94 protein-coding genes and 6 tRNA genes are annotated in these 115,343 nt (G+C 32.6%); 72 read left to right on the top strand and 28 right to left on the bottom strand.

Features of this window, described 5'->3' with window-relative positions:
* Positions 1 to 506: 506 nt before the first annotated feature.
* Both IW20_RS04420 and IW20_RS04415 read right to left on the bottom strand, forming a co-directional pair.
* On the bottom strand, positions 507 to 1,718 hold the full coding sequence (locus IW20_RS04420) for an outer membrane protein assembly factor BamB family protein (RefSeq protein ID WP_035619373.1): 1,212 nt from the start codon (positions 1,716 to 1,718) through the stop codon (positions 507 to 509).
* Positions 1,719 to 1,909: 191 nt separating this feature from the next.
* Positions 1,910 to 2,122, bottom strand: coding sequence for a helix-turn-helix domain-containing protein (locus IW20_RS04415; protein ID WP_051885542.1), 213 nt, complete (start codon positions 2,120 to 2,122; stop codon positions 1,910 to 1,912).
* Between the two features lie 112 nt (positions 2,123 to 2,234).
* Between IW20_RS04415 and IW20_RS04410 the strand changes: the two genes are divergently transcribed.
* Both IW20_RS04410 and IW20_RS04405 read left to right on the top strand, forming a co-directional pair.
* Complete coding sequence (locus IW20_RS04410) at positions 2,235 to 2,579, top strand: hypothetical protein (RefSeq protein ID WP_035619355.1); 345 nt, start codon at positions 2,235 to 2,237, stop codon at positions 2,577 to 2,579.
* A gap of 269 nt (positions 2,580 to 2,848) precedes the next feature.
* Entirely contained in the window at positions 2,849 to 4,018 is a 1,170-nt protein-coding gene (locus tag IW20_RS04405) for a hypothetical protein (protein WP_035619353.1), read from the top strand.
* A 162-nt stretch (positions 4,019 to 4,180) separates the two neighbouring features.
* Here IW20_RS04405 and IW20_RS04400 read toward each other — a convergent pair.
* Positions 4,181 to 4,253 (bottom strand) — tRNA-Met (locus tag IW20_RS04400).
* Between the two features lie 512 nt (positions 4,254 to 4,765).
* Between IW20_RS04400 and IW20_RS04395 the strand changes: the two genes are divergently transcribed.
* From IW20_RS04395 to IW20_RS04375, 5 genes are all read left to right on the top strand, one after another.
* Entirely contained in the window at positions 4,766 to 5,902 is a 1,137-nt protein-coding gene (locus tag IW20_RS04395) for a hypothetical protein (RefSeq protein WP_035619352.1), read from the top strand.
* Positions 5,903 to 5,928: 26 nt separating this feature from the next.
* Positions 5,929 to 6,636, top strand: a complete 708-nt coding sequence (locus tag IW20_RS04390; protein WP_035619351.1) for a DUF6090 family protein — start codon at positions 5,929 to 5,931, stop codon at positions 6,634 to 6,636.
* Between the two features lie 96 nt (positions 6,637 to 6,732).
* Entirely contained in the window at positions 6,733 to 7,302 is a 570-nt protein-coding gene (locus IW20_RS04385; RefSeq protein WP_035619350.1) for a hypothetical protein, read from the top strand.
* A 204-nt stretch (positions 7,303 to 7,506) separates the two neighbouring features.
* On the top strand, positions 7,507 to 8,016 hold the full coding sequence (locus tag IW20_RS04380; protein ID WP_035619349.1) for a hypothetical protein: 510 nt from the start codon (positions 7,507 to 7,509) through the stop codon (positions 8,014 to 8,016).
* A gap of 546 nt (positions 8,017 to 8,562) precedes the next feature.
* The gene (locus IW20_RS04375) at positions 8,563 to 9,042 is read left to right on the top strand and encodes a hypothetical protein (protein ID WP_035619347.1); all 480 of its coding nucleotides are present in this window, start codon (positions 8,563 to 8,565) and stop codon (positions 9,040 to 9,042) included.
* A gap of 148 nt (positions 9,043 to 9,190) precedes the next feature.
* Here IW20_RS04375 and IW20_RS04370 read toward each other — a convergent pair.
* Positions 9,191 to 9,263: transfer RNA gene (locus tag IW20_RS04370), tRNA-Met, on the bottom strand.
* Between the two features lie 117 nt (positions 9,264 to 9,380).
* Here IW20_RS04370 and era point away from each other — a divergent pair.
* From era to IW20_RS04355, 3 genes are all read left to right on the top strand, one after another.
* Positions 9,381 to 10,262: a GTPase Era gene (gene era / locus IW20_RS04365; protein WP_035619345.1), complete on the top strand. Its 882-nt coding sequence runs from the start codon at positions 9,381 to 9,383 to the stop codon at positions 10,260 to 10,262.
* A gap of 362 nt (positions 10,263 to 10,624) precedes the next feature.
* Complete coding sequence (gene der / locus IW20_RS04360) at positions 10,625 to 11,935, top strand: ribosome biogenesis GTPase Der (protein WP_035619343.1); 1,311 nt, start codon at positions 10,625 to 10,627, stop codon at positions 11,933 to 11,935.
* A gap of 175 nt (positions 11,936 to 12,110) precedes the next feature.
* A complete protein-coding gene (locus IW20_RS04355; RefSeq protein ID WP_035619341.1) occupies positions 12,111 to 14,867 on the top strand; it encodes an outer membrane beta-barrel protein in 2,757 nt (918 codons plus the stop codon).
* 237 nt (positions 14,868 to 15,104) lie between these two features.
* On the opposite strand, the gene IW20_RS04350 is transcribed toward IW20_RS04355, so the two are convergent.
* From IW20_RS04350 to IW20_RS04315, 8 genes are all read right to left on the bottom strand, one after another.
* Positions 15,105 to 15,842, bottom strand: coding sequence for a DUF2490 domain-containing protein (locus tag IW20_RS04350; RefSeq protein WP_035619340.1), 738 nt, complete (start codon positions 15,840 to 15,842; stop codon positions 15,105 to 15,107).
* Between the two features lie 358 nt (positions 15,843 to 16,200).
* On the bottom strand, positions 16,201 to 18,750 hold the full coding sequence (locus tag IW20_RS04345; RefSeq protein ID WP_035619338.1) for a TonB-dependent receptor: 2,550 nt from the start codon (positions 18,748 to 18,750) through the stop codon (positions 16,201 to 16,203).
* 248 nt (positions 18,751 to 18,998) lie between these two features.
* Positions 18,999 to 19,412 carry an RrF2 family transcriptional regulator gene (locus IW20_RS04340; protein ID WP_035619335.1) on the bottom strand — a complete coding sequence of 138 codons (414 nt, stop codon included), beginning with the start codon at positions 19,410 to 19,412 and terminating at the stop codon, positions 18,999 to 19,001.
* Positions 19,413 to 19,487: 75 nt separating this feature from the next.
* Entirely contained in the window at positions 19,488 to 20,288 is an 801-nt protein-coding gene (locus IW20_RS04335; RefSeq protein WP_035619333.1) for a TPM domain-containing protein, read from the bottom strand.
* A complete protein-coding gene (locus tag IW20_RS04330) occupies positions 20,288 to 20,725 on the bottom strand; it encodes a TPM domain-containing protein (protein ID WP_035619331.1) in 438 nt (145 codons plus the stop codon). The genes IW20_RS04335 and IW20_RS04330 overlap by 1 nt, the downstream gene beginning before the upstream one ends.
* A gap of 76 nt (positions 20,726 to 20,801) precedes the next feature.
* A complete protein-coding gene (locus tag IW20_RS04325; protein WP_035619329.1) occupies positions 20,802 to 21,383 on the bottom strand; it encodes a LemA family protein in 582 nt (193 codons plus the stop codon).
* Positions 21,384 to 21,415: 32 nt separating this feature from the next.
* Positions 21,416 to 21,748 (bottom strand): MerR family transcriptional regulator, encoded by a 333-nt coding sequence (locus IW20_RS04320; protein ID WP_035619327.1) that lies wholly within the window; start codon positions 21,746 to 21,748, stop codon positions 21,416 to 21,418.
* 87 nt (positions 21,749 to 21,835) lie between these two features.
* Positions 21,836 to 22,813, bottom strand: a complete 978-nt coding sequence (locus IW20_RS04315; RefSeq protein WP_035619325.1) for a M23 family metallopeptidase — start codon at positions 22,811 to 22,813, stop codon at positions 21,836 to 21,838.
* A gap of 339 nt (positions 22,814 to 23,152) precedes the next feature.
* Between IW20_RS04315 and alaS the strand changes: the two genes are divergently transcribed.
* The 3 genes from alaS (at position 23,153) to IW20_RS04300 (ending at position 27,729) form a co-directional block, all read left to right on the top strand.
* On the top strand, positions 23,153 to 25,783 hold the full coding sequence (alaS, locus tag IW20_RS04310) for an alanine--tRNA ligase (protein WP_035619323.1): 2,631 nt from the start codon (positions 23,153 to 23,155) through the stop codon (positions 25,781 to 25,783).
* Between the two features lie 170 nt (positions 25,784 to 25,953).
* Positions 25,954 to 26,730 carry a hypothetical protein gene (locus IW20_RS04305; RefSeq protein ID WP_035619321.1) on the top strand — a complete coding sequence of 259 codons (777 nt, stop codon included), beginning with the start codon at positions 25,954 to 25,956 and terminating at the stop codon, positions 26,728 to 26,730.
* Positions 26,731 to 26,955: 225 nt separating this feature from the next.
* On the top strand, positions 26,956 to 27,729 hold the full coding sequence (locus IW20_RS04300; protein ID WP_035619319.1) for a hypothetical protein: 774 nt from the start codon (positions 26,956 to 26,958) through the stop codon (positions 27,727 to 27,729).
* Positions 27,730 to 27,792: 63 nt separating this feature from the next.
* Here the strand turns inward: IW20_RS04300 and IW20_RS04295 are convergent, their stop codons facing one another.
* Positions 27,793 to 29,538 carry an ABC transporter ATP-binding protein gene (locus IW20_RS04295; protein ID WP_035619317.1) on the bottom strand — a complete coding sequence of 582 codons (1,746 nt, stop codon included), beginning with the start codon at positions 29,536 to 29,538 and terminating at the stop codon, positions 27,793 to 27,795.
* 212 nt (positions 29,539 to 29,750) lie between these two features.
* Between IW20_RS04295 and IW20_RS04290 the strand changes: the two genes are divergently transcribed.
* The 9 genes from IW20_RS04290 (at position 29,751) to IW20_RS04250 (ending at position 43,914) form a co-directional block, all read left to right on the top strand.
* Positions 29,751 to 30,575, top strand: a complete 825-nt coding sequence (locus IW20_RS04290; RefSeq protein ID WP_035619314.1) for a hypothetical protein — start codon at positions 29,751 to 29,753, stop codon at positions 30,573 to 30,575.
* A 175-nt stretch (positions 30,576 to 30,750) separates the two neighbouring features.
* Positions 30,751 to 31,566 (top strand): hypothetical protein, encoded by an 816-nt coding sequence (locus IW20_RS04285; protein ID WP_035619312.1) that lies wholly within the window; start codon positions 30,751 to 30,753, stop codon positions 31,564 to 31,566.
* Between the two features lie 289 nt (positions 31,567 to 31,855).
* Positions 31,856 to 32,233 (top strand): GxxExxY protein, encoded by a 378-nt coding sequence (locus tag IW20_RS04280; RefSeq protein ID WP_035619309.1) that lies wholly within the window; start codon positions 31,856 to 31,858, stop codon positions 32,231 to 32,233.
* Between the two features lie 146 nt (positions 32,234 to 32,379).
* Positions 32,380 to 33,180, top strand: a complete 801-nt coding sequence (locus IW20_RS04275) for a hypothetical protein (protein ID WP_035619307.1) — start codon at positions 32,380 to 32,382, stop codon at positions 33,178 to 33,180.
* 73 nt (positions 33,181 to 33,253) lie between these two features.
* The gene (locus IW20_RS04270; RefSeq protein WP_035619371.1) at positions 33,254 to 34,204 is read left to right on the top strand and encodes a GSCFA domain-containing protein; all 951 of its coding nucleotides are present in this window, start codon (positions 33,254 to 33,256) and stop codon (positions 34,202 to 34,204) included.
* A gap of 187 nt (positions 34,205 to 34,391) precedes the next feature.
* Entirely contained in the window at positions 34,392 to 39,476 is a 5,085-nt protein-coding gene (locus IW20_RS04265) for a translocation/assembly module TamB domain-containing protein (RefSeq protein WP_035619305.1), read from the top strand.
* A 4-nt stretch (positions 39,477 to 39,480) separates the two neighbouring features.
* Positions 39,481 to 41,775 carry a translocation and assembly module lipoprotein TamL gene (gene tamL / locus IW20_RS04260; protein ID WP_035619302.1) on the top strand — a complete coding sequence of 765 codons (2,295 nt, stop codon included), beginning with the start codon at positions 39,481 to 39,483 and terminating at the stop codon, positions 41,773 to 41,775.
* Between the two features lie 450 nt (positions 41,776 to 42,225).
* Entirely contained in the window at positions 42,226 to 43,233 is a 1,008-nt protein-coding gene (locus IW20_RS04255) for an LLM class flavin-dependent oxidoreductase (RefSeq protein WP_035619300.1), read from the top strand.
* Positions 43,234 to 43,293: 60 nt separating this feature from the next.
* Positions 43,294 to 43,914, top strand: a complete 621-nt coding sequence (locus tag IW20_RS04250) for a DUF4230 domain-containing protein (RefSeq protein WP_035619297.1) — start codon at positions 43,294 to 43,296, stop codon at positions 43,912 to 43,914.
* A 234-nt stretch (positions 43,915 to 44,148) separates the two neighbouring features.
* Here IW20_RS04250 and IW20_RS04245 read toward each other — a convergent pair whose 3' ends face one another.
* From IW20_RS04245 to IW20_RS26170, 6 genes are all read right to left on the bottom strand, one after another.
* Positions 44,149 to 45,906, bottom strand: a complete 1,758-nt coding sequence (locus tag IW20_RS04245; RefSeq protein WP_035619295.1) for an aromatic amino acid hydroxylase — start codon at positions 45,904 to 45,906, stop codon at positions 44,149 to 44,151.
* A 59-nt stretch (positions 45,907 to 45,965) separates the two neighbouring features.
* Positions 45,966 to 46,355: a group III truncated hemoglobin gene (locus IW20_RS04240; RefSeq protein WP_035619292.1), complete on the bottom strand. Its 390-nt coding sequence runs from the start codon at positions 46,353 to 46,355 to the stop codon at positions 45,966 to 45,968.
* Positions 46,356 to 46,517: 162 nt separating this feature from the next.
* Positions 46,518 to 47,762, bottom strand: coding sequence for a threonine ammonia-lyase IlvA (gene ilvA / locus IW20_RS04235; RefSeq protein ID WP_035619290.1), 1,245 nt, complete (start codon positions 47,760 to 47,762; stop codon positions 46,518 to 46,520).
* Positions 47,763 to 47,973: 211 nt separating this feature from the next.
* The gene (locus IW20_RS04230) at positions 47,974 to 48,519 is read right to left on the bottom strand and encodes a DUF4136 domain-containing protein (protein ID WP_035619288.1); all 546 of its coding nucleotides are present in this window, start codon (positions 48,517 to 48,519) and stop codon (positions 47,974 to 47,976) included.
* Positions 48,520 to 48,555: 36 nt separating this feature from the next.
* Entirely contained in the window at positions 48,556 to 50,532 is a 1,977-nt protein-coding gene (locus IW20_RS04225) for a urocanate hydratase (RefSeq protein WP_035619285.1), read from the bottom strand.
* A 597-nt stretch (positions 50,533 to 51,129) separates the two neighbouring features.
* Positions 51,130 to 51,306 carry a DUF5522 domain-containing protein gene (locus IW20_RS26170; RefSeq protein ID WP_165571403.1) on the bottom strand — a complete coding sequence of 59 codons (177 nt, stop codon included), beginning with the start codon at positions 51,304 to 51,306 and terminating at the stop codon, positions 51,130 to 51,132.
* Between the two features lie 117 nt (positions 51,307 to 51,423).
* On the opposite strand from IW20_RS26170, the gene IW20_RS04220 reads away from it, so the two are divergent.
* The 4 genes from IW20_RS04220 (at position 51,424) to hemL (ending at position 54,972) form a co-directional block, all read left to right on the top strand.
* A complete protein-coding gene (locus IW20_RS04220) occupies positions 51,424 to 51,759 on the top strand; it encodes a hypothetical protein (RefSeq protein WP_035619282.1) in 336 nt (111 codons plus the stop codon).
* Between the two features lie 9 nt (positions 51,760 to 51,768).
* A complete protein-coding gene (locus IW20_RS04215) occupies positions 51,769 to 52,665 on the top strand; it encodes a 1-aminocyclopropane-1-carboxylate deaminase/D-cysteine desulfhydrase (protein ID WP_035619279.1) in 897 nt (298 codons plus the stop codon).
* The gene (locus IW20_RS04210; RefSeq protein ID WP_035619277.1) at positions 52,658 to 53,554 is read left to right on the top strand and encodes a glucosaminidase domain-containing protein; all 897 of its coding nucleotides are present in this window, start codon (positions 52,658 to 52,660) and stop codon (positions 53,552 to 53,554) included. The genes IW20_RS04215 and IW20_RS04210 overlap by 8 nt, the downstream gene beginning before the upstream one ends.
* 131 nt (positions 53,555 to 53,685) lie before the next feature.
* Positions 53,686 to 54,972 carry a glutamate-1-semialdehyde 2,1-aminomutase gene (hemL, locus tag IW20_RS04205; protein ID WP_035619275.1) on the top strand — a complete coding sequence of 429 codons (1,287 nt, stop codon included), beginning with the start codon at positions 53,686 to 53,688 and terminating at the stop codon, positions 54,970 to 54,972.
* A 170-nt stretch (positions 54,973 to 55,142) separates the two neighbouring features.
* Here the strand turns inward: hemL and IW20_RS04200 are convergent, their stop codons facing one another.
* Positions 55,143 to 55,580 carry a hypothetical protein gene (locus tag IW20_RS04200; RefSeq protein WP_035619273.1) on the bottom strand — a complete coding sequence of 146 codons (438 nt, stop codon included), beginning with the start codon at positions 55,578 to 55,580 and terminating at the stop codon, positions 55,143 to 55,145.
* 124 nt (positions 55,581 to 55,704) lie between these two features.
* On the opposite strand from IW20_RS04200, the gene IW20_RS04195 reads away from it, so the two are divergent.
* The 10 genes from IW20_RS04195 (at position 55,705) to IW20_RS04150 (ending at position 64,504) form a co-directional block, all read left to right on the top strand.
* Entirely contained in the window at positions 55,705 to 56,079 is a 375-nt protein-coding gene (locus IW20_RS04195; RefSeq protein WP_240478451.1) for a hypothetical protein, read from the top strand.
* Positions 56,080 to 56,189: 110 nt separating this feature from the next.
* On the top strand, positions 56,190 to 56,993 hold the full coding sequence (locus IW20_RS04190; protein WP_035619271.1) for an MbnP family protein: 804 nt from the start codon (positions 56,190 to 56,192) through the stop codon (positions 56,991 to 56,993).
* A 153-nt stretch (positions 56,994 to 57,146) separates the two neighbouring features.
* Entirely contained in the window at positions 57,147 to 58,184 is a 1,038-nt protein-coding gene (locus IW20_RS04185; RefSeq protein ID WP_035619269.1) for a cytochrome-c peroxidase, read from the top strand.
* Between the two features lie 194 nt (positions 58,185 to 58,378).
* Positions 58,379 to 59,338, top strand: coding sequence for a transporter family protein (locus tag IW20_RS04180; protein WP_035619267.1), 960 nt, complete (start codon positions 58,379 to 58,381; stop codon positions 59,336 to 59,338).
* A gap of 254 nt (positions 59,339 to 59,592) precedes the next feature.
* Positions 59,593 to 59,985, top strand: a complete 393-nt coding sequence (locus IW20_RS04175) for a hypothetical protein (protein WP_035619265.1) — start codon at positions 59,593 to 59,595, stop codon at positions 59,983 to 59,985.
* Positions 59,986 to 60,141: 156 nt separating this feature from the next.
* Positions 60,142 to 61,062, top strand: a complete 921-nt coding sequence (locus tag IW20_RS04170; protein WP_035619262.1) for a DUF4274 domain-containing protein — start codon at positions 60,142 to 60,144, stop codon at positions 61,060 to 61,062.
* A gap of 37 nt (positions 61,063 to 61,099) precedes the next feature.
* A complete protein-coding gene (locus IW20_RS04165; protein WP_035619259.1) occupies positions 61,100 to 61,345 on the top strand; it encodes a hypothetical protein in 246 nt (81 codons plus the stop codon).
* Between the two features lie 135 nt (positions 61,346 to 61,480).
* Positions 61,481 to 62,410, top strand: a complete 930-nt coding sequence (locus tag IW20_RS04160) for a glycerophosphodiester phosphodiesterase family protein (protein WP_035619256.1) — start codon at positions 61,481 to 61,483, stop codon at positions 62,408 to 62,410.
* A gap of 108 nt (positions 62,411 to 62,518) precedes the next feature.
* Positions 62,519 to 63,544 (top strand): 2-hydroxyacid dehydrogenase, encoded by a 1,026-nt coding sequence (locus tag IW20_RS04155; RefSeq protein ID WP_240478450.1) that lies wholly within the window; start codon positions 62,519 to 62,521, stop codon positions 63,542 to 63,544.
* 342 nt (positions 63,545 to 63,886) lie between these two features.
* Positions 63,887 to 64,504 carry a hypothetical protein gene (locus IW20_RS04150; protein WP_035619253.1) on the top strand — a complete coding sequence of 206 codons (618 nt, stop codon included), beginning with the start codon at positions 63,887 to 63,889 and terminating at the stop codon, positions 64,502 to 64,504.
* Positions 64,505 to 64,576: 72 nt separating this feature from the next.
* Here the strand turns inward: IW20_RS04150 and lysS are convergent, their stop codons facing one another.
* Entirely contained in the window at positions 64,577 to 66,277 is a 1,701-nt protein-coding gene (lysS, locus tag IW20_RS04145; RefSeq protein ID WP_035619250.1) for a lysine--tRNA ligase, read from the bottom strand.
* A 501-nt stretch (positions 66,278 to 66,778) separates the two neighbouring features.
* Here lysS and IW20_RS04140 point away from each other — a divergent pair.
* From IW20_RS04140 to IW20_RS04115, 7 genes are all read left to right on the top strand, one after another.
* A complete protein-coding gene (locus tag IW20_RS04140) occupies positions 66,779 to 67,531 on the top strand; it encodes a hypothetical protein (protein WP_035619247.1) in 753 nt (250 codons plus the stop codon).
* A gap of 4 nt (positions 67,532 to 67,535) precedes the next feature.
* Complete coding sequence (lipB, locus tag IW20_RS04135) at positions 67,536 to 68,234, top strand: lipoyl(octanoyl) transferase LipB (RefSeq protein WP_035619244.1); 699 nt, start codon at positions 67,536 to 67,538, stop codon at positions 68,232 to 68,234.
* A gap of 196 nt (positions 68,235 to 68,430) precedes the next feature.
* The gene (locus tag IW20_RS04130) at positions 68,431 to 69,012 is read left to right on the top strand and encodes a Crp/Fnr family transcriptional regulator (protein WP_035619242.1); all 582 of its coding nucleotides are present in this window, start codon (positions 68,431 to 68,433) and stop codon (positions 69,010 to 69,012) included.
* 60 nt (positions 69,013 to 69,072) lie between these two features.
* Entirely contained in the window at positions 69,073 to 69,465 is a 393-nt protein-coding gene (locus IW20_RS26850; protein ID WP_262488103.1) for an SDR family NAD(P)-dependent oxidoreductase, read from the top strand.
* Complete coding sequence (locus tag IW20_RS26845) at positions 69,440 to 69,814, top strand: SDR family NAD(P)-dependent oxidoreductase (RefSeq protein WP_316930591.1); 375 nt, start codon at positions 69,440 to 69,442, stop codon at positions 69,812 to 69,814. The genes IW20_RS26850 and IW20_RS26845 overlap by 26 nt, the downstream gene beginning before the upstream one ends.
* Positions 69,815 to 69,956: 142 nt before the next feature.
* Positions 69,957 to 70,538 (top strand): Crp/Fnr family transcriptional regulator, encoded by a 582-nt coding sequence (locus tag IW20_RS04120; RefSeq protein ID WP_051885540.1) that lies wholly within the window; start codon positions 69,957 to 69,959, stop codon positions 70,536 to 70,538.
* 69 nt (positions 70,539 to 70,607) lie between these two features.
* Entirely contained in the window at positions 70,608 to 72,983 is a 2,376-nt protein-coding gene (locus IW20_RS04115) for a TonB-dependent receptor (protein WP_035619237.1), read from the top strand.
* A 65-nt stretch (positions 72,984 to 73,048) separates the two neighbouring features.
* Here the strand turns inward: IW20_RS04115 and IW20_RS04110 are convergent, their stop codons facing one another.
* The 6 genes from IW20_RS04110 to IW20_RS04085 all read right to left on the bottom strand — a co-directional run bounded on the left by IW20_RS04110 (position 73,049) and on the right by IW20_RS04085 (position 78,409).
* Positions 73,049 to 73,843 (bottom strand): helix-turn-helix domain-containing protein, encoded by a 795-nt coding sequence (locus tag IW20_RS04110; RefSeq protein ID WP_035619232.1) that lies wholly within the window; start codon positions 73,841 to 73,843, stop codon positions 73,049 to 73,051.
* A 22-nt stretch (positions 73,844 to 73,865) separates the two neighbouring features.
* Positions 73,866 to 74,963, bottom strand: a complete 1,098-nt coding sequence (locus IW20_RS04105; RefSeq protein WP_205625899.1) for an MBL fold metallo-hydrolase — start codon at positions 74,961 to 74,963, stop codon at positions 73,866 to 73,868.
* A gap of 319 nt (positions 74,964 to 75,282) precedes the next feature.
* Complete coding sequence (locus IW20_RS04100; protein ID WP_035619227.1) at positions 75,283 to 76,068, bottom strand: hypothetical protein; 786 nt, start codon at positions 76,066 to 76,068, stop codon at positions 75,283 to 75,285.
* 40 nt (positions 76,069 to 76,108) lie between these two features.
* Positions 76,109 to 76,402 carry a DUF3861 domain-containing protein gene (locus tag IW20_RS04095; RefSeq protein ID WP_035619366.1) on the bottom strand — a complete coding sequence of 98 codons (294 nt, stop codon included), beginning with the start codon at positions 76,400 to 76,402 and terminating at the stop codon, positions 76,109 to 76,111.
* A gap of 141 nt (positions 76,403 to 76,543) precedes the next feature.
* Complete coding sequence (locus tag IW20_RS04090) at positions 76,544 to 77,557, bottom strand: OmpA family protein (RefSeq protein ID WP_035619224.1); 1,014 nt, start codon at positions 77,555 to 77,557, stop codon at positions 76,544 to 76,546.
* Between the two features lie 183 nt (positions 77,558 to 77,740).
* Positions 77,741 to 78,409 carry a ribonuclease HII gene (locus IW20_RS04085; RefSeq protein ID WP_035619221.1) on the bottom strand — a complete coding sequence of 223 codons (669 nt, stop codon included), beginning with the start codon at positions 78,407 to 78,409 and terminating at the stop codon, positions 77,741 to 77,743.
* 334 nt (positions 78,410 to 78,743) lie between these two features.
* On the opposite strand from IW20_RS04085, the gene IW20_RS04080 reads away from it, so the two are divergent.
* The 9 genes from IW20_RS04080 (at position 78,744) to IW20_RS04040 (ending at position 94,475) form a co-directional block, all read left to right on the top strand.
* Positions 78,744 to 81,911, top strand: coding sequence for a SusC/RagA family TonB-linked outer membrane protein (locus IW20_RS04080; RefSeq protein ID WP_035619219.1), 3,168 nt, complete (start codon positions 78,744 to 78,746; stop codon positions 81,909 to 81,911).
* A gap of 4 nt (positions 81,912 to 81,915) precedes the next feature.
* Entirely contained in the window at positions 81,916 to 83,391 is a 1,476-nt protein-coding gene (locus tag IW20_RS04075; RefSeq protein WP_051885538.1) for a RagB/SusD family nutrient uptake outer membrane protein, read from the top strand.
* A 503-nt stretch (positions 83,392 to 83,894) separates the two neighbouring features.
* Positions 83,895 to 87,182: a SusC/RagA family TonB-linked outer membrane protein gene (locus tag IW20_RS04070; protein WP_035619215.1), complete on the top strand. Its 3,288-nt coding sequence runs from the start codon at positions 83,895 to 83,897 to the stop codon at positions 87,180 to 87,182.
* Between the two features lie 3 nt (positions 87,183 to 87,185).
* A complete protein-coding gene (locus IW20_RS04065) occupies positions 87,186 to 88,697 on the top strand; it encodes a SusD/RagB family nutrient-binding outer membrane lipoprotein (protein ID WP_035619213.1) in 1,512 nt (503 codons plus the stop codon).
* A 220-nt stretch (positions 88,698 to 88,917) separates the two neighbouring features.
* The gene (locus IW20_RS04060) at positions 88,918 to 90,867 is read left to right on the top strand and encodes a putative porin (protein ID WP_035619210.1); all 1,950 of its coding nucleotides are present in this window, start codon (positions 88,918 to 88,920) and stop codon (positions 90,865 to 90,867) included.
* Between the two features lie 53 nt (positions 90,868 to 90,920).
* Positions 90,921 to 92,282 carry a pyridoxal-phosphate dependent enzyme gene (locus tag IW20_RS04055; protein WP_035619208.1) on the top strand — a complete coding sequence of 454 codons (1,362 nt, stop codon included), beginning with the start codon at positions 90,921 to 90,923 and terminating at the stop codon, positions 92,280 to 92,282.
* Positions 92,283 to 92,370: 88 nt separating this feature from the next.
* Complete coding sequence (locus IW20_RS04050) at positions 92,371 to 92,853, top strand: 3'-5' exonuclease (RefSeq protein ID WP_035619205.1); 483 nt, start codon at positions 92,371 to 92,373, stop codon at positions 92,851 to 92,853.
* A gap of 59 nt (positions 92,854 to 92,912) precedes the next feature.
* Positions 92,913 to 94,184 carry a DUF2851 family protein gene (locus IW20_RS04045; protein WP_035619203.1) on the top strand — a complete coding sequence of 424 codons (1,272 nt, stop codon included), beginning with the start codon at positions 92,913 to 92,915 and terminating at the stop codon, positions 94,182 to 94,184.
* Positions 94,185 to 94,247: 63 nt separating this feature from the next.
* Positions 94,248 to 94,475, top strand: coding sequence for a hypothetical protein (locus IW20_RS04040; RefSeq protein WP_035619202.1), 228 nt, complete (start codon positions 94,248 to 94,250; stop codon positions 94,473 to 94,475).
* 75 nt (positions 94,476 to 94,550) lie between these two features.
* On the opposite strand, the gene IW20_RS04035 is transcribed toward IW20_RS04040, so the two are convergent.
* Positions 94,551 to 96,002, bottom strand: a complete 1,452-nt coding sequence (locus tag IW20_RS04035) for an amino acid permease (RefSeq protein WP_035619199.1) — start codon at positions 96,000 to 96,002, stop codon at positions 94,551 to 94,553.
* 247 nt (positions 96,003 to 96,249) lie between these two features.
* On the opposite strand from IW20_RS04035, the gene IW20_RS04030 reads away from it, so the two are divergent.
* The 20 genes from IW20_RS04030 to IW20_RS03935 all read left to right on the top strand — a co-directional run bounded on the left by IW20_RS04030 (position 96,250) and on the right by IW20_RS03935 (position 115,097).
* Complete coding sequence (locus IW20_RS04030) at positions 96,250 to 97,137, top strand: ComEA family DNA-binding protein (RefSeq protein ID WP_035619197.1); 888 nt, start codon at positions 96,250 to 96,252, stop codon at positions 97,135 to 97,137.
* Positions 97,138 to 97,147: 10 nt separating this feature from the next.
* A complete protein-coding gene (locus IW20_RS04025; protein WP_035619196.1) occupies positions 97,148 to 98,290 on the top strand; it encodes an acyl-CoA dehydrogenase family protein in 1,143 nt (380 codons plus the stop codon).
* 294 nt (positions 98,291 to 98,584) lie between these two features.
* Positions 98,585 to 98,779 (top strand): 30S ribosomal protein S21, encoded by a 195-nt coding sequence (gene rpsU / locus IW20_RS04020; RefSeq protein ID WP_035619195.1) that lies wholly within the window; start codon positions 98,585 to 98,587, stop codon positions 98,777 to 98,779.
* A gap of 76 nt (positions 98,780 to 98,855) precedes the next feature.
* Positions 98,856 to 99,749 carry a tyrosine-type recombinase/integrase gene (locus IW20_RS04015; protein ID WP_035619194.1) on the top strand — a complete coding sequence of 298 codons (894 nt, stop codon included), beginning with the start codon at positions 98,856 to 98,858 and terminating at the stop codon, positions 99,747 to 99,749.
* A 34-nt stretch (positions 99,750 to 99,783) separates the two neighbouring features.
* On the top strand, positions 99,784 to 100,086 hold the full coding sequence (gene hpf, locus IW20_RS04010) for a ribosome hibernation-promoting factor, HPF/YfiA family (protein ID WP_035619362.1): 303 nt from the start codon (positions 99,784 to 99,786) through the stop codon (positions 100,084 to 100,086).
* A gap of 91 nt (positions 100,087 to 100,177) precedes the next feature.
* Positions 100,178 to 100,251: transfer RNA gene (locus IW20_RS04005), tRNA-Thr, on the top strand.
* Between the two features lie 54 nt (positions 100,252 to 100,305).
* Positions 100,306 to 100,386 (top strand) — tRNA-Tyr (locus IW20_RS04000).
* Between the two features lie 119 nt (positions 100,387 to 100,505).
* Positions 100,506 to 100,577, top strand: a tRNA-Thr gene (locus IW20_RS03995).
* Positions 100,578 to 100,632: 55 nt separating this feature from the next.
* Positions 100,633 to 101,820 carry an elongation factor Tu gene (tuf, locus tag IW20_RS03990; protein ID WP_035619191.1) on the top strand — a complete coding sequence of 396 codons (1,188 nt, stop codon included), beginning with the start codon at positions 100,633 to 100,635 and terminating at the stop codon, positions 101,818 to 101,820.
* A 63-nt stretch (positions 101,821 to 101,883) separates the two neighbouring features.
* Positions 101,884 to 101,954: transfer RNA gene (locus IW20_RS03985), tRNA-Trp, on the top strand.
* 16 nt (positions 101,955 to 101,970) lie between these two features.
* Positions 101,971 to 102,168, top strand: coding sequence for a preprotein translocase subunit SecE (gene secE / locus IW20_RS03980; RefSeq protein WP_035619188.1), 198 nt, complete (start codon positions 101,971 to 101,973; stop codon positions 102,166 to 102,168).
* A gap of 10 nt (positions 102,169 to 102,178) precedes the next feature.
* Positions 102,179 to 102,730, top strand: coding sequence for a transcription termination/antitermination protein NusG (gene nusG / locus IW20_RS03975; RefSeq protein ID WP_035619185.1), 552 nt, complete (start codon positions 102,179 to 102,181; stop codon positions 102,728 to 102,730).
* 67 nt (positions 102,731 to 102,797) lie between these two features.
* Positions 102,798 to 103,235: a 50S ribosomal protein L11 gene (gene rplK / locus IW20_RS03970; RefSeq protein ID WP_035619182.1), complete on the top strand. Its 438-nt coding sequence runs from the start codon at positions 102,798 to 102,800 to the stop codon at positions 103,233 to 103,235.
* Positions 103,236 to 103,248: 13 nt separating this feature from the next.
* A complete protein-coding gene (gene rplA, locus IW20_RS03965; protein ID WP_035619180.1) occupies positions 103,249 to 103,938 on the top strand; it encodes a 50S ribosomal protein L1 in 690 nt (229 codons plus the stop codon).
* A 22-nt stretch (positions 103,939 to 103,960) separates the two neighbouring features.
* Positions 103,961 to 104,461 (top strand): 50S ribosomal protein L10, encoded by a 501-nt coding sequence (rplJ, locus tag IW20_RS03960; protein ID WP_035619176.1) that lies wholly within the window; start codon positions 103,961 to 103,963, stop codon positions 104,459 to 104,461.
* Positions 104,462 to 104,551: 90 nt separating this feature from the next.
* Positions 104,552 to 104,923, top strand: a complete 372-nt coding sequence (gene rplL, locus IW20_RS03955; protein WP_035619173.1) for a 50S ribosomal protein L7/L12 — start codon at positions 104,552 to 104,554, stop codon at positions 104,921 to 104,923.
* A 263-nt stretch (positions 104,924 to 105,186) separates the two neighbouring features.
* Positions 105,187 to 108,999, top strand: a complete 3,813-nt coding sequence (rpoB, locus tag IW20_RS03950; protein ID WP_035619171.1) for a DNA-directed RNA polymerase subunit beta — start codon at positions 105,187 to 105,189, stop codon at positions 108,997 to 108,999.
* Positions 109,000 to 109,286: 287 nt separating this feature from the next.
* Positions 109,287 to 113,597, top strand: coding sequence for a DNA-directed RNA polymerase subunit beta' (gene rpoC / locus IW20_RS03945; protein ID WP_035619169.1), 4,311 nt, complete (start codon positions 109,287 to 109,289; stop codon positions 113,595 to 113,597).
* A gap of 11 nt (positions 113,598 to 113,608) precedes the next feature.
* Complete coding sequence (locus IW20_RS03940; RefSeq protein WP_035619166.1) at positions 113,609 to 113,920, top strand: DUF3467 domain-containing protein; 312 nt, start codon at positions 113,609 to 113,611, stop codon at positions 113,918 to 113,920.
* 214 nt (positions 113,921 to 114,134) lie between these two features.
* Entirely contained in the window at positions 114,135 to 115,097 is a 963-nt protein-coding gene (locus tag IW20_RS03935; protein WP_035619163.1) for an alpha/beta fold hydrolase, read from the top strand.
* Positions 115,098 to 115,343 lie beyond the last annotated feature (246 nt).

Below are 115,343 nucleotides of genomic sequence, written 5' to 3'. Positions count from 1 at the left end.
TAATCTATTTGTTTTTGATTATTTCTAACTCTTTAATAAAAGGTAAAGTAATTGGTCAATTTAGAAGAAATTTAGAATTTATTTTTTGAGCGTATTTTTTTACAACAATGTGTAATTTTTGTAAAAATTAAATGGTGGTAATATTCGTTTTCAAATGTTCATTAATGTACAATCAAGTAGCGAAAACGATCATATTTTCTAAATTTCAAAACCACAACCAAAAAGACATTTTAAAGACCGAAATTATTTTTTTATTGTAGATAATGTTATGCAATTTGAAGAAGTGATTGATTTCGTGTAATAACTGGTCAAAGTCTATTTGGTTTTCAATTCTATTAACTTCTTAAATAAATAGAAGAATCAATCCGTTTGATTTAATTGCATGAGTAGAGCACTCATGTTTGTAAAGGCTTTAAGAGCCTAAAAAAAACAGACAGCGAAATTGCTGTCTGTTCTATTTGGCTAAAACTAAGTTTTATTAATATGAAAGATGTATAAAAAACATCTTATTGAACTAATTTTATATATGCGCTATATATATTGTCTTTAAGAGAGGTTCGCATATAATATACGTTTTCTTCTTTATCTTGTAAATTGTATTGAATCAAACCGGCATCGCAATAATAATAGAACAAGTTATCATCCTCAGGAAACTCAATATTTGAAACCGGTATGGTAGTTAATTTTATTTCCAATATAATTTGACCATTAGATAAGTCTAGTTTAAAAAGTTTTCCTTTACGAGTATATCCCCAAAGAGTATCATCATGCTCAGTAATATATTCGACATTATCATCTTTAAAATCAGTTTTCCATAACTGCGTTCCTGTTTTAGAATCTACAGCGTATACAGAAGAAACTTTAGAACCATGTGCTGCAAAATATACTTTTTTGTCTTTGCTAAATATGCGTTCTTTAATATTATGTTGATTTTCATCTAATTTAAATTGCCATAAAATATCTAGTTTGTTAGGGCTTAAGGCAAAGAGTAAATCTTTTTCATTTGCTATAAAAACATTCTCCCCATCAGTTACAGGTTTTCCATACATCGGTTCTTCAAAGGTTTTTTGGTTAAGAACTTTTCCTGTATTTGCGTCAAAACTATAAACATTCGATGCGCTTTGGGTGAAAATTTTGTTGTCAAAAAAGAGTACCGGAATGTCGTTATTTGGAGTGTCTAACTTGTAAGTCCAAGCTAAACTACCATCTTTTGTATTAAGAGCATATAGGTTACTAGTTTGATCTTGATTTTGAGCAGTTATATAAAGTTTTCCGTTATGTATAACTGGAGTTTGATCTTTTAGAATAATTTGATCTGTAATGTTGCCTAATCTTGATTTCCAAAAAGCATCACCAGTTACATTGTCTATTGCAAAAATTTCACCATTTATAAACGGAATATATACAACACCATCGTGTATGGTTACTTTATTTGCACACATTTCGGTATTAGCATCTGTGGCTTTTACAGTCCAATTATTATCTTCGGAATCAAAATCATATGAAAAAATAGAACCATCGTAATCATAAATTAGGATTGCTACTTCATCTAATTCAACTTTTTGGAGCGGACTTATAACCTTATTAGTAACCACTTCATTAGGAAGTAATTTATCATTAGAATAATTCGTTTTATCAGGTTTTGAAGTAGTTGGAGTTTGCCCAAACATATTTATAACAGTAAATGCAAATAAAATAGTTATTAGTTCTTTTTTCATTTTTGTTTCTGATTGTAATGTTTTATTTGGTTTCAGTATTTTATTATTAAAATGCAAGCAAATATAAACGAAAAAAGCTCCAGATTTCTCCGAAGCTTTGTATTAGTGGTAGAACAGAACTTGAACCTGTGTTTGTCGTCACAGATTTGAGTTTCTCTATTGTCTATGATGTGTATATCTGCGAGGTTGAGTTAAAATTTAAATAATTCAATATAATCTATTTGAAGAGCGTCACATACTTTTTCTAAGGTAGAAAGCGTTGCATTAGCATTTCCTTTTTCTAATCTCGACATATTACTTTTTTCAAAATTGCATTTTGAGGCTAATTCCTGTTGAGAAATATTTTTCTCAATTCGAATTTCCTGAATCCGTTTTCCAACCTTTTGCTGTATCGTTTGTTTCAAAATAAATTATCTTTTATGATAATTCAAATTTTGTTATATATTTACATTATTAGGTTATCTTATATGATAACAAAGAAAATAAATTGAAAAAAGTAAATAAAATAAACACGATATGGAAACGAAAGAAATTAATGACTTAGAGTATATTAAAAGATTAACTGATGGATATTTAAATACATTGAAATCAATTAATAATAAAACAGATCTTTATACTGCCGAAATCAAATTAAGGAATTATTATGAGCTTGGTTGTCTTATTAGTAGCATGCTTAAATTATGCGTTCTGGCACTAAATCAAGATGAACTTAAAATCTCAGAAACAGATAAAAAATCTCCTATAAATGTGAATGTTATTTTAGAAGTTGTTCTCCAGTTGTTTCCTTTGGATGAATTTGAGTTGTTGAGTGAAATCAATCAAGTTCTTATTTCTAATAATCCAGATAGTTCTTGTAAATAACAAAAAGACTTCTCATTGAACAGGTTCCTCTGCTTTTTGTTTGCATCGCCACTCATATAAGTGCTAAAAACCATCGATCAAATTTAATGTCCTTTTAACAGTTTGCAGTGAAAAAAATATATCTTTGAAAATAAATAATGTGTAAAATTTATCACACATATCTAGCCAAATTTGGTTGACTTTGTGTGGTTTTATCACGTATATAAGTAAGTGGTAATACTAAAAAATGACAACTACTGAAATAAGTTCACTAAAATTAAATACAAAATATGGAAGAAAATATTTTTAAACGCTTTTTTGAAAGTTTCGCATCGAGAACAGTTTTAGCCTTATTAGGTTTATTAGGAACAGGAATTACGATTTATGCTTTCTTACAAGAAAAAAAAGTTGATATCCGATATGAAGTAGTTGCAAATACAAATGTTTTAGACTTTAATGCTGATATTAATAAACTAGAAGTTTATTATGATAGTACGAATCTTAAGCAAACAAAAGAAAACTTAAGAATCTATACAGTCAAAATAATAAATAATGGTGATGAAAATATAATTAAAGAGTTTTACGATAGTAATGAACCTCTTGGAATAAAAATAAGTACCGGCAAAATTATCGAGGTACCACAAATAATACAAACAAGTAATGATTATATCAAAAGAAATCTAAAAGTTACTGATTATCAAAAAGACAAAATTAGTTTTTCGCAAGTTATAATTGAGTCTGGTGAATTTTTCATTGTTAAATTACTTGTTCTACATACTAAGGGAACCACTCCGAAAATAATTTCTTTCGGTAAAATTGCTGGACAAAAAAGTATAAGCGTTGTAAATGCAATTGATGTTAAAGATGAAACTTCATTTTGGAGTAAAACTTATTTAGGAAGTATTTGGATTCAATTACTTCGTCTTATTTCATATTTTGTAATTGGAGTTCTAATTATTGCTTTTATTGTTTTTATTTCTGCCCAAATTGACACTTATAGAGATAAAAAAAAGAGATTAAAAATGATTTCAGAATTTAAAAACCTGAAAACATATCAATATACAAGAATGGATGATGCCATTTTCGACCGATATAAGTTGAAAAGCTCAATATTATTTAGAAAAATGAAAGCCTTAATTGAGGATGAAAAAAAACTAAATTTTACATATAAAGAATTAACAGAAAAATTTAAAAGTAAAGAATATAGACGCTTCAGAAAAATAGATAGTACAGGTAATGTCAACTATGTAGACCCAAATGATTTTTATATTATTACCGAAATGATTAACGACGGTATCGTATTCAAAGAAAATGACGTTTTAGTTATAAATCAAGCAATGAAAGACACATTAAATAAGTTTACGAACTTTCTGTTAGAAAAAGATGAATTTAAAAAACGTCATTTTGAACCAATGATAAATGACGAACTTGATGAAGAAACTACAATTGAAGAAACTTAAAAAAATAAAAGCACCTGCTCTGCGAAGAGTTCTTGCAAAAGATAAATTTGTGGGAGTGCTGTGCGAATGTCTCCTGACTTCGCACCCGTAATCTGAATCAAACATTGTTTTCTAAATAAAATAAAAAAAGCTCCAGATTTCTCTGAAGCTTTTTCGTTTTAGTAGCGGGAACAGGACTCGAACCTGTGACCTTCGGGTTATGAGCCCGACGAGCTGCCTACTGCTCTATCCCGCGTTGTTTCGGGTGCAAAGGTATAACCAATTATTGGATATTTCAAGAAAACTGAGCATTTAACGAATAAAAAGAAAATAGTAAGGTGGTACGTAGTATTAGTTTTACATGATCAAATAGATTATTGCCAGTTCTGCGAATAGTCTTTTCAAAAGATAAATTTGTTTAGAGTGCTGTGCGAATGTCTCCTGACTTCGCAGCCGTAATCTGATTCAGACATTGCTTTCTAAATCTAAATAAAATAAACAAAGCTTCGGATTTATCTGGAGCTTTTTTGTATATCCACATTCATTTAAGTATCAAAAACATCCAGCTAAATAAAAATCCTTTTGAATAATTTATAATGGAAAAATTATATATTTGAAAATAAATAATGTGTAATACTTATCATATATATCTACCCTAATTTGGATCGCTTTGTGTGGTTTTGATGTACGTATAAATAAGTTGGAGCAATTTTCGAGAACCTTAATAATAAACCAAAAAATAATAAACCAAAAAAAAGATAATACAACATGAAAAAAATAATACTCTTACTTCTTACATTATTTATTACAAATTTTAATTATGCTCAAAACATATTACTAGACAGTTTAGTTCAAAAGAATAGTTTTCCTTTCCAAAACGATAAAAACGTTTCATTTCAGGGAAAGGGATGGGATGTTTTGCTAGATGAAATAAAACAATCTAATTCGGTTTTGTTGGGAGAAAGTCATTTTACAAACGAAATTCCTTATTTCACAAATGCTATTATCAATGAGGTTAAGTTTGATAATTATTTTCTTGAGGTTGATCCTTATTCAGTAGATATAATCGAAAAGAAAGTTAAATCACTATCTGCCGAACAGCTTAATTCTTTTGTTAAAGAATATAGTACAAACTTTTCTTTTTTGGAGTATGAACCTGAATTTAATTTGTTTAAGGATTTAGTTAAACGTAATACCAAGATATATGGTGCCGAGCAAATTAGCCTTTTTGCAGATCAAATGATAATTTCGACTTTAAAAGAAACTTCAAAAAATAAAAAAGTAATTGAGATATATGAGCAAATGCTTAATAATTCTAAACGAGGTGCGTCTAAAGAGGGTTATGAAAAATTCTACCTATTATCTGAAGATTGTCTTCAAAAAATAGATTTGTTGTTGAAGTTAAAACTTTCTGATAATGAGCGAAAACAAATTGAAGCATTAAAATTAAGTAGAGAGATTTATCTTAATAGAAATCATCCTTTAAGGATTCAATTGATGAAAAGCATCTTGCTAAACCAGATGCCTAATTGGAAAGACAAAAAAAATCTTTTCAAATTTGGTGCGGTTCATCTACCAAAAGGTGAAACCATATTAATGAAAACTGATATATATGATATTGGTAGCTTAGTTCTTAATGTTGAAGAGGCAAGTTTTAGGAAATCGTTGCATATAATGCTTATTGGTAAAGGAGAAGACGAAAGTGATGACAGTAGTTTTAAATCTTTTCTGAATGTGCAAAAAGAGGAACAATGGTATTGTTATGATTTAAGACCATTAAAGAAATCTATTTTAGAAAACAAACTGAAACTAGATGATGCGTATTTATCTAGAGTTATAAAGGGGTACGATTATCTTATTTATATTCCTAAAGTGACTAAAAGTAAAGAAATCTCGATAAAATAATAAGAAGATATTTTAGCAAAAAAATTATGCAAGAAGAAATAACGAAACATTCAGGAAAAATTTATAAAACTGTGAAAAATTCAAAACATACATTGGGAGAGAAAGTGAAGGAAATCATCATAGAGATTTTTATAATCGTTTTTGCTGTAACACTTTCAATATCGCTACACAGTTGGAGCGAACACAAACATCAACAAGAAGAAGTGACGGTGTTTCTTGAAAATTTAAAGAATGATTTGCAAAATGATGTAAAAAACATCGACGATGAAAAGGAGGCATACAAAAAGTCAAACATAAGCTATGAGAAAATTTTAGCATTAACGCCTCACCAACTAGATAGTATTTATAATACTAAAAATAAAGTTGATTTCCCAATTTATTCGCATGGACCAAAAATGAATATTGGTAATTATGAAGGTTTTAAGTCTAGTGGTAAAATTGGTTATATCGAAGACGAAAAATTAAAACAGAAAATCTTAAATTATTATCAAATATTTGTACCAGCAATTAACGAAGTTGATAAATATTATAATGATTTTCTGTTTAAGTGTTTTGATAAAATGATAGAAAATGCAGATAAACCAGAACAAGAATTGTATTCAGACCCAAAATTTAAAAAGACAATTGAATTTCTTGTTAAACTAGGTAATAATAACATAAGGGTTTACGACAAAAATACAAAACCACTAACAATTGAACTTATTAAAGAAATTGAAAAAGAGTTGAATAAATAAAAACTGATATTTATCAGGTATATCGCCTCAATTTAGGGTAGATAAGTCGGATATCGTCAGATATATATAAGTACCTGCTATTTTAAACCCATACAAATGCAACAACCGACCGAAAAACAAATTGAATTTATTAAAACACTTCTAGCAACAAGCATTGATCAACTTATCGTTAATGACAGTGACATTTTTAATTTAGATATTGTAATGCCTCAACAAATTTCGCCTGACGCAAGAATACTAAACCGTGAACTTCACGAAACGACAATTAATCATCGACTTGCTTTTTATCTTGAAAATAACTTGATGGGGACAGAATATGATTTTTATAAAGTCGATATTGAATATAATCGATTTTATGGAAACCCTAAAATGTTACAGACAGTTGATGGTATTCAAGCTGTAAGACCTGACATTTTAATACACGCAAGAATTAATGACCAAGTTGCTCAACAGCATTTACTTATAGTTGAAGCCAAGAAAGGGAGGATTACCGACCACGATACTAATAAAGTAAAAGGTTTTATTTCGGATCGTAATTACTATTATTTATTTGGACTAACAATATCCTATTGCAGCAGCCATACTCAAGTACTTGCGAACTTGTATTATTTCGATGGTAATGTCATGAAAAATATTCCAGTAAATAGGGAGAAAGAAATTGCGTGATAAAAACAGCAGGTAGCAGCTACTGCAGCGGATTTAGGCAATTGAATTAATGGAAAGTTGGTTTTGGATTTGGGATGATTTGGTAAATCCGAATAATGAGTTTAATTTAGTCTTAAACCCGTTGTAGCACCTGAACGTTAGGAATCTATTCAGTCAAACTGACGCAGAAAAAATAACGTTTTTCATAATGCTTAAATTTAAAAGATGATTAAAAAGGTAACAGTATCAATAATATTATTTTTATGTTTTTATTCTTGCGGCAAACAAGAAGCGAGTACAGTAACATCAGAACCAAAATACGAGTACGACATAAATTCAGAACAATATTCAAAAGCTTCTGATACTTTAACGCAATATGAAAACGCAGTCGTAAAAAACGCAGAGCCAACACCTGATGGACAGTTTGAAGTATATCATTATATGTACTCTAATGGGAATGTTACAAAAGCGGAAATTAATGTACTCTTTGTTAATGGCAAAAAAGACGAATTACAAGTAATTATTGATACGCCTGATGGACAAAGCGCTGAAATTAATCTTATGAATCCAATAAGTTTAGGTATGATAAAAGGGATGGATAGTTATATATATACTTCTACTTCTGACAATAATAAACAAGTGAACGTATTTTTTCATAATGGACGTAAAATGATGGGTATGACTTTAGATAACCAGAGTGTTGTTTTTATGAATACTCCAAATTATAGTGAGTAAAATATTCACCTCGCTCATCGGAGTGTTCTCATGGAAAGCAGTGTGAATGTCTTCTGACTTCGCACTCTGAATAAGAAATTGTTTTCTAATTCTAAAATAACATCAAAAAACCTTCAAATTTCTCTGAAGATTTTGTCTTAGTAGTTTAATGGAATAATTCTCGAGCCATTTTGTGGATAATTTTAACAAAAATAAATATCATTTTATATTAATTCTTCAATTCGAATTTCATCCTACTCACTTTATAATATTGGACCAATTGAATTAAAGTTTTTTATTCTGGCCATATTTTCATGGTTAGAAAGGGGAAAAGATTTGCATTATAGGCAAGTTTTTTTAGGGAAGAAGTGAAGCTATTTAAGTTTACATTTATGCATTAAAAGAGTTTATTAAATTAAAATTCCTTTGATGAGTTATAAGAATTATCTATATATTTGGTTTAAATTAAATATGATGTTTGCCATACATATCTACCCAAAATAGGTTGGCTTTGTACGATTTTAGCACACATATAAACAAGTTATCTGAAAGTTTTAGAAATTCATTATGGCAAATTTAACAAGAAACGAAAAAATAACATTACGCATTTCATTAACGGCACTAATTCTTTCACTACTTCAGTTTGGATTTAGTATTCCAATCATTTCTCAATATTTTTACAGTCCTGAAATTGTTGCATTTCAGCCAAAAAGCGGAGTGCTGAATGACAAATTTATTAGTGTTTTTTATGTGAAAAATAAAGGGAATAAAGCTGCGGAAAATTTATTTATAAATTTTAAATGTGCTAAAAATGATAGTATAACTACACTTCCAAAATTAGACATTGAAATGAAATCGGAAAAAGATGGTGAACCTTTAAAAAATGTATCTATTCAGATTAAGAGATTATTGCCAAATGAACAAATCATATTTTTAGTTCAAATCGATTCGACAACAATAAAAATTAATTCTACAAGTGACATAAGATTTCCATTTATTGAAACAATTAAAGATGATGATGGATTTGGAAGGATTTTAGTAGAATAAATAAAGTAAGGTAGTAATATCTACTACAAAGACCCAATCGCTCCAATATGTAGACAACGATAGCGCAAATTTGTAATCTGAGCCTGCAAAGAGAATCAGAAAGGTATGAATAAAAAAAGCTCCAGATTTCTCTGAAGCTTTGTCTTAGTAGCGGGAACAGGACTCGAACCTGTGACCTTCGGGTTATGAGCCCGACGAGCTGCCTACTGCTCTATCCCGCGTTGTTTCGGGTGCAAAGGTATAACCAATTATTGGATATTTCAACAAAAACTTTAAAAAATGTTTTATTTTCTGTATTGACTTGATATGACTACCTTTGCAGAATAAATAGTACACAAATGTCACATAAAGCAGGTTTCGTAAACATTATCGGAAATCCAAACGTTGGAAAATCAACACTAATGAATGCCTTCGTTGGAGAACGATTGTCTATAATTACATCTAAAGCACAAACTACACGTCATAGAATCCTAGGAATCGTAAATGGAGAGGATTTTCAGTTAATCTTATCTGATACTCCTGGTATCATTAAACCAGCATACGAAATGCAGGAATCGATGATGAACTTTGTAAAATCGGCTTTTGAAGATGCTGATATCCTAGTTTATATGGTCGAGATAGGGGAGCAGGAACTTAAAGATGAAGCTTTCTTTAATAAAATTGTTCACGCCAAAATTCCGGTTTTATTATTATTGAATAAAATTGATAATTCAAATCAGGAGCAATTAGAAGAGCAAGTTGCATTCTGGACTGTTAAAGTTCCTAATGCTGAGATTTTCCCAATTTCGGCTTTGCAAAACTTTAATGTACCTGAGGTTTTTGGTAGAATCATCGAATTATTACCAGAATCGCCAGCGTATTACCCAAAAGATCAATTGACAGATAAACCGGAACGTTTCTTTGTAAATGAAACTATCCGTGAAAAAATCTTATTGAATTATAGTAAAGAGATTCCATACGCAGTAGAAATTGTAACGGAAGAATTTTTTGAAGATGAGAATATCATCCGCATTCGTTCTTTGATTATGGTAGAACGCGATACACAAAAAGGAATCATCATTGGGCATAAAGGTGCTGCTTTGAAAAAAGTAGGAACAGAAGCTCGTGCTGATTTAGAGAAATTCTTCGGTAAACAAATTCATATTGAACTTTATGTAAAAGTGAATAAAAACTGGAGAAGTAATGCTAATATGCTAAAACGTTTTGGGTATAACCAGTAAGGTTAGTATTCAGTGACAGTCTCAGTTTTGGAAATGAAACGTTTGGGATAAAACTGAAAACTTGAACTGAAAACTGAAGCCCTAGCCCTGATAGTAGTGGAAATCCTTTTGTGACGCTTCTTTAGCGACACAAAAGATTGAAAACGAATAGCAGGAAATAGCTCCTAATAAAAGTAGTTAGTTTTAAGTTTTAAGTCACAGTTTTAGCAGTTTTTTTACTGAATACTTAAAACTGATAACTGCAAACTAAAAAAGACTACCTTTGCAAAAAATTAAAATAAAGCATTTTGGACTACAAGTGATTAGGTTTTTGGGAAACTAAAAATCTAAATTTTGAAATTCAAGATCTAAAATTCAAAAAAATGAATAACATTGTTGCGATAGTAGGAAGACCTAATGTAGGGAAATCAACCCTTTTTAATAGGCTGATACAAAGAAGAGAAGCTATTGTAGATTCAGTATCTGGGGTTACCCGTGATAGAAACTATGGTAAAAGCGAGTGGAACGGAAAAGAATTTTCGGTTATTGATACCGGCGGATACGTTCGTGGTTCTGATGACGTTTTTGAAGGAGAAATCCGTAAACAAGTAGAATTGGCTATTGATGAGGCCGATGTTATTATTTTTGTGGTAGATGTAGAAGAGGGGATTACTCCAATGGATGACATTGTTGCTCGTTTGTTACGTAAAGTTACTAAGCCGGTTTTACTTGCTGTAAATAAGGTAGATAACGCAATGCGTGAGAAAGATGCTGTTGAGTTTTATAACCTAGGTTTAGGTGAATATTTTACGTTTGCTAGTATTTCGGGAAGTGGAACAGGAGATTTATTAGATGCTTTAATCGAATCTTTTCCTGTAAAACCAGAACCTGTTCAGGAAGAGGTAGTTTTGCCTCGTTTTGCTGTTGTAGGACGTCCGAATGCTGGGAAATCTAGTTTTATCAATGCACTTATTGGTAAAGAACGTTTTATGGTAACGGATATTGCGGGAACTACGCGTGATGCAATTGATACTAAATTTGACCGTTTTGGTTTTGAATTTAACTTGGTTGATACTGCGGGAATCCGTCGTAAAGCTAAGGTGAAGGAAGATTTAGAGTTTTACTCGGTAATGCGTTCTGTACGTGCTATTGAGCATGCCGATATTTGTATCTTGGTTATTGATGCAACTCGTGGATTTGAAGGTCAGGATCAAAGTATTTTTTGGTTGGCTGAGAAAAACCGTAAAGGTGTTGTAATCTTGGTAAACAAATGGGATTTGGTTGAAAAAGATACCATGTCGACTCGTGATTACGAAGAGAAAATCAAGAAAGAATTAATGCCTTTTACAGATGTGCCAATTTTGTTCGTTTCGGCTTTAACGAAACAACGTTTATTGAAAGCACTAGAAGCTACGGTTCAGGTTTATGAAAATAGACAACAAAGAATACCTACATCAAAATTTAATGAATTTATGTTGAAGGTTATCGAAGCTTATCCGCCACCAGCGACTAAAGGAAAATATGTGAAAATTAAATATTGTATGCAATTACCAACAGCTACGCCTCAGTTTGTGTTTTTTGCTAATATGCCACAATATGTTAAGGAGCCATATAAGAGATATCTTGAAAATAAGATTAGAGAAAATTGGGACTTCTCAGGAGTGCCAATCGATATTTATATTAGAGAGAAATAATAAACAGAAATCCCGAGAAATCGGGATTTTTTATGCAATTAATGTATGTTTACAGCGTTTTTCTTTTGGTAGATTATCTTTGTTTGGAAGGCTAATTTGCAAAGCCAGAGAAATAGATGATGAATATTAAACCTTTGACCTTTTTTGGGGTCTTATAGTATTAAAAAATCCTTTCATGATTAGATTATACGCTTTCTTATTGCTTTTTATTTTAGGTTTTACTGCAAGTGCTCAAAATGACATTGTTATAAAGGGAACTGTTATTGATATTAATACGCAATTACCACTAGAGTTAGCTACTGTATACTTTACAACAGTAAAGGACTCGACTATAATAGAATATGCTACGACGGATAAGAATGGTTTTTTTAGTATAAATACTAAGAAATATGATAAGCCTGTTTTTATGAAGATAAATTACATGGGGTATCAACCATATTATGAAGAGGAAAAAGGACTTTTGGCAAGTAAAGATTATGATAAATTATATTTACTAGAGAATGTAAATGCCTTAGACAATGTGGTTATAAAAACCGAAGCGGCACCGATTACAATGAAAAAAGATACGCTAGAGTTTAATGCCTCTTCGTATAAAGTGCGTCCAGACTCGAATGTAGAAACATTATTAAAACAATTGCCTGGTGTAGATGTAGATAATGATGGGAAGGTTACTGTAAACGGAAAACAAGTCACACAGTTTTTGGTAAATGGGAAGCCTTTTTTTGGTAAAGATGGGGCGATTGCCCTGAAAAACCTGCCTGCTGATATTATAAAAAAGGTTCAGGTTTCTGATTTTAAAACCAAGAAAGAAGAATTGTCTAAGCAAGAATCGACTTCAGATAATTCCAGTATAAACTTAACTATAGACGAAAAGAAGAATAAAGGTTTCTTTGGGAAGATTCTTGGAGGTTATGGTTCGGATGATCGATATGAGAGTAGTCTTATCCTGAATTTTTTTAATAATAAACAAAAGATTAGTGTTTTGGCCTCTTCAAATAATATTAATTCTACAGGATTCTCTATGGATGATGTATTTGATAATATGGGTGGCGGAAGAAACAGTAAAGGGTTAAGTAATAACTCTTCTGGAGGTGGTAAAGGAATCACTCAATCCAACTTGCTAGGATTTAATTATTCTGATGAATGGTCTAAAGATTTAGAGGCTTCGGCGAGTTATGATTTTTCGAATACGGTTAATAAAAATGCCAGTAAGTCAGATCAAACTAGTTTTTTGCCTACAGGAAATATTGTAACCAGTTCGAACTCGAACACAAGAAATGAAAATACGGGTAATAATGCAAGCCTAGAGTTAGAGTATAAAATAAACCCAACTACTCAGATTTTTGTTTCGCCAAAATTGGGTCAGTCTCGTTCTAATAATAATTCAGATTCATCTAGTTTTTCTGAAGATGGAAATGGAGAATCTTTAAACGAAAGTAATTCGAAATCATATTCAGAAACTACCAATACGAACTTTAGTAATGTGATTAATTTTAATAAAAATTTTGAGAGAAAGCACCGTAACCTAAGTTTGGTATTTACTAATAATAATACAAGTAATGATTCGGATGCATTAAATCTTTCGGAGACTATTTTTTATCAAGACAGCAAACCTAACGATCTGAGAAATCAGAATACGAAGAAAAGCACCATTAATGATACCTACTCGCTAGACCTGGAATATACTGAGCCTGTAACGGATTCGTTGAGGATAAGATTTGGGTCAAATTTTGACTTGTCTAATACAGTAAATGATGAAAAAACATTCAACTTTGATCCGACGACAGAAACTTATTCGGATTTAAATTTATCGCTGACCAATTATATAACTTCTAGACAAAACTCGATTAGTCCTAAAGTTGGTATTACTTGGCAGAAAGATAAGTTTACCATAAATGTGAATTCCAGAACTGCAATTGTCGATTATGATAATCACTCTTTATATTTAAACAAAGCAACAGATTTAGATAAAAAATATGCTTTGCCTTATGGTGATTTCCAGATTAGATACAAGTTTAGTAAGTCTAAAAATATATCGTTTAAGTATGATTATTCTAATGCGCTTCCTACTTCGACTCAGTTATTACCTGTATTAAATTTGAGCAATCCATTAAATACGATAATAGGAAATCCAGATTTAAATCCTGTTGAGAAAAATAGTGCTAATTTTAATTTCAGGAATTTTGATTTTAGAACGCGTTCAGGTTATAGTTTGTTTGTAAGAGGGGATTATTATAAAAATGATGTTGTTTCGACTTCAGTTTATGATGATAGCGGAAAAAGAACGACTACTTACACTAATATTTCGGGAACTTATGCTATTAACGCAGGAGGGAATTGGAATCAGTCTATAAAAAAAGATGCCCATGTTTTAAGATATGGCTTAGGATTAAATGGTAGTTATTCTTTTGATAAAGGTTATACAAATGCTGTTTTATATAATGCAAAATCTATTGCAATTACACCAAAAGTATATTTATCATACGATTATGGCGAGTTACTGACTATCGCTCCGTCATATAGTTTTTCTTATAACGAAACAACTTATGAGAACTATGCTAGAGATGCTACCTCTAATGTGATTCATAAAATTAATTTACAAGCAACAACGTATTGGCCAGAAAACTTGGTTTTTGGTAATGATTTCGGGTATACGTACAATTCGAATATTTCAAGTGATTTTAAGAAGGATTTCTTCCTTTGGAATACGAGTTTGTCGTATGGAATCTTAGACAAGAAAATGTTTGTAAAAGTAAAAGTATATGATCTTTTAAATCAAAACCAAAGTGCAACAAGAACAATTTCGGCAACGTCTATTCGTGATGAAGAAAATACTGTTTTAAAACGATATGTAATGTTCTCACTATCGTATAAAATTGGAAATTTTGCCTCGAGTAAGAAAGAGTCTAAGAAAAAGGGGCAAAGGGGTTAAGTTTTTTTTATGAGGTTCAAAAGTTCTGAGATGCTAAGGTTTTTTAGGTCAAAGGTTCAAAGGGACAAAGCAACAAAGGCTCTAAGATTTTATAGGTTCAAAGAAACATAGTTTGTAAAACATAAAGGTTGAATTGACTCTAGCTTTAGCTGGAGATATTAATGATTTAGAGGAAAAGGGCTTTAGCCAAATCTTTTCATCTCACATCTTTCATCTCACATCTTTCATCTTCACAATTTACATTTTCCGATTAATTCTGTGGTAAAGTGTAAGTCTGGTAATATCTCTGTCGTAAAAATCGACTCCGCTGGCTCTTCGCTGAAAGTTTTTTAGGTAGCCTAATTCCAGACCCACATTTGGATTAAAATGATAGCGTAACGCGAGGTAAATTCGGTTTTGATCGAAGGTGTTTTTCTTGATTCCTTTTCCGAAATTGAATAAAATTTCGTCAGAAATAGTTCCTTTTAAGCTGCGTTTTTCTTTCTCCCAAAGGGTAAATGTAGATTGTAGACGGTATCGGAATCGAAATGAAAAGGCGTATCCATCGAGTAATTCTTCTTGATTGGCTTTGTGAATAAAGCGCTCTTCTAACTGAAAACGGTTGTGGAAAGTGATTTTTGCAATATCGTTTATAAGTGTAATATCTTGTTGAGACCTGTATTCTGGAATTGTAAAATCAGGATCTATTTCTGGGTTTTGAGTATTGACATTAAAATAAGCGAAACCTCCACCAAGATCAACAAGTTTAGTTGCTCGGTATCTTCCCTGAATTCTTAAAACCCATAAATTTTCATGTATAGGATTGATAAAACTACGATTGTCAATTTCTGAATGTAGTGACCACTTTTGGCTTATTGGTAATATATTGTAGTATCTTATCCATGCAAGAGTTTGCTGGTCGATATTTTTTTTGGTTTGTCCTGCCAATAATTGACTTGTTAATATTAGAAAAAAAAGTAGTCTGCAGGTTTTCATTCAGCTGTTATAAATTCAGGCTGCGAATATATACAATGATATTGATAATTAAATTGGCTTTTGGTTTGATTTTGTGATTTGGAAGTAAATGGTACGCAGATTATACGGATTCGCTAGGCGAAAACGCGGATAAAAACGGATTTTCTTTTTATACGTGTTCTCTTTTTACTGCCGAAGATTTGAATGGTTAAAAGGATTAAAAGATTATTCTAAAAATCCGTTTTTATCCGCGTCTTTACTTTAGTAAATCTGCGTCATCCGCGTTCCCTTTCTAGATAATTTTAAATAAAAAAAACTGGAACAAGTTATTTAAAACTTATCCCAGTTAATAGTTGTTTAATCTATGTTGGATAAAAATCTATAAAGAATACTTTAAGGTAACTCCGTAAGTTCTTTGGTCGCCTAATACTCCTGCATACTGTCCTGTGTTTCCACCAGCAGGTAATAATTGCTCATAGTAATCTTTGTTTAAAATATTACGTCCCCAAAAGTGAACCGATAAACCATCGGATGCACGGAAACCAAAACGAGCATTAAAAATTGCATAACCTGGAACTACTAAATATTTTGAAGCAGAAGGGCTTGATGAGAATTCAGAACGAGCGTAAGAATCTATCGCTAAGAAAATTTTACCTGCATTTCCGAAGAATTTTGCTTTATCAGAAAGTTCACCTCCTAAAGATCCAGCCCATTTTGAAGCTCCTGGTAAGTCAGTTCCAGAAACATCTTTAAACGCTATCGGAGCTCCTGTTTCTTCTAGCGGAAGTGGTGCATTTGTAAATTTCACATACTTACCATCTGTATAAGTTGCAGCGGCATTTACAGTAAGGTGTTGGCTGAATACAAAACTAGCATCTAGTTCTACACCACGTACACGTACTTTATCTGCATTGGCAAGATATCCACGGTTAACACCCAATTCTGCAGCCTGAACATTTGTCTGAAAATCTTTAATATCTGTATTAAAGAATGCTAAGTTGAATATTGAGTTTCTAAAAGGAGATGTTTTTATTCCTATTTCGTAATGGTTAACTTTCTCTGGTTTAATTACCGCAAGATCAAGTAACGGCTGTCCTTTAGCATCTGTAGGAAGACCAGCTACGTTTACACCAACAGGTTTATAACTTTTTGCATAAGTAGCGTAAGCATTAATTTTGTCCGAAGCTTTGTAAGTAACAGTTATATTTCCAGAAAAGTCTGTGTTGTCAGTGTCTGATGTAAAAGCTTGGTCGCTATAAACAGATTTTTTCAAAGCAAGTAATGCTGGATCTGTAGTTTGAAGACCTCCGTATGTTGTACGAGTGTAATCAGCTTCTTTTTTATCAAAGTTATAACGTAAACCTGGTAATATATGTAAGCGTTCCGTTACTGCCCAGTCTAATTGACCGAATACGGCTGCACTAGATGATCTGATTCTTGCATCGGTTTTTATTCCATATCCTTCAAAAAGACCTGGAGTTTTCCATAATGGGCTAGTAGTGCTTTGTGAGAATCTCCATTGTGCATTACCAGATTCTTCGGTACCATTTGTTCTAGATGTTTGGTCGATAAAAAACACTCCTGCAACACCACTTATTTTAGATGTAAGTTGTCCTGCATAACGCACCTCTTGTGTAATTTGTGTTTGTCTTGTTGGGTTTTGCGATTTAGCTAATACTTGTAATCCTGTAAAATCTCTATCATTTGATGGATCCCAATTCCAGAATCTCCATGCAGTTGTTGAAGTAAGTGTACCACCTCCAATTTTTGTGTCAACATTAAGAGATATACCTCCTAAATCTTGTCCAGAACGCCATGGAGTATCTTGATCTATTTTGCGGTCAAATGCATTTAAACTTGGTAGTTGATAGTTTAAATCTTTAATGATCGCATCAAACTGGCGATAAGCAGCTCTTTGAGTAGGAGCAACTCCCGCAACAACTTGAGCATATCCATCAGGACGTTGCGTTGTAATATCGGCTGCTAATATAATATTAGTATTTTCTGATGGAGTATAAAGTAATTGTCCTCTAATTCCTTGATTGTTTAATGTATTTGTAGCTCTTCCTGTTACGATATTATCGATTAAACCATCACGTTGTGTACCAGAGAAAGATAAACGCCCAGCTATTTTTTTTCCTAAAGCTCCTGTAACCGAAGCTTTGGCTTGCAAGAAGGCAAAATTTCCGTAGCTCACTTCAAAGTCTGCACCCGAAGTAAAACTTGGTTTGCGAGTAGTAATGTTAAATGCACCAGAAGTAGTGTTTTTACCAAACAAAGACCCTTGAGGTCCACGTAATACCTCAATTTGTTCTACGTCGATAAAATCTAATGTTGTTGCAGCTGGACGTGCATAATAAACACCATCTACATAAAAACCAACACCAGGATCAATTCCGTCATTAGTAAGTCCAAAAGGAGAACCCAGACTACGAATGTTAATACCAGTATTTCTAGGATTTGAAGAATATAATTGTACTGATGGAACAAGTTCTTTTATGCGATTCACGTTAAAAGCTCCAGTTTGTTCTGCTTGTTTACCAGTTATAACCGATATAGCGATAGGAACATCCTGAACTTTTTCTATTCTACGTCTTGAAGAAACAACCACTTCTATAAGGGCATTTTCTTCGTTAAGAGTAACTTGTAGAGGAGTTGTTATTGGTAGAGCAGTAATTTCTATTTCGGCAGTTTTATAGCCTATATATTGAACTAAGAGTGTTAGTGGAAGTTTTCCTTTAGAATCAATGCTAAATTTTCCGCTTTGATCTGTAGTTGTATTAGAAGTTGTTCCTTTTATAATAACATTAGCGGCTTCTAACGGGATATTTTCATTGTTTGTAACAACGCCTTCAATGTTTTGTGCAAATGATATTGAGAAGGTTAAAACGAATAGTATTGTAAGTGTTTTTTTTATAGAATTTTTCATTTTATATTAATTATATGTAATTAGTAGAATTTAAATTAAATTTTTTTTACTAGCACATACACATACACGAAATAGAACTATTATTGTTTTTTGTAATTAAATTTGAAATGCTACTCTGCAGCCGACTTGTCTTTATAACAAGGATTCTTTTAAGTGGTTTCATAAGGTTGGTTTTAATTAGTGTGTGTTTATTTTTTGGCAAATATATATAAATTCTACATAATTAATAGAATTTAGAATATATTTTTTTATTTTTCTACTAATGAGGCTATTGTAATCCCTTGCATCGCTTGTAAAGTTTTATCTCTAATAAGCATTAAACCGTGTCTTAAGTGGCATTCCGACTCTGTTTTGCAGTCTGAGCAAGGTTCGTAAAAGTTTAAAGAAGCACAAGGCAAAAGCGCAATTGCACCATCAAAAAGACGATGAATTTCGGCTAGGGTAATGTCATTTTTAGATTTTATAAGATAATAACCACCGTATTTTCCTTGTTTACTACTCACAAAATGCCCTCTTTTTAGATCAAGTAAAATTTGTTCTAAAAACTTTTTAGGAATATTGGCGCCTTCAGCAATTTCTATAGTTTTAGAAATGTGATTTTCGTCTTGCTCCGCTAAATAAAGTAATGCTTTAAGAGCATATTTGGCTTTATGTGATAACATTATTATAAATTATGAATTGCAAATATATTATAAGTTTTTAAACTGTGACTCGTAACTGTCATTGAAAACTAAAAATTACCAACTTCCGCCAGAACCTCCACCAGAGAATCCTCCTCCGCCAAAGCCACCACCAAAACCGCCACCTCCGCCAGATGATCCACCGCCAAAGCCACCAAAACCACCTCCGCCGCTACGGCCAAGATTGCTTAAAATGATTACGTCGAGTAGGCTAGGGCCGCCACCACCGCTATTTCCTGAATTTCCGCCACCTTTATTTCGTGACATAAGAAATATGATAAGACCTACAATAAGTATAAGTATGAAAAAAGGAAAATCTTGCCCTTCAGCTTGTTTTCGACTTCCTTTGTATTTTCCTTTAAAAACGTCAAAAAGAGCATCAGTACCTTTATCAAGACCTTTATAATAGCTTCCGGCTTTAAATTCTGGGATAATAATATTTCGGGTAATTTCTCCACCAATACCAGCAGTTAATTTGTCTTCAAGACCATAACCAGGTGATATCCATATTTTTCTTTCGGCTTTAGCCAATAAAATAAGAACTCCATTATCGTCTTTTGCAGTTCCACCAATTCCCCATTCCTGTCCCCATTTTGGAGTTAATATACCAATGTCTTCGCCTTTAAGGCTTTCGATGGTAATAACAACTATTTGGGTAGTAGTCGAGTCTGAGTAACGAATTAGTTTTTCTTCTAGTTGTGCTTTTTCTGTAGGACTTAAAACATTTGCATAATCGTATACAGAAGTCTGAAACTTTGGTTTTTCAGGAATTGTAAATTGAGCAAAACCTAATTGGGTAAAGAACAAGCAAACAATTAATTTTAGGAAAATCGAGGTATTTATTTTGGGTGTAATCATTATCCTTTAGAGATTTCGTTTGATAATTCGTTAGTATTGTCAGCAGACCAAGGAAAATATTTTTTCAATTGTTCACCCGCTACCAAGATACCATCAATAAGTCCTTGTTTAAAATTTTGTTGTTTGAACTGTGCTGACATTGCTTCTTTGGTAGAATCCCAAAAGTTAGGATGTACAACATCATTTATTCCTTTGTCTCCGCAAATAACAAATTTTTTATCATCTACAGCAACATAAACTAAAACACCATTTTTAAGTTGTGTTTCGTCCATTTTTAATTCATGAAAAACTTCTAAAGCCCTATCAAAATGGGCTTTAGAAGTTGATTTTTCTATATGAACTCTAATCTCGCCAGAAGTATTTTTTTCGGCCACACGAATAGCTTCAACAACTGCTTCTTCTTCTTCCTTGGTTAAAAAATCTTCTACTTTTGACATTGAAATTAGTTTTTAGATGAATAATAATGATTTTAAATTTAGCATTATTGCTATCAAAAATCGTTTATCAATTTTTTTAGAATTTTACTTCTACAGGTTTATCAGCTCCAGCAACAGCTTCAAAATATGGTTTTTCTTTATAGTCTAAGAACCATTTGTTAGGGATAGATAATATGTAACCATTGTATTCCTGAACAGCTTCGTTAAAACGAGTTCTAGCAGTAAGAATTTGATTTTCTGTACTAGCCAATTCGTCTTGTAATTTTAAGAAGTTTTCATTTGCTTTAAGCGTTGGGTATTGCTCAACCGAAACTAATAATCTAGATAAAGATGAAGATACACCGCTTTGTGCTTGGTTAAATTGAGCCAATTGTTCTGGAGTAACATTACTTGGATCTATTGTTACTGCAGTTGCTTTTGCACGAGCCTCAATAACTGCTGTTAATGTAGATTTTTCAAAATCTGCAGCTCCTTTTACTGTATTCACTAAGTTTCCGATAAGGTCATTACGACGTTGGTAAGCTGTGTTTACATTTCCCCATTCTTTGTTTACTGCCTGGTTATATTTTAAACCAGTATTTTTAATTCCAATTGACCAAAAAGCTATAATAGCGATTAGTACAACAATAATTCCTACGGGGATTAACCATTTTTTCATATTTGCTTTAATTTAAGTTTATTGATTTGTTTTTACAATTCGTTTTTAATTTCGGTCAATTGTGTTTTTATCGTCTCTAATTTACGTATTATTTCGAATTTATCTAAAGTTTTCTTTTGGCCTTCCTTCAGGTGAATTTTGGCTCCTTCCAGCGTAAAACCGCGTTCTTTTACTAAGTGGAAAATTAATTGTAAATTTTTGACATCCTCGGGTGTAAACATTCTATTACCCTTAGCATTTTTTTTGGGCTTAAGAATATCAAATTCCCCATCCCAAAATCGTATCAAAGAAGCATTCACATGAAATGCTTTGGCGATTTCGCCAATACTATAATATCGTTTATCAGGTTGTAACTCAATATGCATATTGTCTTTCTAGTTGTATATTTATGATAACTAATTTAAGGTATTCGTTAGTATTAAATACTGTTACTGAATACTTTTTTAAGTATCTTAATCTAATGATTGATTCTCTTGGTTTGCTAATTGCGAAATAGCAACATATTCCACTGCCGAAATATTTCCATAATAAAAATTAAGCGGGTTTACTACTTTACCATCTTTATGAACTTCATAATGACAATGAGGCCCTTCAGATCTTCCTGTGCTTCCTACATAACCTATAACATCACCACGTTTCACTCTTTGTCCAGCTCGGCAGTTGTATTTGCTTAAATGGGCGTATAAAGTTTCGTAACCAAAACCGTGCCTAATTACAACATGATTCCCAAAGCCAGAGGCATTACTGTCAGCCCTGTCTACAACACCATCGCCTGTAGCATAAACAGGAGTTCCTACTTTTGCCGTAAAATCCATACCTTCATGCATCTTACGTACTTTGGTAAAAGGATCCGTTCTATAACCAAAACCAGAAACCATACGTTTTAAATTTTCATTCTGTACTGGCTGAATGGCAGGAATTGCCGATAATAAATCTTCTTTGGCACTAGCCAGTTTCAAAATTTCGTCTAATGATCTCGATTGTATTGCCAATTGCTTAGAAAGTACATCAATTCTTTTGGTCGTTTTAATTACCAATTGCGAATTATTGTAGCCCTCTAAAGCTTTATATCTTTCAATTCTCGAAAAACCAGCTTTACGTATTGAATCTGGAATTTCTTTTTTGTTAAAATAAACTCGGTATAAATTATTGTCACGCTCCTCAAGACTCTCAACAACAGCATCAATCTGATCCATTTTTTTATTTAAAATCGAATAATTCAACTTCAAATTCTCAATTTCACGAGTTTGTAAGCGGTCTTTTGGAGTTTCAAAGTAAGGAGTGTTCAATAAAATAACAAAACCTAAAAAGCCAAATAACGTAGAAGCTACTAAAAACAAGACAATAAAGCCAAATTTAGTCCTTTTTTTAGTTTTTATTTTTCGGTAGGCCAAATTTTCCGAATCGTAATAATATTTTACTTTCGCCATATTTTAAAATACCCTATTTTTGCACACTGTAAAAATGTTAGTGGAACAAATTTAATAAATGTTTCAGTTGTTCTACCCTTTTTTCAATAATAAATATAATAATGTGCCCAATCCGGTTATTCGTTTCAAGTTCTCGTTTATAAAACTTTTTTTATAATGAGCTAGCAGGAGCTTCCTTCGGTCGCTCTGCCCACTCAATAAAAAATAGATTTATAAATCTCGAAGCTTTTCACTACTATCCGGGGCAAAAGTTGATTTGGTTAATTGTTTAATCGGTTATTCGATAAAGAACTAAAAACAATTCAACGATTCAACAAATTATAGATTAAACTAACAAAAATGAAATCACAAGACGTACGTAAGCAATTTTTAGATTTTTTTCAGAGCAAAGGGCATTTAATTGTTCCATCTGCTCCAATTGTCCTTAAAGACGATCCAACCCTTATGTTCAATAACTCGGGAATGGCCCAGTTTAAAGAATATTTTTTAGGGAACGGAACACCAAAAAGTCCTAGAATAGCCGACACGCAAAAATGTCTTCGTGTTTCAGGAAAACATAACGATCTAGAAGAAGTAGGTATCGATACCTATCATCATACCATGTTCGAAATGCTAGGAAACTGGTCTTTTGGAGATTACTTTAAGAAAGAAGCAATTAATTGGGCTTGGGAATTATTAACCGAAGTTTATAAAATAGATAAAGACATTCTTTACGTAACCGTTTTTGAAGGAAGTGAAGAAGAGAATGTACCTTTTGATCAAGAAGCATACGATATCTGGAAAACACTAATTTCTGAAGACAGAATCTTACTTGGAAACAAAAAAGATAATTTCTGGGAAATGGGAGATCAGGGACCATGCGGACCATGTTCTGAAATTCACGTAGATATTCGTTCTGCTGAAGAAAAAGCATTAGTTCCAGGAAAAGACCTTGTAAACAATGATCACCCGCACGTAGTAGAAATCTGGAATAACGTATTCATGGAATTCAACCGTAAAGCTGATGGTTCTCTTGAAAAATTACCAGCACAACACGTAGATACCGGAATGGGATTTGAGCGTTTATGTATGGTTTTACAAAATGTACAGTCTAACTACGATACTGATGTTTTTACGCCGATTATCCGTGAAATAGAATCGATTACAAAAACAAAATATCACATAAAAGCTACTAACGAAGCTGAGGATAAAGTAAATATTGCGATTCGTGTAATTGCAGATCACGTTCGTGCTGTAGCATTTGCTATTGCTGATGGACAATTGCCATCTAACACAGGAGCTGGTTATGTAATACGTAGAATATTACGTCGTGCTATACGTTACGGATTTACATTCTTAGATACCAAAGAACCTTTTATTTATAAACTGGTAGAAACACTAAGTACACAAATGGGTGGTTCGTTTCCAGAAATTAAATCGCAAAAAGAACTTTGCGCAAATGTGATTCGTGAAGAAGAAAATTCTTTCCTACGTACACTAGATCAAGGATTGGTATTACTAGAAAATATTATTACAACAAGTACAGATAAAGTTATCTCGGGCAAAAAAGCATTCGAATTATATGATACGTATGGTTTTCCTATCGATTTAACAGCTTTAATACTTTCAGAAAAAGGATTAAAATTAGACGAAGCAGGTTTCGAATCTGAATTACAAAAACAAAAAGAGCGTTCTCGTGCAGCTTCAAAAGTAAAAGCGGGAGATTGGCAAATTTTGATTGATGATGAAGACGAAGAATTCATCGGATATGACCGTACCGAAGCGATGGTAAAAATTACTCGTTACCGTAAAGTCGAAAGTGCTAAAGATGGAGAAATCTATCAAATCGTATTTAATATGACGCCTTTTTATCCAGAAGGTGGAGGACAAGTAGGAGATAAAGGATATTTTGAAGCTAGTAACGGAGATGTAATTTACATAATCGATACTAAGAAAGAGAATAATGTAATCATACATTTTGCAAAAGAACTTCCGAATAATCTAACGGAGACTTTTAAAGCATTTGTAGATGTAAGTACAAGAAAAAGCTCTGCTTCTAATCACTCAGCTACACACTTAATGCATCAGGCATTACGTTCTATTTTAGGAACGCACGTAGAGCAAAAAGGATCATTGGTAAGCCCGAAACATTTAAGATTTGATTTTTCTCATTTCTCAAAAGTAACCGATGAAGAATTACAACAAGTAGAGGATTTTGTAAATGCAAGAATTCAAGAGCAATTACCATTGATCGAAAGAAGAAGTGTACCGTTTGAGCAAGCCGTTCAAGAAGGAGCAATGGCTTTGTTTGGTGAGAAATATGGTGATCACGTACGTGCTATTAAATTTGGTGATAGTATGGAATTATGTGGTGGAATTCACGTAAATAATACAGCCGATATCTGGTATTTCAAGATAGTGAGCGAAGGTGCAGTTGCATCAGGAATACGTCGTATCGAAGCAATAACTTCGGGAGCAGTAAAAGAATATTTTGCAAGCCAAGCCGAGAAATTAAAAGAGATTAATGCAGTTTTAAAAAACGCACAAGATCCTATAAAAGCAGTTGTTTCATTACAAGATGAAAATGCTAAACTTAAAAAACAGTTAGAAGCTTTATTAAAAGATAAAGCTAAAAACATGAAAGGAGATTTAGCTAAAGAATTACAAGAGATAAATGGTGTACAATTCTTGGCAAAACAAGTCGATTTATCTCCAGAAGGAGCAAAAGATTTGGTTTATGAACTAGGGAATTTAGGGACAAATTTATTTTTACTTTTGGCTACAGCCGAAGGAGGAAAACCAATGTTAACTTGCTATATCTCTAAAGAATTAGTTGCTGATAAAAAGCTAAATGCAGGACAAGTAGTTCGTGAGTTAGGAAAATACATCCAAGGTGGAGGAGGAGGGCAACCTTTCTTCGCAACTGCTGGAGGAAAAAATGCTGACGGAATTCCAGAAGCTTTAGCGAAAGCTATTGATTATGTGAAATAAAAAATAAGTTACTAAGAATATCAGATTCTTAATTATAATAAAGACCCAAATAGCAATTTATATTGTTTTGTTTGGGTTTTTTATTACAAAAAGATGAATTTTTATTAGGTTTTTAAGAGCTGTGTCTTTTATATTTACACTCTAATTGTTAATATATAACCTATTAAAAAATGAAAAGAAAATTACTTTACTTATTTAGTGCTTTATTAGTACTAACCTCTTGTTCTAATGATGAAACTAGAGAAGATTCTAAAGATAATGACGTTGTTGTTATTACTCCGGAGAGTCCTGTTTTGTTACAAAAGACCATAGATAAAGATGAGGATGGTTCGACTCGAACAACTGTTTATACTTATAACGGGAATAAGATAGTTAGTCAATTATATAATAATACCAAAGAAGGTATTTACTATACATATACTGGAGATTTAATTACTAAAATGGAATTTAAACTTGCAGACGGAACTATAGAACAAGTAAACTCGTATGATTATGATCCTAAAGGAAAGTTGCTTACTTTTAGAAGAATAGATCCAGTAGAAAATCTTGGTAATAAAGAAGTTTATAGGTATGACGCAGATGGTTCGATTTCTGTAACAGAGTATATTGGAGATAGCAAAACTCAAACACAGACTAATGCAACAAGTAAAATCACTTTTCTTAACGGAGAAGTAGCCGAAATTGTAAGTACAAATTCGCCAAATCATAAATATACTTATGATACCAAAAACAACCCTGAAAAGAATATTTTAGGGATGGATAAAATTGCTTTTGTAGATGGAGAGGCTGACGGAACTCTACACAACACTCTTACTGATACATCTGGAGATAAACTTTCGGCAAGTTATAGTTATACTTATAATGTAAGCGATTATCCTGCGACAAGTATAGAAACTTCTTCTGAAGGGAAAGTTACTACACAGTATTTCTACAATGAATTAAAATAATAAAGTTATGATTCATTCTTAGAAATTATAAAAAGTCAGATGTGATAAATATTGCTTCTGACTTTTTTATAGAGTAAAATGAATTGTTATCCAATAGTAGTATTAAGATGAGAAAAACATTCAAGTTAATTTGTCTTAAAGTATTACTTATAAAACATGTCGCAAGGGGGTCAGTTGATGAAAATGATTCTTTTTGCAGTTAATTATTCTAAATGAAAATATATTATGAAAACAAAAATATTTTATTTCTTGATTGCCTCTTTATTTGTATTAAGTTCTTGTTCTGGAGATACTGACGGAAGAGATATTGAGCCAATAACGGATATCAAAACTGAACCAAAAAAGGAAGATCAAGTTTTGTTGAGAAAAATGATTCAAACTCACGAAGATGGTACTGTCGACATATTGAACTATAAATATGACGGAAATAAAATCATTAGTGCTATTGATTCAAATGAAGAAGGTGGAGTATATTGGATTTATAATCAGGATTTAATTACAAAAATGATAATTAAACTTGCTGATGAAACTATACTTCAGGAAAATACATATACATATGATGCTAATAAAAAATTAAGTATTTTTTTAAGAGTTGATCCTGAATTAAAAGAAGGTTATAAAGAAGTCTATACTTATAATGCAGATAATACTATTACAGTTAAAGCATATTCGGGAGATGATAAAAGCCAAACTGTTTTTCAAGGGACTTCAGTCATAACTATCATAGGAGGAGAGGTTAGTAAAATTGATTCAAATTATTCGCCTAGTTTTGTTTATACATATGACACCAAATATAACCCACATAGAAACATTCTAGGTTTGGATAAAACCTCTTTTGCAGATGGAGAAGCTTCAGGGAATGTACATAATATTATTTCTCAAAAGGTTGGGGATGGAGTTACTAAAACTTCAAAAATAACGTATAATGCAGATGGTTATCCAACGAAATCTTTTGATAATTTTGAAGATGAAGGAACTACTACGGAGTACTTTTACTAGTTAATTTGTAAAAATTGAAAAGCCCAATATCTTTTTTAATAGATATTGGGCTTTTTTTATGGACTATTTTCGTTCACCAATTTGCTGACGCCACATAGCATAATATAATCCTTTTTCGAGGACTAAGTCATCGTGTTTTCCTTGTTCGATAATTTTTCCTTGTTCCAGAACAAATATTTTATCAGCATGCATTACAGTAGATAATCGGTGTGCGATTAAAACCGTAATCCTGTTTTTATCGGATATGTTTCTAATTGTAGTATTAATTTCTTCTTCGGTAATGGAATCTAATGCAGAAGTTGCTTCATCAAAAATCAATAAATTTGGATTTCTCAAAATGGCACGAGCAATAGATAAACGTTGTTTTTCGCCACCCGAAACTTTAATTCCTCCTTCGCCAATTGTAGTGTTTAAACCATCTTCGGCGCGATGCAATAGTGTTTCGCAGCTTGCTCTTTTTAGAGCATCGTACAAATCCTCATCAGTGGCAGAAGGTCTTACAAATAGTAAATTCTCACGAATTGTTCCCGAGAATAATTGAGCATCTTGGGTTACAAAACCTAATTGTTTTCTTAAATCTAATAAATCAATTTCGGCAGAATCGATGTCGTTATAAAAAACTTTACCCTCAGCAGGAGTATATAACCCAACTAACAATTTAACTAAAGTTGTTTTTCCTGAGCCAGATGGCCCAACAAAAGCTACAGTTTGTCCTTGCTTAATGTCAAAGTTAATATTCTCGACGGCTTTATATTTAGCCGTTTTATGTTGAAAACTGACATTCGAAAAAAGTAAAGAGCGAATAGCGCCAACATGTTTTGGATTCTTCGGACGGAATTCTTTTGGAGCACTTAATAAGGTTTTGAAATTTTCCATTGAAACCTTAGTTTCGTTAAGCGCAATAATAAAATTCCCTAATTCTTGTAAAGGTCCAAAAATGAAAAAAGTAAAAAATACCATTGTAAGTAAATCACCCACAATGATTTTTTGTCCAAACAAGAAATAATATAGCGTAAACACTACACAAGTTCTTAAAAAGTGAACTGTTGTACCTTGAATAAAACTTAAACTTCTTATAAAACGGATTTTTTGCAATTCCAATTGCAAGATTTTAAAGGTATTTAAGTTCAAACGTTTTTCTTCTTGATATGTTAATCCAAGACTTTTTACAAGTTCGATATTTCTTAAACTTTCGGTTGTCGAACCAGCCAGAGCATTAGTTTGATTTACAATTTTTCGGGAAACAATTTTTATTTTCTTCCCTAGATAAGAACTTACCAAAGCAATGATTGGTGCAGTAACTAAAAATATTAAAGAAATGCGGTAATCTATTCGGGCAACATAAACAATTACAAATATGAATCCGATAACGGTTTGAAAAATTAAAGAAATAGAAAGCGTAATTAGTTTTTCAGAATCAGAACGCACTTTAGTCAATTTACTCAATGTTTCCCCACTGCGTTGATCTTCAAATTCAGCAAATGGTAAATCGAGAGATTTTTTTATACCATCAGTATACATTTGAGCACCAGTACGCTGGATAACTACATTGGTAAAGTAATCCTGAAAGTTTTTGGTAATTCTCGAAATCATCGCCGCACCAAGAGAAAGACCTAGCCAAAAAGCTACTGATTTAATAAAGCCGATTTCATTTCCTTTGTATTTGGCTAACCCAACACCGCAATCTTGCATTAATTTACCCGTAATAACAGAATCGGATAAACTGAAGCAGATGTTTATAGATGCCATAATTAGGGCTAGAAACAACAGCATTTTGTGTTTAATTATATAAGAATATAGTAATTTCATATGAGAATTTTAATTTATAGAAGATGCAAAAGTAATAAATAGATTGGCTATGTAGTGTCGATTTCTGTTATTAAAAAAACTAAATTTTAAGTTGATATAATATTTGGTTTTTGTTCTTAAGTGTCTTATTATGATATGATTATGTCTTATTTTTTTTCAGTTTTTTTTTTATGTTGTTATAGTTTTGCACGAATTATAATTTTTAAAAAAAAATGAAAAAATTTTTATGTTTATTTGGAGCAATGGCTTTAACGCTTGCTTCTTGTTCTAGTGATGACAATAATGATGATGCTGTAAATAGCGTAGATGTTATTCTTCCCAAAATGGTTAAGTATACTGATATAGATTATCCCGCTGAAAATTCAAGTAAAACAATTATTTATAACGGAAACAAACTTGTAAGTGTTTCAAACGAAGGACTTAGAGCGGATTATACGTATGAGGGAAATTTTATAGTAAAAGAAATTACTTATAATATTGTAAATGGTAAAGATTCTAAACGTTATGAAATTTCATATAAATATTCAGATGGGAAATTAGCATCAACGTCTGCGATTGAAAATTTCACAGCTGAATTCCCTTATGGACAATACAATCGTAGATATGTATATACCCATAGCGTTGATGGGACTGTGACAAAAGAATCATATAGTACTAACTCTCAAACGGGGATTGAGGAAAAAAGTAACTATAGTGAATTACTTACTTTCGTAAATGGTAATTTAGTTAAAATGGTAGAAACTGATATATCCCCATCGGGTAATTATGTTCGTACAAGTATTTATGAGTACGATACAAAAAACTCTCCTTTAAAAAATGTTTTAGGTTTTAATTTATTGCTTGATGAAGACTTATCTTCTGCGAATAATCTTGTAAAACATACGTATTCTTCTGTTTATGGGACAGATTCTCAAATTTCAGGACCTTATACTTACATAACATCATATGAATATAATGCAGATGGATATCCAACTAAAGTAGTTTTGTACAAACAAGGTGGTACTTCAGTAAATGAAATAAATGAATATACGTATTAATTAAAACGAACTTTTAATTTCTGAGAAACCCAAATGCTTTTAGTATTTGGGTTTTTTATTGAAAAGAGATGCAAAAGTAGTAAATAGATTGGCTATGTAATCCGGATTGTTTAGCTTTTGTCAAGTTAATAATTTTGAATTCTTCTATATTTGCCCAAAAAAACTAAATCTATAAATGAAAAAATTACTCTATCTATTTACAGCCTCTCTAGTAGTGTTAACTTCTTGTTCATCAGATGATGATTCTTCTATTATTACTCCTTCAGAAGACATATCAATCTTGCCTAAAACAATATCTTATATTTATCCTTCAACTTTTTTAGGTACAAATAGTAAAAGTATTAATACTTATAGTGGGAACAAAATTTTGAATATTATTGATGAGAATTCAAAAACAATATATACTTATGATGGTAGTATAATTACAAAACAGGAACAATTTAGTTTAGGTGAGAACGGTAAAGAAACTAAAAGTAGAGAAGTTGTGTATGCATATGAAAATGGAAAACTAAAAACTAGAATTTATAAAACAGGTATTTCAGAGATTAATCCTAATGGAGTATATGTCTCTAAGACTGTTTATACATACAATCCAGATGGTACTATTTCTTATATTCTATATAGTATTGATTCAAAAACACAAGTTGAAACAAAACAAGGGACAGGTAAGTTAACTTATAAAGATGGTAATCTTATTAAGAGCGAGGTAAATAGTGACATCTATAGTTTTCAGAATGGAGTAAGAACTTTCGAGTATGATACTAAAAAGAATCCTTTAAAAAATATTTTAGGATTTAGTTCATTACTTGATGAAGTTGAGGATTGTGGAAACAATAACGTTATAAAAATAACGAGAACAAGGCCAGATTACCCAAATCCCTCAGTTTATTTAACAACTTACATTTACAATGATAATGGCTATCCAGCAAAGCGTACATCATTTGCAGGCGATGGTAAATCAATCGAATATGAGATTGAATATACATATTAGTTAATATGTTTTACAATTAATATAACCCAAATGCTTTTTTAGTATTTGGGTTTTTTATTGAAAAGAGATGCGAAATAATGAATTGCTTGGCTATATAATTTTAAGATTTTTAATATAATCTCGCTAAGGCGCAGAGACGCAAAGTTTAAAATAGCTTTCGGTTTTGCTGCTTGTGATGGAAATGCAGAGCAGGATGTTAAGACAGCTCTGCGACTCTGCGTCTTTGCGAGAATTATTATTTCAGAAGCTTAGTTTGTAAGTTTTGTCTTAATTTAGTCAAAAAAATAAAATGACAGAAAATGAAATTTCAACGATTGTAGTTGATGCTTGTTATAGGATACATGTAAAATTAGGGCCGGGTTTATTAGAGTCAGTTTATGAAGCTATCTTGTATTTTGAATTAACCAAGAGAGGATTAAGAGTAGAAAGGCAGAAGCCATTACCCGTTGTTTGGGATGAAATAAAATTAGATATAGGATTCAGGGCTGATTTGATAGTTGAAGACAAAGTGATTTTAGAGATAAAATCGATTGAACAAATTTCAAATGTTCATCCTAAGCAAGTTTTAACATATCTCAGAATAACAAAAATGAAGTTAGGATTACTGATTAATTTTAATGTACCAATTATTAAATTAGGTATTACAAGAGTTGTTAGCAATCTTTAATGATAACCTTTAGATAAAAAAAAATAATTTTCAAGATGTAGATCTCATTAACAAGATGTGCCCTAAAATGATATTTTAAAATCCTATTTTATAGGTTAATTAAAACTGAAATATTTCTTTTTGTTGATGAAAATAAAATCAACATTATGGAAAAAAAATTACACTATTTTTTAGTTATTTCTATGATAATACTAAGTTCATGTTCTAAAAATAATAATAAAGAAGAAGAAGGAAATATAAAATTGCCTAAGGCAAAATATTACAAATACATCGATTTTCCTTCAGAGAATTATGAATCAATGTATAAGTATAACGGAAATAAAATCGAAAGTATTTCGGATGATAACGGATCAAAAACAATCTTTACCTATACAGGAGATTTAATTACAAAAAAAGAAGACTTTTCTAATAAGAAGATATTGGTTTATTGTACTTTGTATGAATATGAAAATAACATGTTAAAAGAAGCTATTCATATATTTAATAACCAGAAGTTCTTGAAAAAGTATACTTATAATAAAGATAAAACAGTTGCCTATAAAGTATATCTCTGTAATGATAAATTGAATACTACAACAGAAATTGCTACGGGAATATTTACATTAGAGAATGGGAATATTGTAAAACAGGTAGATAGGGGAAGCAAAGATTATGGTAGTGCCGATATTGTAGTTTTTAAGTATGATACCAATAACAGCCCACTTAAAAATGTTTTAGGAATTAGTTTATTGCTAGATGTTGACTATTCTATTAATAATATTGTAGAAACCACACATACCACATCTTCACAAAATTTGGCGATGCATATAACTTCTTTTCGTAATTCGATAGCACCTTATACATCTACAAATACATCTACCTACACTTACGATTCCGACGGGTATGCACTTACGAAAGCATTTTATAATGATGGAAAATTAGGATATAAATTGTCATACACCTATTAAAAAAGCTGAATCTACATTGCATCGTGCTTTCGTATTTATAAAAAATAGACGAAATTTACACGAAACAATGATTATGCAATTCAGAACCCAAATTCCCATTTCGCAAAGTAACAATCCTATCGATTATAACTCCAGAGTATTGTCTTTAGGTTCTTGTTTTGCAGTAAATATGGCAGATAAACTCGATTATTTTAAATTTAATAATAGCTGTAATCCGTTTGGGATTTTGTTTCATACATTGGCGATAGAAAAACTGATAAATTTTGCTGTTTTACAAAAGAAATTTACGGAGAGTGATGTATTTTTTTATAACGAACGTTGGCATTCGTTTGATGTACATTCAGATTTAAGTAACACAAATAAAGAAGATTTAATTAATAATCTGAATGAGATTATTAAAAACTTACACAAGCGATTAACCGAATCAACTCATATCATTATTACCTACGGAACTTCTTGGGTTTATAGAAATATAGAAAGTAATGAGATAGTGGCTAATTGTCATAAAGTACCACAAAAACAATTTCTAAAAGAGCTTTTATCTGTAGATATAATCAAAGATAGTATTCAGAAAACAATCGATTTAATTGCTTCGATAAACCCAGAAGCAAAAATCATTTTTACCATTTCACCAGTCCGTCATATAAAAGATGGTTTTGTAGAAAACCAACTTAGTAAATCTCATTTGTTTACTGCAATCCATGCGACTTTCGACTTTCGACTTTCGACCTTGAGTTATTTTCCTTCGTACGAAATCATGATGGATGAACTTCGAGATTATCGTTTTTATACCGAAGACATGTTACATCCTAACCAAGTAGCCATCGATTATATTTGGGAACGATTCAGTGAAAACTATATATCTAAAGAAGGAATCCTTATGATGAAAGATGTATCTGAAATACAAAAAGGGCTTTCGCATCGAAGCTTTAATCCTGATTCAGAACAGCATCGCACATTCTTATCGAAATTAGAGGGCAAAATAAAAAAGATAGAAGAAAAATGGCCTCATATTAAGTTTTAAATACGTTCTTTGTTTAAATTTTAAGTAAAAATATACTTACAATAGTCTTTAATTCTAGAATAAGTTTAGATAATTATGTAAAGTATTGAGGTATATTTTTTACAATTTTGTAAATTGGAAATGGTTAGTCAAAATTAGCAGCCATATATCAATAATCTAAACCAATTATTAGCCTTATTTTCTTTATATGAATAAGAAACGAATTTCTTTTCTGAAAAAAATACTTCGAGTGCTACTTTGGTGTGTCATTACAATAGTGACACTATTGTTACTAATTATAATTTTAATTCAGGTTCCTGCAGTACAGAATTTCGCAAAGGATAAGGCGATTACTTATTTGCAAAAAAAGATAAGAACCAAAGTAGCTCTTGATCGAATAGCTATTAATTTTCCTAAAGAAATTGTATTAGAAGGATTTTATTTTGAAGATCAAAAGAAAGATACTTTGCTTAGCGGAAAGCGATTAGAGGTTGATATTGATTTATTTAAACTAATAGATAGTGAAGTCGAAATAAACTCTATTTCTCTTGAAAATACTACAGCGAATATTTCGAGAAACAAAGATGGAATTTTTAATTTCGATTATATAATTGCGGCATTTGCTTCTAAAGAACCCGAACCTGTAGATCCTAACAGTAAACCTTTTAAAATATCGGTTGTAAAAATCAATCTGGATAAAATCAATCTTAAATTTAAAGATGATTTGTCTAAAAATGATGTTCGTGTTAAACTAGCTAATTTTCAAACAGAATTTAAAAAAATCGATTTGGATAAAATGGATTTCGATATTCCGAATATTGACCTAAACGGATTGAAACTAGTTTTAAATCAAGATTTAGTAGAGAAGATAGCTGAAACATCAGTAAAAACTGTAGATACAATTTCAAAAAGTCCAGATTTTAATTTAAAACTGAATAAAATCAACTTGTCTAAAATTGATATTTCTTATGACAATAAAGATTCAAAACTAGCTTCAGGAATAACACTGGGACAATTACAGTTGTTGGTTAATAAATTGGATTTAAATAATCAGATGTTGGATTTTGATTCTTTCAAATTAAAAGATCTGAAAGGAAATCTACAATTAGGCGTAAAAGAAAAACAAATTAAAACACCAGATTTAGATTCTACAGCGATTCCTCAAGCAGGCTGGAAATTAAAACTAAAGTCTGCCGATATACAAAATATTGCTTTTAAATATGATGATATGCAATCGAAACCGGTTAAGAAAGGAATTGATTACGGGCATCTTAATTTGGATAATTTTAATATAAAAACCGAGAAGCTGTATTATGCAAATGATACGATTTCAGGAAGTGTAAAATCATTTACAGTAAATGAAAAAAGCGGACTTGAAATTCAAACGTTTACAACAGATTTTTTCTACGGGCCAAAAAATGCATATTTGGATAATCTGTATTTAAAAACACCACAAACTTTACTGCAAAAAAATATTAAGGTTGCCTACCCATCGATCGCGGCAGTAACTAAAAATATCGATAATCTTAGTTTAGATGCCAATTTAAGTCAGACAAAAATTGGGTTTAAAGACATATTACTTTTTGTTCCAGATTTACAAAATACCAATCCTTTTAAGAGCAATCCTAATGCGGTTTTATCTATAAATGCACGAGTAAGTGGGAAAGTAAAAAATTTAGCAATTCAGCAGTTTGAAATGAGCGGAATAGGAACGACAAAAGTTTCTATTTCAGGAAAAATTACAGGAATGCCAGATGCACAAAAAGCGTATTATGATTTAGATATAAAAAACTTTGTAAGCTCATCCAAAGATGTGATTTCGTTTGTGCCAGCAGGAACGATACCTAATAATATTCAGTTACCTTCTCAATTTAATTTAAAAGGAAAATTTAAAGGTTCAGTCAATAATTTTAAAACCAATTTGGCGCTAAACAGTAGTTTCGGAAATGCCAAAGTAGATGCCTTGTTTGATCAACGAATTAAAAAATCAGAGCAATATGATGCTACAATTTCTTTTTCAGAATTTGATTTAGGTAAACTAATAAAAAATGATTCATTAGGAAAAATTACGCTTAAAGCAAAAGTAAAAGGGAAGGGACTAGATCCTAAAACGGCACAAGCACATCTGGACGGAATCGTACAAAAAGCTGTATTTAATAAATATACATATCGAGATTTAACTTTAAAGGGAGAGATTGCCAAAGGAGCATTTGCAATAAACTCAGGAATTAAAGATCCAAATTTAAATTTTGGTTTAGTTGCCAACGGACGATTTGATGATAAATATCCAGCGGTAAAATTAAAATTGAACCTTGATATTGCTGATTTAGAGAAACTAAATCTTCATGCAGGCCCAATGAAAATTAGAGGAAATGTTGATGCAGATATTGCTAATAGTAATCCTGATTTTTTAAACGGGAAGGTTTTTTTGTCGAATATTCAGGTTTTAAAAGAGGCACAACCGATTGTATTAGATTCCATTAAAATTTTGGCTTATGCCGATAAAGAAAAAAATAATATCAAGGTAATATCTCAATTCCTAAAAGCTGAAGTTGATGGAAAATATAAACTGACAACATTATCGGCAGCATTAAAAAAATCGCTGTCAAAATACATGGATTTGCAAGTTCCTAAAGCCAAAGGAGAGTTAGATGAGCAACGATTAACATTTAATTTATCTGTAGATAGTGATCCATTACTTTTTCAGTTAGTTCCAAAGCTTAAAGGTTTAGAACCTATTAAAATCACGGGGAAATACAATAACGTGGTAGATTCTCTGGAAATAAAGGGAACTATTCCTAAAGTTATTTATGATACAAATACAATCTCTGATGGAAAGATAAATATAGAAGCAAAAGAGAATGCGTTAGAATATCAGGTTTCTGTGGCTCCGGTAGAAAGCGGAGATTTTAAGATTCCTTATGTTGGTTTATCAGGAAAAATAGAGAATAATATCCTGGAGTATGCCTTACAAATAAAAGATAAAGAGGATAAAGAGCAGTATTTTATTAAAGGAGAATTACTTCATGAAAATGCTAAAAACACTATAAAATTTGATCCAGATAATTTTGTACTGAATTACGATAAATGGAATTTAGATCAGGAGAATTGTATTGAATTTGGAGATAAACGACTTTACATTAATAAATTCTTTTTGAGTAATTCGGGTAATGAGCTAAAGATTCAATCACAAAACGAAGGAAAAAATGCGCCGTTACAAATCGACTTTGTCAATTTTAAAATTGGGACCATTTTAAATATGGTTAAAAAAGACGAATTGTTGATGCAAGGTTTGATAAATGGTTCAGTTTTGGCCGAAAATGTAATGACAAAACCAACGTTTACTTCTGATTTAAAAATAGACGATTTCATTTTTAAAGGAGAACCAGTTGGAGATATAGGCATAAAAGTAGATAACAAAGTCAATAATTTATTAGCGGCAAATGTTACCCTAAGCAAGCAAGGAAATGATGTAAGTCTTACTGGGAATTATAAAATCGATGATAGCACTTTTGATTTTGATATAGCTATCAATCATTTAAATATTAAGAGCATTCAAGGCTTTAGTATGGGTAATGTTACAGATGGATCAGGTTACTTATCAGGAAAGTTTAAAATTATAGGAAATGCTGATTTGCCTAAAGTAAATGGAGAGTTAGATTTTAACGATGCCGCTTTTAGAGTGACAAAATTCAATTCTAAATTTAATATAACAAACGAGAAAATTAAGTTTGAAAATGAAGCGATAGTTTTTGATAATTTCTCTGTTTATGACGAAAACAAAAACGAGCTATTTGTAAATGGAGCCATTAATTCTAAAGACTTTAGGAATTATGGTTTTGCTTTAACTATAAAAGCAGATCAGTTTAGAGCGATTCATTCTACAGAAGCAGATAATGATTTGTTCTATGGGGATTTATCTTTAGATGCAAATCTAAATATAAAAGGAACGCTGGATAATCCTGTTGTAGGCGGAAATATTAAGATTAATGAGGATACAAAATTTACAGTTGTTATGCCTCAGTCAGATCCGTCTATTGCCGATAGAGAAGGAATTGTAGAGTTTGTAGATGAAGATAATTTACTGCTAAAACAAACCGCTGCAATGGAGAGCAAGCTCAACCAATCTCAATTAATTGGTATGGATGTAAGCGTTGCTATCTCGATAGATAAAAAAGCAGAACTTACTTTGGTAATCGATAAAGGTAACGGAGATTATCTAAGATTACTTGGAGAAGCTGATCTTATTGGAGGGATTGATCCATCCGGAAAAACTACGCTTACAGGAAAATATGAGTTTAGTGAAGGAGCTTATGAGATGAGTTTTAATATGATAAGACGAAAATTTGATATTCAAAAAGGAAGTTATATCATCTGGAACGGAGAGCCTACAATGGCAAATTTAAACTTAACAGCAATATATAAAGTTAATACTGCTCCGATAGATTTATTAGGGAATCAGCTTGGGACTATGAACGCAGCTGAAAAAAATACGTACAAGCAAAAAATTCCGTTTCAGACTTTATTAAAGATGAACGGAGAACTTATGAAACCCGAAATCTCGTTTGATATTGTTCTTCCGGATGGTAATTATGATGTTTCATCGGATATTGTAAATGCTTCGCAAACAAAATTACAGCAATTACGACAAGATCCATCAGAGCTAAACAAGCAAGTCTTTGCACTTTTACTCTTAAATCGATTTGTGGGAGAAAATCCTTTTGCAAGCGAAAGTGGAGGAATGAGTGCTGAATCTATGGCAAGACAGAGTGTGAGCAAAATACTTTCGGATCAATTAAATAATCTTGCTGGAGATTTAATAAGTGGTATACAATTAGAATTTGACTTAGAATCTACGGATGATTATACTTCGGGATCCAGACAAAACAAAACAGATTTAAACGTAGGAGTTTCTAAAAAGTTATTAAACGACAGATTAAAAGTTACTATAGGAAGCAGTTTTGGACTTGAAGGACAAGATAATAATGAGCAGGATACCAATATTGCTGGAGACGTTGCTATAGATTACCAACTTACTAAAGATGGACGATATATGGTTAGAGCATATCGCAAAAATCAATATCAGGTTGCTGTAGAAGGTCAGGTTGTAGAAACTGGAGTAGCATTTATTATTACGATGAATTACAATAAGTTTAGAGAACTATTTCATCGTAGTGAGAAGGAAAAGGAACTGCTTAAAAAGGAAAAAATACGCAAAGAAAAAGACAAGCAAAAGGAAAAAGAAGAGAAAGAGAAAGAAGAATTAGATAATGAGCAAGAGCAAAAAACGTAGTAATATGGAAACTAAATATCTAAAATATTTTATACTGCTTTCTTTGTTTTTTGCTTTAGGATGTAGCAACACTAAATATTTACCCAAAGGTGAATTATTATATACAGGAGCTTCGGTAAAAATAGAAGACACCATTCTTACAAAGAAAGAAAAGAAAGAGATACAAAGCGAACTAGAAGGTTTACTACGCCCTTTACCTAATAAACAATTTCTTGGATTACGTCCTAAATTATGGATATACAATGTGGCTGGAGAGCCAAAGAAAAAGAAAGGAACAAGATATTGGTTAAGAAATAAAGTTGGCGAAGCACCAGTACTTTATAGTAAAGTCGATTTAGATTATAACTCGGCATTGCTGCGAAATTTCACCGAAAATAAAGGTTTCTTTAAAGTGAGAGTTAGTGCAGATTCTACAGCAAAAGATAAAAGAGCAACAGTACAATATACCGTTTTACCAAAACGACAGTATAAAATTAAAAGTGTTACGTTTCCAGAAGATTCTTCGGCTATAGCCAAAGAAATAGCTAAAACAAGTCGTAGGTCGTTACTAAAAGTGGGGAAACCATACGATTTGGATGTTATTAAATCAGAGAGAGAACGTATCGATTCCCGGTTAAAAGAAAAGGGATATTATTATTTTAATCCCGATTACATTTTGGCACAAGTCGATAGTACCAAAGGAGATTATGAAGTAAATATCAAATTAAAAATAAAAGAGCAAACACCTGTTAAAGCTAAAATTGCTTACAAAATTAATGATATAGTAGTATATCCTAATTTCTCAATTTTAAAAGATAGTGTAGCTTATAAAAAAGAAGATGTCTTAAAATATAAAGATTTCACGATTATAGATTCTACAAATACATTTAGACCAAGAGTATTTGACAGAGCTTTATACTTTAAAAAAGGAGACTTTTATAATCGATCAGACCACAATCTTTCCTTGAATCGATTTGTAAATCTAGGAACATTTAACTTTGTAAAAAATGAATTTAAAGAGTCCGATAGTATAAAAAACACTCTTGATGCCTATTACTATTTAACCCTATTACCTAAAAAGTTTATTAGAGTTGAGGTTTTAGGAAAAACCAATTCGGCTAGTTACACAGGTTCAGAAATCAATGTAAACTGGAATAACAGGAACTTACTAAGAGGAGCAGAGTTATTTACGATATCCGTATTTGGAGGAGCAGATTTTCAAATCTCTGGGCAAAACAAAGGAAATAACATATACAAATTAGGAGGAGAAGCAAGTTTAACTTGGCCAAGATTAATTACGCCTTTTAATTTTCAAGGTTCTAGCGAGTTTGTTCCCAAAACCAAAGCGACTTTGGGATATGAATTTCAAAACCGAATAAATCTTTATGCCCTAAATTCTTTTAAAGGATCATTTGGTTATTTATGGAAAGAAAATGTTAGAAAAGAGCATCAACTGGATATTATAGAAGTTAATTATGTAAGTCCAAATCATGTAACGCCTTATTATTTAGAGCAAGTTGCCAAAGACGAATCGTTATCTAAAGTACTCGAAAAACAATTAATCTTTGGGCCTACGTATTCGTATACTTATACAAATACAATGAGAAAAAGGAAGAAGAATACATTCTACTTTAATGGTGAGCTAGATTTGGCAGGTAATATTACAGGTTTAGTAACAAAAGCAAATATCAAGAAAAATGATACCATAAAAATATTTGATGTTCCTTTTAGTCAATATGTAAAGTTAAGAGCCGATTTTAGACATTACTTAAAACTAGGAAAAGAGAGTCAATTAGCAAGTAGAATTATTGTAGGCGCAGGTTTGCCTTATGGCAATTCGTCTTCATTGCCCTCTGTTAAGCAATTTGTAGTAGGAGGAACAAATAGTATTCGTGCCTTTAGAGCGCGCTCGATAGGACCAGGTAGTTTTAAAAGTCCAGATACAACGACTACATTTTTGCCAGATCAATCGGGAGATTTAAAACTAGAGTTTAGTACAGAATATAGAACAAAACTTTTTAGTATAGTAAGAGGAGCCGTTTTTCTAGACGCAGGGAACGTTTGGTTGGTCAATAATGACCCAGATAAACCTGGAGCAAAAATCAGTAAGAACTTTATGCAAGAACTTGCAATTGGTGCGGGAGCAGGATTACGTTTTGACTTATCATTCCTGATATTAAGAACCGATATTGCATTTCCGTTAAGAATACCATATTTACCCGAAGGACAACGCTGGGTAATAGACGATATTAACTTTGGAAGTGGTTCTTGGAGAAAGGACAATCTAATACTCAACATCGCGATTGGGTATCCTTTTTAAAGATATCCCAATATAAATTTCAAGTAGTTAAAAATGTAGTTTTGTTAACATAAGGAGTTAAAAAAGCACCGTACTATTAACATCTATACCCTTAAGTAATTGGACGTTTGTTTTTAATAAATTAGATAAAAGCAATTTTTTAGATTTATCCTTATTACCACTTATATCTCTGATAATTCTGTAAATATATCTTTTGGTGATATATTTAATTTTTCTGCTAGTTTTCATAATTAAGAGGTTTATGATTTGTTATCTAAAGTTACAAAAAATAACTTTTGGATTCATCAACTTATCTCAAGAAATTTTGTGACTTCGAACTATTATGTAACTATTCAAAATAAGAGATTTTATTTATTAGCGTTATATTTATTTAACAGCGTTAGAAATTTATAATTCAATTAACAATTAAAAGGTAATTAATGGTTAATTTTGTAAAAAGACTAATTAAACATGAACAATAATATACCTATATCCTTATTAGAATTAGCATTTATTACTGAAGGTAGTGATGCAAAAGAAACTTTTCAGAAAACAAAAGAACTTGCACAACTAGCTGATAATTTAGAATATAACCGATTCTGGCTCGCCGAACATCATAATATGGCACATGTAGCAAGTACAGCAACAGTAGTTTTAATTGGTTACATAGCAAGTCAGACTCAAAATATCCGAGTAGGTTCGGGTGGAATAATGCTTCCGAATCATTCTCCACTTATTATTGCGGAACAATTTGGAACGTTAGAGACACTCTATCCAAACCGAATAGATTTAGGTTTAGGCAGAGCACCAGGAACAGACTCTTTAACAGCGCAAGCCATTCGAGAAGATTTTTATGAGCAATCTCGTAAATTTCCAAAGAATGTACAGGCAATTCATGATTATTTTTCACCAGATAATGCTTCCGCAAAAGTAAGAGCGTTTCCTGCCGAAGGGGCAAATGTACCCGTTTGGATATTAGGCTCTAGTATGGATAGTGCTGCTCTTGCTGCTGCAAAAGGATTGCCATATGCATTTGCAGGACATTTTGCGCCAAAGATGATGTTTCAGGCGTTCGAGTTTTATCGTGAGAACTTTATCCCTTCAAAATATTTAACCAGTCCAAAAACAATGGCTTGTGTAAATGCAATTGGAGCAGATACAGATGAAGAGGCAGAAATTTTGTCGACTACATTATATCAAATGTTCTTAGGGTTGGTTCGTAATAACAGAAAACCAATGCAACCACCACTTGCATCATTAGATGGGTTGATGAGCGAAGAAGAAAAATTTCATGTAGATCAAATGACAGCTTGCACCTTTAAGGGAAGTAAAGAGAAACTAGAAAAAGATTTAAAACAATTTATAGACTATTCTCGCATAGATGAATTGATGATTACAAGCCCGATTTTTGATCATCAGGATAAAATGAAAAGCATAAAAATTCTTAAAGAAGTTATCGATAACATCAATAAAGCATAGTGATGCTTTCTGAAAAAATCACTAAATTGGCTTCATAATAGCCATCATTAAAACATAATTATGTTGAGAAGAATTTTAATCGGAATCGTAATCATAGTTGGAATTGTCCTTGCGTTCAAATATTGTGAATTCAAGAAAGACGATTCAGTGAATTTAGATTATAATACCAATTTAATACAGCAACAAATTGTAAACGTTGGGAAGTTGGTAGTTACCGAAGGGCATTTCTCTGAGGTAGTAACTTATAAAAACTCAAACAAGTATTTGCTAGACATGATTTCTTTTGAGAAGAAAGCATTGATTGTAGTAAATGCAAATGTTACTGTAGCCTACGATTTGCATAAAATGAAATATGAAATTGACGAAAAAAATAAAGTCATAAAGATTGTTTCGATTCCAAAAGAAGAAATTACAATCAATCCAGATATTCAATATTATAATGTAGAGCAAAGTCAGTTAAACGAGTTTACAGGCGATGATTATAATAAAATAAATAAATCTGTAAAAGCTAGTTTAGCAAAAAAAATAGAGAAGTCTTCGCTTAAAGCAAATGCACAAAACCGTTTGATTAGTGAATTGTCTAAGATTTTAATCCTGACAAATACAATGGGCTGGAAACTACAATATGACGGTAAAACAATTGAAAACGAAGCTGAGCTTAGTAACGATTTGAAATTGTAAAATTTAGGAGCAAAGGTTCAAAGTAGCAAAGGTTTAAAGTAGCAAAGGTTTAAAGTTTTTCTCTTAATCTTGTCATGCTGAGCGGAGTTGAAACGCTACATTGATTGTGCCCTTAGACTTCGAAGAAAGGCAAGATTTTGGTGAATGTCGCACAGATTTTACAATCAAAATCTTTAGGAGGCCTTTGTCAAAGTTTTGAACTTTGACAAAGGTCTTCTTTATAAAAGTCTCTTTCTAGCACTTCTCCTTATCAAAAATCAAATCTAAACCTCCAGCAATTAAATGTGCAACTTCAGGTCTTTTTGATTTCAAGTTTTCAAGATGCGCTAATACTTCCTGTAATAATTGTGGTTGATTATCATTCTTTAATAACTCAGTAATTTCTACAGATAATAGCCAATCATTAGGATGATTTGTTTTTATTTTTTCGAATACAGAAGGCAGTAATGTTTCGTGAGAATTGGTTTCTCTTATAGTTCTAACCTGTTGGTATAATTCTTCTAGCTCATCACGTTCTTTAGAATGTTTGGCTTTGATGGTTTTTGTCTTTGGAATTGAATCTATTAAATCAAAGCTATTTACATCGGCAGGGCCAGAAAAAGCAGAAACTACTTTTTTACCAATTGCCATATCGTAATTACCCCATTCAGGTTTAAATAAAATAGTATCTCCGTGAGTTACGGTGCAATTTCTAAAACTGATTAAAATAATCTCACCGTGTAAATTTCTAGAGCCTGTAATGATTTCACCTTCTACAATAATGCCACCTTCAAATTCTAGTTTGATGGTTTCATTTTCGACTATTTTGTAAGCATTTAAATCCATCGGACTCATATCTTCAATAGCAAGATTAAAGCCTTTTAATTTTCCGATAGGACTACCAAAACCTTCAGGGTGTGTTAGCGTTCCGTGACCAACTAATTCTTTTTCGCGGTAAGATAATGCTGTTTTTCCTGTTGTTTGTATATAAATAGGTTTTCCATCAGCTTCAATTACATTGGTAAAAACACCAGAAATTTGTAAACCAGTACTTAGTTCTATTGTGCCTAAAGCATTCGAATTTATTAATTTTTGAATACCTGAAATTCCTCCTGTACGTAAAGCCATTTTATTAGCAAATTCTTCAAGAATAAGACTTAAATAGGCAAAAGTAGGCGTAACATATAGTTGAGGTTGTAATTTTGTAATATCAAAACTCTGGTTTGCAGCCGAGATATCGTAAGGAATTTTAGTAACGTTATCTGTCATACACCAAGCGCTTTCACCAATTGATGATAATAGACCAGCACCGTAAATTTTAGGGTTTTCGATTGTGCCAATCAAACCATATTCCACAGTCCACCAATGTAAGTTTCTTATTTGTGCCATTTCAGACAATTCGCCCATATTGTTTTGCAAATCTTCAACAGTTTTTTCAGCTTGATCTATATCGGCTTGAGGAGTTCCTTCGGCTTCTTTTAAAATCGAAAGCAATCTAATTGCTTCATACATTTGGTAATCTTTGTGCGAAGAAATGGCTTTGCAACCAATTTCGCCAAAACGACGTAAGTACTCAGCATATTCAGGATTAGCAATAATAGGAGCGTGGCCTGCACCTTCGTGAATAATATCGGGTGCGGGAGTATATTCAATATGTTCTAGCTGACGAATATCCGAAGCAATTACCAGGACATTATATGCCTGAAATTCCATAAAAGCATTTGGTGGAATAAAACCATCAACCGCTACAGCAGCCCAACCAATTTCGGTTAAGATTCGGTTCATACCATACATGCTCGGAATATTGTTGATTTCGATTCCCGTTTTCTTTAATCCATCTAGATAAGAATGGTGAGCAACTTTAGATAAATAGTCAACATTTTTACGCATTACATATCTCCAAACCGCTTGATTAATTGGCGTATAATCGCTATAATCTTGAGGTTTAATAAATTGCTTTAAGTGTTTAGGCAATCTGTCTAATAACGGATTTGTTTCAATAGTTGGGTTCATTTCGAAATCGTTGTAGTTCTTCTGCGAAATTACGAATTTATCAAGCTATTTTTAGCTTTTTATTTAGATGTTTTTTCTAAATTCCTAAAATATTCAATTTTATAATTAAACATATAGGCCATATTAGCGGCTCTATCCTTTGCTTCTTCAGCAACAATTCCTATAAAAAGACCATCTACGGTTTCTGTAAAAATTTCCATCCATCTATTAAAATGAGATTGATCAACTGGTAAATGTTTATGAGGAGGAAATGGACTTCCGGAATAAGTATGTTCTTCTAGTAAAATAGTCTGCCAGAATTTATACATTTTCTCTAAATGTTCTGGCCATCTTCCTTGAATCTTTTCATTAAAAATTGAACCAATAAGTTTATCTTTTTGAACTTTTGCATAAAAAGTATTAACTAATAGTTTTATATCTTCAATTGTTGTAATATCTAAAATAACCATGGTTTTTGTGTAAAAAAAATTATATGCAAAAATAGCAAAAAACAGAAGATTTATCTTATATATTTAGTTAAATGAATCTAAAATGGTTCTTAAATGATTGCTCTTTATAAATCATAAAAAGAAAAAAAAGATTACCAGATTTTCACATAATCCTCCATTTTTTTATCCAATAAGCTGCGCATATAAATCCTGATTTTCATTGAGATATTGAAATTCAAATCCTTTAGCAATCATATTAGTTTTAATGTTTACGATGTCTTTTTTGTTTTTAAGTTCTAATCCAACTACTACTGAGCCAACCTCTCGACTGTTTTTCTTGGCAAACTGAAAATAAGTGATGTCATCATTTGGCCCTAAAATATCATTTACAAATTCTTTAAGCGCACCAGGGCGTTGCGGGAACTGAATCATGAAATAATGCATTAATCCTTCGTAAAGTAATGAACGTTCTTTTATTTCGGCAGTACGCTCAATATCATTATTGCTTCCGCTTACAACACAAACTACTGTTTTACCTTTTATTTTTTCTTTATAAAAGTCTAATGCAGCAATTGTTAATGCTCCGGCAGGTTCTACAACCATTGCTTCTTCATTGTACAAACGTAAAATCGTAGTGCAAACTTTGCCTTCGGGAACAAGGATGATATCATCTAAGTTTTTGCGGCAAATATCAAAAGTCATATCGCCAACTTGTTTTACCGCTGCACCATCTACAAACTTATCAATGGTTTTTAGTGCTGTATTTTTGCCGTCGATAATAGATGTTTTCATCGATGGAGCTCCTTTTGGTTCTACTCCAATGATTTTAGTTTCAGGACTTAGATGTTTAAAAACTTCTGAAAGTCCAGATGCAAGTCCGCCACCACCTATGGGAACAAAAACATAATCGATAGGTTCTTTATAAGATTCCAGAATTTCTAATCCTACAGTACCTTGTCCGGCAATAACTTTTAAATCATCAAAAGGATGGATAAAGATTCTATTGCTTTTTTCAGCATCTTCAGTTGCTGAGGCATACGCATCATCAAAAGTATCGCCAATAAGCACAATTTCTACAAAAGATTTCCCAAATAATTGTACTTGCTTTACTTTTTGTTTTGGGGTTGTTTTTGGCATGTAAATCTTGCCTTTTATTTGTAGTAAATTACAAGAATATGCTACGCCTTGAGCATGATTTCCTGCACTTGCGCAAACAATACCTTTTGCTTTTTCGGCAGTATTTAGTGATGAAATTTTATTATAAGCACCTCTAATTTTATACGAGCGTACAATTTGTAAATCTTCTCTTTTTAATAAAACAGTCGATTTAAACTCGTCCGAAAGATTGAGGTTTTGTGTAAGTGGGGTAGCAGCAACTACTTTGCTTAGTTGTTCTTTTGCGGTAATTACTTCATTAAATAAATTCATGGTATTTTTTCGGTTGTTTTTTAAAATAAAAAACCTCCCGATTTGGGAGGTTCTAATAAATTGTATTTTGTTTACTTATTTATATAACACCTCGCCATTATTGTAGAATTACAATAATGTTAATAGCGATAATAATGTTATTTAAGTTTGTCATTGTTTATTATTTGAAAAAACAAATGTATTAATTATTTAATAAGAACAACAAAAAAGATTATTTTTTTGCAATTGTAGGAGGATATTGTGCTAATATTTTAGTCACAAAATCGGCTACTATTTTATCTTTTTTCTCTCCGCCTTGTTGTGTTAAATAACCAACACCTTCGCCTTGCCAGATCATTTCTTTTTTCTTAGCATCGATAAAATCAATGTATAAAGTTCCTTGGGTAGATGTTGTAACAGAAGTTTGGTTTCCCATCATTAAGTAAGGATTCCAACCGTATCCCCATCCGTAACCCCAACCAGCGCTAAACTGATTTACATTCACTTCTTCTCTAGCTTTTGTAAAAATGTTTATTAATAAATCTGGATTATCACTTTTAGTAAAACCTTTTGCTGCCATTTGCTCATCGATAGCGTGTAAAATTCTTCTTTTATCTAAATCAGAAATTTCTACTTTATCAATACCGGCTTTAAAATAGGCATAAGTTTTATATTTAGTAAAATCCACATTTTTATCATAATCAGAATAGACTGAAACAGAACTACACGAGCTTAGAATAAAGAGGAATAGAATCGGTAAAATAAATAATTTTTTCATGTTTAAATAATTTAAAAGTTTAATATCGACTTTAATTTAGAATAATTTTTCGTCTACTATATTAGGGATGGTCACTTTCAATAAAGGTTGCGTGTTCATAGCTCTTTTTATTGCAAAAATAGCCTCATCATTACGTGCCCAATTTCTTCTTGAAATACCATTGTTTACATCCCAAAAAAGCATTGACGCTAAGCGTTTTGACGCCTCTTTAGACCCATCAAGAACCATACCAAAACCGCCATTTATAACCTCTCCCCAGCCTACGCCGCCGCCATTATGTATAGAGACCCAAGTTGCTCCTCTGAAGCTGTCACCAATAACATTTTGTATCGCCATATCAGCGGTATATCTTGATCCGTCATAAATATTTGATGTTTCTCTGTAAGGAGAATCTGTTCCCGAAACATCATGATGATCACGACCTAAAACTACTAGTCCAATTTCGCCTTTAGCAATAGCTTGGTTAAAAGCTTCTGCAATTTTTATACGACCTTCGGCATCGGCATATAAAATACGTGCCTGAGATCCTACAACCAGTTTATTTTCTTGAGCTCCTTTTATCCATTTGATATTATCCTGCATTTGTTGCTGAATTTCATCGGGTGCAGTTTTTGCCATTTCCTCTAAAACTTGAGAAGCTATAGCATCAGTTTTTTGTAAATCTTCGGGTTTTCCAGAAGTACAAACCCATCTAAACGGACCAAATCCGTAATCAAAACACATTGGTCCCATAATATCCTGAACGTAACTAGGATATTTAAAATCGATGTTGTTTTCGGCCATTACCTGAGCACCTGCACGAGAAGCTTCTAGTAAAAAAGCATTTCCGTAATCAAAGAAATAAGTTCCTTTGGCAGTGTGTTTGTTTATAGCATCGGCATGACGACGAAGTGTTTCTTGTACTTTTTCTTTAAATAATTCAGGATTATTAGCCATCATTTCATTGGCAGCTTCAAAGGTAATTCCAACAGGATAATATCCACCAGCCCAAGGATTATGTAATGAAGTTTGATCAGATCCTAAATCAATTTTAATGTTTTCTTGGTCAAATTTCTCCCAAACATCTACTACGTTTCCTAAATAAGCAATAGAGACTACTTCTTTATTGGCTTTCGCCAAAGCAACTCTTTTTACCAATTCGTCAAGATCTTCTACAATTTCATTGATCCAACCTTGTTCATGACGGATTTTAGTGATTTTAGGATTTACTTCGGCACAAACCGTGATACAACCAGCAATATTTCCTGCTTTAGGTTGAGCACCACTCATTCCGCCTAATCCAGAAGTAACAAATAAGTTCCCTTCAGGGTTTAGTTTTATTTTTCTGAAACCATTTAATACAGTAATTGTCGTTCCGTGTACAATTCCTTGTGGTCCAATATACATATAACTTCCAGCAGTCATTTGTCCGTATTGAGAAACTCCAAGCGCGTTCATTTTCTCCCAATCATCTGGTTTAGAATAATTCGGTATAACCATTCCGTTAGTTACAACTACACGTGGAGCTTCAGGATGCGAAGGGAATAATCCCATCGGGTGTCCAGAATACATGGTAAGCGTTTGCTCATTTGTCATTTCCGACAAGTATTGCATTGCAAGTAAGTATTGCGCCCAGTTCTGGAAAACAGCTCCGTTACCACCATAAGTAATTAATTCGTGCGGATGTTGCGCCACAGCATAATCCAGATTGTTCTGAATCATTAGCATAATTGCTTTTGCTTGTTCTGATTTTCCAGGATATTCGCTAATAGGTCTGGCATACATTCTGTAATCAGGACGAAAACGATACATATAAATACGTCCGTATTGTTCTAATTCTTCCGAAAATTCGGTTATTAATTCCGCATGATGTTGCGGTTCAAAATAACGTAATGCGTTTTTTAAGGCTAGTTTTTTTTCTTCTGCAGAAAGGATTGCTTTACGTTTTGGTGCGTGATTTATTGCTAAATCGTATGTTGCCTTTGGAGGTAATATAGATGGAATTCCTTGTTGAATTTGTTCTTGGAAAGTCATTTTTTTATAAGTTGCTTAGTTGCTAAGATTCTAAGTTGCTAAGGTATTTTAGCTAGATTAACAACAGATTAATTTTTTGTTCTTTAGATTATTGTCGACCTGCTAGGTCTCAAATGCTAATCGATAAATTCTATTTCTATAAATAATATAATCCTAACGAATTTATTTTTTCAGCCTTGTTAAGGCGTAATATTTATAGAAAACAACACGATCAGTTGGTAAAAGCTCCATAGGAGCGAAATACCTATTCAATGTAAAATCAATCTGAAATAATTATCTAATTTTCAAATTGACACATTTTCTAATTAACAACTAGGGATACCGAATATCCGACCTATGATAGGATTTGTGGATTGTAATCCTATATTTTTGAGAGCAGATATCCATTTATATTTTTAGATTGGTTAGGTTGTTAAATTATTGGATCTTCGAGTAATTTAAAAAGCAAGTTTCTAATTATCGTATTTTAATGATTTGGAAATTTAAAGATTATATAATTTGTTTCAAAGGAATTTAAGATTTCTTAGGGTTTTCAGGTTTTAGATAATCTAAAATTCAAATTAACATATTTTCTAATTATCTAATTGGCTGATTAGTCTATTTTCTTATTTCTCCAGTTTTTTTATCATATCCATAAGGGCAATGGCGACAACCACTTTTGCAGCAATACCCTCTTTTTAGATGATGTTTTTCGGTAAAACATTTATATCCTTCGGGGGTATAATAAAAATCTTCGCCTTCAATTAATTTATTTTCCTTATTTTGTTCGTTCATAATTCTGAATCTGGCAAAATGCTATTTTTATGTTTTTATTTTAAGTAAATTCAATTGATTATGATTTTCTTTGTATAGAAGTAATTTACTACTACAAATTTATAAATTTTACAGCGAATGTTTTTGATTATTGCTAAATATTTAATTCCGAAAGGATATCGAGGAATGGCTGTGTTTCCGTTTGTATTGGTAAAATATCCTTCAGACAAAAAGAATCAGGTTTTTGTTAATCATGAAAAAATACATTTACGCCAACAATTAGAGTTATTGATACTACCATTTTTTATTTGGTATTTAATAGAATATGTGGTGCGTTTATTTCAATATAAAAATGCAAGTTTAGCGTATCAGAATATAAGTTTTGAAAGAGAAGCTTATGAAAATGAGGGAGATATGAATTATTTAAAGAGCAGACCTTTTTTTAGGTTTTTGCAGTATTTAAATCAAAAATAAAATTAGATTTTGAATCAAAAGATCCATACCGTTTTTCCGAACAATATTTCACTTACAATTAAAAGAGAAGATTTAATTCATCCTTTTATTTCAGGAAATAAGTATCGAAAACTAAAATATAATTTACTTCAGGCGAAAGCCGAAAATCAGAAAACGTTGCTCACATTTGGCGGAGCATTTTCTAATCATATTGCTGCTGTGGCTTATGCAGGCAAAGAAAGTGGATTTAAAACCATCGGAATTATCCGTGGCGATGAACTTATCGATAAAATCGAAGGAAATCCAACTTTAAAATTTGCTCAGGAAAACAGAATGCAATTTGAGTTTGTTTCCCGAGAAGACTATCGTCTTAAAAGCGAACAAAGCTTTTTAGATAATCTAAAACAGAAATTTGGAGATTTTTATCTTGTACCCGAAGGAGGAACAAATGAGCTGGCGGTAAGAGGTTGTGAGGAAATTTTAACGCCAGAAGATACCGAGTTTAATTATGTATGTTGTGCCGTAGGAACAGGCGGAACAATCTCGGGAATTAGCAATAGTGCGTTACCAAATCAAAAAGTTTTAGGGTTTCCAGCGTTAAAAGGGGATTTTTTAAAAGATGAAATTCGTATTTTTGCAAAGAATCAAAATTGGGAATTGATTACAGACTACCATTTTGGCGGTTATGGTAAAGTAAATTTGGAACTTATTACCTTTATTAATCAGTTTTTTGATGAAAATCAGATCCCTTTGGACCCAATTTATACAGGAAAGATGGTTTTTGGCGTTATAGATTTAATTAGGAGAAATTATTTCCCCGAAAACTCAAAAATCCTGCTGATTCATACTGGTGGATTACAAGGAATAGAAGGAATGAATATGAAGCTGATGAATAAAAACTTACCAATAATTAAAAGCAATGTTTAAAAAAACACTCTTACTCTTAATAACGATAACTCTAATAGGTTGTAACGCAAGCAAACCCGCTATTGCAACAACCAAAAAGGCTGCTACTACCCAACAAAAAAAAGAAAGAGTAGCAATCCAGACCAAGAAAAAGCCAGTTTATACCAAACCAGAGCCTAAAAAAACAACAAATAATACGACTGAAGTTATCGAATCGACTTCAAAAACGGTTGTTACCAATACTTTAATCAGCGATTATATTTCTCAATACAAAGATATTGCGATGGGTAATATGAAAAGTTACGGGATTCCTGCAAGTATTATTTTGGCACAAGGAATTTTAGAATCGGGAGCAGGAAGAGGAGATTTAGCCCTTTCGTCTAATAATCATTTCGGAATAAAATGTCATAAAGATTGGGTTGGTGAAAGTGTTCGTCATGATGATGATTCGGCTCAGGAATGTTTTAGAAAATACAAAGATCCATCGGAATCGTTTCGCGATCATGCTTTATTCCTAACAGGAAAAAGCCGATATGCTACCTTGTTTACTTATGAAAAAGGAGATTATAAAGCGTGGGCAAAAGGATTAAGAGCCGCTGGATATGCTACAGATCCTAAATATCCAGAGAAATTAATTAGTTATATCGAGCGTTACGAATTACACCAATACGATAATATAGCTATGGGTAAAGATTATGTAGTAATAGAGAAAACTACAACGGTCGTTGTGGCAAAGCCTAATACAACAAATAATAATAATTCGGGTAATCTTTCTACCTACGAAGTTCAGAAGGGGGATACATTATATTCTATTTCAAAAAAATTCAATGTACTTGTTGATGATTTAAAACAGAAAAATAATCTTGCTGATAATACGCTTTCTATCGGGCAGCGATTAATTGTAAAGTAAGATTTCAATAAAAATAAAACTGATTTGTTTCTCAACTAAAACAAATCAAAAATAGTAATGAGCTTATAATAGATGAAGATTAAATGCATGATATAAATCTAAAATCAGAACTCTAAAATTTAAAATTAATAATGATATATCAAAGAAGCAGTCAGCTTTTTGCTGAAGCAGAAAAAGTAATTCCGGGTGGTGTAAATTCGCCTGTAAGAGCATTTAAAGCAGTGGGAGGAACTCCAATTTTTGTAAAAAGCGCTAAAGGAGCTTATTTATATGATGAAGACGGAAACAAATTGATAGATTATATCAATTCATGGGGACCAATGGTTTTAGGCCATGCATACGCTCCAGTTGTTGATGCTGTAATTGAGAAAGCAAAATTAGGAACATCTTTTGGGATGCCAACAGAATTGGAAACTCAAATCGCAGCTTTGGCGGTTTCGATGGTTCCAAATATCGATAAAATTCGTTTTGTAAATTCAGGAACAGAGGCTTGTATGAGCGCAATACGTTTGGCAAGAGGATTTACAAAGAGAGATAAAATTATAAAATTTGCAGGTTGTTACCACGGACATTCTGATTCATTCCTTATTCAGGCAGGTAGTGGAGCCGTTACTTTTGGTAGCCCAAATAGTCCAGGAGTTACAGAAGGAACAGCAAAAGATACTTTGCTGGCAAAATACAATGATCTCGAAAATGTAGCGACATTAATTAATGCTAACAAAAACGAAATTGCAGCTATTATCATAGAGCCTGTTGCAGGAAATATGGGTTGTATTCCGCCAAATAAGGGATTTTTAGAAGGCTTACGCGAATTATGTACAGAAAACGGAATATTATTAATCTTTGATGAGGTTATGACCGGTTTTAGACTTGCACGTGGTGGAGTTCAGGAATTATTTAACATTAAGGCTGATATTGTAACATTCGGTAAAGTAATTGGTGGTGGTTTGCCAGTAGGAGCATTTGCTGCTCGTGCAGAAATCATGAATTATTTAGCACCAATAGGACCAGTTTATCAGGCAGGAACATTATCAGGTAATCCGTTGGCAATGGCAGCAGGATTAGCAATGTTACAAGCGTTAGATAATGACCGTGCTATCTTTACTCGTTTAGATGAGAAAACGGCTTATTTAGAAGCTGGAATTGATAGAGTTCTTAAAGCTAATAATGTAGTTTATACAATTAATAGAGTAGGATCTATGATTTCGGTACATTTTGATGCTGCACCAGTTACTGATTTTAAAAGTGCTGCAAATGGTGATAACGAAACGTTCAAGAAATTCTTCCACGGATTATTGCAAGAGGGAGTTTATATCGCGCCTTCGGCATACGAAACATGGTTTATTACAGATGCATTATCATACGAAGATTTAGACTTTACAATTCAGGCAATTGATAAAGTTTCTAAAACTTTCTAAATATTTTTTTCTTTTCACCATTAAGGAATTACGTTTCATTAAGGGAATCAAAATTTTATAATCCTGATAGGATAAGTGTAAAACTTAATTTTCTTAATCTCTTAATGGTAAGAATAAAAACAAAAAAACTTCCAGTTTGAGCTGGAAGTTTTTTTTTGTGGAATTTAGGATTATTGTTTGTTTTTCTTGTCGTTCATTTTTTCTTTCATCTTCTCTTTATTTTCTTCTCTCATTGCAATCCATTTTTTGTACTGGTCAGCATTTAAGATCGATTTCATTTGAGTTTCTGTTGCTGTTTTCTCGTCCATCATTTCTTTTTTAAGAGCAGCTTTTTCTTCAGCAGTTGGTTTTACATTACTATCTTTTCTGGCTTTACGAGTTTCCATGTATTTTTGCGCTTTGGCACTTCTGTCAGCAAGTAATTTTCCAACCTGAGCTTGTTGGTTAGCATCTAGATTTAATTCGGTAGTCAGTTTTTTTAAATGTTTTTCATTTCGTTGTTCAGGAGTCAACCTTTCTTTTTGAGTTTTAGAAGTTGTTGTTGTAGCATCTTGAGCAAAGCTTACCATTCCAACGAACAATAAAGCAGCGATAAATAATTTTTTCATGATTTGTTTGTTTTAAAGGTTATAGTCGTTAGACATTGATAAAATCAATAGGTTTAATGTGTTTATTTTAATTATAATTTATTTAACAGATGATAAAATAAAATTTGTTTCTTAAATTCGCAACGTGAAAAAAATAGTCTTCATATTGATTCTTGCTATTTTTCTAAAACCTGTATTCCCGGTTATAGAATATATTGTCAATTATGATTACATCTCGACCGTACTTTGCGAGAACAAGGCCAAGCCTGTTATGCAGTGTAACGGAAAGTGTCACTTGATGAAAGAATTGGCTAAAGCTGCCGATGCTGAAAAGCCATCTTCATCTGATAAAAAAAATACCCTTTTGGATAAAGTCGATTTAATGTTCGAATCAACTAAATTGTTTACCCTACAATTTTATCCAAACAATGCTAAATCACAAATTAATGCGGCTTACGCTAATTTGTATTCGCATCTTAATGCCGATTTATTTTTTCATCCACCAGCACGTATTTCTTAAATTTTAATTAAAACACTTTTGTGTCCTGCTATTTCATTTGATTATTATCATTTGAGGTAAGCCTATGCACATACTATTTTAAAGACTTATTAAAGATATACAACTCAAAAATGAAAAAAATATTATACAAAGCAGTAGCTATTTTGGCTATAACTGCTACTATTTCAGCGTGTTCAAGTGATGATAATAATGACTCAGTTTCTGGAACTGGAAAAATGGGGTTAAAATTTGACAACTCTTTTGGATCAAATGATTTAATTCTGGAAACACAACCAAACACAACAACAAATAAGGAAGTTTTAAAAATTACAACGGTTAAATACATCGTAAGTAATATTGTTTTAACAAAAACTGACGGAACTACATTTACATACCCAAAAGCAAAAAGCTATTTTATTGCTGACGAAGCAAGTGCAGCAGGTTATAAATTTATCTTATCAGACGTTCCTGCGGGAGATTACGTAAAAGTAAAATTCGGAATAGGAGTAGATAAAGAACAATGGCAATTAGGGGCATCAGGACAAGGAGATTTCCTGGCACAAGCTCAAGCTGCCAAAATGTTATGGAACTGGACTGCAGGATATAAATTCCTTGCTTTCGAAGGTAATTTTACTTCCGAAACGGTTACAACTGCTCTTCCTTTTATGATTCATACAGGACAAACAGGAACAGATTATAACTATACCGAAGTAACGCTGGATTTCCCAACCAAAGCCTTGGTAAGAACAAACATTTCGCCAGATGTACACATCATTACCGATTTGTCTAAAATTCTTGACGGACCTAACAAAATCAAACTTTCAGATTATAACATGGGCGGAACAGGCGCTATGATTATGGGCGGAGCTGCTTTGCCTTTAATTACTGCCAATGTTGCAACAATGTTTAGAGTAGATCACGTACACAACGATTAATTTCATTTTTAGGAGCACAAAGGTTGTTTTTCATAAGGAACTCTTGTCCCGTTTTCTGCTATATCTTTTTTATTTTAAAGAAAAATAAAAAAGGATGCCGCGGCAACCGGGGCTAGAATCGAGCTTTTGTGCTTCTTTTAAAATTTAGAAACCATGAGAATAAAATATTTTCTTTGGGTTATGATTCCGTTATTATGTAGTTGTAGTGATCAGGATGATGAATATATAAATGTGCCTTTAGACTTTAAGGTGCCATCTAATTTTCCGGCTCTAGTTTATAATATTGCCGTAAACCCACCAACAGAAAAAGGATTTGAATTAGGTAAAAAACTATTCTATGATGGGCGTTTAGCCTCTGATGGAATTGTTTCCTGTGGGTTTTGCCATATTCAGGAAAACGCATTTACACATCACGGGCATACTGTAAGTCATGGGGTTGGTGATGCTTTAGGAACAAGAAATGCGCCGCCAATCCAGAACTTAGCTTATCAAACTACTTTTATGTACGATGGCGTTACCAATCATCTGGATTTACAACCTATAATTCCGCTTACGAGCGATATCGAAATGAATGGCGATTTAAATGCTATTCTAGAAATGATGCGTGGCGATAAAACGTACCGAACTCTTTTTGGGCAAGCATTTGCCGATGGCGCAATTACTACTGAGAATATGCTTAAAGCACTTTCGCAATTTATGGTAATGGCAACATCATCTAATTCTCGTTTTGATAAATACCGCCGTAATGAATCTGGAGGAACTCTTACTGCCGACGAATTAGCGGGGTATGCTTTGTTTAATTCTAAATGTGCTTCGTGTCACGCCACCGATTTAATGACCGACGATTCGTTCCGTAATAATGGTCTTGCAGTAAATCCTAAAGTAAACGATGTGGGACGCTATAAAGTGACTCAACTGGCAAGCGATTACTATAAGTTTAAAGTGCAGAGTTTGCGAAATGTTGAAGTTTCGGCTCCTTATATGCACGACGGACGTTTTGGAACGCTTGAAGCGGTTCTTAATCATTATGCCAGCGGAATTGAAGCTTCGGCAACATTGGATCCTATCCTGAAACAAAATGGAAAATTAGGAATCGAACTTTCGGAAATGGATAAGAAACAAATTATCGCTTTCCTGAAAACATTAACGGATAATCAATTCTTGACTGATAGGAAGCTTTCGGAGTTTTAGGATAGCAATAAATAATATAATGAAAATAGGAGTTTTAGCCCCGATTGTAGTGTAAAGCCTTTTTGAGAAAAGACCTTATTTTTTCTTGGGTTTACAAAGTGACCAGCGGAAACTTTGTAAACGTATAGAAAAATGGGATTTTAAGAAAAGCTTGCAACGGAAAGCGGGAATTGCTCCTGAAAAAATAAAATACAATGAGAAAAATAATAGTTTTAAGTTTAATTTTAGTTTGCAATCTAACTTTTGCAACATCGGTAAAAGATAGTATTTCGAGCTTTACATTTCAGCGTTTGGCAATGATGGAAGACTTTGATTGCGATGCTTGCGGTTGTTCGGCGAGTGGTGGTAGCATGGGTTTTAGCTCGATGTTGAACACAAATTTTGTTGGTTTGCGTTATTTCCACCAAAGTTATACGAGCCGAGATGGTATTTTTGCTAATTCTCCTTGGATCGATGAGAATTTTAATACGGTTCAGGCTTGGGCGCGTATTCCGGTTACTAAGAGAATTCAGATTTCGGCATTGGTTCCATATCATTTTCATAGTCGCGAATTAACTACTGGAACAGAGAGTATTTCGGGATTGGGAGATATTTCGGTAATGGCGCTTTATACGGTGTTTGAAACGCAAAAGGACAGCACTTTTTTTACGCATAAAATAGACATAGGTGGTGGTGTAAAAATGCCAACAGGAAAGTTTAATGAAGCTAATAATGTGGGGAGTGTAAACAAGAGTTTTCAGTTAGGTACCGGAAGTTGGGATTATTTATTGGTTTCGGAATATGTAATTAAGAGAAAGAATTTGGGTTTAAACACCATGCTTAATTATGTTATAAAAACCGAAAATGAACAGAAATACCAATACGGAAATCAATTTAATTACTCGGGAACGTTCTTTTATTTGTTTGATTTACCATCGGTACAAGTAGTTCCTCAGCTTGGTTTTGCGGGTGAAGTTTATGCTACAAATAAGCAACATGGTCTTGACTTACCAAATACGGCAGGAGATATCTTGTTTGGGAAATTTGGTATCGAGGTTGGGAAAGATAAATTTTCGGTTGGTGTAAATGGAATGCTTCCTATAAATCAGAATTTATCGAATGGCGCAATGGAGGCTAATTACCGCTGGAGCGTAAACCTGAATTATAGTTTGTAACGGGATTTAGGATAGTTTTTTTATGCGTGATGGTTATGGTGAATTTATTTTAAACACATAGAAACATAGAATTTGTACTCTTAAATAAAGGCGTTTCACTTATTTATAAAGCACAGAGCTGACTATGTGAAAGAAATGTATTTCTTTTTGGTATTCTTTTTTGCATGTAGAATCTATGTTTCTATGTGTTAAATGAAATTTTAATAGATTTAAAGAAATAGATGTTTAGTTTTACTACTCTTTAATTTACACAAATGAAATTAAGAAAAATAACTGTCGAGGATAACGTTTATCTCTATACAATGACCGGAAAGGTTGATTTACCTGCACAGGAAGGAACATTGACCATAAAAATATTTTTGAAGGATTATAAGCTAACACCATTATTAGTCGATTTCCTAACATGGGATGATCCAATAATTGGGCTTCCTTTAAATTTCGGTTTTCCTCTTATTAAACCGTTAACTGACGAGAAGGAAGTTGTAAACCTGAATAGGCCTAAATATGTTAGAGAATGTATTTTATTTGGCTTACAAAAAGGATGGACAGGTAAAAACAAGTTGGAACCTCTTGATGGATTAGAGGTATTGCGTAATCTAGGATATGATGTTTCTGCTTTAACGGTTAAGAAAGTCGATAGCAAATAAAAGGCTTTTAATAATTTAAAGACTTCTATAACAATGAGTTTAATGACTTGTTGTTATAGAAGTTTTTTTATGTGTTGTTTTGCTGTTTTTGTAAGCGTAGGTTTTTAAATTTGTGATGAGATTGAAATAATTAAAAAGCTATTATTAAGAGAAAAAATGGAGTTTAATAAGAAAAGTAAAAATCGGGTTCTTAAAGCTGTAAATGGCGAGATGTCTTATGAGAAATTAACTGCTGCGGAGTTGCATCAGTTTGTACAGAATTGGAATTATGATGACGGAGTAGAACCTTTTGATTGGATTATTAAGCAAAAACATTGTGATAAAGGGACTGCTTTGTGTTTGTATTGGTTTCTTCAGCCAGATTATTTTTGCAAGTTTACAAATGAGGATGAAGCCAAAGAGGATATTAATTATGAGAGTTATAAACTTATAAAAGAAATCGAGCAACGATATTGTGCTGGTTTTTATGAAGATGAAAATTTCTCTTTTAACCCAAAGGATGAATTTCTTGATGAATATTCTAATACAAAATGTATTCCGCCAGAAATGCTCGAAAAGTCTAAAGGAGTTATTTTTGAACGTCAGGATATTGAGTTTGCTTTTTTAAGAAAGCCAAATGAGAAGGAATTAAAAAAGATTGAAACTAAGATAAAAGATGCTATAAAGATTATTCAGGTCTCGAATCCTGATTTTATTTATGGTGAAACCGATACTGTAATTCAAGCTATAATAGAAAGCATTGAACACTGGAAAGAAAAGGAATTGGGGAAGATAAAAATTAATAATCTGTCTTATTTATGGATGGATTGTGTGCATAAAAAGAACAATTGGGATTGGATTATTTGGGATTGGGAAACAGGGAATAACATAGGCGTAACTAACTCGACAAAAGAACTGACTTGTCTTGCTGATACAATTATAAAGCATACAATAGATGGTTTTCAGGTCAGTGCAATAATTGACGATTTGTATAAAGATTTGGAAGGGGTAACTAATTTTTATGATTTAAAAAGGGATCCTTATAGTGGTATTGGATTGCTGTTTAGTTCTGATCATTTAAAATTTAGAGATTTATAAGCAACATTTTTATTTGTGAATTAAAAGAACGGAATATATGGAATCAATTATTAGGGATAGAATAGAGGAAACTTTTTTAAATGAGTTACCAGTGGAGTCATTAAGACAACTTGCAATCGATTTGAATGAAGAGGGAATTGGTAAAGATACAATCTTAAAGGAGTTTCATGAGTTTGATGCTTTTTTGATAAAAGAGTGGAGAGATATTGAAGTTGATATTCTTGAGGATGTAATAGACATGATGACAGGTTATTATGTGGGTAGGAATTTAGAATTGAAATAATCGGATAAAAGTATTTTGTTTGTGGGGTAAATAATAAAGGAAAATGCAGTTGAAGTTTATATGAATTTCACTTTTAATAACGTCTAACATAATTGGAAATGCTTAATTTTACAGTCCAATTTTAATAAAAATAATATGTTTCAGAATAAAAGTTTGTGGTTTGCGGTTTTAATTTCTTTCATTTTTAGTTTTGGTTTTGCTCAAGAAAATGAATATTTATTAAAGTTTAAAACTTCTAAAGAATTACAACAGTTTTTAAATTATTCTAAGAAAACAATTCCGTTGGTAAGTGCACATAGAGGTGGACCAACAGTTGGTTTTCCAGAAAACTGTACGCCAACGTTTGCCAATGCAATAAAATATAATCCTACGATTGTAGAAACTGATATTGCTTTGAGCAAGGATTCAGTTCTTGTAATGATGCACGATAATACGCTAGACAGAACTACAACTGGAACGGGTGTGATAGAAGGATATACATATAAAGAATTACAACAGCTTTTCTTAAAAGATACCGAAGGAAAAGTAACTCCATATAAAATTGAAACTTTAGATCAAATCCTACAATGGGGTAAAGGCAAAGTGATTTATAACCTGGATATTAAGAAAGGTGTTCCGATGCAAATGATTATCGATGCTGTAAGAAGAAATAAAGCCGAGGCTTATTCGGTAATTATTACTTATACTGCAACACAAGCTGCTGAGGCTGCTAAACTTGCACCAGATTTAATGATTTCGGTTTCGGCAAGAGGAAAAGAAGATGTAGAACGTATGGAGAAATTAGGTGTAAAAGCTAACAAAATGATTGCTTTTGTAGGTACATCAGAGCCAAAACCAGAAGTATATGAGTACTTACACAGCCGAAAAATTTCATGTATTCTAGGAACTATGGGGAATCTTGATAAAAGTGCTGCTGCCAAAGGTGATGATTTGTATTACAAACTTGTAGCCAATGGTGCTAACGTTTTATCATCTGATCGTAATGTAGAAGCTGGTAAACAATTACTGAAATATGCAACCGATAAAAAACTAAAATCGAAACATATTGTGATTAAGAAAATATAACAAAAAAGAGCTTCAATTGAAGCTCTTTTTTTTTGCATGGAAATTTACTTTGCGATTATTTGTTTAATTTTAATGGGGTAAACAATTCTAATTTTAAAGAAAGAATATATGGATTTAGATAGAGTAGCAGGCATGAATAAAATAACGTTTTTCTCGGCTCAGCCTTATGATAAAACTTTCTTTAATAAACATAATTGTGAGTTTGGTTTTGACTTAGAATTTTTTGAAACGCAGCTTAATAAACACACCGTAAATTTAATTCAGGGTTCGAATATTATTTGTGTTTTTGTAAACGATATTGTCGATGAAGCTGTGATAAAACAATTGGCAGACAAGGGCGTGAAGATTATTGCTTTGCGTTGTGCAGGTTTTAATAATGTAAATCTAGAAGCAGCAAAGAAATACGGAATTCATGTATGTCGTGTTCCTGCTTATTCTCCCGAGGCTGTTGCCGAGCATGCTATGGCAATGATTCTTACACTTAATCGTAAAACACATAAAGCCTACAATAGAGTGCGTGAGCAAAATTTCTCGCTAAATGGGCTATTAGGGTTTGATTTGCATGGTAAAACAATTGGTATAATAGGAACGGGGAATATAGGGAAAGCTTTTGCTAAAATAAGTAAAGGTTTTGGTTGCAGAATCCTTGCTTATGATATTGTAAGTAATCCCGAAATGGAAAAAGAAGGTGTTGTATTTACCGATTTAGATACTGTATTTAAAGAAAGTGATATTATCTCGTTGCATTGCCCATTAAACGAAAAAACGAAGCATATCATAAACAAAGATTCGCTTACGCAAATGAAAAGCAATGTTATGATTATTAATACCAGTCGTGGTGCATTAATAGAAACAGCAAGTGTTATCGAAGCGCTTAAGGATGGTAAAGTAGGATATTTGGGTATTGATGTGTATGAGCAGGAAGAGAAATTGTTTTTTAGGGATTTATCTGAGGATATTATAAAAGACGATGCAATACAGCGATTAATGAGTTTTCCGAATGTATTGGTAACGGCACATCAGGCTTTTTTTACGAGTGAGGCATTAACTCAAATTGCGCTTGTAACCTATAATAATATAAAAGAATTACTGATAAGAAAAGATCTCGAAAATAAATCGGCTTTATTGGTTTAAAGTACTTTTATTGTCAATGAATGGACTTTAGGAAACTCTTAAAAACAGAATCAATACGAAAACCTGTGGAGAAAAAAAATTACCACGGAGAACGCTAAGTTTTTAAATATGCTAAGTTTAGTAAAAAAACACAAAGTTCACAAAGCTTTGTGTACTTAAATTGTGTAAACACAACTTAGACCTTAGTGAACTCTGCGAAAAATCTTTGCATTCTCTGCGGTGAAAAATGATTAATGAGTATTTTTTTATGTTTCTCCACAACATTTAGCGTTGGTCCTAAAAACAAACGTAATTATTTAATTTTTTTGTAAATTTAACGGTTATAAAAAAAATAAGAAAATCATGAAAAAGACAATTTTAATAGGTTTAGCAATAGTTAGTTTATACTCTTGCCAGAAAAAAGAAACTACTACAGATGCCGCAAAGAGTGTAGACTCTACTGCGATTGATACTACAGTAAAAGCAGAAAATAATAACGACTCAACAGCAATAGATAATAAAGCAGCTATGGCAGATCCTAAGGTTGTCGATATGATTCGTAAACAGTTAACGACTGTGTTATTGAAAAATGATTTGGCTGCAATACCAAAAGAGAATCGCTTTTTTTATTACGATGCTTTCGATTTAAATAACGATAAAAAAGACGAGTATTTTGTTGGTTTCTCTAATCCTTATTTCTGTGGTACAGGTGGTTGTTCTGGGTTTATTTTGAACAACGACGGAAGTTTATTGAATAAATTTACAGTAACAGATTTTCCTATTTTTGTTGGAACAAATCCTACCGAAAAATACCAAGATCTTATAGTAAGTAGTAAAGGTATTTTTTATAATGTAAAAATGAAAAACGGTAAGTACCCTTCTAATCCTTCTGTTCAGGAAAAATGGAAAGGCGATGTTCCTGCACAATCTCCAGCGATATTAGATATAGCTAATAAAAAGCTAGAGAAAATTTCTTTTTAAAGGAAATACAGAGATATAAAAAAAGAGCTTCTAATGAAGCTCTTTTTATTATTATATATGATTTAGTTGGATTTATTCAACCAATTCTACGAATTTGAATTCACCTTCAACAGCAACTTTTGTCAAACCGTGTTTAGATAAGTTTTTCATAGACGCATCCCATTTTTTACCACTTAAATTAGCAGTAATTTTTAATTGCTGAAGATCCATTTTATTTTCATTTCCTTTCAATAAATCCAAGATAAATTTTTCTTCATCAGATAATTCTATAGTTTGTTTTTTCTCAGGACGCATTTGTGGGAACAATAATACTTCTTGTATAGATGCATTGTTTGTTAAGTACATGATCAAACGGTCCATTCCGATACCCATTCCAGATGTTGGAGGCATACCATATTCCAGCGCTCTTAAGAAATCTTCGTCGATAATACCATTAGCTTCATCGTCACCTTTTTCAGACAAACGCATTTGATCTTCAAAACGCTCACGTTGGTCAATTGGGTCATTTAATTCAGAATAAGCATTTGCTATTTCTTTACCACAAACCATTAACTCAAAACGCTCCGTAAGTTCAGGATTATCACGGTGCTCTTTACATAAAGGAGACATTTCTTTAGGATAATCCGTGATGAAAGTTGGCTGAATGTAATTTCCTTCGCATTTTGCTCCGAAAATTTCATCAATCAGTTTTCCTTTCCCCATTGTTTTATCTACTTCAATGCCCATTCCTCTTGCAGCATCAAACAACTCTTCTTCTGTTTTTCCAGAAATATCAAAACCTGTAAAATGTTTGATAGAATCTGTCATAGTAACACGAGCGTAAGGCGCTTTAAAGTTAATTTGGTGTTCGCCAAAAGTAACTTCGCTAGTTCCGTTTACGGCAATTGCACAATGCTCAAGTAAACCTTCAGCAAATTCCATCATCCAGTTGTAGTCTTTGTAGGCTACATATATTTCCATAGCGGTAAATTCAGGATTATGTGTTCTGTCCATACCTTCATTTCTAAAGTTTTTCGAGAATTCATAAACACCTTCAAAACCACCAACAATTAATCTTTTTAAATACAATTCATTCGCAATACGCATGTAAAGCGGAATGTCTAACGAATTATGATGTGTGATAAATGGTCTTGCCGAAGCACCACCTGCAATTGATTGTAAAATAGGAGTTTCAACTTCAAGATAACCTGCATCATTAAAATAGTTACGCATAGCGCTAAACAATTTTGTACGCTTAATAAAGGTTTCTTTAACTTGTTGATTTACTGTTAAATCTACATAACGCATTCTGTAACGTAATTCAGCATCATTAAATGCATCGTGTACATTTCCGTCTTCGTCAACTTTAGGTAAAGGTAACGGACGTAATGTTTTACTTAAGAAAGTAAATCCATCTACACGTACACATTGCGCACCAACTTTTGTAGTAAACAATTCACCTTCGATACCAATAAAGTCACCTAAATCAGTTAATTTTTTAAATACGGTATTATATAAAGTTTTATCATCACCCTCACACAAAACATCACGATTTACGTATAATTGAATACGTCCTTCGCTATCTTGCAATTCAGCAAAACAAGCTTTTCCTTGATCACGAACACTCATCAAACGTCCCGCAACAATAACCTTCTTACCTTCTTCAAATGACTTCTTAATTTGCTTAGAAGTATGATTTACAGGAAAAAGATTCGCTGGATAAGGATTGATTTCTAAGTTGCGTAAGTTTTGAAGTTTCTCTCTTCGGATGATTTCTTGTTCTGATAATGCCATTTTGCGCTTTTTTTATAAGAGTGCAAAGATAAAGAAAAGAATGTAGATTTTAGAATGCAGTTTTTAGATTTTTTGTAGCAGCAATTTATTGTATTTCAATTCTCTTCTGTTAGGAGTAAAGGTTCAAAGGGGCAGAGGTTCAAAGGGACATAGGCTTGTTGTGTGTATAATATGCGCCGTCTCTGCAAGTAATTGGTTTGATAAGGCGTAATCCTTCGACTCCGCTCAGGAGGACAAACTGTAACTGTAACATTTGTACACATGTGTGGCTGAGCGGAGTCGAAGCCCGATTAACTACATCCGTAAAATCCTTCGATTACGGAGGACAACGTTTGTGTGATAAGATCTTGAGTGAAACGTCTTTTTTCGACTTTATAGATGATGATTCTATGTGCTAAAATAAACATCCTCAGAGATAACCTTTGTATCTTTGAACGTTAGTACCTCAGTACCTTTTTTTAAATTAGTCTTTGTATCTTTGGGGAAAAATATAATCTACACATGAAATTAATCAAATTCCTTAGTCTTTCCCTTTTAATAGCGACATTAACAAGTTGTACTTTTACCGAAAATATTGATATTGCAGATAACGGATCTGGTAAATTTTCGTTAGATATGGATGGTTCTGCACTTATGGCAATGGCAGGGCAGCAATTAGGAAATGAGGTTGGTGATGCAACAAAAAGTATAGATTCTACTTTTGCATTCAAAGAAATGTTCAAGAACAAGAAAGATAGTATTGCAAAACTTTCACCCGAAGCGAAAAAAGAATTAGAAAAGCTTGAAAATTTTGTAGTTCATATGAAGATGAATGTAGAGCAGAAACAACTTTTACTTGATTTAAAAACTGATTTTAAAAGTGTAAGTGAATTACAGGATATGATGAAAACCATGAGTACACTTCAGAATATCGAAAAGAATAAAGCTTCGGATAATAAAATGCCTTTTAATGGAGACTTCAGTAATAACAGTACAGTAAGTTTTAGCTACGACGGAAAAAAGTTTAATCGTAAGGTTGCTTTAAATTCAAAAGAAACTAATAAACCAGCAGAAGATTCATTAGGAATGTATAAAATGATTTTTGCTTCTTCGACTTATATTATAAAATACCGTTTTCCTAAAAAAGTAAAGAAAGTTTCTAATGCAGATGCTATGTTTAGCGAAGACAGAAAAACAATAACGATACAATACCCATTTACAGATTATATGGAAAATCCAACTAAAATGGGACTTGAGGTAGAGTTTGAAAAATAATACAATGAACAAAAAAATCCAACTTCAAGATTTAGGTCAAAAAGATTATAAATCGACTTGGGAATATCAGGAAGAACTTTTTAAGGATATTGTCGACTTAAAAATTAAAAATAGGAGGGAAGAACTTGATTTGCCAACTCCTAATTATTTCATTTTTGTAGAGCATCCGCATGTATATACTTTGGGTAAAAGTGGTGATTTAAGTAATTTACTTTTATCCGAAAAACAACTAGAAGCCAAAGGAGCTACTTTTTATAAAATAAATCGCGGTGGTGATATTACGTATCATGGTCCGGGACAAATTGTAGGGTATCCTATTCTGGATCTGGAAAATTTCTTTACCGATATTCATAAATACTTACGTTTCCTCGAAGAATCTATCATTCTTACTCTTAAAGAATACGGATTAGAATGTGGTCGAAGTGAAGGCGAAACTGGTGTTTGGTTAGGTGTAGGAACACCGTTTGCACGCAAAATTTGTGCACTTGGAGTACGTGCTTCTCGCTGGGTAACGATGCATGGATTTGCCTTAAATGTAAATGCCGATTTAGGTTATTTTGATAATATTATTCCGTGTGGGATTCGTGGTAAAGCAGTTACTTCACTTCAGGTAGAACTTGGTGTAGATAGAGTAGATGAAACTGAAGTAAAAGCTAAAATCTTAAAACATATGACAGAATTATTCGAAGCTGAATTTGTTTAAATAAGTTTCTGAAAATATTAAATAGTATCAAAAATGCTGAAGGAAAATCAAATGTATAATTGTTTTTTCTTCAGCATTTTATTTTTAAATCTTCTCAGCTTTGATAAAAATTAAACTGATGCATTTGATTTAATCGAAGTAATTTTAAAATGTTTATTTTTATAACGAAACAACACATCTTTTAGTAAATTCTTGCATGGAAAACAGAGATAAAAAAGCAATATTAAATCGTTTAGCGCTTCCCGAAAAAGAGCAAGAAGAGATATCGAATATTTCTAGATATAAGGTAATTCAGAAAGGAGAATATTTTATAAATGAGGGAGAGATACCTCGAAAATTTGCTATTGTTATTAAGGGATTGTTTCGATACGTTTATATTCATGAAAATGGAAATGAGTTTACAAAAGGGATTATTGACGAAAATAATTTTTTAAGCTCCTATTCGGCAATGATTTATAATACACCATCCTATTTTTTTATTGAAGCCTTGGAAGATGCAGAAATTTTTGAAATTGATTATGAATGTTGGCTTAAGGTGAAAGAAAGTAACCCATTTTGGAATGGATTTTTGCTTACAATAATTGAGAAAGCCTTTTCTGTAAAAGAAAAAAGAGAACGAGAGTTATTACTCCTTGATGCAGAAAAACGGTATGAAATATTTGTAACTGAATTTCCTAATTTGGAAAGCCGAGTATCACAGCAAATTATAGCTTCTTATTTAGGGATCCAACCCGAATCGTTAAGTAGGATTAAGAGAAGATACAAGGGCTTAACATAGATCAATGGAATATAATAACTGCTGGGCTATTTTTGAACCTTAATTTTAAAACTAAAAGTTATGGTAATCTTAAATAGTACTATCGTTATAACAGGAGGTAGTTCTGGTATAGGATTAGAAATGTGCAGGCAGTTTATTAAAAGCGGAAATAAAGTGATTACCTGTTCGCGATCTTTGGATAAGCTAAAAGAAGCACAAAAAACAGTACCAGATTTAATCGTTTATCCCTGTGATATTGCAAACGAAAAAGAATGTGATGAGTTTGTAAGATGGATAAATGGTAATCATCCTGAGGTAAATGTTTTAATTAATAATGCTGCAATTGTAAACAGAACAGCTTTTATTGGGGATGATTTGATTCTGGAAAAAATGAAGGATGAAATTGCAACAAATTTCACAGCGCCAGTCCGTTTAATAAAATTGTTCTATCCTATTATTAATCAAAAATTCTAATTCTAAAATTATAAATATTACTACAGGATTAGTTTATGCACCCAGAGGAATGTATACTTTTTATAATGCCACAAAATCGGCATTGCATTCCTTTACTCAAGTTTTAAGATATCAGCTTAAAAACGAACCTATTCAGATTATCGAAGTGTTTTTTCCGGTTGTAAATACACCCTGGCATAATGGTAATGCTCCTAAAATTGCAATATCTCCAGAAAAAGCTGTTACAGAAATGATAAATGGTATTACTTTAAAAAAAGATGAGATTAGAATCGCAAAAGTAAAAATGCTTTATCTACTTGCTAGAATTGCTCCAAAATTTGCTTTTAAGAAAATAAATAGCCTGAATTAATATTTTTCCTAAGACTTGATTATTAAATAGTTGTTTGTTTTAATTTATTGAAAATCTATAGATTAGAAACAATTTTTTGAGATGGTTTTTAGTTATAGGATTTAGCTATTATTGCTACGTAATAATTTAACCTTTATTAATTATGAATTGCATAATCACTAATCTATCTCAATTTTTAGATACTAATGAAGAAGATAGTGTCGCCTTTAAGAAGATACTTAAATTAAGAGTAATTAAAAAAAACGAACATCTTCTGGTTGAAGGAGATGTTTGTAATTATGGAGTTTTTATAGCACAAGGTTGTTTACGATATTACTATTTATTGGATGGTGTAGAATCAACAGGTAATTTTTTCTTTGAGAATGACTGGTATACTGATTTCGATAGCTTTTTATATGGAAATCCTTCGCAACAAAATATCGAAGCGCTGGAAGATTGTGTACTATATCTTGTTTACAAGCAAGATTTTGATAAACTAGCAGAGGAACGTCCTATTTTTAATCTTTTCTTACGCCAAATGATGGAGCGAAGTATAAAAGGGCTTACAGGGCGAAATAAGGCAATGACGCTTTTATCGCATGAGGAACGATACCTTCAGTTTATAAAATATTGCCCTAAAGTTATGGAGCGTGTTTCGTTAAAATATATTGCAACTTATTTGGGTGTTAAACCAGAGAGCTTAAGCCGAATAAGAACTCGAGTTAGTCTATCGGGTAAATCTTAACTTAAGTCAATTTTTTAGAATTTTTCTCAAACTACTTTTGTTTTTATAATTAGTAAAAGCAAAGTAATCATGAAAAAAATAATTTTATTTATTTTAAGTTTCTGGGGGATAACTTCACATTCTCAGACAGGTACGATTAAAGGAAAGATAATCGATAAGCAATCGGAGAAACCCATTTCGGGCGCTACAATTACATTAATAGGAACAAATACTCAAGATGTTTCTGGCGAAGATGGTAATTTTAAATTACCACATATTCCTATTGGCAGACAAAGTGTGAGCATAAGTTTTGTAGGATATGAAAATAGCTCGGTTCTGGATATTGATGTTACAACAGGAAAAGACAATATAATTACAGTTTCTCTTATAGAAAAATTTAATAGCCTTGATGAGGTTGTTATAGCTTCACCGAGTGCAAACAAAGCCAAGGCTATAAATAAAATGGCGATAGTTTCGGTTAAACAATTTAGTGTAGAGGAGGTAAACCGGTACGCTGGCGGAAGAAGTGATGTGGCACGATTAGTTTCTAATTTTGCAGGAGTTTCTACAGCCGATGATAGCAGGAATGATATTGTAGTTAGAGGAAATTCGCCTACAGGAATGTTATGGCGTATTGAGGGAATTCCGTCTCCGAGTCCGAATCATTTCTCGACTTTGGGAACTACAGGAGGACCAGTTTCGGCTTTGAATCCAAATCTTTTGGCTAATTCTGATTTTTTGACTTCTGCCTTTCCAGCCGAATATGGAAATGCTATAAGTGGTGTTTTTGATTTAAGTTTTAGAAAAGGAAATCCAGACGAATATGAATATATGATAAGTGTAGGTGCTTATCCTGGTGTTGAGGCTATGGCCGAAGGGCCGCTGGGTAAAAAAGGAGGTTCATTTGTAGCAGCTGCAAGATATGGTTTTATTGGGCTTACAGGTTTAGCAGGGACAGATGCACAACCAGAATATAGCGATCTTAGTTTTAATGTTGATTTTGGAAAAAGTAAATGGGGTAATTTCTCTTTATTCGGAATTTATGGAACGTCTAAAATTGATTTTTTAGGAAAGAAAATAGATAAAGATGATCCATTTGCAGCACAGGATGAAGATGGTTATGTAACATCTGGATTTGGTACAGTAGGATTAAAGCATACATTAAACATTGGTAAAAACTCCTATCTAAAAACAGTAATAGGAACCTCAACGGCTAAAAATTCCTATGAAAATGATAGATATTTTGATTACGATACTCCCGAAGAAAATAAATTAACATTTACAGATATTGATAATTCTGAGAGTAGGGTTACTTTTTCGACATTATTCAATTCTAAAATTAATAATAAAGTCACCATTAGAACAGGTTTGTTGTACGAGTATTATTGGCTCGAAGCCAATATGTCTTCCAGAGAAAGACAAGTAGATAATGACAATGATGGTTATCCGGATTTTGTGAATTTGATTAATAACAACGGAACTTATAATATTGTGCAACCATATGCTCAGGGACAGTTTAGGTTAACCGAGAAATTAACTTTTAACGCAGGAATACATGGGCAATATTTTTCTTTAAATAAAGAATTTGTGGCAGAACCCAGAGCAGCGATGTCTTATGCTTTTAATCCTAAAAATACGGTTAGTTTTGGTTTCGGAATTCATCATCAAAGTGTGGCAGTTCCTATTCTTTTCTTGAATGAAAATATAGATGGCACTTTGGTTCAAACCAATAAAAATTTAGATTTAGTACAAAGTCAGCATTATGTATTAGGTTATGATGTAAAGCTTGCTCCAAGATGGAGAGGAAAGGTTGAGGTTTATTATCAAGCTATAACTAGAGCGGCTGTTGAGCGTACACCGAGTAGTTATTCGTCATTAACAGAAGGAGCCGATTTTGGATATTCGATAGATAAAACAGGATTGGTAAGTAAGGGAACGGGTTATAATGAAGGTATTGAATTTACGGTAGAGAAATCTTTTAGCGATGGCTATTATGCTTTATTTACGTCTTCGTTTTTTAATAGTAAATATGAGGGAAGCGATGGAATAGAACGAAATACGCCTTTTAATAATAGGTATATAGTTAATATGCTGGCAGGAAAAGAGTTTAAAATAGGGGAGGCTAAGAAAAATGTTTTCTCAATAGATACTAAATTTACAACAGCAGGAGGACGCTATTATACCCCCGTTGATTTAGAAGCTTCTAAGAATGCCGGATATGAAATAAGAGATAATGCCAATGCATTTAGCAAACAATACGATCCGTACTTACGTTTGGATATAAAATTTGGAATGAAATTTAATAGTAAAAACAAAAAACAATCCCATCAGTTTTATATCGATTTCCAGAATGTGACTAACAATACTAATGTTTTTACCAAAGAGTATAATCGATTAACGAATAGTGTAAATCAGAAAGATCAGATAGGTTTTGCACCCGATTTTGGTTATAAATTTCAGTTTTAGTGGATAGAGTTTCAAATAAGAAAAGGAAGCAAAAGATTTATCTTATGCTTCCTTTTTTTTAGGAATTATAAATTTCCTTTTATCAAACTTGTTGGGTTGTATCCAAATTGTTTTTTGAAGGCAAATGAAAAATGCGAAATATTTTCGAAGCCCAAATCAAGATAAATATCAGTTGGTTTTTTTCTTTCTCTTTCAATTTGAAAATGTGCTTCTTGCAATCGTTTCTGCATCAGCCAGCGATTAGGTGTGTCATTAAATATCTTTTTAAAATCTCTTTTAAAAGAAGATAAACTTCTGCCAGTTAAAAAAGCCAATCTTTCCAGACTTACATTAAACTTATAATTTCGATATACAAATGCTTCTAAATCTAGTTTTTCGGGAATGCTCTGATCAAATAATATGCTTGATATTTCAGGATTAGTTTGTAATAATATCAATAAAAGCTCTTGTCTTTTTACTTTAGAGAACGTTTCGTCTATAACTCCACCTTCGTTGTAATAAGGCATTAACGAACGTATAAAATTGGGAATTAAATCATCTTTTTTAAGAATAATAAATGCATTCTTAGCGTTTGACTTTACATTCGCAATAGCGTGATTCTTTTTGAATTCGGTTAGAAAATCTTCATCAAAAATGATTACAACTTTTTCAAATTGCCCATTATCTTTTTGCTTATTGTATTTAGCCAGATGATTTTTTCTGACAATACAATAATCTCCCGATTTTATAGTGTGCATTTCATGTCCGTCGTAACCTTCAATTTCTCCCACAGCTAGATATAAAAAAATGTGCTCTGGAATAAATTGTTCTGGCGAAATTTCAGGACCAATATGACATGATTTTATTTCGGTAATTTTCATCTTACTTCAGATTAAGTTCGTGCTAATTTACACCTTTCCACCATTCTTTAAAAACTTGTGTGCTATCGTTTAAATTTACAATTTCGCCAATCATAGGTGTTACTAATGGTAAATGAGCTTCTTTGCTAAGTGTTGATAATTTCTCTAAGGGATCATCCCAAGAGTGCATTGCCAGTTTAAATTTTGAAGAATGCACAGGAAATAATCTCTTAGCTTTTAATTCTTGTGCCGCTTTAAGTACTTGTTCAGGTAGCATATGGATGGCTTCCCAAGCCAGATTATATTGTCCGTTTTCTAGAATTGCAAAATCTATAGGACCAAATTGTTTTCCAATTTCAGCAAAATGAGTATCGTAACCGCTATCGCCACCAATGTATATTTTGATGTTTGGTGTTTGTAAAACATAGGATAACCATAAGGTATTATTTTTAGAGAAACCTCTTCCCGAAAAATGTCTGGCAGGAGTTGTATGTACTTTAAAACCATCTTCAAGAGCGATTGTTTCGTTCCAATCTTTCTCAATTATTTTATCTGTAGGATATCCCCAGCGTTCAAAATGTGCTCCAACACCAAGACCACAAACAACTTTTTTTACTTTAGATCTTAAAGCAACTATAGTTTCATAATCTAGATGGTCATAATGATCGTGGCTAATGAATAAATAATCTATTATAGGCATATCATCTGCAGTGTAGTTATTTGTTCCTTTAAATGCAGTTACAGTTCCAGGCAACGGCGAGGCATTTCCGCTAAATACAGGATCGACTAGAAATCGTTTTCCATCTATTTGCATGAAATAAGACGAATGCCCAAACCAAACCAATACATCGGCATCAGGAGAAAGATTATGCAAATCGGTTTTTATAGATGGAATAGAGTCAACTGGTTCTCTTCTTGGATGTTTCCCAAATAATTGGTCATAAAGAATACCTCCAAAACTGTATCCATTTGTTAGATTGGGTGTGTCGTGTGTATTTTGAAATTTACCATCGCTATAGTTGCTAGATTTTTGTATTAATTCTAAACGATTACCTTCTGGTGCTTTACCAAATTTTGGATGCATCATATATAAAAAAGTAACCAAGGTTAAAAGGACTAAAATGCTTATTGTTATTATCATAATTCTTTTTATAATTTTTAGAAATCGCTTCATTCGATTTATTTTATTATTGATTTATTTACGGAACCAAATTCAATTAAACTATTTGTGGTTGCAACACTTTTGTTTAGATTTTCTATGAGTATCTAATTGATGGTACAAAATTGCATCAAAATAAATAGTGGCACTTTGTTTAAAAGTCCAATTTAACTTTGTTTAAAAGTTCATTTTAAAAATAGACATAAAAAAAGCTAACCTTTTAAAGTTAGCTTTTATTAAGAAATAAATATATTGATTTTATGTAATTTATTGGTTTACATTCTTAAGCGATAGATAGGGATTAGTTTTTAAGTTTATTGAATTTTGTGGCATACTCATATCCCAGTTTTCCTTTTATCATGCATATTTCAATTTCGCTACCTTCTGTTAATTCGTTATACAATGCTTTTTGTATAGAAAAGCGTTCTTCGATATTATTTTCTGTGATGATACGAATAAAGTGTGCTTTGCTGCGTGATCCGCTAGTTCCTTTTTCTAAAATGGTATAGTTCTTACAAAACTCATCGGTCTTTGCATAAAAGTGATTTATAAAATTAGCTGTGGCTGATGTAAGTAAAAATAGTCCAACAAATATTCCAAAGTGTACTACATATCTTCTTTTGCTTTCAAAATACACGGAAGGGTTTGTGATTTTTAAAATTATTGTAACTAAAATGGCCAAAGCAATTCCTACGAAACCCGCTCTCCAAAATAGTTGCGTACCGTTTATAGTATTGTCGATTTTTCTTATTTCGAAAATTAGAAAAACTAAACTTATGAAAAATAAAGCAAAAGAGAAATAATATATAAACTTGTCAAATGGTTTGGCAACTTTTTCGAAGAGTACTTTAGGCGGAAAGAAGTCGTCAATTATTAATTGCGAAAGACTAATGATTAAGAGTAAATTGTACATTCCGATTAAAAAAAATGGGAGAGGAACTAATCTAAGAGATCCCTTTTCATCTCCAAATAAAACAAGCGGAATTATACAAAGTCCAATATAAAGTAGACGTTTATAAAACTCTTTTTTCATTCCAAAAGGCTCAATTTTCTTCTTTTTTGTAGCAGTATATTTTCGTTTAGACATTTTAGTTTTATTTGAGGCTATAATCTAGGTTTCTAGTTTGTTATTGGCTTTTTAGTTTTTTCATGAATTCTCCAAATGCAGGAAAAAATTCTTCAAAAAGAGGATGTTTTCTGTTCTTGAGCATTACCTCGCTAAACAATTTTAGACCAATGGCAAATTCGGTCGATTGATTCTCCTCTTCAAATAATTGTTTCTCTTTAATTTTTTCGATAATTTGAAAAATTTCATCATGATTTTCAAATTCTAGCGATAAAGGTTCAGATAAAATTGTTTCTTCATTCATTAAAGAAACTTGTTCTAGAGTTAGCTTATATTTATTTGCTCGCTTAGCCATAATTATATTTTTTGTTGCAGTATTTATAAAACGAAAATACAAATTAAAGCTATAATTCTATAGAAGAGCAAAGATTTGTAAACTAAAAACGGAGACTGTAAAAATCTCCGTTTTATATAAAATGATGCAAAGTCAGTGATATTATATTTTTACAATTTCTACTCTTCTATTTTTTGCTTTGCCATCTTCGCTCGTATTATCGGCTACCGGTTTATCGGCACCCCAGCCTTTAGTTTGTAATCTAGCAGCATTTATTCCTTTGGCAGTTAATGCAGTTTTTATTGCATTGGCTCTATCTTCCGAAAGTTTTTTGTTGCGTGCAGCAACACCAGTATTATCAGTATGACCTTCTATACTAATTTTGAGGCTGGCATTGTTGGTTAATAATTTCTGAATTTCGTCTATAATAGGTAATGATTCCGTTTTTATAGTTGCTTTATCAGTATCAAAATTGATATATAGAGCAATATGACCTTTAGTATCTAATTCCTTCTTTATCTCGTCTGCTTTAATAAGAGATGCTGTTACTTTGAAGGGTTTTGTTTCTAGTATCATCCATCCAGCAGATACTGCATCATCACCAGGAGTCAGTTGTACCCAAATGTTTCTATCAGGACGGCGAATAAGGTATGTTGTTGTAATTGCATTTGCTATAAAGCCATAACCATTTAGGTACTTTATACGATTATTATTTGGTATAACGTCAGATGAGTCTGCGGGCACTTTCATTTCAGATATTTTTACACCATCAACACTTTTAATTATCTCTTCTAGATTTCTTGCTACTTCAAGGTCGCTGTATGACTTACCTTCTTTTGCCTTAATTCTCGCATAGAAAATTTTCCCTTCAGGTTTTTCAAAATGGTCTTTTGCCCAGAAATAAGCAACATCATAATCTGTGATATTGTTCTTGGGTGTACCTTCATAGTTTTCGGGAAGATTAAAATAAGGAAAAGCACCAAGAGGTTTGTTTGAAACAGGGATCGAATTAATATCGAATTTTTTTGCCGAAGTTGTAGCTGCAGGAGGCTCCTGAGTAGTTGGGGTTGATACTAGAGAATCAGTGTTATCTGTTACATTATTCTCCTTTTTATTGGAATTGCATGCAAAGGCTATGCAAGCAATTACGGCTAATGTTAAGGTTTTGATTTTCATATAGTTCGGTTTTTGAAAATCAAAGATAATAAAGAGAAGAGATTTTGACAAAAATATCAACTCAAAAGTATATTGTTTCTTAAGTGTAATTGCTTAACAAATAGATTGTTAGTTTTGTATTTTTATGTGCTGAACTTGCCTTTTTTGATGGATATTGCTACCTTTTTTTAGTTTATACAATCTTTATATTTCATCAGAAAATAACTCCAATTGAATAGGTAATAGTCTAAAAGACATTCTATGATATTTGGTAGGGCCATATTTCTTAATTGCTTCACGATGTTCTTTAGTAGGATACCCTTTATTTTTTTTCCAATTGTACATCGGAAACTCTTCATGAATCTTATCCATATACTCGTCTCGATAGGTTTTGGCAAGTACAGAGGCTGCGGCAATACTCATAAATTTAGCATCACCTTTTATAATACTTTGATTAGGAATAGATTTTAATAACTCAATTTCCTTTTCTGAAAATTGTTTCCCAACTGTATTTTTCAATCCCAATTTAGCATTTAGCATTCTGTTGCCATCCACAATAATAAACTCAGGAACCTGATTTAGTTTCAGGATGCATTCCTGCATTCCTTTCATCGAAGCATTAAGGATATTTATCTCATCAATTTCATCTGGATGCAAATGAGTAATAGCAAACGAAATAGCTTGTTCTTCAATTATTGGTTTTAGTTTTTCTCTGGCTTTTTCAGATAATTGTTTACTATCATTCAGTGTTTTATTCTCAAAACTTAGAGGCAAAATTACAGCTGCTGCTGTTACTGGTCCTGCTAGACAGCCACGACCTGCTTCGTCAGTTCCAGTTTCTAAATCGTGTCCAGAATAATTGAGTTGTAGCATGTTCTTTTTTTAGAATCACAAAGGTTATAAAATTTATTAGAAATAGGTTAAAACAACAACCGAAACTTATAGCATGATACCAAATTAATCCTCTAGTATTTTTTAACTGAAAGTGTTAAAATTTAACATTTTTTTATTGTTAATATCACTTATTAAAGATCTGTTATTTATCACAATAATTGATTAAAAAATCAAAGTCTTGTTATTTTTGTATCTTTTTTCTTTTTTGTTAACAATTTTAAGTAAGAAAAATAATAATTTACAAAATGTTAAAATTGTTATTGTAAGAAAAATTTATCATTTTTGACGAATTATTAACCAAAAACAATTTAAGATGAAGGTGAAATTTAGATGGATTTTAACATTATTAACAGCATTAACCATGCAGTTTTCTTTTGCACAAGAGAAGGTTGTCTCTGGAATTGTTTCAGATGCGACAGGTCCAATTCCTGGTGTGAACGTTATGATTAAGGGGACAAAAAATGGTGTCCAGACAGATTTTGATGGCAAATATTCGATCAAGGCAAAAACAGGAGATGTGTTAGTATACTCTTATATGGGATTACAAGATAAGAATGTAACAGTTGGAACTTCTTCGGTGATTAACACTAAGATGGAAGAAGCAGGAAAAGCATTAGATGAAGTTGTTGTTGTAGCTTATGGTAAGGCAAAAAAATCTTCATATACAGGATCAGCAACCCAAATTAGATCAGAACAACTAGAAAATAGACCTTTAACCAATGCATTAGGAGTTTTGGAGGGTAGTACTTCTGGAGTTCAAGTGCAGAGTTCAGCAGGTCAACCAGGATCAGCACCAGAAATAAGAATAAGAGGTTTTAGTTCTGTTAATGGCTCAAATACACCATTATATATTGTAGATGGAGTTCCTTTTGCGGGTGATATTAGTAATATAAATTCTAATGATATTGAGAGTTTGACAGTTTTAAAAGATGCTTCTTCAACATCACTTTATGGATCAAAAGCAGCAAATGGAGTAATTATAATTACTACTAAAACAGGAAAATCAAATAAGGATAAATTTTCATTAAATGTAAGCCAGGGAATGACCTCTAGGTCGATAAAGGATTATAAAAGAGTAGATGCATATGATTATTATCCTTTAGAATGGGAGGCAATAAGAAATAGCCGCCCTATGAATAATCAGGCACAAATTGATGCAGCAAATACGTACGCTTCGGCTAGAGTTCCTGTAGTATTGGTAACAAATCCATTTAATGTTCCAAATGCAAGTATTGTTGGAACTGATGGAAAATTAAATCCAAATGCACAATTGTTATATCCTCAAGATTTAGATTGGGAAAAACAATTAGAAAGAGCAGGAGTTCGTAGAAATGTTGATTTTTCTTATCAAGGAAAATCAGAAAAATCAAATTATTTTGCATCCTTAGGACATCTGAATGAAGAGGGATATGTACGAAATTCAGGTTTTGAAAGAACAACAGGACGTTTGAATTTAAATACGAGTTTAAATGACTGGTTTAAAACGGGACTAAATTTATCTGGAACCTTAACCAATTCTAAATTAGGGACTGACGGAGTAGCTAACACAAACTCTTTCAACAACCCTTTTAGAACAATAAGATATATGGGGCCAATTTATCCTGTTTTTGATCATACAGCAAATGGTGATTATGTTTTAGATGATAATGGTGATAAAGTATATTCTACTCTTCGAGGCTCGGGAGCATCTAATGGACGAAATGTGGTATATGAAACATTAAATAATACAGATGTTAAAAAAGGGCTGGCTCTTTCGGGAAGAACTTTTTTTGAAATAAGTTTCTTAAAAGATTTCAAATTCACAACTAACGCTTCTATCGATAAGACTTATTCTAATAGAACATATTCATATAATACCCTTATAGGTGATGGATCTCCAACTGGATTAATGGCAAAAGAGGATAGAATATTTACAGGTATTACTTATAATCAATTATTAAATTATTCTAAAAAAATAGGGAGTCATTCTATAACTGCATTGTTAGGTCATGAGAGTTTTGATTATGAAAGAAATTGGACTACAGGAGTGAAGACAGGTCAGGTTTCTCCGGATAATATTGAATTTATCAATTATGCTACAACTACGACCTTAGAGAGTAAAACAAGAAATTATTCAACTGAATCTTATTTTTCGAGAGTTGGCTATGACTATATGGATAAATATATTCTTTCGGGATCGTTACGTAGAGATTCATCTTCAAAATTTGCGAAGGACAATCAGTGGGGAAATTTTTGGTCTTTTAGTGGTGCTTGGATAGCTTCTAAAGAAAACTTTCTTAGTGATGTTTCTTGGGTTAATGATTTAAAATTAAGAGCTTCAATAGGACAGGTAGGTAATGATTCTCATATTGCTTCAGATAGAGATGAAGATGGTACAGTCTTAAATGGACTAAATTATTATATAGGTCAATCTACTTATAGTTTAGGATATGATAACGGTAGCGAAGGAGGAGTAATAACGTATGCTTCGGCAGCTCCAGATTTAAAATGGGAGGTTAATACTCAAAAAGATGTAGCGGTAGAGTTTGGGTTATTTAAGAATAGACTTAAAGGAAGTATTGAGTATTATAATAGAAATACTGATGGACTTATTTTTGAAGTTCCAAATGCATTATCTTCTGGTTTGGATTATAGAGTAGAAAATATAGGATCTATGGTAAATAAAGGTTTTGAGATTGCCCTAGAAGGTGTAATTCTTAAAACAAAAGATTTCTCATGGAGTTTAAATATAAACGCATCAACTATTAGTAATAAAATCACAAAGTTACCACAAAAAGAAATTATTGATGGAACTAAGAAACTTACTGTGGGTAGTTCAATTTATGATTATTGGTTAAGAGATTGGTATGGAGTAGATCCGGCTGATGGATATGCTTTATATGTTGCAGATCCTAATCTAATGGTGGAGAATGACCCTACAGGAAGAGTTGTAAATGGCGTAAATGTAACTACAAATCAAAATAAAGCGCTCTTCCATTATGCAGGATCAGCAATACCAGATTTATTTGGAAGCTTTGGTAATACATTCAAATATCAGGGAATTCAATTAGATGTCATGTTCTCTTACCAAATAGGAGGTAAAATGTATGATTCTAATTATGCAGCTTTAATGCATTCGGGTAATAATTATGGTTCTGCTTTAAGTACAGATATTCTTAATAGATGGCAAAACCCAGGAGACATAACAGATGTTCCTAGATTAGATATTAACAGAAATACGCAATCTTCAGCAGCTTCAGACAGATGGCTGGTAGGGTCGGATTATTTAGCATTAAGGCAGATTAATTTATCTTATAAATTACCTTCTGACTTAATATCCAAATTAGCTATTGATAATGCAACGGTATATGTAAATGGCGAAAATTTATTGTTGTTTACTAAGCGTCAAGGATTGGATCCTACGCAAACATTTAACGGAACTACTCAAAACAGGTATATTCCATCAAGAGTAATAACGTTAGGTTTTAATTTAAATTTTTAACAATATGAAGTCAAATTTTATAAAACAAATATTTTTTATAATAGTAATAGTTGCTCTGGGGTCTTGTTCAGAGGATTTTTCAGAAAAAAAACCTACCGAGTTTGTAGACTACGAGGGAGCAACCAAAACGACAGAAAATCTTATGACTTTCTTAAATGGTATTCACAGATCTCTGTACATTACATATGAAGGTAATCAAAACGAAAGTGGTTTGGGAGGACTAATGCAGCAAACTGATATTGTAGGGGATGATGTTGTGTTTCCTATAACAAATAGTTGGTTTTTGCAAGTTTACAACTGGAATGGATTAAGCAATGAAAATTCTCAAGATCTTCGTTTTCCTTATCGAACATATTACAGGATAATAAGAAATGCTAATACTATTATTAATGCTACTGATGCTGCTATAGGAACTATTGCCAATAAGAATATTGTAAAAGGGCAAGCTTTGCTGTATCGTGCTTTTTGTCATTTTCAATTAGTACAATTATATGGCAAGAGATATGTAAATGGAGAAACTAACTCTCAATTAGGGGTTCCGATTATTTTAACCGTAGGGAATGAGAATTTTCCGCGTTCTACAGTAGAAGAAGTGTATGCTCAAATAAATAAAGATTTAGATGAAGCTAATATTCTGTTAGTAGGATATACAAGATTAAATAATTCTCATTTAAACTTAAAAGTAGCTCAAGGATTAAAAGCGCGTGTAGCCTTAACTCAAGGAAATTGGGCTATTGCTGCTGATTATGCTAATAAAGCCAGGACAGGAATGAACTTAATGTCTATTGCAGATTACGGAGCAGGTTTTAATGATTTTAACAATAAAGAGTGGATGTGGGGTAGTCATATTAATGAAGTTCAAACTCTGTATTTTGGGAATTTTGGTGCTTATATGTCTAGAAATTTTAGCTCAACAGTTATACGCTCTTGTCCTAAAGCAATTAATAGTAAATTGTATAATTTGATTCCATCAACAGATGTACGCTCAACTATTTTTAGTGTAGATGGTAATCATCCAAGTCTTTCGCTTGCAAGCAATTTTGCTAAGTTTCCATATACAAGCCAAAAATTCTTATCAATAAGTGCAGGAGATAGTAGATGTGATGTGCCTTATATGCGTGCAGCTGAAATGTATCTTATAGAAGCTGAGGCAAAAGCAAGGTTAGGACAGCCAGATGCTGCTACAATTCTTTTTGATTTGGAAAAAGCTAGAAACCCTGAATATGTTTTGTCTACTAATACGGGGCAAACTTTAGTTGATGAAATATTATTACAAAGACGAATAGAATTATGGGGAGAAGGATTTAGATTTTTTGATTTAAAGAGAACTAATTCTGCTTTAGATAGAACGGGAGCTAATCATGATTCTTCAATTACAAACGGTGTTATGATTGTATTACCAACAGATAAAAGATGGCAATGGTTAATTCCAAGAGATGAAATTAATGCAAACCCATTAGTAAAACAAAACGAACTTTAGAGTTTAAATAAATTATTGAAAACTGCCCAAAATATTTTGGGCAGTTTTTTTTTGTGATAATAATTAATTGGTGAATAATTAAATAGTAAGAGTTAAAATATACTCTAAATAGATCTCATGACTTATAAAGATTAAAGTAATCAGATTTAGAAAAAAGTTGATAAATGATTTTAAAAGTGCTTTTAATAAAACATTTTGAGTTTGAAATGTTTCAAAATTATGATTTTTACGTAGGTTAATTACTACTTACGTGTTAATTTCTTTAAATTTCAATTAAGAAAAAACTTACTTTATTTGTTAATTATTTGTTAAAATAAATATTAAATAAACCTTAGTATTTTAAAGATAAAATTAGGGATAATGCTATTTATCTACTAATTTACTGAGTTGATACGGGGTAGTGTTAAGGAAATATTAAAAAAAACTTTCCAAGCGTTTAGTTTTGCTTGTTATTTTAAGAAATTATTATGATGTTTGCGACATACTAATTCAAAATTAAAAAAATGAAACTAAAGTTTAACGGATTCTTAGTGCTACTAGTAGTACTTATGACGCAACTTACCATTGCGCAAGAAAGAACTGTTTCTGGAATTGTTTCCGATAATGCAGGAATGCCTTTGCCAGGTGTGAGTGTATTAGTTAAAGGAACACAAGCAGGAACGCAAACTGATTTTGATGGAAAATACTCTATCAAAGCAACCCCAAGCCAAGTCTTGGTATTTAGTTATATTGGGATGAAAACTCAAGAAATTACAGCTACTTCAGCAACAGTAAATGCAAAGTTAGCAAGTTCATCAGTTGAACTAGAAGGTGTTGTAGTAACAGCGTTAGGGATTAAAAGAGAGAAAAAATCTTTAGGTTACGCTTCGCAAGAGATTAAAGGTTCTGATTTGAATTCAGGTGCTGCAAGTGGAAACTTTCTTAATGAGCTTTCAGGTAAAGCAGCTGGTGTAAACATCAGAAAAAATACCAACTTTGGAGGTTCTACAAACGTAGTTTCTAGAGGGGTTAAGAATCTTACAGGAGATAACCAGATGCTTATCGTAATAGATGGTATGCCAATTAATAATGCTAATACGAACTCAAGTGTAGGTAAGCAAACTGAAGGAGCTCGTAATACATATGATTATGGTAATGCAGCGATGGATATTAATCCTGATGATATCGAGACATTGAACATATTAAAAGGTGCTGCTGCTGCTGCATTATACAGATGGCAAGCTGGTAATGGGGTAATCATGATTACAACCAAAAAAGGTAAAGCAAGAAAAGGAATGGGAGTAACTATTTCTAGTGAATTTACAGTAGGTACTGTTGATAAAAAAACTTTTCCTGTTTACCAAAATAAATATGGACAAGGTTACGGACCTACTTATGATGAGAATGGTAATCCAAAAGGAATTCCAGTTGGACCAACAGGAGCTTTTTTTACTATAGATAGTAATGGAAATCAAGTTGCTACTACAAAAGATGATGCTTCTTATGGTGTTGCTTTTGATCCAAACCTTTCTGTTTATCAATGGGATGCTTATACTAAATACTCTCCAAATTACGGAAAAAAAACAGCATGGAAAGCAGCTGATAATGGGCCTATTACATTCTTTCAATCAGCTACAACTTTCAATAACTCTATCTCTATAGAGGATGGTACAGACAAAACTAATTTTGTTTTGAACTACAACAACTATAAAGAAAACGGTATATTACCAAATAGTGAATTAAAGAAAAATAATATAAGCCTTAAAATTAATCACAAGTTTACGGATAAATTATCAGCTAGTGCATTTGCAAATTATATGGCACAAACTACAGTTGGTAGAAATACAACCGGATATGGTGGAGACAACATCATGGGATCATTCCGTCAGTGGTGGGCTACCAATGTTGATATAAAAGCTCAAAAGGAAGTTTTTGAGAATTCTGGAGGGCAAAACATTTCTTGGAATATGGATAATCCTGCTAATGGTCTTACTAATGCAAAATATGCGGATAATCCTTATTTTACAAGATATAAAAATTACCAATCTGATGAGAGAAATCGTTTTATAGGATATGCTCAATTAGATTATAAAGTTGCTGATTGGTTATCTGTAACAGGAAAAGCTAGTACAGATAGTTATTCTGAATTACGTGAAGAAAGAAAAGCAGTTGGATCTCTAAATGCTACATTCGGAATTAACAGGTTAGCTGTAGGTTCAGGATATCAAAAATATGCAGGTATGTTTTCTGAGCAAAACTACCAACTTACTTTGAATTTCAATAAAAAGCTTACGGAGAATATTTCATTAAATGGTTTAGCAGGGCTTAATGCTTTAAGAACAAGACGTACTTCGACACTTGCTTCTACAGATGGAGGTCTTATTATACCTGGAATTTTTGCATTGTCAAATTCTCTAAGCCCATCTCCGTATCCTGTAGAGGAAGAAGATAATTCGGGAGTAAATAGTGCTTATGCTTCTGTTTCTTTGGGATATAAAGATTTTTTATTCTTAGACGGAACGGTACGTAATGATGTATTCTCTACATTACCAAAAGGAGGTAACTCAGTAAATACATTCTCTACTTCTGCTAGTTATGTTTTTACAAATCATGTCAATCAGCCATGGTTAACTTTTGGTAAATTTAGAGCGAGTTATGCTGAAAATCCACAAGGAAATATTGATTTGTATTCATTACAAAGTGTTTTTAGTAAATTCAATAATTTTGGTTCAAGTCCATTGTACTCAAGACCAAACATAAGTGCTAATCCAGATTTACATACTGTAAAAACGAAATCAGAAGAGCTTGGTTTAGAAATGCAATTCTTTGATAGAAGAGCTGGATTTGAGGTGAGTGTGTATAAAAGTTTAAGTTCTGATCAAATCTTCCCTGTAGATTATTCTACATCAACAGGATATTCTTCAAGATATGCAAATGCTGGATCTGTGGAGAATAAAGGTATCGAGGTACAGCTTAATTTAACTCCTGTAAAATTGAAAGATTTTCAATGGGACGTTTTTGTAAACTGGTCTAAAAACGAAAATACAATCAAGGATTTAGCTCCTGGTATTGAAACATTAACATTAGGATCTTTTCAAGGTGGGGTAAATATAATTGCAAAACCAGGTCACGCTTTTGGTGATATTATTGGTAAAGATTATGTATATGCTGCTGATGGGCAAAAAGTTACTAAAGGTGGAACTTATTTAATGACTGAGTCAGTTACTAATGTTATCGGGAATGTTACTCCAGACTGGATTGGTGGAATCCGTAATAAATTTACTTACAAGCAAGTTTCATTAGGTTTCTTAATTGATATGCAAAAAGGAGGAGATATTTTCTCTCTAGATCAATACTACGGACAAAATTCTGGTTTATATGAGTCTACTGCAGGATTTAATGAGTTAGGAAACCCAGTAAGAAATACATTAGCTAATGGTGGTGGAGTTATACTTCCAGGTGTAAATGAAGATGGTACTCCTAATACAACTAGAACACCAGGACCAGAAGTGGCAGGAGGTATTTATGGATATACTAAAAATCCACAGAAAGCTTTTGTATATGATGCTAGCTATATTAAATTAAGAGAAGTAACTATTACATATAGTTTCCCTTCATCATTGGTTTCAAAAATGAAATTAACTGATTTAAGACTTTCTTTAATAGGTTCTAACTTATGGATAATTCATAAAAATCTTCCAGATGCAGATCCAGAAAGTGGTCTTAGTTCTGGTAACTTATCTTCAGGTTACTCAGGAGGTTCACTACCTACAACAAGAAATATTGGTTGTAACCTAACATTAAAATTCTAAATCATGAAAAAAATACTTCTATTAATATCTTTTGTTAGTATCACTATCTCATGTAGTACTGATATTACAGATATGAATGTTGATCCTAAAAAACCAACATCGACCAAGCCAGAATATATGTTTACTAATGCTCAAAAGAAATTAGTAGATCAAATGGCAAGCACTAGTGTAAATTTAAACGTTTTTAGATTATTATCACAACAATGGGCGGAAACGACTTATCCAAATGAAAGTCAATTTGATCTTACAGGAAGAAAAATTCCAGATAATCATTTTCGTGTTTTGTATAGAGATGTCTTAGCAGATTTATATGATGCTAAAGGGATGATTAAAGCTCAAGTTACCGAAACTGAAGAAGCAGCTATCATTAATCAGAATAGATTAGCTCTTATTGATATTTTTGAAGTTTATACATATAGTATTCTGGTAGATACTTTTGGAGATGTTCCTTACTCTCAAGTAGGAGATATTGTAAATAATCCTTTACCAGCTTATGATGATGCTAAAACAATTTACAAAGATCTTATTGTAAGATTGACTAAAGATGTGGCTGTATTGAAAAAAAATGATGCAACTGCAAATTTTGGAACAGCTGATATTATTTACTCAGGAAATGCTGCTAGTAATAAAAAATGGGTAAAGTTTGCCAATTCATTAATCGTAAGATTAGCTGTAAATATATCTGATGTAGAGCCTGCATATGCAGCTACAGAACTTCAGGCAGCTCTTGCTTCTGGAATAATGACTGGTAATGCTGATACTACAAAATTGATTTACTTAACAACATCAGGTAATCAAAATCCGTTATACGCTGATTTGGTTGTAAGTAATAGAAATGATTTTGTTCCTGCTGAGACTTTTGTGGCAGCAATGGATGCTGTTGTGCCAGGTGGAGATCCAAGGATGACGAAATATTTTGTTAATGCTACTAAACCAGCTCCAGTTATTCCTCCTGGAAGAACTTTTACTGGAGGTACTTTTGGAGAGGCTAACGTTTTTGAGGCTTCTTCTCGTATAACTGCTACGTTAAATAATCCTGCTTACCCAGGTACATTGATTGATTATGCTGAATTACAATTTTTATTGGCAGAAGCAGCTGAGAAAACTTTAATTCCTGGTGGTTCGGCTCAAGCCAAAGTTTATTATGATGCAGGGATTACTGCTTCAATGACAGATTGGGGAGTGCCAGCAGCTAGTATTACGACTTATTTGAGCCAGCCTAAAGTAAATTATTTAAACGTATTAAGTGGGGCTACTTGGCAAGAAAAAATAGGTATGCAAGCTTGGTATGCACTTTATAATAGAGGATTTGAGGCATGGACTTCATTCAGAAGATTAGATTTTCCAAAATTAAAATCACCTACTGCTGCTATAAATAAAAACATATTAACAGTTCCAGTAAGATATACATATCCAGGAATTGAGCAATCAGTAAATGGTACAAACTATAATAAAGCTGCTGCTGCTATTGGTGGTGACTTAATGAATACTAAAATATTCTGGGATAAATTCTAGTCTTGATAATAATAAATCAAGATAAAAATTGAAAGAATAAACAATAAATATTTTGAGTTTTTAGAACCCCGATTACATTTTGTAATCGGGGTTCTTGCATAAAATAGGAATGATTGCGTTTTTATATTAATCTATTGTGTTTTTTTATTTATACGTTTTTATAATTTACCTTTGCCACACTAAAATAGTCAAAAATAATATCTATATATAACCCTTTCAAATGAGAATTCTCTTTTTAATTTATCTTTTAGTACTACCCACACTATTATTTTCTCAGGTAAAACCATTAGAAATGAATGGGGAACATCGTGGTCTTAACGATACAATAAAAGCCAAAAAGAAGGTTGCAAGAATAGATCAATACCGTTATATAACCTTGGAACGTGATACAACTTATGTAGATACGTCGCTTACAATTCAAAACGAGTACAAACATAATTATCTACGAAAAGATAATTTTGGACTTTTGCCGTTTTCTAATATCGGACAAACATATAATACATTACAATATAGCTTAACCAACTTTACTCCTTATCCCGAAATGGGGTTCAAAGCCAAACATTTTAATTTTCTAGAAGCTAATGATGTTCAGTATTATTCGGTTGCAACTCCTTTAACCGAATTGTATTTTAAATCTACAATTAATAAAGGACAGACATTAGATTCTTTTATAACCTTGAATTTATCAGAAAGATTAAATGTTTCTGCCGAATATAAAGGATTAAGATCAGAGGGGAATTATATAAACCAATTGACAAGTACAGGGAATTTTAAATTCACAACAAGTTATAGCACAAAAAAAGGTCAATACCATATTAATGCACATTATACCTATCAGGATATTTCAAATGAAGAGAATGGTGGGATAACAACGCCAGCAGATTTTGAAAGTGGTGACCCAGACTTTAAAAATCGACAAAGACTAGAAGTATATTTAACAGATGCACAGTCGTTTTTAAAAGGTAAACGATTATTTTTTGATCATGCATACAGAATAAATGAAACACAAGGAAGTAATAATTTGTATGTAACACACCAGTTTAATTATGAAAATAAATATTTCGAATATTACCAACCAACAGTTTTATCAAGGGTAGGTAATGAAAGTGTACTTCGATTTGGAAACTCTTATGTAACAAGTGGAATCAATGATCAATCTCATTATAATAAAATGTATAATAAGGTAGGAGTTGCTTATGAAAATGTATTGTTAGGGAAATTTCATTTTTTTGTAGATGATTTCAGAAGTAATTCTTATTACGGAAGAGTTTTGCTTTTTGATGATGGAGCAATTATCCCTAGTTCATTAAGCCAGGATATTAATAGTTTTGGAGGACAATATGAATATCAAAAAAACAAATGGAATGGAAGATTTTTGTATTCAAGATCAATAACAAGTCAATCACTTTCAGATTTAGAAGCAAAGCTTAAATTTGATTATAGTGATAAAATTAAATTTTTATTTGAGTATCAGAACATAAATAAGTTACCTAATAATAACTATAATTTATATCAAAGTAGTTATGTAGAATATAACTGGTCGAATAAATTTAAAAATGAAAAAATCAATTCATTAAGTGCTAGTGCAATTACACCATGGGTTAATATGTCATTTCAATATACAGTACTAAATGATCATTTATACTTTGAAGACCAATCAACAGCTGCTGAAGCTGCTTTAAAAACACAAATTATAAAACCTGCACAATATGGTAATACAATTAATTATCTGGAAGTAAAGGCAAGTAAAGAATTTAAATTCGGACGATTTGCATTAGATAATACTGTTTTGTACCAAAAAGTAGATCAAGCAGATGCTATTCTGAATGTACCAGAAATAGTTACAAGAAATACATTGTATTACACTAATTATTTATTCAAGAAAGCACTTTATTTACAAACAGGAATTGTGTTTAATTACTTTGCTAGCTATTATGGTAACGATTATAATCCTGTAATAGGTGAATTTTTTGTTCAAAATAAGAAAGAAATCGGAAATTATCCGAACTTTGACTTCTTTATAAACGCCAGAATTAGACAAACTCGAATCTTTTTAAAAGCAGAGCATTTTAACTCCTCATTATCGAAGAGTAATTATTATTCCGCGCCTAATAATCCATATCGTGATTTTGTTATCCGATTTGGTTTAGTTTGGAATTTCTTCCAATAAAAATTAATTAATAACAATGGGAATCAGATCGTATAATTTCCAAACTTAATAAAATGAATTACTCAAAAAATATTTTAGAAACAATTGGCAACACGCCGTTAGTAAAACTAAATAAAACCGTAGCAGAAATTGATGCATTGGTTTTAGCAAAAGTAGAAACCTTCAATCCAGGAAATTCTGTAAAAGATAGAATGGCGGTAAAAATGGTTGAAGATGCCGAAGCAGATGGACGCTTAAAACCAGGAGGAACTATCATCGAGGGAACCTCAGGGAATACAGGAATGGGATTGGCATTGGTTGCAATTATAAAAGGATACAAACTTATTTGTGTAATTTCAGATAAGCAATCAAAAGAAAAAATGGATATTTTGCGCGCAGTAGGTGCAAAAGTAGTGGTTTGTCCAACAGATGTTGAGCCAACAGATCCACGTTCATATTATTCAGTTTCAAAAAGATTAGCAGAAGAAACTCCAAATTCATGGTATGTAAATCAATATGATAATCCATCGAATGCATTGGCACATTATGAACAAACAGGACCAGAAATTTGGGAACAAACAGATGGGAAAATAACTCATTTTGTGGTAGGAGTAGGAACAGGGGGAACAATATCTGGAGTTGCAAAATACTTAAAAGAAAAGAACCCAAACATCAAAATTTGGGGAATAGATACATACGGTTCAGTTTTTAAAAAATACCATGAAACAGGTATTTTTGATGAAAATGAAATTTACTCATACATCACCGAAGGAATTGGGGAAGATATTTTACCAAAAAATGTTGACTTTTCCTTGATAGATGGTTTTACAAAAGTAACTGATAAAGATGCGGCAGTTTATACAAGAAAAATTGCACTCGAAGAAGGGATTTTTGTAGGGAATTCTGCAGGAGCTTGTATAAAAGGATTGTTACAACTAAAAGAGCATTTTACAAAAGACGATGTCGTAGTGGTACTTTTTCATGATTCGGGAAGCCGTTATGTAGGTAAAATGTTTAATGACGATTGGATGCGTGAGCGTGGTTTTTTAGAAGAAAACGTTACAAAGGCCGAAGATGTTATAAAAGATCATATAGATAAGCAATTAATAGTTGTACGTACCGAAGAGTTAGTTTCGCATGCTATTGAGAGAATGCGTAAATATAAAATCTCACAAATTCCAGTAGTAGATATTACAGGATTTGTAGGTTCAGTAGATGAAACAGATTTATTTAGAAGCTATGTAGCTGATAAAAATGTAGCCGAAAAACCTATCAAAGAAGTAATGGGAAAACCATTTCCTATCGTAAAACTAGGAACACCGATAGAAGAAGTTTCGAAATTGTTTACAAAAGAAAATGATGCAGTTTTAGTAGATTTAGAAAACGGAAACCATCATATTATAACAAAATACGATATTATAGGTTCTATAAAATAGAACATAATTCAAAACAAATTAAAATGCCACAAATCTAGCGAGAAAGCTCGTTGAGTTTGTGGCATTTTTAGCTTATAAATTTAGTATAATGACTTTTACTGCCATAGATTTTGAAACAGCTACAGGATATCATCCTTGTTCAGTTGGTATAGTTACAGTAGAGAATGGAGTTATTGTAGACGAGTTTGTCACATTAATTAAACCGCCTAATAATGAATATTCACCATTTACAATTAGAGTGCATGGTATTTATCCACGGGATACGATAAATGCAAAATCATTTGCTCAAGTATATCCAGAAATCAAGAAACGTTTAGAAAATAGAATCGTTGTTGCACATAACGAAAGCTTTGATCGCAATGTTTTGGCAAAGTCTATGTTATTGTATGGCTTGAACTATGAGGATTTAAATATCGCTTCACGCTGGGAATGTACTGTTAAAATATATAAAGCAAAAGGATTAAAACCTGCTAAATTAAGCGATTACTGTCGCGAAATGAATATTCAGCTCAATCATCATGAAGCACTATCAGATGCTCGAGCATGCGCTAAATTATATTTATTGAGGTAATTTTCTTTCATTTTTAATTTTTTTTGAATTACATTAGTCAATCTTTAAATGGCTAAAAAATGAAAGAAGATTTTCTGCATTACCTATGGAAATATAAAAAGTTCGATACTTTAAATCTAAAAACCTATAATAACGAAGACCTTGTTATCATTAATATAGGACAGTATTTAGAATTGGCTGGTCCTGATTTTTTTAATGCCCAAGTTATAATAGGTAGCCAAAAATGGGCTGGAAATATTGAGATACACCTAAAATCTTCTGATTGGTATTTGCATCATCATGAAAAAGATAAAGCATACGAAAACGTAATTCTTCATGTTGTTTGGGAGCATGACAGCGAAATTTTTAATAGAAACAATTCAGAGGTTCCAGTTTTGATTTTGAAAAATTATGTTTCAGGAGAAATTATTAAAAACTATAAAACCCTGATTGCGCCTAAATCATGGATTTTTTGCGAGAAAGAAATTAAAGATATTGATGATTTTTCATTTATAAATTGGCAAGAGCGTTTGTTTTTTGAGCGATTAGAACGTAAATCACAGCCTATTTATGATCTGTTGGAGCTAACAAATAATGATTGGGAAGCAGTAATGTTTTGTTTTTTAGCTAAAAATTTCGGTTTAAATATCAACGGAAACTCCTTTTTAGAGTTAGCGCTATCAATTCCATTCACTATAATCAGAAAAGAAAGTTTTGAAGTTGAAAATTTAGAAGCTTTACTTTTTGGGAATGCAGGATTATTAGATGTTGATAAAGAGGATAACTATTTTAAAGATTTAAAATTCAGGTATTTTTATCTGTTACATAAATACCAACTAGAGAAAACTTACGTAGAACCTATGCAGTTTTTTAAGCTCAGACCAGATAATTTCCCGACAATCCGTCTTTCGCAACTCGCTAATTTGTATTATAAACATCAGAATTTATTTTCTAAGATTATAGCTTTAAAATCAGTTAAGGAAATTTACGATTTGTTATTAGTTTCTGTTGCACCATATTGGCAAAACCATTATCAGTTTGATAAAATAAGCCCTGTTAAGACGAAAAAAACAGCACAAGCGTTTGTTGATTTACTTATCGTAAATACGGTTATTCCGATGCAGTTTGCTTATGCTAAAAAGCAAGGAAAAACTATCTCGGAAGACTTAATTGCGGTTTTAAATGAAATTAAACCAGAGAAAAATACTATTATAGATAAGTTTAAATTGTTTAAAATTAATGCTCATAATGCTTTTGAAACCCAATCGTTATTACAGCTAAAAAATGAATATTGTAATAAAAGCAGATGTCTTGATTGTGTTGTAGGGATGGAGTTGTTAAAAGGAAACTAGAAAGCTAGGGAGCGAGATAATAATTGTTTTATTTTGTACTTTTGCCAATCAACTACCAAATATATGTCAGCAATTATCAAACTTAAATTCTTTTTCGAAAAATATGGCTTTCATGTTTCATCTAGATTAGCCGATAAATTAGGAATGCGAGTTACAAGTGTTCGTTTGTTTTTTATATACATATCCTTTGTTACGGCTGGATTGTGGTTTGGCGTATATTTAACATTAGCATTCTGGATTAGATTAAAAGATTTAGTCCGTGCCAAAAGAACTTCTGTATTTGATTTATAGATTCATTTTACTCCATAAAAAAAGGGATTATAAAGTAGTTATTACTTTATAATCCCTTTTTTCTATTAAGATATATTATTTATCAGGATTGTTTAATTTACTGTTTTTCTTACCATAAGTAAAGTAAATAAGAACGCCTAGAGCCATCCAGATTACAAGCCTAACCCAGCTTTCATTTGGCAGAGAATACATTAACGCTAAGCAGATTACGATACCCGCAATTGGTACAAAAGGAACCAATGGAGTTCTGAAAGCTCTTGGAGCATCTGGCATTTTTTTGCGCATAACTATAACGCCAATACATACTAAAACAAACGCTAATAAAGTACCGATACTTACCATATGTCCTAAGTCGCTTACAGGAACAAATCCAGCAAATAAACTTACAAATACTAAGAAGAAAAGATTAGTTTTCCAAGGGGTACGGAATTTAGAGTGAATTTCGCTGAAAAATTTAGGTAATAATCCATCTTTACTCATAGTATAAAATACACGGCTTTGCCCCATTAACATTACCAATATTACCGAAGTATATCCAGCTAAAATTGCAACAATTAAACCAGTTTGTAAAAAGGTATAACCTGTTTTTGCAAATGCAGTAGCAGCAGGTTTTGCGTCACCAGCAAACTCATAATAAGGTACAAGACCAGTCATTACGTGAGCAAATAAAACATATAATATAGTACAGATTACTAAAGAGCCTAAAATACCAATTGGCATTCCTTTTTGAGGATTTTTAGCTTCTTGAGCAGCGGTAGAAACAGCGTCAAAACCAATAAAAGCAAAGAATACAGTTCCAGCTCCAGCAGCAATACCAGACCATCCAAATTCACCAAAAACACCAGTATTTTTAGGAATATAAGGAGTGTAGTTTGCAGTATCAATATAGCTCCATCCTAATACAATGAAAACAATTACAACGGTAACTTTTAAAATAACCAAGAAATTATTAATAGAAGCAGATTCTTTAGTACCTCTTATTAATAATAATGAAAGTAATGAAACTATGATAACTGCAGGCAGGTTAATTATTCCGCCTTCTATAACAGTTCCGTCACTTAGTTTTAATGTTTCCCAGGGAGAACAAATTAAATTATGCGGAAGATGAATGTTGTATTTATTAAGTAATTCGAGTAAGTAACGCGACCAACTCACGCCGACAGTTGCGGCTCCTAATGCATATTCTAAAACTAAATCCCAACCAATAATCCATGCCATAAATTCACCCATAGTTGCATAAGAATATGTGTAAGCACTACCGGCAACAGGTATCATAGAAGCGAATTCTGCGTAACAAAGACCTGCAAAAGCACATCCTATAGCAGCTAGAATAAAAGATAATGTAACTGCAGGGCCAGCATGTTCAGCTGCAGCAATTCCGGTTAATGAAAATAATCCGGCTCCAATAATTGCACCTACACCTAGTGCTACTAATGACCCTGAAGATAAGGTTCTTTTTAAGCCTTTTTCAGATTCGGAAGCTTCATTAAGCAATACCGAAAGTGGTTTAGTTTTCCAAATTGACATATATTATTTTGGTTAATTGTTATTAAGCTCCAAATGTATTCTTTTTTATAAAAAATAAAAACAATTAGTGCATTTTAAGTTATAAAATAATTAAAACTCTGCGAAATTGTTTGTTAATCGAATATTTTGCTGTGCAAGATATTTAAATAGTTTTGTATTCAATGATAAAATTTTAAATATTTTCCTACGAAACTAAAATTTTTTGATTTACATTACAACTTCAAGTTAAATTAAGTTTAAGTCAAAGATGAATTTTAGAAAAATTGCTCCCTACTTTAAGTTTAGTCGAGAACAACGAATTGGTATTTTTTTGCTATTTGCAATAATTATCATTTTGCAGTTGATTTACTTTTTTGCAGATTTTAGTTCGCCATCGCAATTCTTTCTTGAAAAAGAAAAATGGATGTCTCTACAAAACGAAATAGATTCAATTAAAAGTGCAGAAAGTAATAGAGAAGAAAAAGTTTATTTATTCAATCCTAATTTTATTACCGATTACAAAGGGTATAAGTTGGGTATGTCAGTAGAAGAAATAGATAGATTGTTAGCTTTTCGTAAAGAGAATAAATACGTAAACACACCTAAGGAGTTTCAGGATGTAACTAAAATTTCAGATTCATTATTAAGTGCGATGATTCCGTATTTTAAATTTCCAGATTGGGTAAATAATAAGAAAGAAGCAAAAGAATATAAGGATTATCCAAGCCAGAAAATATTTCCTAAAAAAGAAAAAATTATCCAGATAGATATTAATAACGCCACCCAAGAAGATTTAACTAAAGTTTCAGGAATCGGAGAGGTTCTTTCTTTACGAATTCTAAAACAGAAAGAAAGCTATGGTTATTTTGTCTCGATGGAACAACTAGATGATATTTGGGGACTTTCTCCAGAAGTTATTTCAAATTTAAACAGTCATTTTAAAATAACAGAGACTACTAATTTTAAAAAAATAGCTATAAATGATGCGTCTTTAAAGGAGCTGGCACTCTTTCCTTACTTCCGATATGCCTTGGCAAAACAAATCGTCACCTACCGAAGTATGAACGGAAATATTAAGAATATTGAGGATTTGATAAAAATTAAGGGCTTTCCTGTTGAAAAAGCAAAAATAATTGGTTTATATTTGGAGTTCTAAAAATGTACTAATGAATTTTGATTATAACGAAACGCAATCTATGATTGCTCAGTCCATAAAAGAATTTGCTGAAAAAAATATTCGCCCATATATAATGGAGTGGGATGAAGCGCAAACATTTCCAATCTCCTTATTCAAAGAATTAGGAGCAATGGGCTTTATGGGAGTTCTGGTTCCAGAAGAATATGGTGGGTCAGGATTAGGTTATCATGAATATATAACTATTATTGAGGAGATTTCAAAAGTTGATCCGTCTATAGGATTATCAGTTGCTGCTCATAATTCATTATGTACAAATCATATCTTGACTTTTGGTAACGAAGAGCAAAAGAAAAAATGGCTTCCTAAATTAGCTACGGCAGAACATATTGGAGCTTGGGGTTTAACTGAGCACAATACAGGTTCGGATGCTGGAGGAATGAATACGACGGCAGTAAAAGATGGAGATCACTGGATAGTAAATGGAGCGAAGAATTTTATTACCCATGGTAAATCCGGCGATATTGCTGTAGTAATTGTACGCACAGGAGAAAAAGGAGATTCTCGCGGAATGACAGCTTTTGTATTCGAGAAAGGAATGCCAGGTTTTACATCAGGGAAAAAAGAAAATAAATTAGGAATGCGAGCTAGTGAAACGGCAGAATTGGTTTTTGATAATTGCCGAATTCCAGATGCAAATCGTTTAGGAAATGTTGGAGAAGGATTTATACAGTCTATGAAAATCCTTGATGGAGGAAGAATCTCAATAGGAGCTTTATCTTTAGGAATTGCAAAAGGAGCTTATGAAGCAGCTTTAAAATATTCGAAAGAAAGATATCAGTTTGGACAACCTATTAGTAGTTTTCAGGGAATTTCGTTTAAGTTGGCAGATATGGTGACTGAAATCGAAGCTTCGGAATTGTTATTACATAAAGCAGCATTTTTAAAACAACAACACAAGCCAGTAACCACAATGGGAGCAATGGCAAAAATGTACGCCTCAGAGGTGTGTGTGAAAGTAGCTAATGAAGCAGTTCAAATTCACGGAGGATATGGGTATACAAAAGATTTCCCGGTAGAGAAATTCTACAGAGATTCAAAGTTGTGTACGATAGGAGAAGGAACAACCGAGATTCAGAAATTAGTTATTTCAAGAAATATCCTAAAAGACTAATTGTATAATATGGGCGTGCCCACAAAAAAAAGAAGCCATTCATTTTACGTTGAGTGGCTTCTTTTTTTGTGGTCGGGCTTTCTGCTCCAATCTTTTTTGTTCTTAAAGAAAGAACAAAAAAGGATTTCCGCTGCAATCCCTCACGCAACGTTGCGTCGAGATAAAAAAATGTGTAAACAGATATTCATATTTCTTTGTTATAGGTGTCTTTTTAAAAATAATTAAAAAATTATGGTTCATAATCCATAATAAATATATACTTTTGCGCACTTAACGAAAGGGGGTGTCAATATTATGTTAATTATACCAATTAAAGACGGAGAAAATATCGATAGAGCATTAAAGCGCTATAAAAGAAAATTTGATAAAACAGGAACAGTTCGTCAATTAAGAGCACGTACTGCTTTTATTAAGCCATCTGTTAAAAACAGAATCAAAATTCAAAAAGCTGCCTACATTCAAAACATGAAAGATAGTTTAGAAAGTTAGATAGAATCTATATTGAAATAAATGCCGTTAGTCATCAAAATTTTATAACTTTGATGCTAACGGTTTTTTTTATTTTATGAAAACAAATAAACAAGCATTTCAGGAATATCTTCAGTTAGAGAAAAAATACTCTCCGCATACCCTGAACGCTTATATGAACGACATTGTTTCTTTTGAGTCGTTTAATAAACTTCATTTTGAGCAGGAAAATATTGATAAAGCAAATTACAGTCAGATAAGGTCTTGGATTGTTTTGCTTGTAGATAGTAATGTGTCTAATGTTTCTGTTAATCGTAAAATGGCTTCTTTAAAAGCGTTTTATAGGTTTCTTTTAAAAATCAAACAAATAGAGGTTAATCCAATGCTGAAGCATAAAGCATTGAAAACTCCAAAAACAATACAAATTCCATTTTCAGAAAAAGAATTAATAGATTTGATAAATCAAATGGAGAGTTCTTTTGGTTTTGAAGAGATAAGGAATAAATTGATAATCGATTTGTTTTATGCTACAGGTATTCGAAGAGCAGAATTAATTGGATTGTTGAGTGTAAATGTTGATTCGTCTGCTAAAACAATTAAGGTATTAGGGAAACGTAATAAAGAACGTATTATTCCTATTTTACCAGTTATTGCAGATCAGTTTTTGTTGTATGTAAAAGAGCGTGAAAGTGTTGAGAATATTGTCGATAAAGATTATTTTTTTATTACTAAAAAAGGGTTAAAATTAAATGAAACCTTTGTGTATCGATTAATAAATTCATACTTTAGTAAAGTCTCCGAAAAAGTAAAAAAAAGTCCTCATGTGCTCCGCCATACATTTGCGACTCATTTGCTAAATAACGGAGCCGATTTAAATTCAGTCAAGGAGTTGTTAGGACATTCAAGTTTGGCATCCACACAAGTGTATACGCATAGTAGTTTAAATGCTCTCAAAAAGGTATATGCTGATGCGCATCCTAGGAATAAATAACAATTCTGAAATGTTTAATTTTAAAATAACTATTATGAAGGTAGATGTTCATGCGGTTAACTTTACTGTTGACAGAAAATTAGTAGATTTCGTTCAAGAGAGAATGGATAAATTGGAGAAGTATTACGACAGGGTAGTGTCGGCAGATGTTTTTTTAAAAGTTGAAAAAACCAGTGATAAAGAAAATAAAATTGCCGAGATAAAAATTAATGTTCCTGGGGATGATTTTTTGGTAAAAAAACAGTGTAAAACTTTTGAAGAAGCAGTTGAGCTTTCGGCGGAATCACTTGAACGATTGTTGGTAAAAAGGAAAGAAAAGGTAAGAACACATATTTAATGTAAATTTTTTTCAAAAAAAGTTTTGATACAAAGATAAAATAGCTACATTTGCAGTCCGTTAGAAATAGCGGACTTTTTTTATTGAAAACGCCAGCGTAGCTCAGTTGGCTAGAGCAGCTGATTTGTAATCAGCAGGTCGTGGGTTCGAGTCCCTCCGCCGGCTCAAAATGTTTCAAATGCGATTTGAAATAGGTCATGCAATTATTGATAAAAAAAAGGGGAGATACTCAAGCGGCCAACGAGGGCAGACTGTAAATCTGCTGTGTGAACTTCGCAGGTTCGAATCCTGCTCTCCCCACAATTTTGATTTCAGATTAATGATTTCAGAATTTAGATTTCTGAAAGAGAAAATGAATTTAATTCAGTTTTTGTTTTTTAATCTAAAGTCAAGAGTCTAAAATTGAAAATTGGAACTCTGCCGGTGTAGCTCAGGGGTAGAGTGCTTCCTTGGTAAGGAAGAGGTCTCGGGTTCAATTCCCGACATTGGCTCAAGTAAGTAGGAAATTGAAAATTAATATATAACTAAGATTAAAAATTAAGTAAAATGGCAAAGGAGAATTTTAATCGTTCCAAACCGCACTTAAACATAGGTACAATTGGACACGTGGATCACGGAAAAACTACATTAACTGCAGCAATCACTAAAGTGTTGTCTGATGCAGGTTACTGTCAAGCAAAATCGTTTGATCAAATCGATAACGCTCCAGAGGAGAAAGAAAGAGGTATTACAATTAATACATCACACGTTGAGTATGAAACTGCTAACCGTCACTACGCTCACGTTGACTGTCCTGGTCACGCGGATTACGTAAAGAACATGGTTACTGGAGCAGCTCAAATGGATGGAGCTATCTTAGTAGTTGCTGCTACAGATGGTCCAATGCCACAAACTCGTGAGCACATCCTTTTAGGACGTCAGGTTGGTATTCCAAGAATCGTTGTTTTCATGAACAAAGTGGATATGGTTGATGATGCTGAGTTGTTAGAGCTTGTTGAAATGGAAATCAGAGATTTATTATCTTTCTACGAATATGATGGAGATAATGGTCCTGTAGTTCAAGGTTCTGCTTTAGGAGGATTGAATAATGATCCTGCTTGGGTACCAAAAATCATTGAATTAATGGAAGCTGTTGATGCTTGGATCGAAGAGCCAGTGCGTGACGTAGCAAAACCATTCTTGATGCCAGTTGAAGATGTATTTACAATTACAGGTCGTGGAACTGTTGCTACAGGTCGTATCGAAACTGGTATTGCTAATACAGGTGATGCTGTTGAAATCATTGGTATGGGAGCTGATAAATTAACTTCTACTATTACAGGAGTTGAGATGTTCCGTAAAATCCTTGATAGAGGTGAAGCTGGAGATAACGTAGGTTTATTGTTAAGAGGTATTGATAAAGAATCTATCAAAAGAGGAATGGTTATCATTAAGCCAGGATCAGTAAAACCACACGCTACTTTCAAAGCAGAGGTTTATATCTTGAAAAAAGAAGAAGGTGGACGTCATACTCCATTCCATAATAACTACCGTCCACAGTTCTACGTACGTACAACTGACGTAACAGGAGTTATTACTTTACCAGAAGGAGTAGAGATGGTAATGCCAGGAGATAACTTAACTATCAATGTATCTTTATTAAGCCCAATCGCAATGAGCGTTGGTTTACGTTTCGCTATCCGTGAAGGTGGTAGAACTGTAGGTGCAGGTCAAGTTACTGAAATCGTAGGATAATCCTATAAAATAAAACTATAAAAAGCCAGTTGATTTCTTAATAGATGAAACTGGCTTTTAATTACGGGCGTAGTTCAAGGGTAGAATAGCGGTCTCCAAAACCGTTGATGGGGGTTCGAATCCCTCCGCCCGTGCAATAAAAAATATATCATGACAAAAGTTGTTAATTACATATCAGAAGCATTCGAGGAATTGAAGTCAAATGTGACTTGGCCAGCTTGGGCAGAAGTACAACGATTGACAATTGTAGTAGCTGTATTTTCAGTTTTATTCGCTTTGGCAACTTGGGGAGTAGATGAGTTTTTTGCAAAAGCATTGGCTGGATTTTTTAACTGGATAAAAGCGTAATTTTTTTGTAATGGCAGATAATAATGTGAAAAAGTGGTATGTGGTTCGAGCAGTAAGCGGACAAGAGAATAAAGTCAAAGCTTACATCGAAACTGAAATTGCCAGATTAGGTATGGGTGATTATGTCTCTCAGGTTTTAGTTCCTACTGAAAAAGTGGTAACTGTAAAAGAGGGAAAAAAGATAGCTAAGGATAAAGTATACTTCCCTGGGTATGTTATGATCGAAGCCAATTTAGTTGGTGAAATACCTCATATTATTAAATCAATAACTAGTGTAATTGGTTTTTTAGGTGAAATTAAAGGTGGTGAACCTGTTCCACTTAGACTATCAGAGGTGAATAGAATGCTAGGTAAGGTAGATGAACTGGCTGTAAATACAGATACACGTTCAATCCCTTTCAGCCTAGGAGAAACAATTAAGGTAATTGATGGACCTTTCAACGGTTTCAATGGTACAGTTGAAAAAATCAATGAAGAAAAGCGTAAGCTAGAAGTAATGGTTAAGATTTTCGGAAGAAAAACACCATTAGAGCTAAGTTTTATGCAAGTAGAAAAAGTATAATTTTTGTTACATCTATAATAACCACTACAATTGCTTCCAATAATTGCAGTGTTAAATTTTTTAAAAAATGGCTAAAGAAATTAGTAAGGTAGTTAAACTACAAGTTAAGGGAGGTGCTGCGAATCCGTCGCCACCGGTTGGACCTGCTTTAGGAGCTGCTGGGGTTAATATCATGGAGTTCTGTAAGCAATTTAATGCTAGAACACAAGATAAACCTGGCAAAATATGCCCAGTACAAATTACTGTGTATAAAGACAAATCATTTGATTTTGTTGTAAAAACTCCTCCAGCAGCAGTTCAGTTAATGGAAGCTGCAAAGCTAAAATCTGGTTCAGGAGAGCCTAATCGTAAAAAAGTAGCTAGTGTTACTTGGGAACAAATTAGAGCTATTGCTGAAGACAAGATGCCAGACTTAAATGCATTCACAATGGAGTCTGCAATGAGTATGGTCGCTGGAACAGCTAGATCTATGGGTATAACTGTATCAGGAGATTCTCCTTTTTAATTAAGAGAAAGACATGGCAAAATTGACAAAAAAGCAAAAAGAGGCTGCTTCAAAAATTGAAAAGAACAAACTATATTCTCTTAAAGATGCTGCGGCATTATTAAAAGTAGTTGCTTCTGCAAAATTTGATGAGTCTGTTGATATCGCAGTTCGTTTGGGTGTAGATCCAAGAAAAGCGAATCAAATGGTTAGAGGTGTAGTTACATTACCTCACGGAACTGGTAAAGATGTTAAAGTATTAGCATTAGTTACTCCAGATAAAGAAGCTGAAGCTAAAGAAGCTGGTGCTGACTATGTAGGTCTTGATGATTACTTACAAAAAATAAAAGATGGTTGGACAGATGTTGATGTTATCATCACTATGCCAGCTGTTATGGGTAAATTAGGTCCATTAGGTCGTATTTTAGGACCTAGAGGTTTAATGCCAAACCCTAAAACAGGTACTGTAACTATGGATGTTGCAAAAGCTGTTCAAGAGGTTAAAGCTGGTAAAATTGACTTTAAAGTTGATAAAACTGGTATCGTTCACGCAGGAATTGGTAAAGTTTCTTTTGGAGCTGAGCAAATTGTTGACAACGCACACGAAATTATTCAAACATTAATAAAACTTAAACCAACTGCTGCTAAAGGTACCTATATTAAAGGTATTCACCTTACAAGCACTATGAGTCCTGCTATCGCATTAGACCCAAAAGCAGTATAATTGGTAGTTAAAAATTTTTAGTATGACTAGAGAAGAAAAATCAATCGCGATTGAAGATTTAACTGCACAGTTAGCTGGTACAAATATTATTTATGTAGCAGATATTTCTGGACTTAATGCAGAAACAACTTCAAACTTGAGAAGAGCTTGCTTTAAAGCAGGTATTAAATTAGAGGTTGTTAAAAATACATTGCTTGCAAAAGCTATGGAAGCTTCTGAAAATAATTATGGTGAGTTACCTTCTGTATTGAAAGGAAACACTTCAATCTTTATTTCAGACGTTGCAAATGCACCTGGAAAAATTATCAAAGATTTCCGTAAGAAATCTGATAAGCCACTTTTAAAAGGAGCTTATATCAATTCAGAAGTATACATTGGAGATGATCAATTAGATGCATTAGCAACTATCAAATCTAAAGAAGAACTTCTTGGAGAACTTATTGGATTACTTCAATCTCCAGCTCAAAGAGTTATTTCTGCTTTACAAAACCAATTCGCAAACAGCGAAGAGGAAGAAGCATAATAACAAATGCGGGAAATTTTATTTCCTTGCTGCTTAATTAGCGCACAATAAATAATTATATTTTACAAATCATTTTAAACGATAGAAAAAATGGCAGATTTGAAACAATTCGCAGAACAATTAGTTAACTTAACAGTTAAAGAAGTTAACGAATTAGCAACAATATTAAAAGACGAGTATGGTATCGAGCCTGCTGCTGCAGCGGTTGTAGTTGCTGCTGGTGGTGATGGTGGTGCTGCTGAAGAAGCACAAACTGAATTTACAGTTGTATTAAAAGAAGCTGGTGCTTCTAAATTAGCAGTTGTGAAATTAGTAAAAGAACTTACAGGTTTAGGTCTTAAAGAAGCTAAAGATGTAGTTGATAGTGCTCCAAGTAACGTTAAAGAAGGTGTTTCTAAAGAAGAGGCTGAAGGTCTTAAAAAATCTTTAGAAGAAGCTGGAGCTGTTGTTGAGCTTAAATAATTCAACTCAGTTTTAAGAACTAGGTTTAGGTCTTGAGTTATCTCAATGGCCTAAACCATTTTTCGTATAATAAAATATATCAAGTTTTATTATCAAATAGTTTAAAATACGAAAAAGTTTTTGATCAATACGAAGAAAAAAATTAAGCTGAATTTTCGTCCGTTTATTTTTAAAGATGTATTGATTACAAAAAGAAAGTATAAATTAAACAGTGTGTTTTTACACAAAAAACTACTTTTTTTTAATCAAAATTTTGTCCATTGATGATAACAAATCAGACTGAAAGATTGAATTTTGCCTCTACAAAAAATATTCCTGTATATCCGGATTTCCTAGATGTTCAGGTTAAATCTTTTAAAGATTTTTTTCAATTAGAAACTAAATCTGACGAAAGAGGCAACGAAGGGTTGTACAACACCTTCATGGAAAACTTTCCAATCACAGATACAAGAAATAACTTTGTATTGGAGTTCCTAGATTATTTTGTTGATCCACCACGTTATACAATTCAAGAATGTATAGAGAGAGGTCTTACTTATAGTGTGCCTTTAAAAGCTAGGTTAAAACTATATTGTACAGATCCAGAACACGAAGATTTTGAAACTATTGTACAAGATGTTTATCTAGGTACAATTCCTTATATGACTCCAAGCGGTACTTTTGTTATCAATGGTGCTGAGCGTGTGGTAGTATCTCAATTACACCGTTCTCCTGGGGTTTTCTTTGGTCAATCATTCCACGCAAATGGAACAAAACTTTATTCTGCCAGAGTAATTCCTTTTAAAGGTTCTTGGATAGAATTTTCTACAGATATTAATAGCGTAATGTACGCATATATCGATAGAAAGAAAAAATTACCTGTTACAACTTTATTCCGTGCAATTGGATTTGAAAGAGATAAGGATATCCTTGAAATTTTCGACCTTGCCGAAGAAATTAAAGTTTCTAAAACAGGAATTAAAAAATATATTGGAAGAAGACTTGCTGCACGTGTATTGAATACTTGGCACGAGGATTTCGTAGATGAAGATACTGGTGAGGTAGTTTCTATCGAACGTAACGAAATCATCCTTGATAGAGATACTATTATCGATAAAGATAATGTTGAAGAAATCATCGATTCTAACGTTAAATCTATTTTGTTACATAAAGAGGATAATAATCAAGCAGATTATGCTATTATCCACAATACATTACAAAAAGATCCAACAAACTCTGAAAAAGAAGCTGTTGAGCATATCTACAGACAATTGCGTAATGCAGAACCGCCTGATGAAGAAACTGCTCGTGGTATTATAGATAAATTGTTCTTCTCTGATCAACGTTATAACTTAGGTGAAGTTGGTCGTTATAGAATGAACAAAAAACTTGGTTTAGATATCCCAATGGAAAAGCAAGTGCTTACCAAAGAAGATATCATTACCATTGTAAAATATTTGATTGAATTAATCAACTCTAAAGCAGAGATTGATGATATTGATCACTTATCAAACCGTCGTGTTAGAACAGTTGGAGAACAATTGTCTCAACAATTCGGTGTTGGTCTTGCACGTATGGCTAGAACTATTCGTGAGAGAATGAACGTTAGAGATAACGAGGTGTTTACACCAATTGATTTGATTAATGCTAAAACATTATCATCAGTTATCAACTCTTTCTTTGGTACTAACCAGTTATCTCAATTTATGGATCAAACGAATCCACTTGCTGAGATTACGCACAAGAGAAGATTATCTGCACTTGGACCAGGTGGACTTTCTAGAGAAAGAGCTGGTTTCGAGGTACGTGACGTTCACTATACGCATTACGGACGTTTATGTCCAATTGAAACTCCAGAGGGACCAAATATTGGTTTGATTTCATCTTTAGGTGTTTATGCTAAAGTTAACGGAATGGGATTCATCGAAACTCCTTACCGTAAAGTAACTAATGGTGTTGTAGATTTAGATACTACTCCAGTATATTTAAGTGCTGAAGAAGAAGAAGGAATGATGATTGCACAAGCAAACATCGAAATGGATGCAACAGGAAAAATCATTGCTGATAACGTAATTGCGCGTCAGGAAGGTGATTTCCCAGTAATCGAACCAACTCAGGTAGATTATACAGACGTTGCTCCAAATCAAATTGCTTCTATTTCTGCATCTTTGATTCCTTTCTTAGAGCATGATGATGCGAATAGAGCCTTGATGGGATCAAACATGATGCGTCAGGCAGTACCTTTAATTCGCCCTGAAGCTCCTATTGTAGGAACAGGTTTAGAGCGTCAGGTTGCGTCTGATTCTAGAGTATTGATTAATGCTGAGGGTGATGGAACAGTAGAATATGTTGATGCAAACATCATCACTATTAAATATGATCGTTCTGAAGAAGAAAGAATGGTTAGTTTTGAGTCTGATGAAAAAACATATAATCTAATTAAATTTAGAAAAACCAATCAAGGAACAAGTATTAACTTGAAACCAATCGTTAAGAAAGGTGATAGAGTTGCATTTGGTCAAGTATTATCTGAAGGATATGCTACACAAAATGGAGAATTAGCTTTAGGTCGTAACCTAAAAGTTGCGTTCATGCCATGGAAAGGATATAACTTTGAGGATGCGATTGTGATTTCTGAAAAAGTAGTTCGTGATGATATCTTTACGTCAATTCACGTAGATGATTATTCATTAGAAGTTAGAGATACAAAATTAGGTAACGAAGAGTTAACTAATGATATTCCTAACGTTTCTGAAGAAGCCACTAAAGATTTAGATGAAAACGGTATGATTAGAATTGGAGCCGAGGTTAAACCTGGTGATATTCTTATCGGAAAAATTACTCCAAAAGGAGAATCAGATCCTACTCCAGAAGAGAAATTGCTTAGAGCAATCTTCGGTGATAAAGCAGGTGATGTTAAAGATGCTTCGTTAAAAGCTTCTCCTTCTTTACATGGTGTAGTTCTTGACAAAAAATTATTTGCAAGAGCCGTAAAAGATAAACGTAAACGTACACAAGATAAAGATGCTTTAGGCGCTTTAGAAATGGAATTTGAAACTAAATTTGTTGAATTAAAAGACAGATTGGTTGAAAAATTATTCTTGATCGTTAACGGAAAAACTTCTCAAGGAGTAATGAATGATTTGGGTGAAGAAGTTTTACCAAAAGGTAAAAAATATACTCAAAAAATGCTTTACGCGGTAGAGGATTTTGCTCACTTAAGTAAAGGTCAATGGGTTGCTGATGATGCAACTAATAAAATGGTTAATGATTTAATTCATAACTATAAAATTAAGTTGAATGACTTACAAGGATCTTTAAGAAGAGAGAAATTCACTATTACTGTTGGAGATGAATTACCAGCAGGAATCTTGAAATTAGCAAAAATTTATATTGCTAAAAAACGTAAGTTGAAAGTAGGGGATAAAATGGCAGGACGTCACGGTAACAAAGGTATTGTTGCAAGAATCGTTCGTCATGAAGATATGCCTTTCCTTGAAGACGGAACACCAGTAGATATCGTATTGAATCCACTTGGGGTACCATCTCGTATGAACATCGGTCAGATTTATGAAACTGTTTTAGGTTGGGCAGGACAAAATTTAGGTAGAAAATTTGCTACTCCAATTTTTGATGGTGCTACTTTAGATCAGATCAATGAATTGACTGACGAAGCAGGAATACCAAGATTCGGTCATACTTATTTGTATGATGGAGGAACTGGAGAACGTTTCCACCAAAGAGCAACTGTAGGTGTAATCTACATGTTGAAATTAGGACACATGGTAGATGATAAGATGCACGCACGTTCTATCGGACCATACTCGTTGATTACTCAACAACCACTTGGAGGTAAAGCTCAATTTGGAGGTCAACGTTTTGGAGAGATGGAGGTTTGGGCACTTGAGGCTTATGGAGCGTCAAGTACTCTACGTGAAATCTTAACTGTTAAGTCTGATGACGTTATTGGTAGAGCTAAAACTTACGAAGCAATCGTTAAGGGAGAGTCTATGCCAGAACCAGGTTTACCAGAATCATTCAATGTATTGATGCACGAATTGAAAGGTCTTGGACTTGATATTCGTCTAGAAGAATAAAAATAAAATTCAGTGATGGTCTCAGTATTCGGTTGTAAACCGAATACTGAGACTTAAGCTGTTTAGTAAAGTTTAAGTTTTTAAGATTTATACCCGTAACCCGTTCCGATTTTTTATAATAATGCAAGGCATTTTATAACTAGCGCTTCAAAAAATGTGTTTGAAGTTTAGAGAAGTAACCCGAGGTAGCAGCGTAATGATTTAACTCTTTTAAAAGTAACTTTTAAAAGATGTAGATTATAATCTAAAATCAATTTTTAATAGCAAATAAATCAATAGTAAAAACTATGATGAATAATAGAAATAATAATAAAGATAAAAATCCAGTTAAAAGATTTAACAAAATCTCTATTGGATTGGCTTCACCAGAATCTATCTTGAAAGAATCAAGAGGAGAGGTTTTAAAGCCAGAAACAATAAACTACAGAACTCACAAACCAGAGCGTGACGGACTTTTCTGCGAAAGAATCTTCGGACCTGTTAAGGATTTTGAGTGTGCTTGTGGAAAATATAAAAGAATTCGTTACAAAGGTATCATCTGTGACCGTTGTGGTGTTGAAGTTACTGAGAAAAAAGTACGTCGTGATAGAGTAGGACACATCAACCTTGTTGTGCCTATCGCTCATATCTGGTATTTCCGTTCTCTTCCTAATAAAATTGGTTATATCCTTGGACTTCCTTCTAAGAAATTAGATATGATTATTTACTACGAAAGATACGTAGTAATTCAAGCTGGTATTGCTAAAAATGCAGATGGAGAATCTTTACAAAGATTAGACTTCTTAACTGAAGAAGAATATTTAAATATTTTAGATTCTCTTCCTCAAGACAATCAATATTTAGATGATTTTGATCCTAACAAATTTGTTGCCAAAATGGGAGCAGAATGTATTATGGATTTATTAGCACGTATCGACTTAGATGAGTTATCTTACCAATTAAGACACAGTGCTAACAATGAAACATCTAAACAACGTAAAACAGAAGCATTAAAAAGATTACAAGTTGTTGAATCTTTCCGTGAGTCTAACTTAAACCGCGAAAACCGTCCAGAATGGATGATTATGAAAGTGGTTCCTGTTATTCCACCAGAATTACGTCCGCTTGTGCCACTTGATGGAGGTCGTTTTGCAACTTCAGATTTAAATGATTTATATCGTCGTGTAATTATACGTAACAACCGTTTGAAAAGATTAATGGAGATTAAAGCTCCAGAAGTTATCTTAAGAAACGAAAAACGTATGTTACAAGAATCTGTAGATTCATTATTTGATAACACTCGTAAAGCTTCTGCTGTTAAAACAGAATCAAACAGACCATTAAAATCATTATCAGATTCATTAAAAGGTAAACAAGGACGTTTCCGTCAAAACCTTTTAGGAAAACGTGTGGATTATTCTGCTCGTTCGGTAATTGTTGTTGGACCGGAATTAAAATTGTTCGAATGTGGTATCCCTAAAGATATGGCATCTGAGCTTTACAAACCTTTCGTTATCCGTAAATTGATAGAAAGAGGTATTGTTAAAACGGTAAAATCTGCTAAGAAAATTATAGACAAAAAAGAGCCAGTAGTTTGGGATATCCTTGAAAATGTAATTAAAGGTCACCCAATATTACTGAATCGTGCTCCTACGTTACACAGATTAGGTATCCAGGCTTTCCAACCAAAATTAATTGAAGGAAAAGCAATCCAATTGCACCCATTAGTTTGTACGGCGTTTAATGCCGATTTTGATGGGGATCAAATGGCGGTACACTTACCATTAGGACCAGAGGCTATTTTGGAAGCTCAATTATTAATGTTGGCTTCTCACAATATCTTGAACCCTGCTAACGGTGCGCCGATTACTGTACCTTCTCAGGATATGGTCTTGGGTCTATACTATATGACCAAAGAACGTCTTTCTACTCCAGAACTTAAAATTTTAGGTGAAGGCTTAACTTTTTACTCTGCAGAAGAAGTAAATATTGCATTGAACGAAGGAAGATTAGAATTGAATGCTTCAGTGAAAATTAGAGCAAAAGATTTTAATGAAGCTGGAGAATTAGTGTATCAAATTATTAAAACTACCGCTGGTCGTGTATTGTTTAATGAAGTGGTGCCAGAAGCTGCAGGATATATCAATGATGTATTGACTAAGAAAAACCTTAGAGATATTATTGGACACGTATTAAGTGCTACCAATGTACCTATGACGGCTGCTTTCTTGGACAACATGAAAGATATGGGGTATAAATTCGCATTTAGAGGAGGTTTATCATTCTCTTTAGGTGATATTAGAATTCCTGAGCAAAAAACTAAATTGATTGCAGATGCCAGAGAGCAAGTTGAAGGTATCTCAACAAATTATAACATGGGTCTTATCACTAATAACGAGCGTTACAACCAAGTTATTGATGTTTGGACTTCTGCGAATGCTCAACTTACAGAGTTAGCAATGAAAAATATTAGAGAAGACCAACAAGGATTCAACTCTGTATATATGATGCTTGACTCTGGGGCGAGGGGTTCTAAAGAACAAATTCGTCAGTTAACTGGTATGCGTGGTTTGATGGCTAAGCCTAAAAAATCTACTGCTGGTGGTGGTGAGATTATTGAAAACCCGATTCTTTCTAACTTTAAGGAAGGTCTTTCTATCCTTGAGTACTTTATCTCTACTCACGGTGCTCGTAAAGGTCTTGCGGATACGGCTCTTAAAACTGCCGATGCTGGTTACTTAACTAGAAGGTTACATGACGTTTCTCAAGATGTTATTGTTAATATTGAGGATTGTGGTACTCTTAGAGGTGTTGAAGTTTCTGCATTGAAAAAGAATGAGGAGATTGTAGAATCATTAGGAGAAAGAATTTTAGGACGTGTTGCATTACAAGATGTAATTAATCCTTTAACTAGTGACTATTTAGTTAGATCTGGTGAGCAAATCACAGAAGCTATAATGAAAGCGATCGAAGCTTCTCCAGTGGAGAAAGTTGAAGTTCGTTCTCCATTAACTTGTGAAGCGCTTAAAGGTATTTGTGCTAAATGTTACGGTAGAAACTTAGCTACTGGTAAAATGACTCAAAGAGGAGAGGCAGTTGGAGTAATTGCAGCTCAGTCTATTGGAGAGCCAGGTACACAGTTAACATTACGTACTTTCCACGTTGGAGGGGTTGCGGGTGGTATATCTGAAGAATCTAGCATCGTTACAAGATTTAACGGTAAACTAGAAATCGAAGATTTAAAAACTGTTAAAGGTGAGGATAACGAAGGTAACTCAGTTGATATTGTAGTATCTCGTTCTACTGAATTGAAATTAATTGATGAAAGAACAGGTATCTTATTAAGTACAAACAACATTCCTTACGGTTCTAGTATCTTTGTTAAAGATGGTCAATCGGTTGTTAAAGGTGATGTAATTTGTAAATGGGATCCATATAATGGAGTTATCGTTTCTGAGTTTACTGGTAAAATTGCTTACGAAGATTTAGAGCAAGGACAATCGTTCATGGTTGAAATTGATGAGCAAACAGGATTCCAAGAAAAAGTAATTTCTGAGTCTAGAGCTAAAAAATTAATTCCAACTTTATTGGTTTACGGTAAAGAAGGTGAGTTAATTCGTTCTTATAACTTACCAGTTGGAGCCCACTTGATGGTTGAAAACGGTGAGAAAATTAAAGCAGGTAAAGTATTGGTGAAAATTCCACGTCGTTCTTCTAAATCAGGAGATATTACCGGAGGTTTACCAAGAATTACAGAGTTGTTAGAGGCTCGTAATCCTTCGAACCCAGCTGTAGTTTCTGAAATTGATGGAGTTGTTTCTTTTGGAAAAATCAAAAGAGGTAACCGTGAGATTGTTATCGAATCTAAATTTGGCGACATTAGAAAATACTTGGTTAAATTATCAAGCCAAATTCTAGTTCAGGAGAATGACTTCGTTAGAGCAGGTGTACCATTGTCAGACGGTGCTATTACTCCAGACGATATTTTAAGAATTCAAGGTCCAGCTGCTGTTCAACAGTACTTGGTAAATGAAATTCAAGAGGTATACCGTTTACAAGGGGTAAAAATCAATGACAAACACTTCGAGGTTGTTATTCGTCAGATGATGCGTAAAGTAAGAGTACAAGATCCAGGTGATACTTTATTCTTAGAGGATCAATTAATTCATACTAAAGATTTCATCGTTCAAAACGATAAATTATACGGAATGAAAGTTGTTGAAGATGCTGGAGATTCTAGCGTATTAAAAGCGGGTCAGATTATATCTCCTCGTGAATTACGTGATGAAAATTCATTATTGAAACGTACAGATAAAAATCTAGTTGTAGCTAGAGATGTAATTACTGCAACTGCAACGCCAGTTTTACAAGGTATTACAAGAGCTTCGCTACAAACTAAATCATTTATTTCTGCTGCTTCTTTCCAAGAAACAACTAAAGTACTTAACGAAGCTGCAGTAGCAGGTAAAGTGGATTACTTAGAAGGATTAAAAGAGAATGTAATTGTTGGACACAGAATTCCTGCGGGAACTGGTATGAGAGAATACGATAATACAATCGTAGGATCTAAAGATGATTACAATGAAATGATGGCTAATAAAGAAGAATATATTTATTAATTTAGGAAACTATGAGTAATCCGAATCAACAACAAGAACAGATTAATATCGAGTTAGATGAAAAAATCGCTGAAGGAATTTATTCTAATTTAGCAATTATCAATCATTCTTCTTCAGAGTTTGTTTTAGATTTTGTAAGCATTATGCCCGGTATTCCTAAAGCCAAGGTAAAGTCAAGAATTGTCTTGACACCACAACATGCTAAACGATTGTTAAGAGCAATTGGTGAAAATATTCATCGCTTTGAAGCCGCTCATGGCGAAATCAAAGAGACTGAACAAGCACAAATACCGCTTAACTTCGGTCCGGCAGGACAAGCATAAAATTTAAAAGCCCCATTATTGGGGCTTTTTTTATGGAAAAAAGGGTAGTAAAATTCAAAAAATAGAGATTAAATCTGGAAAAGTTTAGCCTCAAAAGAAGATTTTGTACAAGAGCATTTTAGGAAATATCGTTAATTATTTATTGACTACTGACAAAGGGTTGTCACCGTCCAAGTTTACATTTGTGTCATATTAATCTTTAAACAATAAAAAAATGACAAACGTAACTGGTGCAAGTTTTAATCCAATCGAGTTTCCAAGTCCTACTGTAATTTCTATTAATGGAATTGAACTTGAAGTATTTGAGGCAGGTCAACAAAATTCTGATAAACCTATCGTGCTTTGTCACGGTTTTCCAGAGCATGCTTTTTCTTGGCGTTATCAAATTCCTGAACTTGTTAAAGCTGGCTATCATGTCATTGTTCCTAATCAAAGAGGTTATGGAAAATCATCTTGCCCAATGGAAGTAACAGAGTATGATATTGAATGTTTAACAGGTGATTTGGTTGCTCTACTGGATTACTACGGATATAAAGATGCCACTTTTATTGGTCATGATTGGGGTGCAAATGTCGTTTGGAATCTTGCATTATTGTATCCGGAACGAGTAAATAAATTGATAAACTTAGCCTTACCTTATCAAGAGCGTGGAGAAAAACCTTGGATAGAGTTCATGGAAGAAGTATTTGGAGGAGACTTCTATTTTGTTCACTTTAATCGACAGCCAGGAGTGGCAGATGCTATAATGAATGAGAACACATCTCAGTTCCTTCGTAATATGTTCCGCAAGAATATACCTCTTGCACCGCCTGAACCAGGAATGTGGATGATTAATCTTGCAAGAGCAAAAAAAATACTGGGCGAACCCATAATGAATGAAGGTGAACTGACCGTTTTAGTCTCTGCCTTCGAATCTTCAAAGTTTACAGGAAGTATAAATTGGTATAGAAACCTTGATCGAAACTGGTACTTATTAGCAGATGTGAACCCAATCATTCAACAACCCGCACTTATGATATATGGTAATCGTGATATGATTCCTAAGTTTGAAAGATTATCAGAGTTCGTGCCTAATGTAGATGTGATTAGCTTAGATTGTGGTCATTGGATTCATCAAGAACTTCCAGAAGAAACTAATCAAGTGATTTTGAAATGGCTAGAACAACATAATAGCTAAAAAAAGCTCCAGAAATGGAGTTTTTTTTATATAAGAGAATTTGTGATTTATATTTTAATCAAATAAGGCTTCTGGAATTTGTTCTAAAAGGTACTTTATCTGATTTTAATTCGTTTTAACGATTAAATTTCGCTTAGAGCGCATAATTTTTTAATTTGCAACTTCCTAAAATTGAATACTCGAGGTTATTTTATTAATTCAGATTCAAAAAAAGCGCTACTTTTTAAAAGTAGCGCTTTTTTTATA

The sequence above is a fragment of the Flavobacterium hydatis genome (assembly GCF_000737695.1).
GTDB lineage: Bacteria > Bacteroidota > Bacteroidia > Flavobacteriales > Flavobacteriaceae > Flavobacterium > Flavobacterium hydatis.
The sequence above is the reverse complement of the archived record's forward strand: the minus strand, read 5'-3'. Positions and strand labels throughout refer to the sequence as shown.

Coding starts and splice junctions, on each gene's coding strand:
- IW20_RS04110 (WP_035619232.1), bottom strand. CDS start 73,843: ATGAAAATTACCGAAATAAAATCATGTCATATTGGTCCTGAAATTTCG.
- era (WP_035619345.1), top strand. CDS start 9,381: ATGTCACATAAAGCAGGTTTCGTAAACATTATCGGAAATCCAAACGTT.
- der (WP_035619343.1), top strand. CDS start 10,625: ATGAATAACATTGTTGCGATAGTAGGAAGACCTAATGTAGGGAAATCA.
- IW20_RS04045 (WP_035619203.1), top strand. CDS start 92,913: ATGAAAGAAGATTTTCTGCATTACCTATGGAAATATAAAAAGTTCGAT.
- IW20_RS04380 (WP_035619349.1), top strand. CDS start 7,507: ATGATTAAAAAGGTAACAGTATCAATAATATTATTTTTATGTTTTTAT.
- IW20_RS03940 (WP_035619166.1), top strand. CDS start 113,609: ATGAGTAATCCGAATCAACAACAAGAACAGATTAATATCGAGTTAGAT.
- rplK (WP_035619182.1), top strand. CDS start 102,798: ATGGCTAAAGAAATTAGTAAGGTAGTTAAACTACAAGTTAAGGGAGGT.
- rplL (WP_035619173.1), top strand. CDS start 104,552: ATGGCAGATTTGAAACAATTCGCAGAACAATTAGTTAACTTAACAGTT.
- IW20_RS04065 (WP_035619213.1), top strand. CDS start 87,186: ATGAAAAAAATACTTCTATTAATATCTTTTGTTAGTATCACTATCTCA.
- IW20_RS04090 (WP_035619224.1), bottom strand. CDS start 77,557: ATGAAAATCAAAACCTTAACATTAGCCGTAATTGCTTGCATAGCCTTT.
- IW20_RS04390 (WP_035619351.1), top strand. CDS start 5,929: ATGCAAGAAGAAATAACGAAACATTCAGGAAAAATTTATAAAACTGTG.
- hpf (WP_035619362.1), top strand. CDS start 99,784: ATGAAGGTAGATGTTCATGCGGTTAACTTTACTGTTGACAGAAAATTA.
- IW20_RS04165 (WP_035619259.1), top strand. CDS start 61,100: ATGGAATCAATTATTAGGGATAGAATAGAGGAAACTTTTTTAAATGAG.
- IW20_RS04375 (WP_035619347.1), top strand. CDS start 8,563: ATGGCAAATTTAACAAGAAACGAAAAAATAACATTACGCATTTCATTA.
- IW20_RS04155 (WP_240478450.1), top strand. CDS start 62,519: ATGGATTTAGATAGAGTAGCAGGCATGAATAAAATAACGTTTTTCTCG.
- rpoC (WP_035619169.1), top strand. CDS start 109,287: ATGATGAATAATAGAAATAATAATAAAGATAAAAATCCAGTTAAAAGA.
- IW20_RS04025 (WP_035619196.1), top strand. CDS start 97,148: ATGAATTTTGATTATAACGAAACGCAATCTATGATTGCTCAGTCCATA.
- IW20_RS04015 (WP_035619194.1), top strand. CDS start 98,856: ATGAAAACAAATAAACAAGCATTTCAGGAATATCTTCAGTTAGAGAAA.
- IW20_RS04355 (WP_035619341.1), top strand. CDS start 12,111: ATGATTAGATTATACGCTTTCTTATTGCTTTTTATTTTAGGTTTTACT.
- IW20_RS04280 (WP_035619309.1), top strand. CDS start 31,856: ATGACAGAAAATGAAATTTCAACGATTGTAGTTGATGCTTGTTATAGG.
- IW20_RS04175 (WP_035619265.1), top strand. CDS start 59,593: ATGAAATTAAGAAAAATAACTGTCGAGGATAACGTTTATCTCTATACA.
- IW20_RS04325 (WP_035619329.1), bottom strand. CDS start 21,383: ATGAAAAAATGGTTAATCCCCGTAGGAATTATTGTTGTACTAATCGCT.
- IW20_RS04115 (WP_035619237.1), top strand. CDS start 70,608: ATGAAAAAAATAATTTTATTTATTTTAAGTTTCTGGGGGATAACTTCA.
- alaS (WP_035619323.1), top strand. CDS start 23,153: ATGAAATCACAAGACGTACGTAAGCAATTTTTAGATTTTTTTCAGAGC.
- IW20_RS04270 (WP_035619371.1), top strand. CDS start 33,254: ATGCAATTCAGAACCCAAATTCCCATTTCGCAAAGTAACAATCCTATC.
- IW20_RS04120 (WP_051885540.1), top strand. CDS start 69,957: ATGAATTGCATAATCACTAATCTATCTCAATTTTTAGATACTAATGAA.
- IW20_RS26170 (WP_165571403.1), bottom strand. CDS start 51,306: ATGAACGAACAAAATAAGGAAAATAAATTAATTGAAGGCGAAGATTTT.
- IW20_RS04140 (WP_035619247.1), top strand. CDS start 66,779: ATGAAATTAATCAAATTCCTTAGTCTTTCCCTTTTAATAGCGACATTA.
- IW20_RS04320 (WP_035619327.1), bottom strand. CDS start 21,748: ATGCATATTGAGTTACAACCTGATAAACGATATTATAGTATTGGCGAA.
- IW20_RS04230 (WP_035619288.1), bottom strand. CDS start 48,519: ATGAAAAAATTATTTATTTTACCGATTCTATTCCTCTTTATTCTAAGC.
- IW20_RS04345 (WP_035619338.1), bottom strand. CDS start 18,750: ATGAAAAATTCTATAAAAAAAACACTTACAATACTATTCGTTTTAACC.
- IW20_RS04150 (WP_035619253.1), top strand. CDS start 63,887: ATGAAAAAGACAATTTTAATAGGTTTAGCAATAGTTAGTTTATACTCT.
- IW20_RS04265 (WP_035619305.1), top strand. CDS start 34,392: ATGAATAAGAAACGAATTTCTTTTCTGAAAAAAATACTTCGAGTGCTA.
- IW20_RS04350 (WP_035619340.1), bottom strand. CDS start 15,842: ATGAAAACCTGCAGACTACTTTTTTTTCTAATATTAACAAGTCAATTA.
- IW20_RS04040 (WP_035619202.1), top strand. CDS start 94,248: ATGTCAGCAATTATCAAACTTAAATTCTTTTTCGAAAAATATGGCTTT.
- IW20_RS26850 (WP_262488103.1), top strand. CDS start 69,073: ATGGTAATCTTAAATAGTACTATCGTTATAACAGGAGGTAGTTCTGGT.
- IW20_RS04225 (WP_035619285.1), bottom strand. CDS start 50,532: ATGACTTTCCAAGAACAAATTCAACAAGGAATTCCATCTATATTACCT.
- IW20_RS04100 (WP_035619227.1), bottom strand. CDS start 76,068: ATGTCTAAACGAAAATATACTGCTACAAAAAAGAAGAAAATTGAGCCT.
- IW20_RS04240 (WP_035619292.1), bottom strand. CDS start 46,355: ATGGTTATTTTAGATATTACAACAATTGAAGATATAAAACTATTAGTT.
- IW20_RS04210 (WP_035619277.1), top strand. CDS start 52,658: ATGTTTAAAAAAACACTCTTACTCTTAATAACGATAACTCTAATAGGT.
- IW20_RS04410 (WP_035619355.1), top strand. CDS start 2,235: ATGGAAACGAAAGAAATTAATGACTTAGAGTATATTAAAAGATTAACT.
- lipB (WP_035619244.1), top strand. CDS start 67,536: ATGAACAAAAAAATCCAACTTCAAGATTTAGGTCAAAAAGATTATAAA.
- secE (WP_035619188.1), top strand. CDS start 101,971: ATGACAAAAGTTGTTAATTACATATCAGAAGCATTCGAGGAATTGAAG.
- IW20_RS04290 (WP_035619314.1), top strand. CDS start 29,751: ATGAAAAAATTTTTATGTTTATTTGGAGCAATGGCTTTAACGCTTGCT.
- IW20_RS04255 (WP_035619300.1), top strand. CDS start 42,226: ATGAACAATAATATACCTATATCCTTATTAGAATTAGCATTTATTACT.
- IW20_RS04055 (WP_035619208.1), top strand. CDS start 90,921: ATGAATTACTCAAAAAATATTTTAGAAACAATTGGCAACACGCCGTTA.
- IW20_RS04275 (WP_035619307.1), top strand. CDS start 32,380: ATGGAAAAAAAATTACACTATTTTTTAGTTATTTCTATGATAATACTA.
- IW20_RS04095 (WP_035619366.1), bottom strand. CDS start 76,402: ATGGCTAAGCGAGCAAATAAATATAAGCTAACTCTAGAACAAGTTTCT.
- IW20_RS04420 (WP_035619373.1), bottom strand. CDS start 1,718: ATGAAAAAAGAACTAATAACTATTTTATTTGCATTTACTGTTATAAAT.
- IW20_RS04030 (WP_035619197.1), top strand. CDS start 96,250: ATGAATTTTAGAAAAATTGCTCCCTACTTTAAGTTTAGTCGAGAACAA.
- nusG (WP_035619185.1), top strand. CDS start 102,179: ATGGCAGATAATAATGTGAAAAAGTGGTATGTGGTTCGAGCAGTAAGC.
- IW20_RS04185 (WP_035619269.1), top strand. CDS start 57,147: ATGAGAATAAAATATTTTCTTTGGGTTATGATTCCGTTATTATGTAGT.
- IW20_RS04250 (WP_035619297.1), top strand. CDS start 43,294: ATGTTGAGAAGAATTTTAATCGGAATCGTAATCATAGTTGGAATTGTC.
- IW20_RS04335 (WP_035619333.1), bottom strand. CDS start 20,288: ATGATTACACCCAAAATAAATACCTCGATTTTCCTAAAATTAATTGTT.
- IW20_RS04385 (WP_035619350.1), top strand. CDS start 6,733: ATGCAACAACCGACCGAAAAACAAATTGAATTTATTAAAACACTTCTA.
- IW20_RS04190 (WP_035619271.1), top strand. CDS start 56,190: ATGAAAAAAATATTATACAAAGCAGTAGCTATTTTGGCTATAACTGCT.
- IW20_RS04130 (WP_035619242.1), top strand. CDS start 68,431: ATGGAAAACAGAGATAAAAAAGCAATATTAAATCGTTTAGCGCTTCCC.
- IW20_RS04300 (WP_035619319.1), top strand. CDS start 26,956: ATGAAAACAAAAATATTTTATTTCTTGATTGCCTCTTTATTTGTATTA.
- IW20_RS04170 (WP_035619262.1), top strand. CDS start 60,142: ATGGAGTTTAATAAGAAAAGTAAAAATCGGGTTCTTAAAGCTGTAAAT.
- lysS (WP_035619250.1), bottom strand. CDS start 66,277: ATGGCATTATCAGAACAAGAAATCATCCGAAGAGAGAAACTTCAAAAC.
- IW20_RS04245 (WP_035619295.1), bottom strand. CDS start 45,906: ATGAACCCAACTATTGAAACAAATCCGTTATTAGACAGATTGCCTAAA.
- rplJ (WP_035619176.1), top strand. CDS start 103,961: ATGACTAGAGAAGAAAAATCAATCGCGATTGAAGATTTAACTGCACAG.
- tamL (WP_035619302.1), top strand. CDS start 39,481: ATGGAAACTAAATATCTAAAATATTTTATACTGCTTTCTTTGTTTTTT.
- rpoB (WP_035619171.1), top strand. CDS start 105,187: ATGATAACAAATCAGACTGAAAGATTGAATTTTGCCTCTACAAAAAAT.
- IW20_RS04220 (WP_035619282.1), top strand. CDS start 51,424: ATGTTTTTGATTATTGCTAAATATTTAATTCCGAAAGGATATCGAGGA.
- IW20_RS04060 (WP_035619210.1), top strand. CDS start 88,918: ATGAGAATTCTCTTTTTAATTTATCTTTTAGTACTACCCACACTATTA.
- IW20_RS04405 (WP_035619353.1), top strand. CDS start 2,849: ATGGAAGAAAATATTTTTAAACGCTTTTTTGAAAGTTTCGCATCGAGA.
- IW20_RS03935 (WP_035619163.1), top strand. CDS start 114,135: ATGACAAACGTAACTGGTGCAAGTTTTAATCCAATCGAGTTTCCAAGT.
- IW20_RS04080 (WP_035619219.1), top strand. CDS start 78,744: ATGAAGGTGAAATTTAGATGGATTTTAACATTATTAACAGCATTAACC.
- rpsU (WP_035619195.1), top strand. CDS start 98,585: ATGTTAATTATACCAATTAAAGACGGAGAAAATATCGATAGAGCATTA.
- IW20_RS04075 (WP_051885538.1), top strand. CDS start 81,916: ATGAAGTCAAATTTTATAAAACAAATATTTTTTATAATAGTAATAGTT.
- IW20_RS04160 (WP_035619256.1), top strand. CDS start 61,481: ATGTTTCAGAATAAAAGTTTGTGGTTTGCGGTTTTAATTTCTTTCATT.
- hemL (WP_035619275.1), top strand. CDS start 53,686: ATGATATATCAAAGAAGCAGTCAGCTTTTTGCTGAAGCAGAAAAAGTA.
- IW20_RS04305 (WP_035619321.1), top strand. CDS start 25,954: ATGAAAAGAAAATTACTTTACTTATTTAGTGCTTTATTAGTACTAACC.
- IW20_RS04200 (WP_035619273.1), bottom strand. CDS start 55,580: ATGAAAAAATTATTTATCGCTGCTTTATTGTTCGTTGGAATGGTAAGC.
- IW20_RS04105 (WP_205625899.1), bottom strand. CDS start 74,963: ATGATAATAACAATAAGCATTTTAGTCCTTTTAACCTTGGTTACTTTT.
- ilvA (WP_035619290.1), bottom strand. CDS start 47,762: ATGAATTTATTTAATGAAGTAATTACCGCAAAAGAACAACTAAGCAAA.
- IW20_RS04035 (WP_035619199.1), bottom strand. CDS start 96,002: ATGTCAATTTGGAAAACTAAACCACTTTCGGTATTGCTTAATGAAGCT.
- rplA (WP_035619180.1), top strand. CDS start 103,249: ATGGCAAAATTGACAAAAAAGCAAAAAGAGGCTGCTTCAAAAATTGAA.
- IW20_RS04315 (WP_035619325.1), bottom strand. CDS start 22,813: ATGGCGAAAGTAAAATATTATTACGATTCGGAAAATTTGGCCTACCGA.
- IW20_RS04295 (WP_035619317.1), bottom strand. CDS start 29,538: ATGAAATTACTATATTCTTATATAATTAAACACAAAATGCTGTTGTTT.
- IW20_RS04395 (WP_035619352.1), top strand. CDS start 4,766: ATGAAAAAAATAATACTCTTACTTCTTACATTATTTATTACAAATTTT.
- tuf (WP_035619191.1), top strand. CDS start 100,633: ATGGCAAAGGAGAATTTTAATCGTTCCAAACCGCACTTAAACATAGGT.
- IW20_RS04085 (WP_035619221.1), bottom strand. CDS start 78,409: ATGCTACAACTCAATTATTCTGGACACGATTTAGAAACTGGAACTGAC.
- IW20_RS04285 (WP_035619312.1), top strand. CDS start 30,751: ATGAAAAAATTACTCTATCTATTTACAGCCTCTCTAGTAGTGTTAACT.
- IW20_RS04330 (WP_035619331.1), bottom strand. CDS start 20,725: ATGTCAAAAGTAGAAGATTTTTTAACCAAGGAAGAAGAAGAAGCAGTT.
- IW20_RS04340 (WP_035619335.1), bottom strand. CDS start 19,412: ATGTTATCACATAAAGCCAAATATGCTCTTAAAGCATTACTTTATTTA.
- IW20_RS04180 (WP_035619267.1), top strand. CDS start 58,379: ATGAGAAAAATAATAGTTTTAAGTTTAATTTTAGTTTGCAATCTAACT.
- IW20_RS04050 (WP_035619205.1), top strand. CDS start 92,371: ATGACTTTTACTGCCATAGATTTTGAAACAGCTACAGGATATCATCCT.
- IW20_RS04070 (WP_035619215.1), top strand. CDS start 83,895: ATGAAACTAAAGTTTAACGGATTCTTAGTGCTACTAGTAGTACTTATG.